Source organism: Paenibacillus sp. B01, from assembly GCF_009649995.1.
Classification (GTDB): domain Bacteria; phylum Bacillota; class Bacilli; order Paenibacillales; family Paenibacillaceae; genus Paenibacillus_O; species Paenibacillus_O pasadenensis.
Genome location: NZ_CP045802.1, coordinates 4,211,385 through 4,326,727, shown reverse-complemented (window position 1 = coordinate 4,326,727; position 115,343 = coordinate 4,211,385). Strand labels below are relative to the sequence as shown.

General features: G+C 65.0%; 83 protein-coding genes and 1 pseudogene (2 of these 84 cut by a window edge). 60 read left to right on the top strand and 24 right to left on the bottom strand.

The genetic code is table 11. The features are described from left to right. Both GE073_RS18490 and GE073_RS18485 read left to right on the top strand, forming a co-directional pair. Positions 1 to 1,290, top strand: the 3' portion of a protein-coding gene (locus GE073_RS18490) for a PAS domain S-box protein (RefSeq protein ID WP_194843404.1). It extends 588 nt beyond the left edge of the window; the window shows 1,290 of its 1,878 coding nt (coding positions 589-1,878); the start codon falls outside the window, past its left edge; it ends in the stop codon at positions 1,288 to 1,290. After that, the gene (locus GE073_RS18485; RefSeq protein WP_153784054.1) at positions 1,287 to 1,979 is read left to right on the top strand and encodes an HAD family hydrolase; all 693 of its coding nucleotides are present in this window, start codon (positions 1,287 to 1,289) and stop codon (positions 1,977 to 1,979) included. Before GE073_RS18490 ends, GE073_RS18485 begins: the two co-directional genes overlap by 4 nt. A 430-nt stretch (positions 1,980 to 2,409) precedes the next feature. On the opposite strand, the gene GE073_RS25975 is transcribed toward GE073_RS18485, so the two are convergent. The 6 genes from GE073_RS25975 to GE073_RS18455 form a co-directional block, all read right to left on the bottom strand. Then, the gene (locus GE073_RS25975) at positions 2,410 to 4,185 is read right to left on the bottom strand and encodes a YheC/YheD family protein (RefSeq protein WP_153784053.1); all 1,776 of its coding nucleotides are present in this window, start codon (positions 4,183 to 4,185) and stop codon (positions 2,410 to 2,412) included. Further along, entirely contained in the window at positions 4,142 to 5,062 is a 921-nt protein-coding gene (locus GE073_RS18475; RefSeq protein WP_153784052.1) for a GNAT family N-acetyltransferase, read from the bottom strand. The genes GE073_RS25975 and GE073_RS18475 overlap by 44 nt, the downstream gene beginning before the upstream one ends. Position 5,063: 1 nt before the next feature. Continuing rightward, positions 5,064 to 6,230: a YheC/YheD family endospore coat-associated protein gene (locus tag GE073_RS18470; protein WP_028599120.1), complete on the bottom strand. Its 1,167-nt coding sequence runs from the start codon at positions 6,228 to 6,230 to the stop codon at positions 5,064 to 5,066. Next, on the bottom strand, positions 6,230 to 7,600 hold the full coding sequence (locus GE073_RS18465) for a YheC/YheD family endospore coat-associated protein (RefSeq protein ID WP_153784051.1): 1,371 nt from the start codon (positions 7,598 to 7,600) through the stop codon (positions 6,230 to 6,232). Before GE073_RS18465 ends, GE073_RS18470 begins: the two co-directional genes overlap by 1 nt. A gap of 40 nt (positions 7,601 to 7,640) precedes the next feature. After that, positions 7,641 to 8,795: a YheC/YheD family protein gene (locus GE073_RS18460; RefSeq protein WP_153784050.1), complete on the bottom strand. Its 1,155-nt coding sequence runs from the start codon at positions 8,793 to 8,795 to the stop codon at positions 7,641 to 7,643. Between the two features lie 69 nt (positions 8,796 to 8,864). Next, positions 8,865 to 10,241 carry a YheC/YheD family endospore coat-associated protein gene (locus GE073_RS18455; RefSeq protein ID WP_153784049.1) on the bottom strand — a complete coding sequence of 459 codons (1,377 nt, stop codon included), beginning with the start codon at positions 10,239 to 10,241 and terminating at the stop codon, positions 8,865 to 8,867. 276 nt (positions 10,242 to 10,517) lie between these two features. Here GE073_RS18455 and GE073_RS18450 point away from each other — a divergent pair, with 276 nt between their 5' ends. Both GE073_RS18450 and GE073_RS18445 read left to right on the top strand, forming a co-directional pair. Next, positions 10,518 to 13,550: an ATP-binding response regulator gene (locus GE073_RS18450; protein ID WP_153784048.1), complete on the top strand. Its 3,033-nt coding sequence runs from the start codon at positions 10,518 to 10,520 to the stop codon at positions 13,548 to 13,550. A gap of 3 nt (positions 13,551 to 13,553) precedes the next feature. Further along, on the top strand, positions 13,554 to 14,672 hold the full coding sequence (locus GE073_RS18445) for a response regulator (RefSeq protein WP_153784047.1): 1,119 nt from the start codon (positions 13,554 to 13,556) through the stop codon (positions 14,670 to 14,672). Between the two features lie 4 nt (positions 14,673 to 14,676). Here GE073_RS18445 and GE073_RS25535 read toward each other — a convergent pair whose 3' ends face one another. Further along, positions 14,677 to 15,096 (bottom strand): transposase, encoded by a 420-nt coding sequence (locus GE073_RS25535; RefSeq protein WP_228551633.1) that lies wholly within the window; start codon positions 15,094 to 15,096, stop codon positions 14,677 to 14,679. Between the two features lie 459 nt (positions 15,097 to 15,555). On the opposite strand from GE073_RS25535, the gene GE073_RS18435 reads away from it, so the two are divergent. From GE073_RS18435 to GE073_RS18345, 20 genes are all read left to right on the top strand, one after another. After that, on the top strand, positions 15,556 to 20,823 hold the full coding sequence (locus tag GE073_RS18435) for a hypothetical protein (RefSeq protein WP_153784046.1): 5,268 nt from the start codon (positions 15,556 to 15,558) through the stop codon (positions 20,821 to 20,823). A gap of 31 nt (positions 20,824 to 20,854) precedes the next feature. After that, entirely contained in the window at positions 20,855 to 28,477 is a 7,623-nt protein-coding gene (locus GE073_RS18430; RefSeq protein WP_153784045.1) for an S-layer homology domain-containing protein, read from the top strand. 82 nt (positions 28,478 to 28,559) lie between these two features. Then, positions 28,560 to 37,292: a chitobiase/beta-hexosaminidase C-terminal domain-containing protein gene (locus GE073_RS18425; protein ID WP_153784044.1), complete on the top strand. Its 8,733-nt coding sequence runs from the start codon at positions 28,560 to 28,562 to the stop codon at positions 37,290 to 37,292. A 51-nt stretch (positions 37,293 to 37,343) separates the two neighbouring features. Then, positions 37,344 to 38,030, top strand: coding sequence for a S1C family serine protease (locus GE073_RS18420; RefSeq protein ID WP_153784043.1), 687 nt, complete (start codon positions 37,344 to 37,346; stop codon positions 38,028 to 38,030). Positions 38,031 to 38,093: 63 nt separating this feature from the next. Beyond that, entirely contained in the window at positions 38,094 to 38,438 is a 345-nt protein-coding gene (locus GE073_RS18415; protein WP_153784042.1) for a YlbF family regulator, read from the top strand. 401 nt (positions 38,439 to 38,839) lie between these two features. Then, a complete protein-coding gene (locus tag GE073_RS18410) occupies positions 38,840 to 43,510 on the top strand; it encodes an S-layer homology domain-containing protein (RefSeq protein WP_153784041.1) in 4,671 nt (1,556 codons plus the stop codon). A 129-nt stretch (positions 43,511 to 43,639) separates the two neighbouring features. Continuing rightward, entirely contained in the window at positions 43,640 to 43,765 is a 126-nt protein-coding gene (locus GE073_RS25830) for a hypothetical protein (protein ID WP_267238420.1), read from the top strand. Positions 43,766 to 44,486: 721 nt separating this feature from the next. Then, on the top strand, positions 44,487 to 44,762 hold the full coding sequence (locus tag GE073_RS18405) for a hypothetical protein (protein ID WP_101807972.1): 276 nt from the start codon (positions 44,487 to 44,489) through the stop codon (positions 44,760 to 44,762). Between the two features lie 100 nt (positions 44,763 to 44,862). Beyond that, on the top strand, positions 44,863 to 45,051 hold the full coding sequence (locus GE073_RS18400) for a YjfB family protein (RefSeq protein WP_028599110.1): 189 nt from the start codon (positions 44,863 to 44,865) through the stop codon (positions 45,049 to 45,051). Between the two features lie 169 nt (positions 45,052 to 45,220). Then, the gene (locus GE073_RS18395) at positions 45,221 to 46,147 is read left to right on the top strand and encodes a LysR family transcriptional regulator (RefSeq protein ID WP_084137328.1); all 927 of its coding nucleotides are present in this window, start codon (positions 45,221 to 45,223) and stop codon (positions 46,145 to 46,147) included. Positions 46,148 to 46,330: 183 nt separating this feature from the next. Continuing rightward, positions 46,331 to 47,989, top strand: coding sequence for an ABC transporter substrate-binding protein (locus GE073_RS18390; RefSeq protein WP_153784040.1), 1,659 nt, complete (start codon positions 46,331 to 46,333; stop codon positions 47,987 to 47,989). Beyond that, a complete protein-coding gene (locus GE073_RS18385; RefSeq protein ID WP_153784039.1) occupies positions 47,986 to 48,966 on the top strand; it encodes an ABC transporter permease in 981 nt (326 codons plus the stop codon). The genes GE073_RS18390 and GE073_RS18385 overlap by 4 nt, the downstream gene beginning before the upstream one ends. Further along, a complete protein-coding gene (locus tag GE073_RS18380) occupies positions 48,966 to 50,750 on the top strand; it encodes a dipeptide/oligopeptide/nickel ABC transporter permease/ATP-binding protein (protein WP_228551631.1) in 1,785 nt (594 codons plus the stop codon). Before GE073_RS18385 ends, GE073_RS18380 begins: the two co-directional genes overlap by 1 nt. Before the next feature lie 22 nt (positions 50,751 to 50,772). After that, complete coding sequence (locus tag GE073_RS18375; RefSeq protein ID WP_153784038.1) at positions 50,773 to 51,597, top strand: ABC transporter ATP-binding protein; 825 nt, start codon at positions 50,773 to 50,775, stop codon at positions 51,595 to 51,597. Next, complete coding sequence (locus GE073_RS18370; RefSeq protein ID WP_228551629.1) at positions 51,594 to 52,277, top strand: cell division ATP-binding protein FtsE; 684 nt, start codon at positions 51,594 to 51,596, stop codon at positions 52,275 to 52,277. The genes GE073_RS18375 and GE073_RS18370 overlap by 4 nt, the downstream gene beginning before the upstream one ends. After that, positions 52,252 to 53,121, top strand: a complete 870-nt coding sequence (locus GE073_RS18365) for a cell division protein FtsX (protein ID WP_153784037.1) — start codon at positions 52,252 to 52,254, stop codon at positions 53,119 to 53,121. The genes GE073_RS18370 and GE073_RS18365 overlap by 26 nt, the downstream gene beginning before the upstream one ends. Further along, complete coding sequence (locus tag GE073_RS18360; RefSeq protein ID WP_153784036.1) at positions 53,114 to 54,124, top strand: hypothetical protein; 1,011 nt, start codon at positions 53,114 to 53,116, stop codon at positions 54,122 to 54,124. The genes GE073_RS18365 and GE073_RS18360 overlap by 8 nt, the downstream gene beginning before the upstream one ends. Positions 54,125 to 54,142: 18 nt before the next feature. Next, complete coding sequence (locus GE073_RS18355) at positions 54,143 to 54,763, top strand: hypothetical protein (protein WP_052333290.1); 621 nt, start codon at positions 54,143 to 54,145, stop codon at positions 54,761 to 54,763. Then, positions 54,760 to 55,368 carry a hypothetical protein gene (locus GE073_RS18350; RefSeq protein ID WP_028599104.1) on the top strand — a complete coding sequence of 203 codons (609 nt, stop codon included), beginning with the start codon at positions 54,760 to 54,762 and terminating at the stop codon, positions 55,366 to 55,368. Before GE073_RS18355 ends, GE073_RS18350 begins: the two co-directional genes overlap by 4 nt. Positions 55,369 to 55,382: 14 nt before the next feature. After that, the gene (locus GE073_RS18345) at positions 55,383 to 56,426 is read left to right on the top strand and encodes a hypothetical protein (protein ID WP_153784035.1); all 1,044 of its coding nucleotides are present in this window, start codon (positions 55,383 to 55,385) and stop codon (positions 56,424 to 56,426) included. A gap of 54 nt (positions 56,427 to 56,480) precedes the next feature. Here the strand turns inward: GE073_RS18345 and GE073_RS18340 are convergent, their stop codons facing one another. Beyond that, a complete protein-coding gene (locus GE073_RS18340; RefSeq protein ID WP_153784034.1) occupies positions 56,481 to 56,657 on the bottom strand; it encodes a hypothetical protein in 177 nt (58 codons plus the stop codon). Between the two features lie 184 nt (positions 56,658 to 56,841). Here GE073_RS18340 and GE073_RS18335 point away from each other — a divergent pair, with 184 nt between their 5' ends. The 7 genes and pseudogenes from GE073_RS18335 to GE073_RS18310 all read left to right on the top strand — a co-directional run bounded on the left by GE073_RS18335 (position 56,842) and on the right by GE073_RS18310 (position 64,810). Next, complete coding sequence (locus GE073_RS18335; protein WP_153784033.1) at positions 56,842 to 58,605, top strand: cache domain-containing sensor histidine kinase; 1,764 nt, start codon at positions 56,842 to 56,844, stop codon at positions 58,603 to 58,605. After that, a pseudogene (locus tag GE073_RS26065) lies at positions 58,577 to 58,864 on the top strand (response regulator); the annotation flags it as partial. The gene GE073_RS18335 and the pseudogene GE073_RS26065, both read left to right, overlap by 29 nt. 21 nt (positions 58,865 to 58,885) lie before the next feature. After that, positions 58,886 to 60,028: a helix-turn-helix transcriptional regulator gene (locus GE073_RS18330; RefSeq protein WP_267238419.1), complete on the top strand. Its 1,143-nt coding sequence runs from the start codon at positions 58,886 to 58,888 to the stop codon at positions 60,026 to 60,028. Between the two features lie 121 nt (positions 60,029 to 60,149). Then, complete coding sequence (locus GE073_RS18325) at positions 60,150 to 61,874, top strand: extracellular solute-binding protein (RefSeq protein ID WP_153784031.1); 1,725 nt, start codon at positions 60,150 to 60,152, stop codon at positions 61,872 to 61,874. Between the two features lie 79 nt (positions 61,875 to 61,953). Next, the gene (locus GE073_RS18320) at positions 61,954 to 62,925 is read left to right on the top strand and encodes an ABC transporter permease (RefSeq protein ID WP_153784030.1); all 972 of its coding nucleotides are present in this window, start codon (positions 61,954 to 61,956) and stop codon (positions 62,923 to 62,925) included. 15 nt (positions 62,926 to 62,940) lie between these two features. Further along, positions 62,941 to 63,864, top strand: coding sequence for a carbohydrate ABC transporter permease (locus GE073_RS18315; RefSeq protein WP_153784029.1), 924 nt, complete (start codon positions 62,941 to 62,943; stop codon positions 63,862 to 63,864). Positions 63,865 to 63,886: 22 nt separating this feature from the next. Next, positions 63,887 to 64,810: a family 43 glycosylhydrolase gene (locus GE073_RS18310; protein WP_153784028.1), complete on the top strand. Its 924-nt coding sequence runs from the start codon at positions 63,887 to 63,889 to the stop codon at positions 64,808 to 64,810. A gap of 170 nt (positions 64,811 to 64,980) precedes the next feature. Here the strand turns inward: GE073_RS18310 and GE073_RS18305 are convergent, their stop codons facing one another. After that, positions 64,981 to 67,161, bottom strand: coding sequence for an amidase family protein (locus GE073_RS18305; protein ID WP_153784027.1), 2,181 nt, complete (start codon positions 67,159 to 67,161; stop codon positions 64,981 to 64,983). A 78-nt stretch (positions 67,162 to 67,239) separates the two neighbouring features. Between GE073_RS18305 and GE073_RS18300 the strand changes: the two genes are divergently transcribed. The 7 genes from GE073_RS18300 (at position 67,240) to GE073_RS18270 (ending at position 74,866) form a co-directional block, all read left to right on the top strand. After that, positions 67,240 to 68,586 carry a DRTGG domain-containing protein gene (locus GE073_RS18300; RefSeq protein WP_052333287.1) on the top strand — a complete coding sequence of 449 codons (1,347 nt, stop codon included), beginning with the start codon at positions 67,240 to 67,242 and terminating at the stop codon, positions 68,584 to 68,586. A gap of 137 nt (positions 68,587 to 68,723) precedes the next feature. Next, positions 68,724 to 70,076 carry a right-handed parallel beta-helix repeat-containing protein gene (locus GE073_RS18295; RefSeq protein WP_153784026.1) on the top strand — a complete coding sequence of 451 codons (1,353 nt, stop codon included), beginning with the start codon at positions 68,724 to 68,726 and terminating at the stop codon, positions 70,074 to 70,076. Next, positions 70,073 to 70,687: a nitrous oxide reductase accessory protein NosL gene (locus GE073_RS18290; protein ID WP_052333285.1), complete on the top strand. Its 615-nt coding sequence runs from the start codon at positions 70,073 to 70,075 to the stop codon at positions 70,685 to 70,687. The genes GE073_RS18295 and GE073_RS18290 overlap by 4 nt, the downstream gene beginning before the upstream one ends. Positions 70,688 to 70,690: 3 nt before the next feature. Continuing rightward, positions 70,691 to 71,509 carry an ABC transporter permease gene (locus tag GE073_RS18285; protein WP_153784025.1) on the top strand — a complete coding sequence of 273 codons (819 nt, stop codon included), beginning with the start codon at positions 70,691 to 70,693 and terminating at the stop codon, positions 71,507 to 71,509. Then, entirely contained in the window at positions 71,502 to 72,263 is a 762-nt protein-coding gene (gene ccmA / locus GE073_RS18280) for a heme ABC exporter ATP-binding protein CcmA (RefSeq protein ID WP_153784024.1), read from the top strand. Before GE073_RS18285 ends, ccmA begins: the two co-directional genes overlap by 8 nt. Continuing rightward, entirely contained in the window at positions 72,260 to 73,090 is an 831-nt protein-coding gene (locus tag GE073_RS18275; RefSeq protein ID WP_194843402.1) for a TlpA family protein disulfide reductase, read from the top strand. Before ccmA ends, GE073_RS18275 begins: the two co-directional genes overlap by 4 nt. A gap of 1,101 nt (positions 73,091 to 74,191) precedes the next feature. Then, positions 74,192 to 74,866 (top strand): hypothetical protein, encoded by a 675-nt coding sequence (locus GE073_RS18270; RefSeq protein WP_153784023.1) that lies wholly within the window; start codon positions 74,192 to 74,194, stop codon positions 74,864 to 74,866. Positions 74,867 to 74,969: 103 nt separating this feature from the next. Here GE073_RS18270 and GE073_RS18265 read toward each other — a convergent pair whose 3' ends face one another. The 5 genes from GE073_RS18265 to GE073_RS18245 all read right to left on the bottom strand — a co-directional run bounded on the left by GE073_RS18265 (position 74,970) and on the right by GE073_RS18245 (position 78,593). Continuing rightward, entirely contained in the window at positions 74,970 to 75,458 is a 489-nt protein-coding gene (locus GE073_RS18265) for a FixH family protein (RefSeq protein WP_028599099.1), read from the bottom strand. Positions 75,459 to 75,475: 17 nt separating this feature from the next. Next, on the bottom strand, positions 75,476 to 76,876 hold the full coding sequence (locus tag GE073_RS18260; RefSeq protein WP_153784022.1) for a PepSY-associated TM helix domain-containing protein: 1,401 nt from the start codon (positions 76,874 to 76,876) through the stop codon (positions 75,476 to 75,478). 239 nt (positions 76,877 to 77,115) lie between these two features. Further along, positions 77,116 to 77,445, bottom strand: coding sequence for a YtpI family protein (locus GE073_RS18255; protein WP_043111396.1), 330 nt, complete (start codon positions 77,443 to 77,445; stop codon positions 77,116 to 77,118). A 290-nt stretch (positions 77,446 to 77,735) separates the two neighbouring features. After that, positions 77,736 to 78,257: a sporulation membrane protein YtrI gene (locus GE073_RS18250; protein WP_153784021.1), complete on the bottom strand. Its 522-nt coding sequence runs from the start codon at positions 78,255 to 78,257 to the stop codon at positions 77,736 to 77,738. Between the two features lie 9 nt (positions 78,258 to 78,266). Continuing rightward, positions 78,267 to 78,593: a YtrH family sporulation protein gene (locus tag GE073_RS18245; protein ID WP_028599096.1), complete on the bottom strand. Its 327-nt coding sequence runs from the start codon at positions 78,591 to 78,593 to the stop codon at positions 78,267 to 78,269. 194 nt (positions 78,594 to 78,787) lie between these two features. Between GE073_RS18245 and GE073_RS18240 the strand changes: the two genes are divergently transcribed. Continuing rightward, on the top strand, positions 78,788 to 82,546 hold the full coding sequence (locus GE073_RS18240) for a DNA polymerase III subunit alpha (RefSeq protein ID WP_194843401.1): 3,759 nt from the start codon (positions 78,788 to 78,790) through the stop codon (positions 82,544 to 82,546). Positions 82,547 to 83,179: 633 nt separating this feature from the next. Here the strand turns inward: GE073_RS18240 and GE073_RS25825 are convergent. Next, complete coding sequence (locus GE073_RS25825) at positions 83,180 to 83,308, bottom strand: hypothetical protein (protein ID WP_255309748.1); 129 nt, start codon at positions 83,306 to 83,308, stop codon at positions 83,180 to 83,182. Positions 83,309 to 83,684: 376 nt separating this feature from the next. Here GE073_RS25825 and GE073_RS18235 point away from each other — a divergent pair, with 376 nt between their 5' ends. The 8 genes from GE073_RS18235 to ppk1 all read left to right on the top strand — a co-directional run bounded on the left by GE073_RS18235 (position 83,685) and on the right by ppk1 (position 92,037). Then, on the top strand, positions 83,685 to 84,185 hold the full coding sequence (locus GE073_RS18235) for a phosphatidylglycerophosphatase A family protein (RefSeq protein ID WP_101807961.1): 501 nt from the start codon (positions 83,685 to 83,687) through the stop codon (positions 84,183 to 84,185). 324 nt (positions 84,186 to 84,509) lie between these two features. Next, positions 84,510 to 84,698: a hypothetical protein gene (locus GE073_RS18230; RefSeq protein ID WP_028599093.1), complete on the top strand. Its 189-nt coding sequence runs from the start codon at positions 84,510 to 84,512 to the stop codon at positions 84,696 to 84,698. 41 nt (positions 84,699 to 84,739) lie between these two features. Further along, on the top strand, positions 84,740 to 85,630 hold the full coding sequence (gene accD / locus GE073_RS18225) for an acetyl-CoA carboxylase, carboxyltransferase subunit beta (protein ID WP_028599092.1): 891 nt from the start codon (positions 84,740 to 84,742) through the stop codon (positions 85,628 to 85,630). Next, a complete protein-coding gene (locus GE073_RS18220; protein ID WP_052333280.1) occupies positions 85,620 to 86,708 on the top strand; it encodes an acetyl-CoA carboxylase carboxyltransferase subunit alpha in 1,089 nt (362 codons plus the stop codon). Before accD ends, GE073_RS18220 begins: the two co-directional genes overlap by 11 nt. Positions 86,709 to 86,916: 208 nt before the next feature. Beyond that, positions 86,917 to 88,671, top strand: coding sequence for a pyruvate kinase (gene pyk, locus GE073_RS18215; RefSeq protein ID WP_028599091.1), 1,755 nt, complete (start codon positions 86,917 to 86,919; stop codon positions 88,669 to 88,671). 164 nt (positions 88,672 to 88,835) lie between these two features. Beyond that, positions 88,836 to 89,360 carry an acyl-CoA thioesterase gene (locus GE073_RS18210; protein ID WP_028599090.1) on the top strand — a complete coding sequence of 175 codons (525 nt, stop codon included), beginning with the start codon at positions 88,836 to 88,838 and terminating at the stop codon, positions 89,358 to 89,360. Further along, positions 89,357 to 89,803, top strand: coding sequence for an FxsA family protein (locus GE073_RS18205; RefSeq protein ID WP_028599089.1), 447 nt, complete (start codon positions 89,357 to 89,359; stop codon positions 89,801 to 89,803). The genes GE073_RS18210 and GE073_RS18205 overlap by 4 nt, the downstream gene beginning before the upstream one ends. Before the next feature lie 146 nt (positions 89,804 to 89,949). Next, positions 89,950 to 92,037: a polyphosphate kinase 1 gene (gene ppk1, locus GE073_RS18200; protein WP_153784020.1), complete on the top strand. Its 2,088-nt coding sequence runs from the start codon at positions 89,950 to 89,952 to the stop codon at positions 92,035 to 92,037. 74 nt (positions 92,038 to 92,111) lie between these two features. Here the strand turns inward: ppk1 and GE073_RS18195 are convergent, their stop codons facing one another. Beyond that, the gene (locus GE073_RS18195; protein ID WP_153784019.1) at positions 92,112 to 93,662 is read right to left on the bottom strand and encodes a Ppx/GppA phosphatase family protein; all 1,551 of its coding nucleotides are present in this window, start codon (positions 93,660 to 93,662) and stop codon (positions 92,112 to 92,114) included. 346 nt (positions 93,663 to 94,008) lie between these two features. On the opposite strand from GE073_RS18195, the gene citZ reads away from it, so the two are divergent. The 4 genes from citZ to GE073_RS18175 all read left to right on the top strand — a co-directional run bounded on the left by citZ (position 94,009) and on the right by GE073_RS18175 (position 98,259). Then, complete coding sequence (citZ, locus tag GE073_RS18190) at positions 94,009 to 95,121, top strand: citrate synthase (protein WP_028599086.1); 1,113 nt, start codon at positions 94,009 to 94,011, stop codon at positions 95,119 to 95,121. A 123-nt stretch (positions 95,122 to 95,244) separates the two neighbouring features. Then, positions 95,245 to 96,540: an NADP-dependent isocitrate dehydrogenase gene (gene icd, locus GE073_RS18185; RefSeq protein WP_028599085.1), complete on the top strand. Its 1,296-nt coding sequence runs from the start codon at positions 95,245 to 95,247 to the stop codon at positions 96,538 to 96,540. A 120-nt stretch (positions 96,541 to 96,660) separates the two neighbouring features. Next, a complete protein-coding gene (mdh, locus tag GE073_RS18180) occupies positions 96,661 to 97,611 on the top strand; it encodes a malate dehydrogenase (RefSeq protein WP_153784018.1) in 951 nt (316 codons plus the stop codon). Positions 97,612 to 97,692: 81 nt separating this feature from the next. Beyond that, complete coding sequence (locus tag GE073_RS18175; protein WP_153784017.1) at positions 97,693 to 98,259, top strand: hypothetical protein; 567 nt, start codon at positions 97,693 to 97,695, stop codon at positions 98,257 to 98,259. Positions 98,260 to 98,342: 83 nt separating this feature from the next. On the opposite strand, the gene GE073_RS18170 is transcribed toward GE073_RS18175, so the two are convergent. Together GE073_RS18170 and GE073_RS18165 are read right to left on the bottom strand one after the other, a co-directional pair. Next, complete coding sequence (locus GE073_RS18170; RefSeq protein ID WP_153784016.1) at positions 98,343 to 99,179, bottom strand: nucleotidyltransferase domain-containing protein; 837 nt, start codon at positions 99,177 to 99,179, stop codon at positions 98,343 to 98,345. Positions 99,180 to 99,210: 31 nt separating this feature from the next. Next, positions 99,211 to 99,975, bottom strand: coding sequence for an AAA family ATPase (locus tag GE073_RS18165; protein WP_101807954.1), 765 nt, complete (start codon positions 99,973 to 99,975; stop codon positions 99,211 to 99,213). A gap of 95 nt (positions 99,976 to 100,070) precedes the next feature. Here GE073_RS18165 and GE073_RS18160 point away from each other — a divergent pair, with 95 nt between their 5' ends. The 5 genes from GE073_RS18160 to GE073_RS18140 all read left to right on the top strand — a co-directional run bounded on the left by GE073_RS18160 (position 100,071) and on the right by GE073_RS18140 (position 105,379). Then, positions 100,071 to 100,577, top strand: coding sequence for a hypothetical protein (locus tag GE073_RS18160; protein WP_028599080.1), 507 nt, complete (start codon positions 100,071 to 100,073; stop codon positions 100,575 to 100,577). 113 nt (positions 100,578 to 100,690) lie between these two features. Next, positions 100,691 to 102,862, top strand: coding sequence for a DNA helicase RecQ (recQ, locus tag GE073_RS18155; protein ID WP_153784015.1), 2,172 nt, complete (start codon positions 100,691 to 100,693; stop codon positions 102,860 to 102,862). A 190-nt stretch (positions 102,863 to 103,052) separates the two neighbouring features. Further along, on the top strand, positions 103,053 to 103,478 hold the full coding sequence (locus GE073_RS18150; RefSeq protein ID WP_028599078.1) for a hypothetical protein: 426 nt from the start codon (positions 103,053 to 103,055) through the stop codon (positions 103,476 to 103,478). Positions 103,479 to 103,623: 145 nt separating this feature from the next. After that, positions 103,624 to 104,577: a sugar kinase gene (locus GE073_RS18145; protein WP_153784014.1), complete on the top strand. Its 954-nt coding sequence runs from the start codon at positions 103,624 to 103,626 to the stop codon at positions 104,575 to 104,577. A gap of 4 nt (positions 104,578 to 104,581) precedes the next feature. After that, positions 104,582 to 105,379, top strand: coding sequence for a DeoR/GlpR family DNA-binding transcription regulator (locus GE073_RS18140; protein WP_028599076.1), 798 nt, complete (start codon positions 104,582 to 104,584; stop codon positions 105,377 to 105,379). A gap of 272 nt (positions 105,380 to 105,651) precedes the next feature. On the opposite strand, the gene nagA is transcribed toward GE073_RS18140, so the two are convergent. Both nagA and nagB read right to left on the bottom strand, forming a co-directional pair. Then, positions 105,652 to 106,824: an N-acetylglucosamine-6-phosphate deacetylase gene (gene nagA / locus GE073_RS18135; RefSeq protein WP_153784013.1), complete on the bottom strand. Its 1,173-nt coding sequence runs from the start codon at positions 106,822 to 106,824 to the stop codon at positions 105,652 to 105,654. Further along, positions 106,797 to 107,564 carry a glucosamine-6-phosphate deaminase gene (gene nagB, locus GE073_RS18130; RefSeq protein WP_052333279.1) on the bottom strand — a complete coding sequence of 256 codons (768 nt, stop codon included), beginning with the start codon at positions 107,562 to 107,564 and terminating at the stop codon, positions 106,797 to 106,799. The genes nagA and nagB overlap by 28 nt, the downstream gene beginning before the upstream one ends. A 229-nt stretch (positions 107,565 to 107,793) precedes the next feature. Here nagB and fni point away from each other — a divergent pair, with 229 nt between their 5' ends. Then, a complete protein-coding gene (gene fni / locus GE073_RS18125; protein ID WP_028599074.1) occupies positions 107,794 to 108,864 on the top strand; it encodes a type 2 isopentenyl-diphosphate Delta-isomerase in 1,071 nt (356 codons plus the stop codon). A 15-nt stretch (positions 108,865 to 108,879) separates the two neighbouring features. Here fni and GE073_RS18120 read toward each other — a convergent pair whose 3' ends face one another. The 3 genes from GE073_RS18120 to GE073_RS18110 are packed head-to-tail and all read right to left on the bottom strand — an operon-like array spanning position 108,880 to position 112,464. Then, on the bottom strand, positions 108,880 to 110,022 hold the full coding sequence (locus tag GE073_RS18120) for a Ger(x)C family spore germination protein (protein ID WP_153784012.1): 1,143 nt from the start codon (positions 110,020 to 110,022) through the stop codon (positions 108,880 to 108,882). Then, positions 110,009 to 111,136 (bottom strand): GerAB/ArcD/ProY family transporter, encoded by a 1,128-nt coding sequence (locus GE073_RS18115; protein WP_153784011.1) that lies wholly within the window; start codon positions 111,134 to 111,136, stop codon positions 110,009 to 110,011. The genes GE073_RS18120 and GE073_RS18115 overlap by 14 nt, the downstream gene beginning before the upstream one ends. Then, a complete protein-coding gene (locus GE073_RS18110; protein ID WP_153784010.1) occupies positions 111,133 to 112,464 on the bottom strand; it encodes a spore germination protein in 1,332 nt (443 codons plus the stop codon). The genes GE073_RS18115 and GE073_RS18110 overlap by 4 nt, the downstream gene beginning before the upstream one ends. A 150-nt stretch (positions 112,465 to 112,614) precedes the next feature. Here GE073_RS18110 and GE073_RS18105 point away from each other — a divergent pair, with 150 nt between their 5' ends. The 3 genes from GE073_RS18105 (at position 112,615) to GE073_RS18095 (ending at position 114,960) form a co-directional block, all read left to right on the top strand. Continuing rightward, the gene (locus tag GE073_RS18105) at positions 112,615 to 113,358 is read left to right on the top strand and encodes a class I SAM-dependent methyltransferase (RefSeq protein ID WP_153784009.1); all 744 of its coding nucleotides are present in this window, start codon (positions 112,615 to 112,617) and stop codon (positions 113,356 to 113,358) included. Beyond that, entirely contained in the window at positions 113,355 to 114,506 is a 1,152-nt protein-coding gene (locus GE073_RS18100; RefSeq protein WP_228551626.1) for an MBL fold metallo-hydrolase, read from the top strand. The genes GE073_RS18105 and GE073_RS18100 overlap by 4 nt, the downstream gene beginning before the upstream one ends. Positions 114,507 to 114,603: 97 nt before the next feature. Next, the gene (locus tag GE073_RS18095; RefSeq protein ID WP_153784008.1) at positions 114,604 to 114,960 is read left to right on the top strand and encodes a cupin domain-containing protein; all 357 of its coding nucleotides are present in this window, start codon (positions 114,604 to 114,606) and stop codon (positions 114,958 to 114,960) included. Between the two features lie 233 nt (positions 114,961 to 115,193). Here the strand turns inward: GE073_RS18095 and GE073_RS18090 are convergent, their stop codons facing one another. Continuing rightward, positions 115,194 to 115,343, bottom strand: partial view of a phosphatidylglycerophosphatase A family protein gene (locus tag GE073_RS18090; protein WP_153784007.1) — the end only. It continues 405 nt past the right edge of the window; 150 of the gene's 555 nt are visible here — the last part of the coding sequence; its start codon lies off the right edge, out of view — the gene reads right to left on this strand; the stop codon is at positions 115,194 to 115,196.

Sequence of the window (115,343 nt, the reverse complement as noted above, 5' to 3'; positions counted from 1 at the left end):
TATCGGATCATCAACAGCCAGGGGCATGAGCTGTACGGGCAGGTGACGAAATTTCCGATTGTCGTGGACGGGCATGTGATCGGCATTTTCGGCATGGGCAGAGACATCACGCTGCAGAAGCGGAGCGAGCTGAAGATCCGGGAAGCCGAGCGGCGGCTGCGATCGCTGATCGCTCATCATTCGGATGCCATTCTGGAGCTGGACATCGACGGTAAAGTGAGGGAATGCAATCCGGCCAGTCTGAAGCTGCTCGGAGCGCAGCCGGAGGAGCTGGCCGGGAAGCGGCTTGACGAGCTGATGAACCTCGACAAAGAGAGAAGAGACGAGCTCACCCGGCTCTGGGATGGCGCCGATTGCCACACGTCTCCGCTGGCGCTGCCGTTGCCGCTGCGGAGCGGAGAAACGATTTTGGCGGAGGTGGAGTTCGTGCCGATCCTGATCCATGGACAGCGGGACGGCGCGTATTTGATCCTCAAGGATCTGACGCAGAAGCTCGAGACGGAGAAGCTGCTGCTCAAATCGGAGAAGCTGCAGACGGCGGGCCAGCTCGCCGCGGCGGTCGCGCATGAGATCCGCAACCCGCTCACCTCGCTCAAAGGCTTCGTCCGGCTGCTGGAAACCTATAACGAAAGGCCGGAGAAAGCCTACATGTTCCAGATTCTGCAGGAGGAGATCAGCCGCATCGATTCGATCACGAACGAGCTGCTCATGCTGGCCAAGCCGCAGAAAAGCATCGTGAAGCAAGTGCGCTTGGACGGCGTTCTGGAAGCGGTTGCAACGCTGATGAGCCCGCAGGCGCTGCTCAAGAGCATCGAGCTGAGGCTGGAGCCGCTTCCGGAGGCGGTCGTGCTCGGAGAGGAATACGGGATCAAGCAGGTGTTCGTCAACCTCGTCAAGAACGCCATCGAGGTCATGGAGCAGGGCGAGATCCGCATCGAGCTGGAGGCCGCTGCGGAGGGTTGGCATGTGCGCGTGGCCGACGAGGGCGGAGGCATGCCGGAAGAATGCCTCGACCGGCTCGGCGAGCCGTTCTATTCCACCAAGGAGAAGGGGACGGGGCTCGGGCTGATGGTGACGAAGCGCATTCTGGAAGCCCATGACGGCACGATCGAGTTCCGCAGCCGCAGGCATGTCGGCACGGTCGTGGAGGTGTATCTGCCTCGGGAAAGCCCGCTGCAGAAGCGGCGGATCGCGGAAGCGGGCGAGCTGCCGGGCGACCGGCTGCGCCTTGCCGGGGCGGACAGGCTGGGCTATAGTGGGAAAAGCGAGGAAAGGGGAGAACCGGGATGACGGAACAAGCGGCCGGAAACGTGCGGCTCGAGCGGCCGGAGGTGATTCTGTTCGACATGGACGGAACGCTGCTGCAGACGGAGACGCTGCTGATGGAGGCGCATGGGCGCATCTTCGCGGCGCTGCGCGAGGAGGGACTGTATGCGGAGCCGGAGCCGCCGGTGGAGGCTCTGCTCGGCTGCCTCGGCATGCTGCTGGAGGACATCTGGCTTAAGCTGATGCCGACCGCGTCCGAGGCGGCCCGCGAGCGCGCCAACGAGCTGCTGCTGCAGTTCGAGCTGGAGGAGCTGGCGGCTGGCAAAGGCGTGCTGTACGAAGGCGTGCCCGAGACGCTCGCCGAGCTGCGCGCGAGGGGAATCCGGCTGTTCGTGGCGAGCAACGGCCTGCAGCCTTATGTCGAGGGCATCGTCCGGCACAAGCGGTTGGAGCCGCTGTTCGACGGCCTCTACACGGCCGGCGGCCGAGGCACGGCGACCAAGGCGGAGCTCGTCCGCCTGCTGCTCGCAGAGCATGGCGTCGCCCGCGCCTGGATGGTCGGCGACCGCTCCTCGGACGTCGATGCCGGCAAGCGCAACGGCTTGCCGGTCGTCGGCTGCGATTACGCCGACTTCGGCGCGTCGTCCGAGCTCGACGGGGCGGATGTCCGCATCCGCCGCTTCGGCGAGCTGCTGGAGCTGCTCGGAGAGTAGAGCGGCCGTCAGCCGGGGAGCGCTGCTGGACGTAGAGAAGCAAGGCGGGACGCCCGAGCGCGGCGCCGGCTGCGGAAAGCCCGCGGCCGGGTTGCAGACGGAAAACCAGGACGAGGCCGGGAAGCGGCTTCGCCCTGGTTTTTTGATGTACGTCTTTTTTCGTGGCCAGCCGCTTCGCGGAGGAGCCGCGCCTTGGGGAGTCCGCAAGCCGATTTTATCGGGTTACAGCCCGAGAATCTCGCCCCGGGGAGTCCGTAAGCCGATTTTTTCGGGTTACGGCCCGGGGATTGCGCCCCGGGGAGTCCGCAAGCTGATTTTATCGGGTTGCAGCCCGAGGATCGCACTCGGGGGAGTCTGCAGGCCGATTTTTTCACGAAATCGACCTTCCTAGGCTGCCCGGGTCCTTCCGAACGGACAAGACGGATTCCGTCTACTCCCCGTTCTCCTCCGTCTGCGGCGCGGCCGCTGTGTCGACTTGCTCGGCCGACGGATCGGCCTGCTTTACCGATGGATCGGCCTGCTTCGCCGCCGTATCGGCCGGCGCGGCAAGAGGCTCAAGCTCCGCCTCATCCATGTCAGCGGAAAGAGCGGAACTCGCCGGCGCCGGGACGGAGCGGATCGTCGGCTTGTTCGCCGCGAACGGACCCGATCCGGCCAGCGGTCTCGGTTTGCGCCGCCGATTCGGCGACTCGTTCTCCCCGCGCCGCCCGCCAGGCGGCTGCTTCGAGACGCGTCCCTGCGCGCCGCCTGCCGCCGAGCGCTTGCCGCCGTCCGCGGCCGCGCTGGCCGCGCCGCTTTTGCCGCTGCCTGCCGCCGATCCGGCCGGACCGCTACTGCCGCTGCCTGCCGCCGATCCGGCCAATCCGCTCCTGCCGCTGCCTGCGGCCGTCCCGGCCGGGCTGCGACTGCCGCCGGGCTCCGCATTCCGGCGCTTCGAGCCGGAGCCGAGCGTCGCCGCTTCGTCTGCCGCCGGCCCCGAGCCGACCGGCTGCGCGCCGCCCAGGCTTGAACCGGTCGTGCGCGAGCCCGTCGTCCTCGATCCGGCCGTGCGCGAGCCTCTCGTGCGCGACCCGGCCGTGCGGCCGCCTGTCGTGCGGCCGCCGGACTTGCGTCCGCGTCTCGAGTAGAGGTACAGCGCGTACTCCAGCGGCTTCACGATGGCCCGCTCATAGGTCGCGAGATCGCCGCTCTGGCGGAACACCTCGCGCGCGGGCTTCGGATTGACCTCGAGCAGCCAGATGCCGCCTTTCTTGTCGATCGCCAGGTCGAGCGCCAGCTCGCACAGGCGGCCGTACTGCCGCTCCAGATGGGCCGCGACTTCGACGCCGAACTGCTCCGCCTCGCGGCGTACGGACGCGGCCAGCTCCTCGTCGCCGACCCAGGAGGAGAGCAGCTCCTCCATGCGCATCGCCTTGCCGCCGCCGTGCAGGTTGGAGGTGATGCTGCCCGCCGCGCCGACCCGGCCCGCGCAGCCGGTCGGCTCCCATTCGCCGCGGCCGTTCTTCTGCACGAGCAGCCGGTAGTCGTGGACGCGGCCGCTCGGCAGCTTGATCATGATGCCCTGCTGCACGATGTACTTGCCGCCGCCGAGGCTCCAGGAGGAAAGCCGCTCCTGCAGCGCGGCCGCTCCGACCTTCTGCGGCCGGATGATGCGCCGAGACTGATCGCGTCCTTGGATGAGATAGACGCCTTCCTTCTGCCGCTCGATCCGCAGGATGCCGCGCCCGCCCGTTCCGTTGATCGGCTTGAGGAAGACGAGCGGGAAGCGGCGCAGCATGTCGGCCAGATCCTTGTGTCCGGCATACAGCACGGTCAGCGGCTGCCGTCCTTGAAACCGGCTTTGCGCGGCCAGCGTCTTGTACACCGTCCATTTGTTGCGCAGCATCCGGTTGAGGAAGGTCAGATGGCCGTAGCGGGAGCGGAATTTCTGAAGCTGCTCGAAGCGGTAGCTCTGCTGGATGCGGCAGCGGTCGAAGATCATATGGGGAAAGGAGGTCCAGCGCCGCGACCACGTCTTCGACGACGGATCGTAGATCATCGCCTGGATCCGGTTCTTCTCGTAATCGACGTCGGCAGGCGTGAAGACGAACACGTCGAGCCCCATTTTCTTGCCGGCGACGATCATCCGCTGATAGATCGGGCGCTCCTCGAGCGCCTTGTTCTCATTGAGGTATAACGTTAAGATGCCGAGCACCGGCTGAGCCATGATCATCCCTCCTTGCAGCAGCGGGCTTTTTCGGAAGGAGCTCGCGGCCGGAAGGCCGGGAGGAGGGGGTTCGCGCCGCGCCTGCGGTGCGCGCTGCTCTCGTCGCCCCCGCCTCGGACCGCCCTACCTGGGACCGCCCCACCTGGGACCGCCCCACCTGGGACCTTTCCGCCTGAGGCCAAGCCGCCTCGGACCGCTCCGCCTCGGACCGCCCCACCTGGGACCGCTCCGCCTGAGGCTGAGCCGCCTCGAACCAAGCCGTCTCGAACCGCTCCGCCTGAGGCCGCTCCACTTCGAAACGCTCTACCTCAGACCGCCCCGCCTGGGAACGCGCCGCATTGACTTGCGCCGTCTCAATCCGCCCCGCCTCGCGGAGCGCCTCCGCCCGCGCCGCGCCGTCTTGCGCGCCTTGCGCGGCAAGCGCGCTGGCGCCGCTGCGGAACACGAGCGTCGGCTTGCCGGTCGGGCCATCCTCCAGCGCCACTGCGGCCATGCCGGCGCGGAAGCACATCTTCATGCTCGCGGCGTTGTCCGCGGCGACGCGGCAGTCGAGCGCTCCCCACGTCCGCTGCAGCTCGCGCAGCAGCCGGCTGCCGGCTCCTCGGCCGCGGCAGGGCGGCGAGACGGCGACAAGGCAGGCCTCCCGGCCTGCCTTGCGGGCAAAGGCGATGCCCGCCGGACGTCCCTGCTCCAGCAGGACGGCCAGCGCCGCCGCCGGAGCCCCTCCGCCCGCGGGCTCCAGCTCCTCCGCCCGCAGCTCCTTCAGAGCCGCGAGGCCCGCCGCCGACAGCCGTCCGCCGCCCCAGGCGGCCATCAGCCGCAGGAGCGGCTCCCGGCTGCGGGTCCATTGCTTCGGTGTCAGAAGCATTGCCTTCATGTCAAGCGCCTCCAGCCTTTCCCGGCTTCGGCGAGCGCATCAGATAGCTGCCGTAATGGAAGATGCGCTCGAGCGATTTCTTGCGGATATGAGGCTCGTCGAACTTCATCGGCTTGGAGTTGGCTTCGAAGAACCACAGTCCGCCCGCGGCATCGACGCCGAGATCCATCGACATCTCGCCGTGGCTATGGCCGCTGGCCGACTCGATCTGACGGGCCAGCTGCACGCAGGCGCTGCGCGCACGGCTGATCAGCTGGCGCGCCTTCTCCGCGCCGAACGCATGGCTGAGCAGCTTCTCCGGATCCTCGATGCTGCCGCCGCGCGGCACATGGGTCGTGATGCTCTTGGAGCCGGCGACCCTCGCGCCGACTCCGGTGACCGACCACTGGCCGGCGCCGTTCTTTTGCACGAGCGCGCGCAGGTCGAACCGCCGCTCCTGGTACAAGGCGAGGTCGATCCCTTGCTGGGCGATGTACGTTGCGCCGCCGCTCTCTTTCAGGATACGCGCCCATAGCTTGGTTACCGTCGAACAATTATAGGTGCTGCTTTTTTTCCGGTTCTGGATGCTGAGCCGGTACGGCAGCGGCTTCTCCGGATAGACGCGGATCGTCATGATGCCCTTGCCGGCCTTGCCGCTGACGGGCTTGAGGTACAGGTACGGATGCTTGCTCATCATCCGGTCGAGTCCGCCCACGGTCGCCATCCGGCGCGTCGCCGGGATGTAGCGCTTCGTCGCCTGCGATTTCCGCAGCCATTCGAACAGCTCCCATTTGTTGAAAAAGGACGGGTTGAACACGCCCTTCACGCGGGGACTCGCGAGCAGCAGCTTCAGCTTGCGCTGGACGCGCGGCATGAGCTCATCCTCGCGCTGCGGGATGCGGTTGTAGACGAGGTCGGGGAAAGGGAACAGTCCCTTTTCCCACTCGCCGCCCTTGCCCGCCGAGTCGGCGAGCGAGAAGCCGGTCAGCATCGGCTGGGAGAACTTCAGGTAGCGCATCGGCAGCACGTAGACGATGAAGCCCATCTCCTTGCCGGTCCGGACCAGATCGGCGAAATTGGCCCGGTTGCCGCGGAAGCCGAGCTTCGGATCGGACATCGTCAATATCGCCAGCACAGGCTTGCGCGCGGTCAGCTCGGCTGAAAATCCGTACGGAAGCTCGTATTCCATCAGCTGTCCCTCCCCCGGAAGCGGCTCAGGTAGAGGCAGTGCTCGAGGATGTACTCCAGCGAGGCGCGGCCCTCCGGCTTGAGCGCCGGATGCTTGAAGATCGAGCGGCCGGGCTTGGCGTTGGCTTCGAACATCCACACCTCGCCGTCCTTGTCGATGCCGAGGTCGAGGCCGAGCTCGCCGAGCCGATGCGGGTAGTTGCGCTCGATCGCCTCGCTCATCCGGACCGCGACGCGCTTCGCCTTCTCCAGCACCTCGCCGGCTTGGCTGCCGAACGTGCGCGAGAGCGCGTTGCCCGGCGTCATGAGCACGCCGCCGTTCTTGATATGCGTCGTCACGCTGCCCTTGCCGGCTTTTTTCGCTCCGATGCCCGCCGTCACCCATTCGTTGCGGCCGTTCTTGTGCATGTGGAAGCGGAAATCGAGCGGGCAGCCCTCGATCTCGACGAGCCGGATGCCCTGCTGCACGACATAGCCGCCGAACGAGCTGCCGTGCCGCGCGTGCATCGTGCGCATGAGCGCCTGGAAGGTGCCGAAGCGCAGCAGCACGTTTTTGCCGCCGCTGCGGTAGCGGGCGAAGTAGCCTTGCTTCGGCTGGTACGTCAGCCGGTAGATGCCGGCGCCGAGGCTGCCGCCGCTCGGCTTGAAGTAGACGAAGTGATGCTTTTCCAGCAGCTCCTTGATCTTGGCGTCGCTCGGACCGGAGACGGATTCCGGCAGATGGCGCAGCGCCTCCACGTCCTTGTCGAGCAGCTTGTAGACGTCGGACTTGTTGAAGTAGCTCCAGTTGAAGAACGGGATGCCCTTGCGGACGAAGCGCTCGCGCAGCGAGCTGATATAGGAACCGGTCTCGGCCTTGCGGCTCGGCAGCCGGTTGTAGACGACGTCGGGGAGGGGCACGGTCTTGCGATACCAGGAGCCGTCGGCGTTCAGGAAATAGCCGTTCACCGTCTCCTGCGGCCAGTTGATGTCCTTGGGGGTGAAGCCGAAGAAATACGCCTTCTTCTCGCCGATGCGGATCAGGTCCTTGATGAAGCCCGTGCGCGAGCCGAACGGCAGGGAGGAGCTGACATAACCGTCGCTCAGGATACCGACGAGCGGCCCGAGCTGCACCTCGTTCTCCGAGGCGTGCAGCATGAACACGTTGCCCGACTTCGGCACGCGGATCTGCTGGCGGAGCGCCGAGCTGAGAAACACATGATTGCCCTCGCGCTTGACCGCCTTGACCGAGGCGGTGACCGTCTCCCGGCCGAGCTTGATCTGCAGCTTCTTTTTGTCCGACAGCTTGAGCGATCGGTACAGCGGCCCGGATACATAGACGACACGGTCCTTCTTATCCGAAAAATGCACGTTGCACAAAGTAAGACTCATGATGAACCTCCTGAACGTTCTGTCGCTAGGTTGGGTCGATTTATCGCGAAGGAGCGGCCGACGATCGGGCGCCGGAACGCTCCGGGACAGGGCGCGCGCCCAGCAGGCGGGCGTAGAGCAGCGGGCGTTCCACCGCCGTACGGGCGATGCCGCCGGGAAAAGACGAGAAGGCGTCGCGGCCGGGACGGGAGTTGAGCTCCAGCAGCCAGAGGCGGCCGTCCGGCTCGACGCCGAAGTCGAGGCCGAGCTCGGCGAGCCGGCCGAAGGCGTTCTCGGCCGCTTCGGCGGCAAGCAGCGCCAGCCGGTCGATCTCGGCCGAGCAGCGGGCCGCCCCTTCGGCGCCGAGCAGCAGCTCGAGGCCGTCGCGGGCGGGCAGCGCCTCGCCGCCGCCGTGCAGGTTGGAGGCGATGCCGCCGGGACGGCCGCGCCGCAGCGCCGTGCCGGTCAGACGCCAGCGTCCGCGCCCGTCCTTCTGCACGAGCGCCCGCACGTCGAACGGCCGGCCTTGGCGGTCGCATAGCGGCAGCTGCGGCTGGAGGATGTAGCGGCGTCCGCGGACCAGCCGCTCCGTCCGCTCGGCCGCCGCCTCCAGGTCGGGCAAGCGGGCGGCCAGCGTCCGGCCGTCCCCGGCGCGGCCGCGCAGCAGCCAGCCGCTGCCGTCCGGACCGAGGGAGAGGACGCCGCGTCCCTGCATGCCGCCGTCCGGCTTGAGGAAGACCGCTCCCCATTCGCGCGCGGCCTCCGCGACGGAGGATGCCCCGTTCAGCAGGCGGGTCGGCGGCGCGAGCGCGGCCAGCTCGGAGCCGGCGCGGCGCAGCGCCTCCAGCTGCGCGAGCTTGCCGGGCAGCCAGCTGCTGAGCCGCGCATGAGGATGGAGGCGGCGCATCCGCTCCAGCTGCAGCTCGCTGGAGCGACGGCTGGACGCTCCGCTCGGTCCGCAGCGGTCGTAGACGACGGCCGGCAGCGCGACTTCCCGCTCCTGCCAGCATCCGCCTTCGCGGACGTAGCCGGTCAGGGAGCCCGTTTCGGCGCGGAAGCCTTCCGCGGCGAACAGATGCAGCGGCAGGCGCAGCTCGGCGGCCCGTTCGGCCAGAGCCGCGAGGAATCCGTCCTCGGGAACCGTCAGCCTGCCGGAGCCGTCCGGTCGGGGCGCCTTTCCGATCCATACTCCGATTACGCCTGCATCGCTTTTCATCGCGGGCTCCTCCTCACGGGGTTCAGCTGCTGCTGCCGGCGGACCGGCGGCGGGCTGGCGGGCCGGACGCTATTGGAAGCCGGCCAAGTAACGCGCGTATTGGATCATGTTCCGCACCGAGGGGCGGATCTTGCCCCCTTCGAGCGGCGTGTTGTCGTTTTTGGACGGCTTGGAATTGACCTCCAGCAGCCAGACGCGGCCGCCGGTATCCATCGCCAGGTCGATGCCGAGCTCGCCGAAGTGGGCGGGAATGCGCTCCTCGATCCCCTTCGCGATGTCGAGCGCGGCCTTCTCCAGCTTGGCGCTTGCGCCGGCCTTGTAGCCGGGAGCGAGGCTGCTGCGCCCGACCGCGTCCTTGACGCGGCTGAGCGTGCCTCCGCGAGCCAGGTTGGAGACGAAGTGATTGCTGCCGGCCGTGCGGGCGACGACCGATGTGACGATCCAGGCGCCGGTGCCGCTGCGCTGCACGAGCGCTCGGAAGTCGACCGGCCGCTTGCCGATGTCGATCAGCGTCAGGCCTTGCTGGAGCTGGTAGCGGACCGTCTTCATCTTGCCGCCGAGCGAGCCGTAGAACTTGGCGAGAGTCGGATACGCCTGCCGCCGGATGCCGGTCGGGGCGGTGTAGGTGGCGAGGATGCCCTCGCCCTCCATCCGGCTCGCCTTGATGATGCCTTTGCCGAGGCTGCCCCGCACCGGCTTGAGGAAGACGGTAGCGTGGCGGGAAGAGACCGTCTTGAGATCGGCGAAGCTCTTCAGCAGCCGCGACTCCGGCAAGTATTTGCCGAGCGAGGGGTCCTTGCCGAGCGCATCGAACACCTCATGCTTGTCGAGGAACTTTTCGTTGAACACTTGCGTGCCGTAGCGGGACTTGGCTTCCCTGAACAGCTGCTGGACGGACGGACGGTTCTCGAGCTTGCGCGCCGTCAGCCGATTGTTCACGACGTCGGGCACGGGCAGGCTCGCCTTGCGCCAGCCGCCGTCGCCATGCACCCAGCCGTCGATGCGCGGACCGGGACCGGCCGCCTCGGGCGTAAAGAAGTATACATGGGCGCCTTGCGCGGCGCAGGCGTCGACCAGCTCGCGGCAGAACATCGTGATCGAGCCGAAGGGCCGATCGGGCTGCTGCGGATAGTCGCGGCTGACGAGCACGCCGATCAGCGGGCCGAGCGACAGCGTCTGGGTGCTCGGCCGGAAGTGCAGCCGCAGCGAGACGGCTCCGTGGATGCCCAGGCTGCGGGCCAGCGCGGAGGGCAGCCGCATCGTGTCGCCCTTGCCGCCGGATACGACCCGCACGGCGGTGCGGTACGAGCCGAACCGGAGCGCGATCGGAGTGCCGGACGGAATCTTGTGATGCTTGAGGACGGACTCGCCGAGCACGATCGCATCGTCGGCTCCGTGGCCTCCTTGGGTCACCTGGACGGCGATCTTGGACTTGGATTTGAGCATCGGTGAATCTCCTTCCGGAACGAAGGGTAACGCATGGCAGGTCTAGGTGAATGAAGCGAATTAATTCATCATATGAGGACATCTATCTCGTGGTTCTAGGCGCGATCCAAGAAGGACGGGACGCTTTGTACCAGCAGCGAAGACGCGGAGCCGCCAAGCGATTGTCCTCCGCCTCTTCACGATTGCCTCGTTGAAGCCGATAAATAAGACCTGGAAATATTGATATGTAAGTAGTGGGTGGGGGCGGAACGGTTGTGGCGTAAGGGGTTGGGCGTCGTGGGGATCGTCGTGCTGTTCGGCATCTGGCTGCCGCTCGGCATCTTTTCGGAGCGATGGGGCGGACAGCAGCCATTCCGGGCGGAGCAAGGCGTGATCGATCTGGCGGGCTGGGACGGCTCCGGCCGGATCGCGCTGGACGGGGAATGGGAGTTTTATTGGAACGAGCTGCTGCAGCCGGGCGAGACGCCGCGGGGAGAGCGCTCGTGGATGGAGGTGCCGGGCGTATGGAGCGGCAGCCGGGCTGCAGGCGCGGAGCGGCCCGTCTACGGAGCGGCCACCTATCGGCTGCGCCTGACCCATCTGTCCGAGCCGGGCGTGTACAGGATCAAAAAGATGAACATCCGCTTCGCCAGCGCGATCTACGTCGACGGCCGGCTCGTGCTCGAGGACGGCAAGCCCGCCCTTTCGGCGGAAGCTTACGTTCCGGGCAATTCTCCCGGCCTGGCGGTCGTCGAGATCAAGGGCTCGGAGGCGGAGATCATCGTGCACGCGGCCAATTACGATTATATCGATGCGGGCGTGCCGATGTCGCTCTATTTCGGCAAGGAGGAGGCGATCAACGCAGCCCATGAGCGCAGCCTGATCCGCGAGTCGGCGATGGCGGTCGTGCTGGCGGTCATCGGGCTCATCCATCTCGTGCTGTTCGCGGCGGTATGGCTGTACGGACAGCGCGACGAGCCGCTGCTGCTGTTCGGCCTCACCTGCGTGACGATGGCCGTCTTCAACGGCTTGCTCGGAGAGCGGCCGCTTGCCCTGCTGCTGGACGGGCTTTCCTTCCAGACGCTGTATACGATCAAGGACATGAGCGCGCTGGCCGGCTTTCTCGTCTCGCTCTACCTGATGATGCTGCTCCAAGGGAAAGGGGCGGACCGGCGGCTGACGAAGCTGTTCGCGCTCCTGCTGCTGGGCAGCCTGGTGATGTTCCCGTTCCTCAGCATCCGCGAGTACCTCTCCTTGTACCGCGTCACGATCCTGCTCGAGCATGTGCTGATGGCCCGGGTGCTGTGGAGCGCTGCGGCGCGGCATGTCGCCGCTCCTCGCGGCCAGCGCTACGAGTCGCTGCTGCTGCTGCTCGCCGTGCTGCTGCTCAACCTGTATTCCTACGGCTGCCTGCTGTTCGGCATGTCGATGCTGGGCTCCCTGCTGATCAGCCAGATCTATCTGATTCTGTTCAGCCTCGTCGTGTTTCTCGTCATCGTCTACCGCTTCTACGGGGCGTTCCGCGACATGGAGCGCATGCATCGCAAGCTGCTGCGGCTCGATCGGCAAAAGGACGAGTTCCTCTCGTCGACGACCTACCAGCTCAAAGCTCCGCTGCAGGACATCGTGCATCTGGCGGACAGCCTGGCGCATGCCGGCGGGCCTGCTCCCGGCTCCGCGCGCAGCCTTGCGCTGATCGCCGGCACGGGCCGCCGTCTCGGCTATCTCGTGCAGGATCTGCATGACTTCTCCCGCCTCAAGCATGAGGACATCGTGCCGGAGCCGCGCAACCTCGATCTCCGCTCCGCGGTCGGCTCGGTGCTGGAGCTGCATCGCTTCCTGCTGAGCGGCAGGCCGATCGAGCTGGCGAACGGAGTGCCGGAAACGCTGGCGGCTGTTTATGCGGACGAGGATCGGCTCGAGCAGATTCTGCACCGGCTGGTCGAGCGGGCGGCGCTGCGGGCGGAAGAAGGCCGGATCGAGGTGACGGCCGAGGAGGAGCTCGGCTTCGCGGTCGTGACCGTCGATTTCGACGGCCGGCCGAGGCCCGCTCCGGATCCGGATGTCGCGCCATGCCTCGCCGCCGCAGACGGGGAGGCTGCCGATCTCGCGCTGTCGATCACGCGCCGGCTGATCGAGCTGCAGGGCGGACTGGCGCTTCAGCCGCTGCCGGGCAAGGAAGGACGCTCCTTCCGCTTCTCCCTGCTGCTGGAGAAAAATCCCGCCGCTTCCCGCAAGGCCGCCTGGCCGGCCGCAGGGGAGGCGGCGGCGGCCTCCGAAACGCCTGTCGCCCTTGCCGGCGGCAGCAAGGGCCAGACGGTCGTGCTCGTCGCCGAGCCGGACGCTGCCAGCCGGCATGCGGTGTGCCAGCTGCTTGCCCAGGAAGGGCTGCGGGCCGTGAGCGTCCGCTCCGCGGAGCAGGCGCGCGCGGCGCTTGCGCTGGAGGGGGAGCTGAGCCTCGTGCTGCTTGGCGTCTCGCTCGCGGACGGCAGCGGCTTCGATGCGCTCGAGCAGCTGCGGAACCGCTTCTCGCCCTCTGAGCTGCCGGTGCTCATGCTGACCGGGCGCAGGCGCGAGGAGGAGCGCAGGCTCGCTCTCGACCTAGGCGCCAACGACTACATCTCCAAGCCGTTCGAGGCGGAGGAGCTGCTGGCGCGAGTCCGCAGCCTCGTCAAGCTGCGGCAGTCCGTCCGCGAGGCGCGAGAGCGGGAAATCGCCTTCCTGCGCTCCCAGATCAACCCTCACTTCCTCTACAACGCGCTCGGGGCGATCGCCGAGCTATGCGTGGAGGAGCCGGAAAAGGCGGAGCGGCTGACGCTCCATCTGTCGGGCTATCTGCGGGGCAGCTTCGACTTCGGTCAGCGGGACGGCATGTCGACGCTCGGCGCGGAGCTGAGGCTGATCGAGGCGTATACCGAGATCGAGAAGGCCCGCTTCGGCTCGCGGCTCCAGGTGACGCTGCGCTGCGAGGCCGATCCGGCGCTGCGGTTTCCGCCGCTGCTGCTGCAGCCGCTCGTGGAGAACGCGATCCGGCACGGCCTGCTGTCGAGGCCGCAGGGCGGCGAGGTGAAGGTGACGGTGGTCGAGCGCGAAGGCTATGTGCATGCGGCGGTGGAGGACGACGGAGCCGGCTTCGACGCGCAGGCGATGCTGTTCCGGCTCGAGCAGCCGGAGCGCATCGGCGGCGTCGGCTTGTGGAACGTGAGCGAGCGGCTGCGGCTGCTGTACGGGGAGCGGCTCGGCATGGACAGCCGCACGGGCTTCGGCTCGCGGCTGACGTTCCGCATCCCGGCGTCGAGCCGGACGAGCGAACCGAAAGAAGGAGGATGACCGATGCTGAGAGCGATCATCGTGGACGACGAGGAGCTGTCGATGCGCAGGCTGGCGAGAATCGCCGGCGAGCTGGGGGGCGTGGAGATCGCCGCGACCTTTTTCCATCCGTCCGAGGCCTGCGCCTACGTCCGGGATCATCACGTCGACGTGGCGTTCCTCGACATCAACATGCCGGAGATCGACGGCATGGAGCTCGGGCTGCGGCTGAGGCAGCTGCGGGAGCCGCTGCAGATCGTCTTTGTCAGCGGGTATGACCGCTATGCGGTCGACGCCTTCGAGCAGGACGCGGTGGATTATGTGCTCAAGCCGGTCAACGCGGAGCGGCTCGCCAAGACGCTCGAGCGGCTGAGCCGGCGCGCGCGTCCGCCCCAGCCGCCTCCGTCGGCGCCGAAGCTCGGCGTGCGGATGTTCGGCGGCCTCCGCTTCTTCCGCACGGACGGCCCCGGACGCGAGACGCCGATCAAGCTGCGCAGCCCGAAGACCGAGGAGCTGTTCGCCTATCTGCTGTGCAAGGGGACGGCGAGCCGGGAGGAGGTCGCTGACACGCTCTGGCGCGGGCTCGAGCCGGACAAGGCGGCCAAGAACATCAACTCGACGCTCTACTACATCCGCAAGTCGCTGGCCGAGGCCGGGCTGGAGCCGCTGCTGCTGGCCGGGCGCTACGACATCCGCATCGACGCCGCGAGGGTCGACTGCGACCTGTACGAGTACGAGCGGCTCGTCCAGCGCATCCGCGCCGAGGCGGCGCCGGACGCGCGGCAGTTCGATCAGGCGGAGGCCGCGGCTCCGGGCGGCTTCCTTCAGGGCAGGCTGTACGAATGGGCGGCGGAGCTGTCCCGGCGGCTGGAGCGGGAGCGCATGGAGCGGCTGGAGGGCAAGGCGCGGCTGCTCGTGCGGGACGGCAAGCCGGCGGCGGCGTTTCCGCTGTTCGAGCAGATGCTCGAGCTCGATCCGCTGCGCGAGGACATCCACGAGGAGCTGATCCGGCATTATCTGTTTCTCGGCCGCACGCATGACGCGGCCAGGCAGTACCGGGAGCTGGAGGAGCGGCTCGCCCGCGAGCTGGGCACTGCTCCCGCCCGCCCCTTCGCCTCCTACGTCGGCTCCGCCCATTTCTAATCCTTCAAAAAAGGGGCTGTCCCGAAAGCAAATGGAGACATCCCAAAATCTCAAAAAACAGCAAAGACCTCGGATGAAGCATGAAGCCAGTTGCCTCGGCTCCATTTCCATTCGGGGTTTTTGTGCATACACAGCTGGCTTTCTTCAGTAGAATGCGGGCAAGGGAAAGCGCCCCGGCCTCCAAGCCTACTTTTAGTAAGCCGCGAAGCAGGAACCCCCGGAACCCCCGGAACCCCCGGTTGTTTTTCAGTTGTCCAAACACACTTTCCGGCTCATGAATCCTCCGGACGGAAAGGGCGTGTCCTTCTTCACGGGAGAGTTTATCGCGCTCCTTCTTCTTTGGCATCATGTACTGCGGGCTGACGCTGATTTCTCGGTTTCCTTCCGCTTCCGTGCAGGCTGGTTTCCGGCGAATCGAATCCAAGGCACAATTCTGCCTTGGATGGCCCGGTTCCCGGCCGGAGAGCCGAAACCAAGGCACAATTCTGCCTTGGATGGCCCGGCTCCCGTCCGGAGGGCCGGAACCAAGGCACAATTCTGCCTTGGATGGCCCGGTTCCCGGCCGGAGAGCCGGAACCAAGGCACAATTCTGCCTTGGATGGCCCGGCTCCCGGCCGGCGAGCCGAATCCAAGGCACAATTCTGCCTTGGATGGCCCGCTTCCCGGCCGGCGTCTACTCCTCCCGGAAGAGGAAGTTTTTTTGTGTTAACCCATTTAGAAGAGGGTGTCCCTAAGCCAAGGCTGTCGGGACACCCTCTCTTTTTGCGCTTGTTTATCGGCTGTTTATTTTTCGTTTATTCCCTTTTCTTAGAATCGTCTCAGAATATGTCGAATCATCGGGACGTTCGTCTCAGTTCGACAAGGGGATAAGGGGGGCAACAATGTGTTGCTGCGCAAAAAAGGCAAGCGGGGACTTGGGCTGCTGCTGGCGGCGAGCCTGCTCGCGGGAGCGGCGTCCGGAGGCTGGGTGAAGCCGGCCGAGGCGGCCGCGGCGGACATCGAGGTCAAGCAGAAGTTCGGCAACCGGATCGGAAACCTCAGCTACGGGGCTGAGAACGCGTTCGGCAACTTTTACAACAACATGGAAAGCGGCTTCTACATGGAGCATGATTCGGCTACGTCGGCCGACTGGGGCGCGGGCGACGTCTTCACGGTCAATTCGGGCGCGACCTATACGCTGCGCGTAGGAGAGAACCCTCTGCTGTCGGCGATGGCCCAGAGCGGCCATGCGACGTTCAAGATCGGCTTCGCCGTGCTGCGTAAGCATTATGGCGTCTTCTCGGGCACGGAGAATTCCAGCATCACCGTGACGGTCAATGGCCGGCAACTGATGGACTACGATACGGACGACACGAGCGGAAGCACGCAGATCTACAACAAGTCGGAGCAAGAGACGCTGACGCCGGGCGCGGTCATCAGGATCCGCGTCTCCGGCGAGGATGACGACAACGGCCCGACCGGCGTGCGCGGCCTGTACATCCTGTTCGAGGACAAGCAGCGTCCCGTGCTGGAGGACTATACGTTCACCGGCAACGGCGCGACGCGCTTGAACACCGAGATCAACCAGACCGAGCTCTACGTCAAGAAGAACGAGTTCGTCGACCTCGCCTACAACTTCAGCGAGCCAATCCGGCCGACCGCCGTATCGGCGGGCTTCTCGGACTACTTCCTGAGGCATCCGCTGTTCGTCAACCAGGCCAATACCGGCTTGCCGGCGGAGGGCCAGCAGCAGTACCTGCAGAACACGACCTACAGCGCGGCCAACCTCGGCACCTACCACGACCGGCTCGCCTATCGCTACGTCGCCTCGGCGTACCACAACAGCGGCAACCTGCCGCTTGAGCCGAGGGTCGACACGAGCACGCTGAACGCGCTGCCGATGGACCTCTCGCTCAAGGAGAAGCTCGAGCAGGCCGTGCTGGCGGACGCCGCCGGCAACGTCGCCTCGATGCGCTTCCCCAACAAGGCGAGCGCGGGGAGCCTGCCGGTCGTCGTCTCTGCCGGCCGCGCCGTCGATCCGTTCGACTACAAATCCGGCGGCTACCGCGTCATCGTCGACGCGGTGCGTCCGAAGTACACGAAAAGCGGAAACGGCATCCAGCCGGAAATTCTGACCGGCACGACGCTGAACAAAGGCGACGTCATCGACTTCAGCGTGCAGCTCACCGAGCCGGGTATCGTCAATCGGCTGTGGGAAGGGCAGGAGAACGGCACGTACCTGCTGTTCAACAACGGCATGCGCGCCTACTACGTCTCCGGCTACAGCAAGTCGGTATGGAAATTCCGGGCGACGATCGGCGATTCCGTGGACCTCGAGACGCCGCTGCTCAAGGTCGTCTCGCTGTCCCATGACCGCAAGACGCCGCAGACATCCGATCTCGAGGTCATCCAGGACTATGCGGGCAACCTGCTCATCCAGCCGGCGAATTTCCAGGATACCTATGCCAATGCGCCGCTTGATCTGGAGCCGTCGCTCGTAAGCTCCAAGATCGACTGGGCCAATCTCATGATCGACAATACGAAGCCGATCATCGGCTACCGCTACGAGCAGGGCGGAGCTACGGGCTCGACCTACGCCAAGGAAGGCAAGATGACGATCGACGCCAACGATCCGTCCCTGCTCGTGCCTCCGCTCGATCCGTCCGTCCCTGACCGCGGGCTGGAGCGTCCGAGCCGCGGCATCTACCGGCCGAGCAACATGAGCGCCGAGGCGTCGCCGTCGATCGGCCTCGTTTATTACACGTGGAGCCAGTCGCCGGCCGATCCGCTCGCGGGCAAGGAAAGCGACCATTTCGCCGCGATCAAGCGCTACTCGCTGTCGGCCAAGCAGCCTGCGGAGGAGCTGTATCCGGAGATGGCCGGCCTCACGCTGTCGGTGACGAACAACAAGACGAACCTGATCGCGCCGCCGCCCGAGGCGCTGCTGCCGGAGAACAGCGGCAAGTGGTACCTGCATGCGTGGACGGCGGACATGACGTGGGATACCGCCCGCGAGCTGATGCAGTACGACAAGAGCAAGGACTACGTCGCCCAACATCCGCAGCAGTACGAGGCATGGAAGGCCGAGGCGCCGGGCGAGTCGGAGGCGGACAAGACCGTCTACGCCGACAACAAGGCGCTGCAGGCGGTCGGCCAGTACGGCGACTCCAAGCTCTGGGAGCTGGAGGACTTCAAGCACGACGACTCCAACTGGACGCATGAGGTCGGCATCCTGCGCCTGGACAACAAGCAGCCGGTGCTGCAGCCGGCAGCCGTCTCGGCAGACGGCACGGCCAACGTGACGGTCGAGGCGCTCGTCGAGGAGCCGCATAGCGGCATCCGCAGCATCGGCTACCAGTGGGTCAAGGAGGGCTTCGATCCGCAGGAGCTGGAGTGGAAGCCGGCGACGACGGTGGCGGGCGCCGTGTACGGCGATGACGCGCCGTCCTATACGGTGACGCAGTCGACCTACAGCGACGTGTTCGAGGACGGAGCCTACTGGCTCTACCTGAGAGCCGAGGACCAAGCCGGCAACTTCGTCGTCGACACGCCGCAGAGCGCGCCGATCACGGTGAGCTCGGAGCAGGCCGTGCCGACGAAATTCCTGCCGGAGCCGAAAGTGAGCTTCGTCCGCAGCTCGGAGCTGACATTCCATATCGGCGAGGCGCTGCCGGATTCGCTCGGCTACGCCTGGTCGGACAGTCCGCTGCGTCCTGCGGACGGCGCGTTCTCGCCGCTCGATCCGCTCGGCACCGACGAGCTTGGCTGGACGAGCTATACGATCCCGGATGAAGGGAAAAGCGGCGTCCGCTACGTGCATGTGAAGGCGCAGCTCGGCGACCGTACGCAGTATTACTCCCGGGCCTACTATTTCGACAACGAGCCGCCGCAGATCGGCTTCGGCCTCGAGGGGCTGAGCTATCCGCTGCCCATTCAGAGCGTGCTCGTCACGGTAGCGGAGCTGTACAGCAAGAACAACCTGAACGCCTGGTTCCAATGGGTGCGCGAAGGGGAGTCGGAGCCGACGGAAGGCTCGGGCGGCTGGCAGGAGCTGAAGAGCGACCGCGTCGCGCAACTGGATGGCGCGGAGCGGCTGGCGCCGGGCGAGACGGCGGACTTCCGCCTGTACGTCAAGGCCGTGGACGGCGCAGGCAACTCCGCGCTGGCGGCCACCTCCGGCACGTTCAAGCTGGCCGGCCCGGTCAAGGACGCTCCGGCCGCTCCCGGCACGTCCAAGCTCATCTCCCTGACCGGCGACGAAGAGGACGGCTACACGGCGATCGTCAAGCTGGGGCTGCAGACGGAAAATCCGTCGGGCTACGACTACTCGGTGTCCCCGGACGGGGGATCGACCTGGCTGAAATGGCGTCCGTACACGACGTTCGCCAGCCTGAAGGTGCCGTCGGGAGATCCGGCCGCGCTGCAGGTGCAGGTCAAGTACCGCTCGCCGGGCGGCAAGGTCGGCGCCGTCTATCCGGTCGACGCCGCGGGCTTCGACCCCGACGCCGAGCCGGTCTATGCGGTGGCGACGATCCCGTCGCTGACGCCGGTGAACGCCCAGACGGGAGCGACGATCGAGATCGCGCCTCCGCCGGGCATCCGCATCGTGCCGTCGAAGCTCAACCATGTGCAGCCGGTCCGCTCCGGCAACCGCTTCAACGTCAAGGAGAACGGCTTCTACACGTTCGATCTGAGCGATCTGAACGATGCGAAGCGCAAGGAGACGCTCGTTGTCGTCGTGAACCATGTCGACGGCACGCCTCCGGCCGGCATCATCCAGTACTCGGTCAGCAACAACGTGCAGACGAACGGCAGCGTGACGGCGATGCTGACCGGCACCGAGCCGATCGTCGTCACGAACAACGGCGGCAAGAGCGCCTACACGTTCACGGACAACGGCAGCTTCACCTTCACCTTCAAGGACGCCGCCGGCAACACCGGCGAGGCGACCGCCGTCGTGGCCAACATCGACCGCACGCCGCCGCGCGTCAAGATCGAGCGCTCCTACGCCTACGGCAAGGACGGCAGCCTGACGTTCGGCACGATCACCGACGGCAGCGGCAACGTCGTGCTGTCCTCGGGCGTGACGCTGTCGGTCGTCAAGGCCGACGCCGGGGCCCGCGACTTCGTCGTGCACAGCCAGAACAACGGCGTCGCCGTGACGCAAAACGGCGTGGTCTCGTTCACGGTCGGCGACGCGCTCGGCAATACGCTCGTCGTCAAGGAGCAGGTGGACGGCATCGCCAGCGAAGGCCCGCAGCCGGAGCGCGTGTCCTACACGTTCATCGACGCGAACGGCGCGGAGCTGCCGGCGAGCCGCATCGCCACGATCGGCGGCAAGAAATACGCCGCCGGCAGGATGAAGGTGACGGTCAGCGGCAAGATCGCCGCGCCGAACGCCGTCTTCTCCGGCCTGCGTCCGATCGGGACGCCAGGCGCCTACAGCAATCAGGTGAGCGATGCCGGCGGAGCCTACTCGTACTCTCGCATATTCGAGACGAACGGCGTGTCCTCGATCTCGATCTCCGACGCGCTCGGCAACGCCACGCAGATTCCGGTGACAGTAGCGGGCCTCGACAACGCCGCGCCGACGCTGCGGCTGAAGCAGAGCTCCGTCGGCATCGTGCAGAACAAGGCCGGCTTCAATGCGGCAGCCGATCTCGGCGGCTACGAGGCTTCCGACAATGTGTCGGCGGCGGACAAGATCAAGGTGGAGATCAGCGGCCTTGACCTGGGCCAGCTCGGCCGCCAGCGCGTCGCCTACACGGCGACCGACGAGGTCGGCAACCGCACGGTCGCGTACCAGGACGTCGTCGTCGTCAAAAACGGCGGGCTGCTCATCTTCGGCAACGGCACGCTGCTGTCGGCCTCGTCCGGCGAGCAGGCGCTGTTCGATACGAACCGCATCACGTTCCGCGTCAGCGGCTACGGCGACATGAAGGTCGGCGGCAAGGCGGCGGTCAACGAAGCGGGCACGTTCGAGCTGCTGTACCAGCCGGGCCTGTACCGCGAAGGCCAGATGAAGTCGATCGCGACGAAGCTGACGTACGAGCAGCTGGCAGGCAGCGGCTTCACCGTAACCTTCCCGAAGGCGGGCTGGTATACGGTCATCGTCCGCACGCAAGAGCGCGATCGCGAATATGCGAGCTTCTTTGTCGGATCGGTCAAATAGAGTGATGAACGAAGGAACTGGGGGATGTTCGGTGAAGCTGCTTAAACGCGGACTGTCGTCGCTGCTGGCATTCGTGCTCGTATTTCCCGCCCTGTTCGAGAGCGGCCACGCGGTGGCCGCCGAGCTGGGCAAGAGCCGGACGACGACGATCCAGAACGACTATATCAAGGTGACGGTCGACAACGAGACGGGACGGTACGGCATCCGCACGATCGAGGGACAGCCGATCCGCAAGCAGGACCAGAACGTGAGCCTGCTGTTCCGCGGAGACGATCCGGAGACGTCGTTCACGACGTTCCGCATCGACGGCACGGACTATATTTTCGGCAACAAATACAAGTTCGGCAGCGAGCAGTCGCGGACGACGGAGCCGACGCTCGTCGAGAAGCCGAACGGCACGAAGCAGCTGGAGATGGTCTGGTCGATGAAGGGCGTGTCGATCAAGCAGATCCTGCTGCTCTATACGGACGGCAAGGACAAGATCAACTCGGGCAACGTGAACATCCGCTACGAGGTGACGAACGGCAGCGGCGCCAAGGTGGAGGTCGGCAGCCGGATCCTGCTCGATACGATGGTCGGCGGCAACGACGGCCCGGCGTTCCAGGTCGGCACGGCGTCCAAGGCGCCGCTGCTCGTCGAGCGCCGGCTGACGCATGAGCCGGAGAAGATCGGCATTCCTCCGGAAGACGCGCCGCTGCACAAGCTGCCCGCTTACTGGGTCATGCGCGACAAGCTCCACCTCGAGAATCCGCAGGCGACGAACGTCGTCGCCTACGGCTTCAACAACGTCGCCGAGCAGAACATCAACATCGTCGACGAGATGGTCGTCGGCCATTGGAACGGTCTGGCGAACACGAAGTGGGACTATGAGGTCCATCCGAACCTCGACTTCACTCGCGACACGAACGACTACGGCAGCGCGGATTCCGCCGTGGCGTTCTACTGGAACCCGGATGCGATCGATCCGGGACGCATGCAGAGCTTCGAGACGATCTACGGCCTCGGCGAGATCGTCGCGCCGGACAAAGTGTTCTCCATCCGCTACGTCGATCCGGTTCAGCAGCTCGCCACGCTGCCGGACGCGAGCGGCTATCGCGACGAAGGCGTGTTCGACATCATCGCCGAGGTCGAGAACCTGCCGTCGTTCAACATGGAGCATTCGCGCCTGGAGCTGGAGATGACGCTCGAGAGCGGACTGAGCTTCGTGCAGCTCGACGAGCAGGGGAACATCAAGCGCGACGGCTCCGGCAAGCCGCTCGTCGACACCGTGAGCAGCAAGCGCGTCGAATACCGCAAGGAGGCGACGCCGGAGGAGGCTAAGCTCGGCATCCAGCCGAAGTACAAGCCCGGCGATACGGTGACGGCGACGTTCAAGGTGATGGCCAAAGGCCGGCCGTGGCCGACGACCCGCCAGTACATGCTGACGGCGCGCAGCCCGGAGACGCGCAGCAAGATCGAGGGCATCGCCGACGAGAGCATCCAGGCGCAGTACGAGTCCGTCAAGACGAACTTCATCCTGCTGCCGCCGGTCGGCCAGGCGACGCCGACGTACGTGTACGGCGTCTCGCCCAAGGAGCTGTACCGCACGGACGTCAAGTACATGACGGTCAACCTGTCCAACATCGAGGCGTACACGACCGGCGGGGGCGGCACGGAGCCGAACTTCGACCTGTTCCTGGTCGAGAAGTCGACCCGCGAGCGCTACCGGGTGCCGGTCGCCGATTCGGTGCTGCTGCAGCCGACTGACGACGGCCTGACCGGCGACATGCGCATCACCTACCGCGGCGGCGACAAGGTCGACGAGGCGGGCAGCGTGATCGAGGAAGGACTCGGTCCCGAGCTGCCGCTCGGCGAGTACGAGATCGTCATCGACTACAAGGGGACGGCCGGCGACGATCCGGACCTCGCCTCGATGTACGACATCGCGTCGGGCCAGACGATCCTCGTCACCGACAACGACGAGTCGCGCATCCGCGAGGCCGGCATCCTGGCGCTGTACAAGGAAGTCGTCGATCTGAGCGGCATCGACAACGGCGCGACGGTCGGCGAGGAGCGGCTGGAGCAGCTGAACAGCCTGTTCCCGGGCGAGCCTTTCGAGGAAGGCAGCTTCCTGTACGAGGCCGCGACGCAGTACAAGAAGACGCGCGCCCTGATCGGCGCGGCCAGCAAGGCGGTCGATCCGGAATTCGAGCTGAGCGAGTTCGCCGACGAGGCCGCCCTCTCGGAGACGCCGCTTTACAACTATCAGATCTTCGAGAGCGAAGAGGATCTGGAGGCGTTCGAGGAGCAGGCCGAGGAGGATGAGATCGAGCGCGAGACGCTCGTCGTTGTGCGCGGCATGGTCAAGCAGGTCGGCAGCGGCGACGACCAGCAGATCATCGTCGATACGAAGACCGAGCCGGCGATCATCAACGGCGCGGTCGCCTACAGCGGCAAGGATCTCGTGCTCGTGCGCGGCAAGCTCGACATCCTCGGCATCAAGCAGCCGGAGGGACTGCCGCTGCTCGACACGCTGTTCGTCAAGGGCGACGGCACGCTGAGCGTGGCCAGCAGCGGCTTCATTTTCCACAAGGGCGAATGGACGCTCGACTTCTTCAACGGCTTCGACAAGACGCTCGGCGGGGACGGCTACGGCATCCCGCGCGCCGGCAGCGGCGAGGACGAGGAGGAGGACGAGGAGGAAGAGAGCCAGGACGCCAACAAGCAGTCGGCGACGAACCCGGAGGACGACAGCCAGAACGGCAGCCTCAAATGGGCCGTCGGCGGCGTCGGCGACCGGCTCAATCCGCTTCGCCAGATCATGCTGGAGAACGTGTACTTCAACAAGCACTCGCTGTTCAGCGCTCCGAGCTTCTCGATCGACGGCTTCGGGCTGTCGCTGAACGACTTCATCCTGCGCGAGGGCGGCATCTCGTTCGGCGGCTCGATCTCGCTGAAGATCGTGAACGCGGAGATCAACAACGTCATCTTCAACGACAAGGGCTTCGTCGGCATCGACGCCAAGCTCGGCTTCGACCTCAACGAAAGCCTCGGCCTGTTCGGGCCGAAGGAGGACAAGAAGTCGGGCGAGGAAGGTCCGAAAAAGCCGAGCGGCAGCATCGGCGTCACCCACTACGTCCAGAAGGTGGACGGCATCAGCAACACGTACGGCCTTGAATTCGAGGCGCAGCTCAAGAACATGACCGAGGTCGCGATCGAGTTCTCGCTCAAGCAGGTCGACGACGGGCGCATCCTGCCGGATGTGATCGCCTTCGGCACGCAGCTCAAGAGCCCCGGCATCCTCATCACCGGCGCGACGTACCTGACCGCGATCCGCGGCGCGGTGCGCGAGCTGGCCGATACGATCGCCGGCGGCACGGCGGAGGATCCGTTCCCGCTGACGATCCAGGCGGGCGTCGGCGTGCGCTTCGGCATGGCGCCGGCGTACTTCTTCGGCGACATCGACCTGACGCTCAAGCGGACGGGCATCAAGATCGAGGGCGTGATGGATTATTCCCCCGACGCCAACGCGGAAAAGGACGACCGCATCGAGATGATCACGATGGCGCTGCTGGAAGCCCAGTGGGTGACGCCGTGGTTCGTGCGCGTCCAAGCCGAGGTCGACATCGGCGGCTGGGACATCATCGTCGGCAAGGCCGGCATCTTTGTCGGCCAGAACCTGGAGAAGAACCGCACCGACTTCGAGGGCTACATCGGCTCCAAGGTGCAGATTCCGGGCTCGGTGCCGGTCGTCGGCGGCATGCCGCTGGCGAGCGTGTTCCTCGGCGTCAACAACGACAAGCTGTGGGGCAGCGTCGGCATCCTGTTCATCAGCCTCGGCATCACCTACTACTGGGGCGGAGGCGTCGAGTTCGGCACGTCGACCGACCAGCTGCCGGAGGGCCTCGCGCATCTGGTCATCGAGGATCCGGAGCGCGGACCGCGGCTGCTCGTCATCGGCTCGGGCGTGCAGGCGCTGGCCGACTCCCGCGTCGCGGCGGAGCAGGAGACGCAGGCGATCGAGTACCGCGAGATCGGAAACGGCATGAAGATCGTCGACAACGGCGACATGACGCTCGGCCTCGGCGGCATTACGGTCAAGAACGGCGGACGCGTGCATGAGATTCCGCTCGGCGGCGTCAGCGGCAACGCGATCATCGAGGTGGAGTACGACAGCAAGGAGATGCCGGCCTTCACGCTGAAGGACGGCAGCGGCAAGCCGTACCCGATCAAGTTCGACAACACGAACACCGACAAGACGGCCAACGCCTTCACGCAAGTCGTGTCTGCGAAGAACACAGGGACGGACGTCGACTCGCGCAAGGCGTACGTCATCATCCCGGCGGCCAAGGCGGCCGCAGGCGGCACATGGACGCTGACCGCGCAGGCGCCGGTCGAGACGAAGCTGCTGAACGTGCCGACGGCGCCGCAGCTGAGCGAGGTCGGGCTGACGGCGGATCCGGCGGACGAGAACAAGTTCGCCGCGACGTGGAAGGTCGATAACGCCAAGCCGGGCGATACGGTGAGCCTGTATTTGGCGAAGGACGCCGTAACGGACGCGACCGAGACGCTGGCAAGCGGCGACGTCGTGCGCAAGGCCGGCGACGCGGGCATGCTGATCGCCAAGGACTTGCCGGCAGCGGCGGGACGGGCGAGCATCGACGTCCGGCGCATCGAGCTGGCGGGCGGCACGGAGGACATCCGCGGCCTGCTGCGCCAAGGCAGCTATTATGTGCGGGCGGAGCTCAAGTCGGAAAACGCCTTCGCCACGAAGACGTCGGCGCAGCGCTTCGAGCTGAAGGATCCGATGGCTCCGGGCAAGGTCAGCGACGTAGCGGTGAAGCCGGCAGGCAACGGCTATTTCCATCTGTCGTTCAAGCCCGGCGCGGTCAAGAGCGGCCAGCAGGCTTATGAGCGCAGCTATGTCGTCGAGGCTTTCCAGAACGGGATCGCGTACGAGCCGTTCGGCGACGTGCTCATGACCGAAGAGGAGCTGCAGCCGTACTGGAACGCCGCGAGCGGCAAGTACGAGGGCATTCCGATCGGCGGCTGGGCGGCCGTGTCGGCTTCGGATCAGATCGATACGTCCGGACTTGGCGGCACGCAGCTGGTCGGCGAGGAGGGCAAGGAGGCGCCGAAGGTGTCTCATGCCGGACTCGAGACCGGCCGCATGTACGTCATCGGCGTCAGCGCCTCGGCGGTGCCGACGGAAGCGGACGACAAGAACCGCAACCCGCATTACGCGGATCGGGCCGACACGGCGGCGACGCTGCTGCCGCTCGTGCAGAAGCCGCAGCTGACGCTCGGCGGCGGTCCGGTCAGGACGAGCGAGCCGGGCAAAACCTTCTGGACCTACCTGACGAGCGGCACCGAGCAGACGATCTCGCTGCATTCGGCGCAGCCGAACGTCGAGGTGGAGGCTTATGTCGGGGAGGAATACCTCGGCAAGGCGGACATGCGCAGCGAGGGCGGCATCAGCCGCGGCTCGCTCAAGCTGACCCGCTTCGCGACGGACGGCACGTTCGCCGTCGAGCTGCGGTCCCGCAACACGGCGACGGGCGACGTCTCGGTCACGATGCTGTACCTGACGGTCGATACGATCGCGCCGGTGCTGTACATCGACGAGCCGGCGACGGGAGCGCGGACGCAGGCCGGCCGGGTGCGCGTCGCCGGATCGACGACGCCGGGCGACGTGCTGACGGTCGCCGGACAGCCGGTCGAGGTCGAGGAGGACGGCCGCTTTGGCGGCGAGGTGCTGCTGCCGGAGGACGCCGGCGCGTCGGCCGAGCTGAAGTTCGTCGCCCGCGACGCGGCGGGCAATGAGAACTCGGCCGTCGTGGACGTCACGAACGACGGCTACCGCGCCCCGAGCGCGATCGTGCTGAAGCCGATCCCGACGCTCCGTCCGGGCGACAGCGTGAAGCTGCAGGCCGTGCTCCAGGTGGCGGACGGCAAGGACGGCAGCGGCAAGACGCGCTATAAGGAAGTCGCGCTGACCGAGGCCGAGCGCGAGCGCCTGACCTTGACGGTCGACGGCGACTCGGCGCTGCTCGCCGAGGACGGCACGCTGACGGCGCTTGGCGCCGGCGCGAGCCTGATTACGGCGGAGTACCGCGTGTCGGACGGCATGACGCTGCAAGCGATGGCGGTCGCCGAGGCGAAGCTGCCGCAGCCGACCTCGCTCGGCGCGCTCGGAGCCGAGGCAGAAGCGGTGCTCGGCGCGACGGACAAGACGCGCGTCGTCATGACCGATGCCGGAGACATGACGGGGCAGCAGCTCGCTTACCGCGTCTATAGCGCGGGAGCGAAGCTGCCGGCCTTCCAGGAGGACCTGTCGACCTGGAGCCTGCTGCCGGCGGACGGCATCGTCGCGGCGAAATACGGCGACACCGTCGTCGTGGCGAAGCGCCTGTCCAGCGGCAAGCTGGCGATGGCGGCGAAGCTGCTGCCGGCGAGCATCTGGATGATGATGCCGGGCGGCTTCGGCTTCGGCGGAGGCGGCGGAGCGCCTGCGGGCGACAAGCCGCAGGCGAGCGTGAACGGCGCGGCGATCGAAGCCGCCTGGGAAGGCAAGACGGCGCTGATCCGTCTGGACGGCTCCGTCCTGGAGGGCGGCGTCGCGGCGGATCTGACGCTCCGCTCGGCGGAGGCGGGAGCCGAAGGCTACCGCGTCACGGTGGAGCGGGCGCTCGCGGACAAGCTCGCCGCGGCGGGCAAGACGCTGCGCATCGAGCTGCCGATGGCGAGCCTCGCGCTCGGAGCGCCGCAGCTGCGCGGCGGCAAGGACGATCTCGTGCTGGCGTTCGGCTTGAACGACAGCGGAGAGCGGACGCTGCTGGATGCGGCGGCCGCGGCTCAAGGCTTCCAGCTGCTCGGAGGCGGCGCAGGCTCCAAGCTGCAGCTCGGCCTCGAGCCGGCAGGCTGGAAGCCGGCGCCAAGCGCGACGCTGCCGCTGCCGGAGGGCGTCCGGACGAAGGACGTGACGGCGGTGCTGCTCCGCGCGGCGGACGGCAGCTGGACGCCGCTGCCGTGGAAGCCGGCGGCGGGAGGCGCGGCCGCCCTCGTGCGGCTGACCGGCTCGGGCAGCGTGTACTTCGCGGCGAGCACGCGGACGTTCACGGACGTCGCGCCGCTGTTCTGGGCGGCGGACAGCATCCGCCAGGCTTCGGCCCGGATGCTCGTCCTCGGCCAATCCGCGGACAAGTTCGCGCCGAACGCCAAGGTGACGAGGGCCGAGTATCCGACGATCCTGCTGCGCGCGGCAGGCTACATGAACGAGCCGGCCGCGGCGGTCCGCTTCGGCGACGTGCCAGCGGACAGCTGGTACGCCCGCACGGTCGGCATCGCAGTCGGCCTCGGCCTGGCGAGCGGCAAGAGCGCGGAGCGCTACGATCCGAACGCGGCGCTGACGCGGCTCGAGGCGATGGCCATGGCCGGCAGGCTGATGGCGATCGCGCAGCCGGGAGCGCAGCTTGAGGAAGCGGAGATCGCGCGCGTGCTGGGCGCCTTCGCCGACGTCAAGGCGATCCCGGACTGGGCGCGCGGCCCGGTTGCGGCCGCCGTCAAGGCGGGGCTCATTCAAGGCATCGACGGCAGCATCCGTCCGGGCGATCCGCTGACCCGCAGCCAGGCGGCTGCGATCGCGGTCCGGGCGAGCGACTGGATGAATTCATAACCGGCCGGCAGGCGAGCCCGCATCATGCTTCAGGCGTGATGCGGGTTGTCTGCTAAGAACGGATCTAAGTGGGGGGCAGGACATGAAGGCAAGGAAAAGATATCGGACCTGGAGGATGGCGGCGCTCGGCGCCGTCATCCTCGCCGGGGCCGCCGGCGGCACGGCCATGCTGGCCGGAGCCGGAGCCCAGACCTGGGACGGCTCCGCGGATACGAGCTGGTTCGACGCGACCTACACGACGTTCAAGATCGACACGCCGGCCAAGCTGGCGGGCATCGCCAAGCTCGTCAACGGCGAGAACGGCGTGGACGGCCTGAAGGGCAAAATTCTGGAGGTCGACCGGAGCCTCGACCTGTCGGCGTACGACTGGCTGCCGATCGGCACGGAATCCCATCCGTTCAAGGGCACGCTGATCGCCAAGGACGGAGCGATGTTCGGCATTTCCGGCATGCGCGTTCCGGCCGCCATTCCTTATCAGGGACTGGTCGGCAACATGGACGGCGGCACGGTCGGCGGCTTCCGCTTCGAGGCGGACGGCGAGATCGACGTCACCGTGGCGGGCAACGTCTACGCAGGCTCGGCCGTGGGCAAGATGACCGGCTACAGCATCGTCTACGATATCGAGAACGAGCTTGCGATCGAGGCCGAGAGCGGCTCCGGCGTCGCCTATGCGGGCGGCATCGTCGGCTCGGGATCTGGGCAGGTGTCCAATGCGCTCAACGAGGCGTCCGTAACCGTGGCGGGCTCCACCTATGCCGGCGGTCTGGTCGGGCATGTGTCCGAGGGCGGCCTGACGCTGAAAAAGGCGGCCAATGACGGGGCGGTCTCCGCGAGCGGCGGAGCCGCGAGCGAGCTGTACGCCGGCGGCCTGACCGGCCTGACGGCCGGGGCGCTCGACATGCAGGGCGAGAGCACTCCGATCCGCAACGGCGGCGCCGTGACGGTGTCGGGCGGCCGGCTCGCGCATGCGGGCGGCCTCGCCGGGCATTACGGCTCGCCGGTGACGTTCTCGGCCGATACGGCGAACAGCGGCGAAGTCAGCGTGACGTCGCCGGATGCGGAAGAGAGCTACGCCGGCGGCGTGGCGGGCTCGATCGGCGGCGTCCTGCCGGACGCCTCCGTCGCGCTGCGCCAGACGGCCGCGGTCCATCATGCCGGCGGCGAACGCGTCTACTCCGGCACGATCGCCGGCTTCGTCGGCCCTGCGCTGACCTGGTCCAAAGGCTTCGAGCAGGCGATTCCGATCACCGCCGAAGGCAAGGACGTTTATGTCGGCGGCCTGTTCGGCTATGCGGCGCAAGGCGTCAGCCTGACCGACGATGACCCTGCGGCGTATGTCTCGGCGGCCGCCGTCGAGGCGCAAGGCACGGGCGCCGTATACGCCGGCGGCATCGTCGGCTACAACGGCGGCGGCCTGATCCGCCATGCGTCGTTCAAAAGCGGCCTGACGGCCGACACGTCCGGCGACAGCGCCGTTTATGCCGGCGGCATCGCCGGCTATCTGGCGGCGGGAGCCGAGATCAGCAGCTCCGCTGCCGGCGGCACGGCGGCACAGCCGCTCGCGATCGTCGCCGAAGGCGAGCTGGGCGGCATCGCCGGCCATTCCGACGGCACGATCTCCGCTTCGTCGGCTTCCTGGCTGACGCTGCGGGCGCAGCGCTCCGGCAGCGCGGCCGGCGGCATCGCCGGCGCCGCCTCCGGCACGATTGCAGGCGCTCGCGCCGGCGATCCGTCTGCGTCCGATTCGGCGAGCCTTCGCTTCGAGACGGCGATTGCTTCGCCGGCGGGCGGACGCGACGACTTCGCTGCCGGCGGCCTGATCGGCCGCGGCATCGGCGAGCTGACGGTAAGCGGCAGCCGGGTCGACCGGGTATCCGCCGCTCTGCCCGCGGGCATGACGGGAGTCGCGTTCGGCGGCGCGGCGGGCCGGATCGACGGCGCGGCCGTGCTCGGCACCTCGGCGCAGCCGCTGGCGGTCCGCGCGGTCACGCTGGAGGCGCCGGCCGACGAAGTCGCGCTTGGCGGCGGCATCGGCCGGCTTGACGGCTCCGCTCAGGCGAGCCTGCTCGTATCCGGCTTCGAGGTTGACTCTTCCGGCGCCCGCGCCCGCATCGGCGGCATCGCCGGCGAGAACGCCGGCAGCCTGAGCGGCGGCGCGGCCGAGGCGGTCACGATCCGCTCGACCGGCGCGGACGCGCGGCTCGGCGGGGCGGCCGGCCTCAGCCGCGGCTCGATCCTCGGCGCCGCGGCGCGCAGCGTCGCGCTTGCGGCCGGAGGCTCCGGCGCGGAAGCGGGCGGACTCGTCGGCCGGCTGGAAGGCACGGCGGACAGCCGCGCCTCGCTGACCGACTCGAAGCTTGAAGGCGGCGAGTCGCCGACGGCAGCGGCGACGGCGGCGGGAGCGCGCATCGGCGGCATCGCCGGCTACGCCGTCCATGCCGATCTCATCCGTCCGGCGGCGCTCGCGGAAGCGCCGAACTACGTCGCGCTAACGCTGAGCGCGCCCGGCATCGAGGCCGGCGGCTTGGCCGGCCGCGCGGACAGCAGCCGGATCGAGAGCGACCTGCAGCGCGTGAATATGCAGAACCTGCTCCTGACCGCATCGGCGGACGCCTCGCAGGCGAAGGCCGGCGGCCTGGTCGGCAGCAGCGTCGAGACGACGCTGCGCGGCCTCGTCGGCAGCGGCGCGAGCTTGCTGCTGAGCGGTCCGGATACGGCGGCGGGCGGACTGGCGGGCACGCTGAAAGGCGGCGAGGGTGCTGCGATCGTCGATACGGTGTTCGGCGGCATGCAGCTGAAGGCCAACGCCTCCGCAAGCGGCAGCTTCGTCGGCGGCATGGCGGCACGGCTGGAGGCGCGCGCGAGCGACCCGGCAGCCGCTCCGGCCAGCTCGAGCGGCGTCATCGTCAACAGCCGCGTATCCGGCAGCGTGCAGGCGCTCGCGCCGGGCATGACGGTCGGCGGCCTCGTCGGCGAGAACGCCAGCCTGATCGCCAACGTCAGCGTGACGGACAAGATTCCGGTTTCCTCCAAAGGCGCGAACGCCGTCGTCGGCGGCTTCGTCGGCCGCAACGCGGCGACGGGCACGCTCTACTACACGTACACGAACGCCAGTCTGACGATCGAGGGCCAGGGAACGCTGGCCGGCGGGCTCGTCGGCGACAACGCCGGCCGCATCCTCGCCTCCTATACGGACCTGGATCTGACGAGCAAAGCCTACGGCACGTCCGGCCAGCCGGTGTTCCTCGGCGGCCTCGCCGGCCGCAGCTCCGGCACGGTCGAGCAGTCGTACGCCGCCTCCAAGGTGACGGCTTCCGGCGCCTATGCGCAGGCCGGCGGCCTGCTCGGCGAGCTCGCGGGCGGCTCGGTCAAAAACGCCTACAGCGCCAAGAGCGTGACGGCTTCGGGCAGCGGCTCGTATGCCGGCGGCTTCGCCGGCCGGATCGTCTCCGGCCGCATCTCGTCGAGCTATTCCGCCGCCGAGGTGTCGGCGAGCGGGACGGCGCTGGCGGGCGGCTTCGCCGGCCGCTACGACAACGCGAGCAAGGAGCTGCTGTACAAGAGCTATTACATCAAGGACGAAAAGCTCAACCTGAACAAGGATCTGCCTGACTTTGCCGACGGCGAGTACCGCTGGCTGAGCGTGCTCGGCCGCCTGAGCACGATCCTGTCGTCGACGCTGTCGGACCGCTCGGAGTTTCCGGCGCTGTCGGGCTGGGATTTTGCCGGCGCCTGGAAATACGGCTCGCTTGGCGCCCAGTACCAATATCCGGAAGTAAACCGCGCGGCTAGCAGCGGCGGCGGGGAAGAGGGCACGGGCGGCAACGTCAACGCCAACCTCAACTGGTACTTGCGCGATAAGGACGCGACGACGTTCCAGATCGGCACGGAGGCCGAACTGGCAGGTCTGGCGGCCATCGTCAACGGCACGCTTGTCGGCGTCGAGCCGTTCAGCTTCGCCGGCCGCACGATCGAGATCAAAGGTCCGATCCATGTGCAGTCCGCCCAGTGGAGCCCGATCGGCGTCAGCGAGGCGCTGGCGTTCCAGGGCGAGCTGCTCGGCGGCGGCCATCTGATCGACGGCTATGCCGTCAGCGGCGAGGTTCCGTTCGGAGGCTTGTTCGGCGTCATCGGCGCGGACGGCTCGGCGAGCGGCCTCGCGCTGGAGCCGAAGGAAGCGCGCGGCTCCTCGTATGCCGGAGCGCTGGTCGGCCTCAACTACGGCCGCATCGCCGACATCGCGCTGAAGCTGCCTGCGGGAGCGTCTGTCTCCGGCGGCGTCGCCGGCGGCATCGTCGGCCGCAGCGAAGGCGCGGCGGACAGCCTGCGGGCCGAGCTCGCCGGCGGCCGCGTCGAGAGCGCGGCGGCGGGCGGAGCGGCCGGCGGCATCGCCGGCGAGAACGTCTCCGCGATCGCAGCCGGCAGCTGGAGCCTGACGACGTCGGGCGAAGTGGGCAGCCGCATCGCGGCAACCGGCGACGAGGCGGCGGCGGGCGGCCTGGCGGGACGCCAGAGCGGGACTTCCTCGGCGCTGAAGCTGGAGCTGACGCGGCTCGCGGTCGAAGCCTCCGGCATTGATTCCGCGGCGGGCGGCCTGTTCGGCTCCTACGCGGACGGCGACGCCTCGGAGCTGTCCGTCTCGTTCGGCGAGGCGGTCTCTGTGAGCGCCGGCGCGGACGATGCGGCGGCGGGCGGTCTGATCGGCCGCTCGGCAGCCGGCAACGGCCTCAGCGGCCTGAAGGTCGAGGCGGCTCCGTCCGCGCTCGGCGTAACGGGCGGCGGCTCTGCCGGCGGCTTGATCGGCGAAAAGACGGGCCGCGGCATCGCGGCCTGGGACGTGCGTGACGCTTCGGTCCAAGGACTGGCCGTAAAAGCTCCGGCCGGCTCGGACGAGGCGGCGGTCGGCGGACTGATCGGCCGCGCGGACCAGACAGCGCTTGGCGGCGTCAAGGCTAGCTTCGCGTCGCTGGACGCGCGCGGAGAGGCCGTTTATGCCGGAGGCATCGTCGGCCGCGCGGCGGAGACGACGATCCAGGACGCCGAGGCGTCCGGACCGATCGCCGCCGCGCTCGACGCCGGCTCCGTCGGCGCGCTGGCGGCTGGCGGCATCGCCGGCGAGCTGAGCGCATCGGACCGCGATGCGGGACTGCGCTTCGGCGGCCTCTATCCGCTGTACCGCGGCCTGTATCAGGCGGAGTACGAAGGCGAGCTGCACCTGGCGGCCGCAGGCGGCGAATCCGCGCTGCATGCGGGCGGCCTCGTCGGCGCGCTGCGCAGCGCCTCGATCTATGACTCGTCGAGCCGCGCGCATATCGCCGCCGGCTCGGCGGGCGAGCTCGACGCGGGCGGCATCGCCGGCTTCAGCAGCGGCATCCTCGTCCATGCCGATGCGTTCGGCGGCATCGACGCCTCCGGCAGCGGCGTCTACCGCGTCGGCGGCCTTGTCGGCCGCGCGCTGGACGGCGAGATCCACTACAGCCGGGCCGTCGCTGCCGGCGGATCGCGGATCGCGGTCGGCACGGCGCTGACGATCGGGGAAAATCTCCCGGCGACGTTTGTCGGCGGCGCGCTCGGCCAGGGCGACCGTCTCGTCGTCGCCCGCAGCTCCGCGTCGATCCCGGTCGACGTAGCTGACGGCAACATCGACACGACGCTGTATGCCGGCGGCTTCGCCGGACAGCTCGGCGAGAACGGCGCGGGCAGCGGCTCGATCCGCTACGCCTATGCGGACGGCGCGGTGACGGCTGCCGGCAAGCGCGGCTCCTACGCGGGCGGCTTCGCCGGCTCCATCAACCGCTTCGCCGTCGAGGACAGCTATGCGTCCGGCTCGGTCAGCAACACCGGCCAGGACACGCGTACCGGCGGCTTCGCGGCCGCCGTCGAGCGCAGCGGCAGCGTGCTTCGCTCCCATGCGCTGCAGGAGCGCGTCGCCACGACCGGCCTCGCCGGCACGACCCGCTCGTATACGGGCGGCTTCGCCGGCTACAACGACGGCAAGATCGAGCAGGCGTACGCGTCCGCGATCGAGCTGACCGTCAGCGCCAAGGGCACGGACACGCATAAAGGCGCGCTCGTCGGCTACAACTTCCGCGACGGCCGCATCGCCTTGTCCGCCTACAGCGGCAGCGGCGCGGCGGTAGGACGCAACGCTGGGGCGGCGGCTTCGGCCGAGGCCGTGCCGGCGCGCGATCCGCGTCCGGCGGGCAGCTGGGCGGCGACGTACGATCCGTCCGTCCTGCTCCTGTCCGCAGACGGCGAGATTGCGATCGGCAGCCGCGCGCAGCTGGACGGCTACGTTCGGCTGAGCAACGACACCGGCGCCGCCTACTTCAAGCTGTTCGACCGCGCGGCCACGGCTTCGCCGCTCGGCTCCGGCGACAAGCTGCGGCTGACGGCGGACATCGACCTGTCCGCGTTCGGCTGGACGCCGCTGCAAGCCTTTGACGGCGAGCTGGCCGGCGACGGCCATCGGCTGATCGGCCTGCGCGCCGACGGCGGCAGCGGCGACGCGGCGCTCGCGCTCGTCAACCGCGGCCGCATCGCCGACCTGCAGCTCGTCGGCGCGAGCGTGCAGGCCGGCCGTCATGCCGGCCTCGTCGCCGCGATCAACGCGGACGGCGGCGACATCCGCGGCGTCACGGCCGAGGGCAAGGCTAGCGGCGGCGCTGGCGCGGGCCTCATCGCCGGCGTCAACGAATCGGGCGGCATGCTCCGCGACGTCACGGCCGAGGGCTCGGCGAGCGGCGCCGACGCGGGCCTCGTCGCCGGCATCAACGCGGCCGGCGGCGACATTCGCGGCGCGACGGCCGAAGGCTCGGCCAGCGGCCGCCTGAGCGCCGGCCTCATCGTCGGCGACAATGCCGGCCTCATCGCCGAGTCCGGCGCCGCCGGCCTCGCGCGCAGCGAAGCCAGCGCCGGCGGCATCGCCGGCATCAACCGCCAGGACGGCGTCATCGAGCGCTCGTACAGCGCGGCCGATGCGTCGTCCAAAGGCGCGGAAGCCGCCGCGGGCGGCGCGGCCGGACGCAACGACGGCCGCATCTCCGACACGCTGGCGTCCGGAAGGGCGACGGCGGACGGCACGGCGCTCGCTTGGGCGGGCGGCCTCGCCGGCCGCAGCGCAGGCGCCGTCGAGCGCTCCGTCGCGGGCGGCGAAGCGGTCGCTTCGATCCAGGGCGCGCTCGTGCCGGGACGCAGCTTCTTCGGCGGCCTCGCCGGGCAGCTGGCGGACGGCGGCAAGATTGCCGGAGCGTCGTTCCACCGGCAGCTGGTCAAGCGCGGCGTCGCTTATTACGACGCCGCAGGCATCATCCGCACGGAGGGCGGCCTTGACGGCGCGGCTCTGACGAGCGGCACGCTTCCGTCCGGCCTGTCCGGCGGCGTCTGGCGCGCAGCGGCCGGCTTCTATCCGGCGCCGTCCGACAGCCCGCTCGCCCGCCTGGCGGCCGCGGCCGTCATGCCGGCGGCCGGCGACACGATCAACCGCCTGACGGCAGGCTTCGGCCTCAGCCGGGCGGACGGCCTCCTCTGGAGCGCCGATCCGTCGCTCGTTCAGCTCCATTCCGGCTCCGGCCGGCTGCTGGCCGACGGCGTCGCCGAGCTCCAAGCCTCGCTGGGCGGCTTCGCCCGTACGATTGTCCTGAACGCGCCGGAGCTGCGCTGGCCGCAGGCCGCAGCCGCTCCGCAAGTCGTCTCGGGCGATCGGGAGTTCAAGGAGAAGGTCGAGATCGACCTGTCCGCCGAGCCGGGAGCCGTCATCCATTACACGCTTGACGGCAGCGAGCCGAGCGAGCAATCGGCCGTCTACTCGTCGCCGATCCTGCTCAAGGCGACGACGACGCTGAAGGCGATCGCAGTCGTGCTCGGCAAGGAGCACAGCCCGGCGCTGAGCGGCGAGTGGAAGCTGCAGCCGCCTTCATCGCCGTCGGGCGGAGGAGGGTTCTTCTTCCCGGCGCCGAGCCCGTCTCCGACGCCTGAGCCTAAGCCTGCCGTCGAATCGAACATCGGCAAGCCGGCGATCGGCGACGAGCAGCCCGCCGCCGTGCGCGCGCCGCGCGGCAGCATCCTGCGGCTGACCGCGCCGGAGGGCAAGTGGATCCGCTATACGACCGACGGCAGCGACCCGACGGAGTCCAGCCCGCGCTTCACCGGCGAGCTGGTGCTGAACCGCTCCGTGACGGTGAAAGCGCTCGTCGAAGGCGACAAGCGCATCCTGACGTACAAGTTCGACGTCGGCGCCGCGCAGTACAGCCTGCGCAAGGATGCCTCGACCGTGCGCTACGCTTCCGGCTATGCCGACGGCATGTTCAAGCCGGACGCGGCGATGAGCCGCTACGAGCTGATCGAAGCGCTTGCGCCGCTGCTTGACCGCGAGGAGGGCGAGCTGTACAACGCCTTCCCGGACAAGTCGGGACGCAGCGACCAGCTCGTCGCCTTCTTCGCCTCCGCCGGCATCGTCGGCGGCTATCCGGACGGCACGTTCGGCGGCGACCGCGGCCTGACGCGGGCGGAGTTCGCTGTCATCGCCGCGCGGGCGCTCCAGATCAGCGTCGACGGCGATGCCGTGCCGAAGCAGAAGGATGCGCGCAAGCACTGGGCGTCGAGCTTCATCGCCGCCCTGACCGATGCGGGTTATATCCAGGGCTTCCCGGACGGCAGCTTCCGTCCGAACAGCCCGCTCACCCGCGCGCAGGCGATCTCGCTGCTGAACCGCATGGCCGGCACGGCCAAGCGCGCGGACGCCGGGCCGCATTATGGCGACGTGCCGCCGAGCCACTGGGCGTACGCCGACATCATGGCCGCAGCCCGCGACTGAGCCGGCCGTCCGGCCAGGCATGATTTCCGATCCAGGAAAGGAAGTTAAGCGATGAAAAAAGGATGGATCGCCGTCCTGGCTCTAGCCGCCGTGCTGGCGGCAGGGCCGTATGCGGCAGGCACGACGCAGGCGGAGCGGCAGGCGCCGCTGGCGGCCGATGACAGCTACCGGCTCGCCTCGAGCGCCGTGTTTTACCTGAGGGCGCTCGGAGCCGACGGCACCGTCGGCGCGACGGGCACCGGGGTGCTGCTCTCCGCGAGGGGCGATGCCGCGACCGCCTATCATGTCGTGAAGGGCGCGGCGAAGCTGGAGGCGGTGCTCGCGGACGGAAAGACCGTCTCACCGGTGAAGGTCGTCCGCTACGACGAGCGGACCGATGCGGCCGTGCTGGAGCTGCCCGCTCCGAAAAGCGGAGGCGGCTATCCGTTCGTCGCCCGGCGCGCGGAGAAGCTGGAGCATGGCGACGCCGTCTATGCGATCGGCTATCCGCTCAAGCAGACGCCGATCGTGACGCAGGGCATCGTCAGCAGCCCGGACGCGGTCGTGAGCGGCCGCAGCCGCGTGCTGATCGACGCCGCCATCGCGAGCGGCATGTCGGGCGGTCCGCTGCTCGACGAGCAAGGGCGGCTGGCCGGGATCATTTCCGGCTCGCTGCGCACGATGGCCGGCATCCATCTGGCGGTCGGCATGGCCGATCTGAACGCTTTGCTGCCGGACGGCTTGCGGACGGCGGACTGATTTTTGCTTGGCGGGGCGGACGGGTGGTATGATGGGCTCAGCCATATCGAAGGAGATGAAGCCATGAACGTATACGACAAAGCTTACGAATTGGCCAAAGCTCTGGAAGACAGCCACGAGGCGAAGACGATGCGCGCCGCGCGCGCGGCCGCCGACGCCGATCCCGACGCCCGCCGGATGCTGTTCGATTTTCAAAAGAAGCAGGTTGATCTCCAGCAGCGCATGATGAGCGGCGAGGAGCCGTCGGCCGACGAGCTGGAGGGCATGAGCCGCCTGTACGAGGTGCTGAGCCTCAATCCGCTCGTGCAGAAGTATTTCGAGGCGGAAAAGCGCCTCTCTGTCGTCGTCGAGGACGTCAACCGCATCATCGGCAATTCCTTGCAGTCCCTGCTTCTCTCTTCCGAGTAGTCCAATGACCGGAACCGGAAGCTTGGCGGCCCATCTCCCTGCCCGGGGGGAGCGGGCCGCTTTTTTCATTCCGGGAGGAGACTCGAGTTCAAGACCTTGTAAAAGTCGAAACGGAGTAAAGAGAATGACCACATGCGAGTGCAACAACTCAATACCATCTTCTTCAATTGCAACGGCAGCGATGCCGTTTTTCTTTTTGTATTGATTAGAACATGCGCTCTTGTTCTTAGGGCGGAATTGATTGGTTTATAAGCGATTATCGGGAAAATACGACTCCTTTTTGGGAATGGAAGCTTAAACCGAGTCGGGTAAACAATTCAAGTGTGTATGCCGATAGAAGCTGTTAGAAATGAATCTGCAATGGACTTAGCTGTAGGAATGACTTCAGGGGGACAAGGACAATGCATAATCTTAACAAATCCAGCAAGTGGATAAGGAAGCTAAACTTCTTGATTGTAGCGTTGCTTATCGTGAATTCGAGTCTGTTTATCGCTCCGGCTCATGCCGCGGTTTCTGCGGATTCGTGGGTTCAATATGGTTGGCAGTCGCCGACCAGCAGTGCGGATCCGGGAGGATTTTATTTCCCTGCCGGGGTGGCTGTGGATACCAGCGGCAATGTGTACGTTGCGGATTATGGCAACCATCGGATTCAGAAGCTGACCGTATCCACCAATACATGGAGCGAGTGGGGAGCGGGGAATAGTCTATCCGGAAGCGGGCTGGGACAGTTCTCGGGACCGACCGGATTGGCGGTGGACAGCGCCGGGAATGTGTATGTGGCCGATTCCCTCAATAACCGCGTTCAAAAGCTGACCGTATCCACGAATACCTGGAGCGAGTGGGGGAAGGGGAACGGCCAAGCGGGAAACGGATTGGGCGAATTCTCCATTCCCGGCGCGGTTGCTGTAGACGCCGCCGGGAATGTTTATGTAGCGGATTATGGCAATAATCGATTGCAGAAGCTGACGATATCCACGAATACCTGGAGCGAGTGGGGAGCGGGAAATTCCAGAGATGGAAACGGGCTGGGCGAGTTCAGCGGTCCCTCTGGTGTAGCGGCGGACAGCAGCGGGAATGTATATGTTGCTGATACGCGTAACCATCGCGTTCAGAAGCTGTCGGCAGCCGACGGTACGTGGAGCAAATGGGGCAAAACGGGCGGCGGCGAAGGAAGCGGCTTGGGCGAGTTTAATAGTCCAGGCGGAATAGCGGTAGACAGTGACGGGAATATGCTCGTTGCCGATTATATGAACAATCGGATCCAGAAGCTGTCGGTAGAAGACGGTACTTGGAGCAAGTGGGAGAAGGACGGCGGAGGAACAGGAGACGGCTTGGGCGAGTTCAATATGCCGTCCTCGGTAGCCGTCGATAGCAGCGGGAATATGTATGTGGCCGACCTTAATAACAATCGTATTCAAAAGCTCTCGGCTGACGACAGCACATGGAGCCAGTGGAGGGTAACCACCATTGCGTCGAGCTCCCGCCTGGGCGGGTTTAATTCCCCTGTAGGAGTGGCGGTAGACGACAGCGGGAATATGTATGTGGCGGATCTCCTGAATAGTCGCATTCAGAAGCTGACCCTGTCTACCCACACTTGGAGCGAGTGGGGGGCGGGAGGAGGCGCCACAGGATCAGGATTGGGCGAATTCTATGCAGCAGCAGGTGTAGCGGTAGACCACAATGGGAACGTGTATGCGACGGATTATGGCAATAATCGGGTCCAGAAGCTGACCGTTGCTACGAATACATGGAGCGACTGGGGTGCAGGGAATGGCCAAGCAGGAAGCGGATTGGGCGAATTCAGTGTGCCTATTGGCGTAACTGTGGACGGCAGCGGGAATGTGTATGTAGCCGATATGGAGAATGATCGAATCCAGAAGCTGACCGTTTCTACGAATACATGGAGCGAGTGGGGCAAGGCTGGCGGCGGACCGGGAAGCGGCTTGGGCGAGTTCGATGGTCCAGTCGGAGTAGCAGTAGATGACGGCGGGAATGTGTATGTGGCGGATGTCTACAATAATCGGATTCAGAAGCTGGACATCTCCACGAATACGTGGAGCGAGTGGGGGAAAGCTGGCGGCGGAGCAGGAAGCGGTCTAGGCGAGTTTAATGGCCCGTTCGGAGTAGCTGTAGACAGCAATGGGAATATCTATGTGGCTGATAGAGGCAACCATCGGATTCAGAAGCTGGACATCTCCACAAATACGTGGAGCGAATGGGGGAAAGCAGGCGGCGGAGCAGGAAAAGGCTTGGGCGAGTTCGACACGCCAAACGGAGTGACGGTCGACAGGGCCGGCAATGTCTATGTAGCCGATTCAAACAACCATCGAATTCAGAAGCTCGAGGCGGCTTCGGCGGCCTCTCCGATCAGCGACTTCGCGAGCACGGGGCATACGAGCACGACGGCAACGTTCGGGTGGACAGGAGCAATTGGAGCGACGAATGTTGTCATTGAGCAGTCTGCGGCAGGGGCGAACGCATGGACGACAGCGACGACCGGCGCAATTGCGGCCAATGCAACAAACGCAACGGTAACGGGCTTAAGCGCAGCGACGGCGTATGATTTCCGTTTGGTCGTCACGGGCGGAAGCCATGCAGGCACATCGAACACGGCAAGTGTGACGACAGATGTGACGACAGATGCCTCCCCGATCAGCGACTTCGCGAGCACGGGGCATACGAGCACGACGGCGACGTTCGGGTGGACGGGAGCGATCGGAGCGACGAATGTTGTCATTGAGCAGTCTGCGGCAGGGGCGGACGCATGGACGACAGCGACGACTGGCGCAATTGCAGCCGATGCGACAAACGCAACGGTAACAGGTTTAAGCGCAGCGACGGCGTATGATTTCCGTTTGGTCGTCACGGGCGGAAGCCATGCAGGCACATCGAACACGGCAAGTGTGACGACGGATGCCTCTCCGATCAGCGACTTTGCAAGTACGGGGAAGACAAGCACGACGGCGACGTTCGGGTGGACGGAAGCGATCGGAGCGACGAATGTTGTCATTGAGCAGTCTGCGGCAGGGGCGAACGCATGGACGACAGCGACGACCGGCGCAATTGCGGCCAATGCAACAAACGCAACGGTAACGGGCTTAAGCGCAGCGACGGCGTATGATTTCCGTTTGGTCGTCACGGGCGGAAGCCATGCAGGCACATCGAACACGGCAAGTGTGACGACAGATGTGACGACAGATGCCTCCCCGATCAGCGACTTCGCGAGCACGGGGCATACGAGCACGACGGCGACGTTCGGGTGGACGGGAGCGGCCGGAGCGACGAATGTTGTCATTGAGCAGTCTGCGGCAGGGGCGAACGCATGGACGACAGCGACGACTGGCGCAATTGCGGCCAATGCAACAAACGCAACGGTAACGGGCTTAAGCGCAGCGACGGCGTATGATTTCCGTTTGGTCGTCACGGGCGGAAGCCATGCAGGCACATCGAACACGGCAAGTGTGACGACGGATGTGACGACAGATGCCTCTCCGATCAGCGACTTTGCGAGCACGGGGCATACGAGCACGACGGCAACGTTCGGGTGGACAGGAGCAATTGGAGCGACGAATGTTGTCATTGAGCAGTCTGCGGCAGGGGCGAACGCATGGACGACAGCCACGACCGGCGCAATTGCGGCCAATGCAACAAACGCAACGGTAACGGGCTTAAGCGCAGCGACGGCGTATGATTTCCGTTTGGTCGTCACGGGCGGAAGCCATGCAGGCACATCGAACACGGCAAGTGTGACGACGGATGCCTCCGCACCTAGCACCCCTATCTCTTCAGGGGCCTCATATCCCGCGACGGAGGCTGACGATTCAGAGGGATTCGTTCTGATCAACGGCGAAGCGGTGAATGTGGGAACATTAACAGCAACCGACAGGAATGGACAAACGGTAACTGCCCTGTCCCTTGACTATCCGAAAATGGCTGACTTGCTCGCAACAGACGGGCAAAATGCGATAGTAACGACTCTGTTCGACAAACATTCTGAAGTGGCCTTAGTCGAACTGAGTGGTCAGACACTTAAACTCATGCAAGAGAAGCATGCGATTCTCGTAATCAAGACGGATCGGGCAACGTATACGTTGCCGGCACAGCAGCTCAACTTGAATAACTTATCCAATCAAATAGGCAGTTCGATAGCCTTGCAGGATATCAAGATGCAGATTGAAGTCGCCGAGTCGCTGGCCGATACAGTTAAAGTCGTGGAGAATGCGGCGGCCAAAGGTGCTTTCAAACTCGTTGCGGCGCCAGTTGACTTTGAGATTCGAGCCGTATACGGCGACACGATGATTCCGGTATCGAAATTCAATGCCTATGTGGAACGTACCATTGCCATTCCTGACGGAGTCGATCCAAACAATATCATGACTGGAGTTGCCTTCGACCGGAAGGGAGCCATACGCCACGTGCCTACCAGAATCGTTAAGTTGGACGGCAGCTATTATGCCAAGATCAGCAGCCTGACGAACAGCACGTATTCGGTTGTCTGGAACCCGGTTGAATTTGACGACATGGCGAACCATTGGGCTGAACTTGCTGTGAATGATATGGGATCGAGGTTGATTATCGAAGGTACGGGAAGCGGCATGTTTAATCCCGATCGCGAGATTACCCGTGCCGAATTCGCAGCTATAATCGTGCGCGCACTGGGACTCGAACTGCAGAATAGCGGTTCGCCATTCTCGGATGTCGCTTCGTCGGACTGGTATAGCGGCGTGCTGAATACAGCCTATTCGTATCAACTGATCAATGGGATTGGGGACGGCACCGTACACCCGAACGACCGCATAAAGCGGGAAGAGGCGATGGTGATGATTGCCAAAGCGATGAAGCTCACGGGATTGAAGGACAAGCTTCCCGAACAGGCGCCGGAATTATTGCTTCGTCCATATACAGATGCAGCAGTCGCATCCGAATGGGCGCGGAGCAGCATAGCCGATTGTATCCAATCAGGCATCGTGTCGGGCAGAAGCGATGCACTTCTTGCACCGAAGGCGTTCATGACTAGGGCAGAGGTTGCGATGATCGTACAGCGCTTGCTTCAAAAATCAGAGTTGATCTAAGTTTGCTACGCCGTCAAATCCCGCCTGGGTGGAGTAACTCTATTTGGGCGGGATTTTTTGTTGTTTAGGAAATTAAACGCGATGTAGAAATGCGGATAACTTGACGATGAATAAACGGGAGGGATTGGGATGAGCAACAAGCCAGAAACGCATGGTTTCTGGCAATTGCATGCTGACCGTTTCCCACAAGAGATAAAAGAAGACATCCAAACAAACAACGGTACGAAAGGCGATCGGGATATCCACAATGAATAGACAGTCTCCTAAGGGACGCTAGACAGCGCCAAGCAGTGGAAGAGTGTAGCGTACATCCCGGATGCTGAAGTGGTTCCCGAAGGATGAGAAAGTTTTATGTGAACGCGGAGCAGCCAAGTAGATCGGAAGATATCTCGCAAGGCCAGCGATTGCGGAATACCGAATCGTAAAGTATGACTGCCACACCGTGCATTACTTGGTATGAAGACCACCAAACGGGCAAGCGAGTAGATGTGAAAGCGCCGGAATTTCTGTTTCTGTATGACATCCTACAGCATATCCCGGTCAAACATTTTCAAAAGAACTCTTGGCGAGAGTTCTATTGGTAAAAGATGAACCATTGGCATTAGTTGGGCTGCGAATGGCCTTAGAAAGCGAGTTCGGCGAGATCGTAGCTGCGTAATCGAATTCGACCGAGGTCGTTGGGCTGAAGCTCGCCAGGCAGCTTCAAGCGGTCGTTCCGGGTATTGAAATCTTATTTAGTACGATTTGCAACCAGTATGCGATTCGCGCATTTGAGCCCTATGCTCTGGACTATATCATGAAGCCGGTGGAGAGCAAGTGGCCGGCTCGTGTGCGATCGGAACGAGGCGTTCGAGCTGAATTTGAAGGCGGAATAGCAGCAAATAGTCCCTGATCCCTGCCCCTCTTCAAGCAAGAGCATGTTCTTCCATCCGCCCGCATACAGTGGAAGAGACAAGCCAAGGGGAGGAACAGGGCGATGAGAAAGTGGAAGCACGGCATCTATCTGCTCGCCGCGCTCGGCATGCTGGTCTATGCGCTGCCGCGGCTCGAGCTGAGCGGCGCCTGGACGGCTGCGACCGTGTTCGGCATCATGTGGTCGGCGCTCGCGATGCTCGTCATCGCGGCCAACCTGCGGGCGCTGGCGAGCGACCGCGAGCGGGAGCGGCGGCGGATCGCGGCGATCCGCCGGCAGCAGGCGTACAGCCGCGAGCAGGCCGCCGCCCGCCGGCGCTCGGCCCGGCGGGGCGGCTGATCCGGCGCGGGACGAGCTTGCCGAGGTGTCGAAAACGGGCTCTCGAGCCGATATGTTCCATAGTCCGCCCTTGAGGAGGACGAAAGGAGGCTGACGGCCCATGAGCAGCGTCTCGCAAGGATTGGCCGCTTCGGCCGCGATGACCCAGCATGCGCTGGCGCTTGCGGTCGGCACCGGCGTCATGAACATCTCCAAGGACATGTTCGAGCAGCAGGGGCAGCAGCTGGCGGAGATGATCCGCCAGGCGCCGCATCCGACGCTCGGCGGCTCCTTGGACATCAAGGTGTAGGCCGCATCATCCAAAAAGAGCCTCGCCCCGGCCGGAACGGCTGGCGGCGGGGCTCTTTTTGCAAGCTATTTCCAGCCTGCAGCGAGCGGCTGAAATCTTGACCGCTGTAATTGAAAATGATAATCTTTATCAATAGGTATGCGATCTACATCCGAGGTGACCCGTACAAATGAAAATGATGGAACGATTGGAAACCTTCCTAGTCTTGGCGGAATGCGGCTCGTTCACGGAAGCGGCCAAAAAGCTGTTTTGCTCGCAGCCGACGATCAGCCATCATATTCAGAAGCTGGAAGAGCAGTTCGGGGCTCCGCTGTTCATTCGTACGGGCAGGACTGCGCAGCTGACGAGGCAGGGCGAGATTTTCCTCGATTACGCCAAGCAGATCGAGCAGACGATGCTGCAGGCCGGGAGCGCCATCGAGAGCTCCATGAAGACGGAGAGCTCGATCGTTTCCGTCTACGTCAGCCAATACTTCGCCAATTATTATTTCGACGAGATCCTCCCGACGCTCCACGCCTCCGATCCCCCATACCGGCTCGAAATCAACGCGTACTGCTACGAGGCTCTGAAACAGGCCTTGGTCGACCGCAAGACGGACTGGGCGATCATGCCCTATTACCCGGACGACGACTTCATCCGCTCGGACTTCGCCGTGCATGCGCTGTTCGAGGACGAATTCATGCTGGTGCTGCCTCCCGAGCATGTCCTGATGAATCGCAAGACCATTTATGCGAGAGATCTTCAAGGCGCGACCGTGCTCCTGCCGCGGAGCCCGTTTTTGATCCGCTCCTTGCAGAAGGAGATGGATCGGCACGGGCTGCGGGTGCAGTATTTGCAGATGAGCAACTTCGAGGTCATCAAGCAGGCGGTCAAGAGCGGGCTTGGCGCCGCTTTCCTCCCGTATCGAGCGATCCGCAAGGAGCTGGAGGCCGAGGAGCTGACCGCGAAGCGGCTCCCCTTCTTCGGCTATCTCAGGCAGAACGGCGTGCTCGTCCGCAAGGGCGCCCGGTTCACGGCCGAGGAGCAAGCCTTCTTCGAACGGCTGCGTCCGCATTTCGACGAAGGGGCTCCTGCAGGGCGGAGCGCGTTTTCCTGATCCATCCCGGCCGCCGGCCATAAAAAAACAGAATCGAAGCATCAAAAAAAGAATAGGAGCGTTCCATTGCCCTGCAGTCAAGGAAAAATGGAACGCTTCGCCTTTTGATGATATTGATAATCATTATCACTATTATTATACTTAAGCCAGTTCTCATCCTAGATAAAGGTGGAGGTCAAGTTCATGCAATGGACAAGGGGAAATAAACGATGGATCGGCTTCGCGGCAGCGCTGGTCCTGCTCGTCGCAGGATGCTCGAGCAACGGCGGCAGCGAGAACGCGACGAACGGCGCCGCGGCGCCGTCCGCAGGCGAAGCCGCAACGGCAGCAAGCGTGAAGGAGCTCAAGATCGGCGTGGCCAGCGACTCGGGTCCGCTCAACCTATACACGACCAGCGACGACTATTTGCTTGATCTCGTGTTCGACAAGCTGTACGGCCCGTCTCCCTTCGTCGACGAGCCGCAGCCGCTGCTGGCGGAATCCGCCGAGCAGCTCGACGACTTCACCTGGACGCTCAAGGTCCGCGACGGCGTGACCTGGCATGACGGAACCCCGTTCACGGCCGACGACGTCAAGTTCACGTTCGAATACTACCGCGACGGCCCGCAGAACCGGTTCTCCCACCATGTGAGCGAGGTGCCGAAAATCAGCACGATCGACAAGGTCGACGATTCGACGCTCAAGTTCACCTGCGAATACGCTTGTCCGTCGCTGAAAAGCGTCACGTTCGCCGATCTGCCGATCTTGGCCAAGCATGTCTGGGAGAAGGTGGACAATCCGCGCAAATTCACCGAGCTGGCAGTCGGTACAGGCCCATATAAGCTCGTCGAATATGTTCCGGACCAGTATTACAAGTTCGAAGCGAACGAAGCGTACTTCCTCGGCCAGCCGACGGTAAGCAAGATTACGATGCCGGTCATCAAGGACCAGACGGCGATGTTCAACGCGCTTCGCGCCGGCGAGATCGACGTCGCGGCCAAAAGCGTGCCGGCGGAGCTGCTCGGCAATATCGAGGACGGAGGCAAGCTGAAGGTCAAGCGGACGGCGGAGCTGGCCATCGTCGAGATCAAGCTGAACTACGACAAGGAGCCGTTCGCCAACGAATCGTTCCGCAACGCCTTGTCGCTCGCGATCGACCGCCAGACGATTACCGATACGGTCCTGCTGGGCCATGCCCGCGCCGGCTTGACCGGATACCCGCATCCGGATTCCCCGTGGACCAACCCGGATCTGAGCACGCCGTTCGACGCCGAGCAGGCGCGCGCCGTTCTCGACGGAATCGGCTACAAGGATGCGGACGGCGACGGCTTCCGCGAGGACGCCTCCGGTCAGCCTCTGAAGATCAAGCTCGCGGTATCCTCGGCAGAGCCGACGTACATCCGCACGTCCGAGCTGCTGAAGGAGCAGTTCGCGGCGGCCGGCATCGACGTCGCCGTCGAGGTGATGGATCCGTCCGCGCTGACCGCGATCAGCTCGGAGCGGACGTTCGACATGATGATCGGCATGATCGGGCCTCATGGCGTCGGCGACCCGGACCAGTTCGTCATGTCGCATTATGCCGGCTACCTCTGGAAAAAAGGCGTTCCATATCCGGCGATGGACGCGCTGATCGGACAATGGAAGCAGGAGACGACGATCGAAGGGCGCAAGCAGATCTCCTTCCAGATGCAGGAGCTGTTCAACAAGCAGCCGACGAGCCTCGCCGTCTATTATCCGGAGCAGAACTGGGCGTACGACCCGGATAAATTCGCCGATTGGGTGGAGACGCCGGGCTACGGCATGATCCACAAATATTCGTTCCTGGGCGAGATCGGCAAGAAGTACGCGACGAACGAAGCGTGAGGATCGCCGGCAAGCTTCTGCAATACGCGCTCGTCATCCTCGTCGCGCTGACGCTGAACTTCGCCTTACCGAAGCTTGCCCCGGGCGACCCGCTGAGCTTCGCGATCGGCGAGGCGCTCGCGCAGGAGATGACGCCGGAGGCGCGGGCCAAGGCGATGCAGGAGGCCGGTCTGGACGGCACCCTGCTGGAGCAGTACGGGAGCTTTTTGAAAGGAGCGCTGACGCTGGACCTCGGCCACTCGACGAAGCTCGGCGAGCCTGTCGTCGACGTGCTGGCGGATCGCCTGCCGTGGACGCTGCGGATCGTCCTGCCGTCCTTGGTCCTCAGCGCGCTGATCGCGGTCGCGCTCGGAGCTTACGCCGCCTGGAACCGCGGCCGAAAGCGCGATCTATGGCTGCTCGGCGGCATCCTGACGATGGAGTCGATGCCCGGCTTTTGGCTGGGCATGATTCTGATCGCGGTCTTCGGCGTCCAGCTCGGCTGGTTCCCGACCTACGGGGCGGCTCCGCTGTTCAGCGCCGGCGGCTGGTCGTACGCGGCCGCCGTGCTGCAGCGGATGGTGCTGCCGGTGGCGACGATCACGCTCGTCTCGCTCGGCTCCTATTTCCTGCTGACGCGTTCGGCGATGCTCGATTCCTTGGGGCAGGACTACATGATGATGGCCGAGGCGAAAGGGGCGGGGAAGCGCCGGCGGATCTGGCACGCGCTCCGCAACGCGCTGCTGCCGGTGTATACGCATATGACGATGAGCCTCAGCATGCTTGTCGGCGGAGCGGTCGTCGTCGAGACGGTCTTCTCGTATCCCGGCATCGGGAGCCTGCTGTACGAGAGCGTGCTCGCCCGCGACTTCCCGATGATGCAGGGCGTCTTCCTGCTCATCACGCTCGCGGTCATCGCGGGCAACATTTTGGCTGACCTGACCTATCCGCTTGTCGATCCGCGGGTGCGCAGCAGACGGCCTAGGGAGGGAACGTGATGAAGCTCGGAACGCTCGGCGGCACGGGCAGAGCCGGCATGATGGGGCGGATCGGCCTCTTCCTGCTCGGCGCGATGATTCTGTTCGCGCTGCTCGGCCCGCTGCTCATTCCGCATGATCCGATGGAGCGCACCGGCGCTCCGCTCGCGGCTCCCGGCGACGGGCATCTGCTCGGCACGAACGATATCGGCCAGGACATCCTCGCGGAGCTGGCGGCCGGCGCCCGCGTGTCGCTGACGATCGGCCTCGCAGGCGCTGCCGCGTCCATGACGATCGGCGTGCTCGTCGGCGTGCTGGCCGGCTATCGGGGCGGCTGGACCGATACGCTCCTGATGAGGGCGGTCGACGTCAGCCTGACGCTGCCGTTCCTGCCGCTCATGATTCTGCTCGGCGTCTTTCTCGGGCCGAGCATGTCCACGCAGATTCTGGTCATCGCGATCCTGATGTGGGCGAAGGTCGCCCGCGAGCTGCGCTCGCAGATTCTCTCGATCCGCACGCGCGGTCCGGTCCAATCGGCCCGAGCGATGGGAGCCGGGGACGGCTATATCCTCCGCAAGCACATCCTGCCGATGACGCTGCCGCTGCTGATTCCGCAATTCATCCAGGCGGTGACGGCTTCCATCCTGATGGAGTCGTCGCTCAGCTTTCTCGGACTCGGAGATCCGCTGGCGAAGAGCTGGGGGAGCATCCTCTTCTATGCGAACGCCCGCAGCGCGTTCCTCACCGACGCCTGGATCTGGTGGGTCGTGCCGCCCGGGCTGTGCATCGTCTGGACGGTGCTCGGCTGCTCCTTCATCGGCTACTGGCTGGAGGAGAAGGCCAGCCCTCGGCTCAAAAGCTATGCGGCGCCGGCGGAGCGGGGCGCCCGAGGCTGGTTCCGCAGCCGGCCGAGCCGGACGGCGGCGTCCGCCGCGAAGGCGGGCGAGACGCTCCGCATCGACGGCTTGACGGTCGAGTATCCGAAGCCGGACGCGCAGGAAAGCGTCGCCGCGCTCCGCGGAATCGAGCTTGTCGTCAAGCCCGGAGAGATCGTCGGCATCGTCGGCGAGTCCGGCAGCGGCAAGACGACGCTCGCCGCGGCGATCATGCAGATGCTCAAGCATCCGGCCGAGAGCGCCGGCTCGATCCGCTTCGCCGGCGAGGAGCTGACGGAGCTGTCGGATCGCGAGCTGAGGGCGATAAGAGGACATCGGATGGCGCTTGTTCCGCAGGCGGCGATGAACGCGCTGAATCCGGTCTGGACGGTGCGCAAGCAGCTGACGGAGGCGATTACATGCCACCGCAAGCTGAGCCGAGCGGAGATGGACGCGCGGATCGGGGAGCTGCTCGAGCAGGTCGGCATCGAATCGCGCTGTCTGCAGGCGTATCCGCATGAGCTGAGCGGAGGCATGAAGCAGCGCGTCGTCATCGCGATGGCGCTTGTGAACGAGCCGGCGTTCATCATCGCCGACGAGCCGACGACGGGGCTGGACGTGCTGGTGCAGGCGGAGATCGTCGCGCTGCTGCAGCGGCTGCAGCAGCAGCTCGGCATCTCGATGATCTTCATCTCGCATGATCTGCCTGTCGTCAAGCGCATCGCCGACCGCATCGTCATCCTCGAGCGCGGGGCGGTCGTCGACGAAGGCGAGCCCGAGCAGCTGTCGCGCCACTCGACGCATCCCTATACGAGAAGGCTGATGGACGCGATTCCATCCATCGGCCGGCTGGAGCAGCCGCTGGAGCGGCCGCGACCGGCGCAACCGACGCCATCGCCGGAGCCGCTGCATGCCGCTGCCGGACGGTAGCGCCAGCAAAGGAGAGGAACGGATGAGCCATTCAACGAATCGGGCGGAAAGCCCTCCGACAGAGCCGCTGCTCGCGGTCAGGGGCTTGCGCAAGCAGTACGAGGCGTCCGCCTTCAGCTCGGCGGGCAAGGAGGTTCTGCGAGGCGTAGACTTCCAGGTGCAGCCGACCGAGACCGTCGGCATCGTCGGCTTGAGCGGCGCGGGCAAAAGCACGATCGGCCGGCTCGTCGCCGGCTTGGAGCGGCCGGACGGGGGAGAGATCCTTTATTCCGGCCAGTCCATCGGCCGGCTGCGCGGCGCCAAGAGGCGCCAGGCGGCCAGCGGGATCGAGATGATCTTCCAGGATCCGTACGAGTCGCTGTCTCCCCGCATGCGCATCGCCGACCTGGTCGCGGAGCCGCTGCGGATCCGCAAGAAATATCGCGGGAACCGGGCAGGGCTGGAGCAGGCGGTGCGCACGGCGCTTGCGAATGTCTCGCTTCCTCCCGAGCGGTATATGGCCCGTTATCCGCATGAACTGTCCGGAGGAGAGCGGCAGCGCGTCGGGCTCGCTCGCGCTTTCGTCGATCCGCCGCGGCTCGTCATCGCCGACGAGCCGACCTCGATGCTCGACTCGTCGCTCCGGCTCGAGCTGCTGGCGCTGATGGATCGGCTTCGCCGCGACAGCGGCACCGCGACGATGCTTATCACGCATGACCTGGCGCTGGCCTACCGGTTCTGCGACCGGCTGCTCGTGCTCAGCGACGGGGAGATCGTCGAGAGCGGCACGCCGGCGCAGGTCATCGAGCAGCCGGCGCATCCGTTCACGCTCCGGCTCGTCCAGGCGCTGCGGGAGTTTCACCCATGACGGCGGCAGCGATGATCGCGGCCGAAGGGCTGCGCGTGCGCTATGGCGGCCGCACCGTTCTCGAGGACGTCGCCTTGCGGCTGGAGCGCGGAGAATTCGCTTATTTGATCGGCCGCTCCGGCTCGGGCAAAAGCACGCTTTTGAGCTTGCTTTATCGGGAGCTGGGCGAATTCGAGGGAAGCCTCGAGGTGGCGGGGAGGCCGCTGCGGGATTATCCGAGGCATGAGCTGCGCAGGCGGATCGGCGTCGTCTTCCAGTCCTACGAGCTGCTGGAGGACAAGACGGTCTTCGAGAACATCGCGATGGCCGGGGAAGTTCGCGGGATGGCTGCCGGGCCGCTTCGCCAGGAGATTTCGACGCTGCTGAAGCGGGTCGGACTGGACGGCCGGGAGCGGGATTATCCGGCGCAATTGTCGGGCGGAGAGCAGCAGCGCGTCGCCATCGTGCGGGCGCTGATCGGCAAGCCGGAGCTGCTGCTCGCCGACGAGCCGACCGGCAATCTCGACGCGCAGACGGCGAGCGGCGTATTGGGACTGCTGAGGGAGCTGCAGCGGGAGACGGGGATGGCGATGCTCGTCGTGACCCACTCCCGGGAGCTGCTCGACGCGTTCCCGGCGACGGCATGGGAGATCGACGAGGGAAAGGTCCGAAAGCATGAATATCGCGAATTATTACGTTAAAGAAGCCTGGAAAGGCGTCAGGCGGAACGCCGGAGCTTCGGCGGCCTCCGCGGCGCTCATCCTCGCGGCCTTGCTCGTCATGGGCTTGCTGCTGATGGCGCGCGCCGGACTGGCCGGGGTATCGCACTACTTGCATGCCCAGCTCGAGATCAAGGTCTATGTGGAGGAAGGCATCGATTCCGCGCGGGTGGCGGACATTTTGGCGGAGCAGCCGTTTGTCGCTTCGGCCTCGCTGCAGACGGGAGAGCAGCTGCTGGAGCAGCTGCAGTCCTTTTTCGCCGGCAAGCCTTATCTGCTGGAGGCGTTCCGCGACGGAGCCTTGCCGGACGCGGTCGTGCTCGTCCTGAAGGAGGCCGAGGACATGGAGGTCGCGGCGCAGGAGCTGTCGCGGATGGACGGCATCCAGCAGGTCGTCTACCCGCAGGAGCTCGCGCAGCAGCTCGTCTACTGGTCGGGACTGCTGCAGTCGGCGGGCCTCGCGGTGTTGGCGTTCCTGCTCGCTCTCGCGTTCATGATCGTGTTCCTGGCGATCCGGCTCGCTCTCTATCAGCGCAGCAAGGAAATCCGGCTCAAGCTGCTGCTCGGAGCTCGCGCCGGCCATGTCAGGGGGCAGTTCCTGCTGGAGGGAGCGGTCGTCGGCCTGGCAGGCGGGGCCGGAGCCGCGCTCGTTCTGAGCGCGCTCGGGCTGGCCGTCAAGCGGCGGCTGACGGAGGCGTACGGCGAGATCCTCTCCCTGGACGGCCCGGCGATCGTCGTCCTTGCGTTGCTGGTGGCGCTGGCGGGTCCGATCCTCGCCGCGGCCGCCTCCTATGCCGCCGTGCGCAAGAGGATCCGCGATGCGTAGCGGCAGCGCGCCGCAGCCTCACCAAGCCGGAAGGCGCCGCAGGGCCGGACTGCTGCCGGTGCTCGCCGTGCTGGCGAGCCTGCTCGTCGGAACGGCGGCCTACGCCCATCTTACGGGAGCGTTCGCCGAGTATCTGGCCGTCGTCTACGACGAGTCCACGACGGACAAGCTGCGCGAGGATCTGGAGACGGCGAGAAGGGAAATCGCGAAGCTCGAGCCCGAGCTGGACGCGAGGCGGAAGACGTTTTTGGAAAACCGCGATGCCGCCGTGCCCAAGCTGCTTTTTTATCAGGATCGGGGGCTGGACCTGTCGCTGGAGCTGCTTCGCGGCGCGGGATCGGTCACGGACCTCCTGGGCAGCCGCTGGCTGCTGCAGCGGCAGATCGAGCTCGAGCTCGATCGGCTGGACGAGCTGTACCGGAGCTATCTGCAGGTCGGGCTGACGCGCCAGTCGCTGCAGAGCCGCCAGGAGCTGCTCGCGATGATCGAGAGCAATCTCGCGCTGCGGCAGCCGTTTCTGGACAGCGTCGGCGAGCTCGGCCTGGAAGAAATCGCGAACTATTTGGATATCGACTGGGTGAGCGAAGTCGAGGAGCCGCTGAAGGCCGCCTTGCTGGCGGATGCGGGAACGGTGGCGGAGTCGTGGCGCGAATGGCTGGCCGAGTCTCCGCTGGACGGCTCGCTGGAGCTGGCGGCGGGCTGGCTGAACGAACGCAGCGGGCTGTCCTACTATTTTCGCGCGGATCATCTCTATGCCGTCTACGAGCAGGAAGGAGCGAACGTCATCCTGATCGGACAGCTGCTGCAAAATGAACGCGGCGACGCGCAGCTCATGCTGGAGGCCGGCTTCTACAACGGCTTCGCCGTCCCGGACAAAGCGCTGGAGGAGCTGAAGGGCTTCGAGCTGCCCTATGCGGAGCTGAGGCGCCTGCCCGGAGCAGGCGAGCAAGCCTATCTGCAGCAGGCGGAAGGAAGAATCGTCGTCGTCGCAAAAAACGATTAGCGCAAGGGAGAGACGGAAGTGGAAAAACACGAAATCGCCGTATTGGACATCAAGGTAGGCGTCATGGGAGAAGTGCTGGGCAGTACCGGCTACAGCTACATCGACATGTACGAGCTGCCGCATGCCTCGCTCGACGCCTACGCCTGCCTCGTCATCAACGGGTCGAGCGATCAGGAGTTTCTGCTCAAGCATAAAGCGGTCATCGAGAACTTTCTGGATCAAGGCAAGGTCGTCCTGTTCGGCGGCCAATTGTTCCGTCCTTGGCTTCCGGGAGGCTCGGACTTCATCCCGCGCACGATCCACAGCCACCTGGACTATCATATTACCGTCGCCAAGGAGCATCCGATCTTCGAGGGCGTCGACCCGAGCGAGCTGACGTACAAAAAGGGAGTGGCCGGCTTTTTCGCGCGCGGCCATCATCCGGTCCCGGAAGGCGCCGAGGTGCTGCTCACGCTGCCGGACGGCGAGCCGACGCTGTATATCGACCGCAGCAGCACGAAGGGAACGCTCATGGTCAGCTCCGGCTACAACCTGCTCGGCTATCGCGACGGAGACTCGACGAGCCTGATCGGCGAGCGGGTCGAGGCGTGGATCGAGCAAGAATACAAGCAGCTGCAAGAAGGAGTGCCGTCCCGATGAGAAAAATCGCCGCTTTATATTCCGGATTGTCCTATCAGAACCGCGCCTGGAACGAGCCGAAATACCGCAAATACATCGCCGATATCGTCTATGTCCCCGACATGGGGCCGGAGTCGCTGGCGGGCTTCGATGTCGTGCTGCTTCCGTCGAGGCTGCACACGGGCCTGCTGATGAAGCTGAAGCCGCTGCTGGACAGCTTTGCGGCTCAAGGAGGAACGGTGGTCGTATTCTGGCCGAACGACGCCGAGCAGATCGTGCCGAATCAGAACTGGGAGGACCGGCCGACGAACTTCTGGTGGTGGCTCGACAAAAACGCCAAGAGCGGAATCGAGCAGCGCAATCCCGGGCATGACCTGTACAACTACATCACGCTGCAGGATGCGACCTGGCATTACCACGGCGTGTTCTGGCCGCAAGGAGACGTCGTGCCGCTCGTCGAGACGGAGGACGGCGGGGCGATCCTCTACGTCGACAAGAGCAGCACGGCGGGGACATGGGTCGTCACCAGCCTGGACCCGGAATTCCATTACGGCTCGTACTTCATGCCGGCGACGGAGCGCTTCCTCGACGGCTTCCTTCCGTGGCTCGCCGAAGGCGAGCTGTAAGGAGCGTGCTCGCGATGCTCCGGATGGGCAAGGGAGGAAGAACAATCGTGCTGGCGGCGATGCTGCTGCTGGCATCCGCGGCCCTCGATCCGTTCCGGGCGGCCGCCCATGTCGTGACCAGCGCGAACGCGTATGCGGACATCTCCTTGTCCCCCGCTCAGGAGGAGATCGTGCTGCTGACGGGGATGGGCATCATCGCCTATTCCCATGATGAGACGACATTCAGGCCGCTGGACAAGCTGAAGCGCTCGGAGCTCGCCTACTGGGCGGCGGAGTTCCATCGACAGGCCGAGGCGGGCGCGACGGCGGAGCAGGCGGCTCGGTCCGCGCTGTCGGCCGGCTTGATCGGATCGCTCGATGGGAATGCGGACTATGGGGATGTGAACCGGGCGTTTTTCGGCGGCGAGCTGACGCTGGAGCCGTCCGGGAAAATCCGGCCGGACGACGAGCTGACGAGAGAGCAGTTCGCCGCGTTCGTGTCCGAGAGGCTGCAGGAGCCTCTCTCCGTAGGGACGCTGCCGGAGCAGGCGGGCTACGAGAGCGGCCCTGCCGGGATCGTCGAGCGGGTCGTCGTCGAAGAGGAGCGGGATGGGTATGACGTTCAGATCGGTGATCAGTCCTACCGGCTCTACGAGCATCCGAGAGTGATGGGGGCTTCCTCCGATCCCGCTCAATGGGAGGGGCAGGTCCTTGTCCGCTCCTGGACGAAGCCCGATGCGGCGGATTCGCGGAAGCTCGCGCTGCATGTGCTGGATTTCAGCGCGGCTGAGGCCGGGGCGGATGCGGACGCAGGGGCGGAAGCGAACGCGGATGCGGGCGGAGCCGCCGGGACGCATGCGGATGCAGGGGCCGATGCGAACGCGAACGCGGGCGCGGATGCGGTTGCCGGCCATGCGGGGCATGCCGCGGCCGGCGAGGCCGCGTCGGCGCAGGCGCAGCCGGAAGGCAGGCTGTCGGCGGTTGTCGTCGGAGCCGTCTCCGCCGCCGCGCTGCTGTTCCTGCTCGCCGCAGCTGCAGCGCGGCGGCGGAGAAGAAGAGACGCCAAGCCGGCGGAATGACTTGAACCGAAAGAAGCGGACTCCAGTTTTTGCTGGCGGTCCGCTTCTTTGCGTTCAAGTGCGCGTCAGCCGCGCTCCCGAGCCGAGGGGCGGCCTCATCGCGGCTTGGCGCTCCGCCCCCGGGCGATGCACGGAGGAGCGCATCGCGTCCTGCGCCGGGTCCAGCCTCGCCTCGCGAGCCGACTCGTGCTTCTTGATGACGCAGGAAAGCGTCATCTTGACGGCCAGCATCCCGTCCTCCTTCTACTTTAAGCGAGCAGCAGGTCAATGGCGCTGTCGTTTTCCCTCTTGCGCGCGAAAAGACAGCGTCGGCCCGATTCGCTATAATCAAGGGAACAACAAGAGGCGTCATCTCTCCATTTTGCAGCGTTCCAACAATTGATGCAAACGCTTTCTCCAAAAGGAGTGGTTCCGCATGCTCAACCGCCTTACGCAGCCCAGCCTGATGAGACAAATACTCGTGCTGATCGCCGTGATGCTGGCGACGCTGCTGGCGGCGTTCGTCATCACGGATCGGGTCGCCAAGCAGATTATCGAGCGGAAAGTGACGGACTCCGTCGACAAGATCCTGCTCCAGGTTCAAGAGAAGCTGAGCAGCTTCGACGCGGATATGCAGGGCATCTCGACGTTTCTGTTCTACAGCCCGACGGTGCAAAATTATATCAACGCGGACGATGCGCTGTCCCGGGTGCTGATGAACGGCGAGCTGCTGTCGATGTTCGCCAATACAAGCTCTATGAAGGCGAACATTCGGGGCATCCAGCTGTTCGATCCATCCGGCGCGCTGCTGGCTCGGCTCGGACAAGGTGAAGACACGACGGCTTCGCCGGTGCGGAGGATGACCTATTCGGGCGTGCTGACGCTTAAAAATCGGCCCGCCGAACGGTTTTACAAGATCACAGCGCCGATATACGGACTGGACCAAAGCCATATCGCGACAGAATACAAGGGCACCGGCACCTATGTCATGGATACGCACAACTTTACCCCGATTCTCCAGAGCGCCAAGGTGACGGTCCGCTCCGTCGTGATGCTGCTCGATCGCGGCAACCGGACGATTGCAAGCGTAGGCATTCCGCCCGGCGATTCCGCGCTTGTGGACCGATGGAGCGAAGATCCCGCGTATATCGTCCAGTCGCTTACCTTGCCTGAATCGGGCTGGAAGCTGATCAGCGCCATACCGAAGAGGGAGCTGCTGTCGGAGCTGGATGCCGTCCAGCGCATCAACGTCGCCACCTATCTCACGATGTTCGGACTGCTCGGCCTGTTCCTGCTCATTTTCGTCACCCGCATCATCAACCCGATCCGCTCGCTGATGAAGTTCATCAAGTCTTATCCGAAAAACGGAGAGGACAGCCGTTACGCGGTCGGACCTCGGAATGAGATCGGGGTGCTGGGAGCGAAGCTGAACAAGATGCTGGACGATATCGGCACGCTCAGCTCCGAGGTGCGGGAATCGCAGATCCGGATGTACGAGATGGAGCTGGCCAAAAAGCAGATGGAAATTTCCGCTTTCCGCAACCAGATCAATCCGCATTTTCTTTACAATACGCTGGAGAGCATCCGGGCGATGGCCTTGTATTATGAGGTGAAGGACATCGCCGATCTGTCGGAGTCGCTTTCCCGCATGTTCCGCTACGCCGTCAAGGGCAGCAATTTTGTCACGATCGCGGACGAAATCTCGCATGTGAACGAGTACGCCCGAATTATCGGCTTCCGCTTCCGGGGCCGCTTCGGCATCCGGGTCGATTGCGAGCCGGAGCTGCTGGGCGAGACGATGCTGAAGATGCTGCTGCAGCCTCTCGTGGAGAATGCCGTCTTTCATGGCTTGGAACGCAAGCTGGGCCGCGGACAAGTGGTCATCGACATCCGCCGCGCGCCGGACGGCGGGGTTCTGGCGAGCATTGAAGACGACGGCCGGGGCATGAGCGAAGAGAGGCTGGGCGAGCTATGGCGCAGATTGAACAACGGGGATGAGCCGGGGACGTTCGGCGGCGAGTCCAAGGGAATCGGAGTCCTGAATATTTATCGGCGGATCAAGCTGTTCTACGGAGACGAAGCGAGCCTGACGATCGACAGCCGATTGGATAAGGGCACCATCGTGCGCATATTGTTCCCGTTGAAGCCAGCGACATGGACGGAGGGATTGGATGCTGTACCGAGTATTGATCGTAGATGACGAGCCTTGGGTAGCTTATGGAATTTCCCGGTTGATCGATTGGGAGCGTGAAGGCTTCGAGATCATCGGCGAGGCGCTTGACGGCATCTCTGCGGCGCAGTGGATCCGCGAGCGGCGTCCGGATGTCGTCATCTCGGACATTCGAATGCCGGGCCTCGACGGTCTCGAGCTGCTGGAGGAGATCAGGAGACAGCGGTCGGACGCGGAGGTCATTTTCGTCAGCGGCTACTCCGAATTTGAATACGCACAGCGAGCGCTTCGGCTCGGAGCCTTTGATTATTTGCTCAAGCAGATCGACAAGGACATGCTTCTTGATGCGATGATCCGGCTCAGAGGCCGTCTGGATCGGAAACGCCGGGATTCGCTCGAGGCCGATGCGATATTCGGCGATCTGTTCGACTTGCTGGACTCCGATTCGGAAGAGGAGATCGGGGCGTTTTATGCCGGCAAGGCGAAGGCGCTGTATCCGCACTATCGAATCGTCAATGCGCTCTATCCCGCAGACGACGAATTCGGCGCCGCAGGGGAGCTCGTGGAGGCGAAGGGGATAAGCGGCTTCGCCATTCGCACGGGGATGCACAAGCAGACGATTCTGCTGAATAGCGACGACAGCGATCCGAACGCGTTGGCGAATTTTGTTGATGAACGGCTGAGCGCCGCCGCGCACATCGGAATCAGCTGCGCCGGGCTCGCCGACGCTTCGTTATCGCGTCTGTACCGCGAAGCGGATGTGGCTCTGTACACATCGGTCTTCTATCCGCAGCTTCGTCTCGCGCATTACCGGGAGAACGCGCCGATCGCGGGAGCGGCGGGCTTGCTGCTGCAGCTTGAGCTGGGCATTCGGGAGCAGAAGCCGGACAGCGTGACTCGATGCCTTCGCGAGCTGTCGGAAGCCTGCCTGAATCAGAAGCCGTTCGTCGATCAGGTAGCCGGCCTCTGCAATCAGATCGTCTCTCTCGTTCAAAAATATTACGGGAGTGACGGTGGGCCGCACCCCGTCGAATTTCTATCTTATTCGCAATTAGGAAAATCAGGCCGATCGGCAGAAGAGCTGTTCGAGCGGCTGCGGGCGTTCATGGATCGGGAAGCGGCGCCGGATATCCCGATCGTGCACGAGCAAGTCAAAAGCGTCATGGCTTATATCGATGCCCGCTTCACAGAAGATTTGATGCTTGGCGCCATCGCCAAGCAATTCAACGTCAGCCTCGGATATCTCAGCTATCTCCTGAAGAGGGAGACTGGCAAGACGTTTTCGGAGTACATCGCCTACCGAAGAATCGCTCTCGCCAAAGAGCTGCTTGCCGACGGCAGCCTTTCCGTGCAGGAGATCGTCCAGAGGGTCGGCTACAAGGATTACTTTCATTTCAACAAGCTGTTCAAGAAGCATGTAGGCGTAACCCCGAGCAAGTTCCGCAAGCTGTAGCTTCACCCCCTTCATCGTAAACGAACACAAAAATAAAAAAACGGAGCCATATGTCATGAAAGCGATTTCCGTTAGGATGTGGGTGTACGAACCAATACAAAAATAGGGGTGAACGCGAAGCATGATTTGGAAGCTCAAAGCGGGAGCGGCGGCGCTGCTCGTAGGGACAATCCTGCTTGCCGGATGCAGCTCCAATGCATCGAACGGAAATGAAAGCGGCAACAGTGGTGCGCCGGCCAACGCGTCCGGAAGCAACAACGAGACGACGGCGCCGGTGAAGCTGACCTGGTTCTCGGACGTGAGCGGCTGGAATCCTCCGTCGCCGTGGAATTCGGACCCGAATTCGGTCGAGGGCACGATCACGAGCAAGACCGGGATCAGCTTCGAATTCAACATTCCGGCGCAGGATGCCGGCACCAAGCTGAGCCTCATGCTCGTCAATGGGGATAAGCTGCCCGACGTCATGTCCATAACGGACGGCACGCTGATCAAAAAGCTGATTCAAGCCGACAAGGTGTGGAATCTGGATGAGTTCCTGAAGCAATACGATCCGGATTCCCCGCTGCTCGCCAATTTCCCAGGCGACATCAAGCAAGCGCTGATCGATCGGGATGGAGGCTGGTACGCCTATCCGAGCCACATGGATTCGAAGGACGCGCGCGAGCTCTATCCGCCGTCGAGCGAGTTCTACTCCGACTTCGCGAAGTTCCGGGGGAACGGATCGATCATGTTCAACGAGCAGATCATGCAGCAAGCGGGCATCAAGGCGGACGATCTGAAGACGGAAGACGGAGTGCTCGCCGCGTTCGACAAGGTGAAGGGCATGCAGTTCAACGGCGCACCGGTCATTCCGCTGCAGATCGACGGCAAGGGCTATGCGGGGATCAACGTTGGAAGGAACGGTCACGGGGGAACGCTGGGCGTGCTGGAAGGGATGTTCGGCGCGATGCCTGTCGACAAGGACGGGAATTACCGGGACATCATCCTGGCGCCGGAGACGAAGCACGCCATCGACTTCTTATACAAGGCGGCGAAGCAAGGCGCCTTCGATCCGAGCCAGATGACGACTGACGGCACCGCGACGAAGGCGGCCGTCAAGAGCGGGCGCGTCTTCGCCTTCATCGGCAACACGGCCGACACGGGCTTCACGGACGAGGATGCGGTCTCGACCTGGACGACGCCGGGCCCGGTTCTGTCGAACCAGAACACGAAGCCGGTGTTCGGCAAATCGATGAAGGCCGGCGCGGGCTGGATGAGCACGTTCATCTCCAAGTCGGCGCCGCATCCCGAGCAGATCGCCAAGTGGCTTGATTTTATGACGAGCGACGAAGGCTTGCTTCTCAATTACTACGGTTTCGAGGGCAAGGGCTACACGCTGGAGAACGGGCTTGCTGTCCAGACCGAACAAGGGCTGAAGGATGCCGCGAGCTATTCGACGACGGGGGTCATGGCGTTTTGGCCGTTCCATAACATCGCCTGGCACGACCATGCGACGAAGGAGCCGACGAGCGCCAAAGGAACGGACGGCCTGATGGCCCGGACGGTGCAGACGACGATCGGCAAGGCGTCCGAGATTTACGACACGACGCCGCTGCAGATGCCGAGCGACTTCATCGCCGCCGGAAGCAAGATGGCCAACGACCAGCTGCAGATCCAGACCTATCTGGAGGCTCAAGTGTCCAAGATGGTCCTGGCCAAGGATGAAGCCTCGCGTGACCAAATCTATAACGATACGATCGCGAAGGCGAAGCAGATGGGACTGGACGAAATCAACGCGAAGATCAACGAGCAGTTCCACAAGCAGGAGCAATCGCTCGGCGTGACGGTCAAGGGCATCAACTCATAATTCGAGACAGAGAGTCCAGAGCTGCCGAGACGACTTGTCGTCTCGGCAGCTCGAGGGCTCGCACGGAGGGGACACGCGGATGAAGCTGGCGGAAGCGCGGCGCTTCGTACCGGGCCGCAGGAGCAAAAAAGGCTATGCGCTGCAGCGCGATTGGCGGACGCAGTCGCAATTGCTGGCTATGATCTGGCCGGGAGTTGCGATCATGATCGTATTCAACTTTTTTCCTTTGTTCGGTCTGGTGATGGCGTTCAAGGACTACGACCCGATCAGCGGAATCAAGGGCATCTTCACGAGTCCTTGGAACCGTTTTGAGAATTTCACGATGATGTTTCACGACTTCCAGTTCTGGCCGATGGTGAGGAACACGCTCGGAATCAATTTGTTAGGCTCGCTGGTCGGAATCCCGGTTACACTGGGCTTCGCCTTGCTGCTGAACGAGATTACAAGCGCCAAGTTCAAGTCGCTTATTCAGACGGTGACGTACTTGCCCCACTTTCTGTCCTGGGTCATCTACGGCGGTCTGTTCATCACGCTGCTGAATCCTCAGGGCGGCATCATCAATTATTTGCTGACCGAGCTTCACCTGGTGAGCAAGCCGATCCAGTTCCTGGCCGATCCGAGCTACTTCTGGGGGCTTGCGATCGTGACCAATCTGTTGAAGGACATCGGCTGGGGCGCCATTCTGTACTTGGCCGCTATGGCCGGCATCGAGCAGTCGCTGTACGAAGCGGCGGCGATCGATGGAGCGGGGCGGTTCAAGCGAATGCTCCATATTACCATCCCGGGCATTATGCCTACGCTGATGATCCTGGTCATTTTCGCGGTCAGCGGCATGCTGAACAACAACTTCACTCAAATTTACGTGTTCCAGAACTCGCTTAACTTGCCGGCGAGCCAGGTCATCGACACTTACGTGTACCAGACGGGCCTCCTGCAATTCCAATTCGACACGGCGACAGCGATCGGCCTCTTGAAGTCGGTGCTCGCACTCCTGCTGCTCGTCGGGGCGAACTACGCATCGAACAAGTTGACCAAATCGGGTCTGTTCTAAAGGAGGCAGCTTGGCATGGTGGGAGGAAAGTCTCCGGGAGAACGATTCTTTCACATCTCGAATGCAGCGATCATGGTCGTGATCATGATTGTGACCGTATATCCATTTTGGTACGCGATCATCAGCTCGCTGAACAACGGGGCGGATCTGCAGCACGGCCCCGTTTTCGTCTGGCCCCGGATGTTCACCTGGGCAAGCTGGCGGACCGTAATGGCGGACCCTTGGCTGCTTCAGGCAGCATGGGTCACGGTGACGCGCACCGTCATCGTCACGGTTATATCGATTTTATATACCGCGATGTTCGCGTATGCCTTCTCTCGCTCGTATTTAAAAGGTAAAAAATGGTATATGATGCTCGGCTTCGTCAGCATGTATTTCAGCGGCGGGCTCATTCCCTCCTTCATGCTGATGAACTGGCTGGATCTGTATGATACGTACTGGGTGTACATCATCCCCTCGCTGTTCGGGGGCTTCTGGAACGTCATTATTTTTAATGCGAACTACAAGGGCATTCCCGAAGCGCTGTTCGAGTCGGCCAAGCTGGACGGCGCGAGCGAATTCCAGATCTTCTTCCGCATTGTGCTGCCGCTGTCCAAGCCGGTGCTGGCGGCGCTGTCGATCTTCACGGCGGTCGGCATTTGGAACGATTACGGAACGACGCTCTATTTCACGCAATCGGAGCATTTGCAGACGCTTCAGTATTTGATTCTGAAGCTGCTGCAGACGAGCTCGGCGGTCGAGCAGCTGTCCAGCACAGCCGCGCTCTCGAATCCGGCGATCTCGGAATTGCTGTCGCTTGCCAAGGGGCAAGGCGAGATTACGACGCAGACGATCGAGCTGGCCTCGATGATCATCGCCTCGATTCCGATGATCATCCTGTACCCGTTCGCGCAGCGCTTCTTCATTAAAGGAGTTCTGCTCGGCTCTGTCAAAGGGTAACGAAAGGAATAGGGGGATGACCATGCAAGCGCCATTGTTCCGAGATCCGATCTACGACGGAGCGACCGATCCGACGCTCATCTACAACCGGGGGACGCGGGAATGGTGGCTCGTGTATACGAGCCGGAGAGCGACAGCGGAAGGGCCCGGCGTCGCATGGGTTCACGGCAGCGACCTCGGCGTCGCCTCCTCTGCGGATGGCGGCCGAACCTGGGTGTACCGGGGCACGCTGTCCGGCCTGGACTTCGAATGGGGCCGCAATACGTTCTGGGCCCCGGAGATCGTGTGGCATGACGGCATCTACCATATGTACGTCAGCTATATCCAGGGCGTCCGAACCGACTGGTCCGGCCCGCGGACGATCGTGCATTATACGAGCGCGGATCTGCTCGACTGGAGGCTGCAAGGTCCGTTGCGGCTCAGCTCGGACCGGGTGATCGACGCCTGCGTGCACGAGAAGCCGGGCGGCGGATTTCGCATGTGGTATAAGGACGAAGGGAACGGCTCGGCCACCTATGCGGCGGACAGCGACGACCTGTACGAGTGGAAGCCGGTCGGTGCCGCGCTGGCCCATCGCGGACACGAAGGGCCGAACGTGTTTCGCTTCAAAGGCAGCTATTGGATGATTGTCGACGAATGGCGGGGGCAGGGCGTCTTCCGGTCCGACGATCTGGAGAGCTGGGAGCCGCAGGGCCTCATTCTGGACGAATCCGGGCTCCGCGACGACGACGCGGGCTTCGGCCATCATGCTGATGTCGTCGTGTCGGGCGACGAGGCGTACATCTTCTACTTCACCCATCCGGGACGCTCGCAGACCGGGGCGGGAGGCAAGGCAGGCTACGAGCAGCGTCGCTCCTCCGTGCAGGCTGCCCGACTGGAGGTTCGGGACGGACGGCTCGTGTGCGATCGGAATGAGGCGTTCGAGCTGCATTTGAAGGCGGAATAGCGGCGGACTTGTCCTCGCGCCGCTTCTGGACTCGGAGCTGCTTTCCAAGCGCGGATGTCCTGGAGATCGCCTGCCAAAAAGAACCTGCGCCGATCCAAGGATCTGGCGCAGGTTCTTTTTTGTTTTTTTGGAGCTCCGCCCATGCGAAGCTGCAACGTTCAGCAACGGACCTAGATGTGCAGGAATCCTGCCCACCACGATTGATAAAGCTTCAGATACAGGGCGTTTCCTGCTTCATCGACTTCTTTTTGCGTGGCGAAGTTGCTGCTGTAGGCAGCGGCAGCGGCATCGTAGGCATCGCCGCTCACGCCGTTCGCGGCCGCATCGTCGAGGAGCTGCTTCAGGCGGGTTTTGACCGCCATGCCCGGCGCGATCCGCGCGTGAGTCGCTTGCTCGAAGGCATATCCCATCTGAATGAGCTGCTCTTCTGTAAAAGCGTCGCCGGTAATTTGCAGGTTGACCGGCTCTCCGTTGCTGCCTTCCGCCGTGCGGTAAGAGGCCGGCAAGGTGATGCTTGGATAACCGGCTTTGGCGGCGATGCCGGTCGTGGCGCCGTTCAAGCCGATAAGAGCGTCCAGCTTGTATTTGTCAAGCAAATAGTTGATGCCGTTTTTGCGGGAGTAGGCGATATCGGCCGCCCGATCCTTTTCGTAGCTTGCATAATCGGCGGATCCAGGCGTCATGTCATAGGCGACCGACTCTTCCAGGATGCTCTGGCCGTATTTCAGGACGCTTAGGTTTTTCTTGTTGTAGTCGATGACATCCTGGAGGCTTTTGATGATCGTTTGCTTGTCGCTCGCCACAATCGGGTTTTTCTGCGAGCTCAAGTAATGTTCGATATCCTGCTTGAAGTCGTAGTAAAGCACCTTCGATGCCGGAGCCGCCGGCAGCTCGCTGCTCATGCCGGCGCCGTTGGCGCCATACACGATGGAGGCTCCCTGCGCTTGCAGCGTCTTGATCACCTCGGTGAACGCCTTGTACAGATCAGGCTGAGTCTCCTGATTGGGAATGCTGTATACGCCGAGCACTTTGCCTTTAAGCCCGTCCTTTTTCAGGTAGGCCGTATAGTCTTCCATGCGGGGAGCCAGGTACGATTCGTCGACGACAATTTCATTGTCTACGCCCATATTGATCGGAATGTCGCTTGCGTCATAGCCTTGAATTGCGGTGAGCAAGGACGCTACATCAGCGACATTGCGCCCCATGGGGCCGGCTGTATCCTGGCTGTGGGCCAGCGGGATGATGCCGCTGCGGCTGACGAGTCCTACCGTCGGCTTCAAGCCGACCAGGGAATTCCGCATCGACGGGGAGAGGATGGAGCCGGATGTTTCCGTGCCGATCGTTATGGCGGACAGCGCGGCGGCGCCGGCCGAGCCTGAGCCGGATGAAGAGCCGGACACATCGAGCACTCCGGGCAAGTAAGGATTGAGAACTTGTCCATTGAGCGTCGAATAGCCGTTCTTCATGCCGCGGGTAATGAAGTTGGCGAACTCCGACAGGTTCGTCTTGCCGAGGATGATCGCGCCGGATTTCTTCAGCTGCGCCGCGACATAGGAGTCGTCGGCGACGAAGTTGTTGGCGAGAGCTATCGAGCCTGCCGTCGTCGGCATGCCGTCCGCGTCATCGGTTCCGATATTGTCCTTTATGAGTACAGGGATGCCGAACATGCCGGCTGCTTTGGACGGATCGGCCTTCACGGCCGCATCTGCGGCTGCCGCCAGCTTCAGCGCATTGGGATTCAGGCTCGATACGGCATTGAGTTGAACGGTATGGGTGTTGTACAGATCGATTCGAGAAAAATACATTTGGAGCAGTTTTTCGTAAGAGAGCTTGCCGGATTTGACCATCGCCTGGATGTCGGAGATCGTTGCTTTTTGCAGGTCGATCGTGAGCGTGTCGATCGCGACCCGCAGCTGAAGCCGGGTCTGGTCGATGTTGAAAACAGGGCTGTTCGGAGTGAGGTTGCTTACCTTCGAGAGGGCATGCTTGACTTGCGCCGCATACTCGGCCGGGTAATCGTTCAGCTGCAGCTTCTTCGATTCTTCGACGACGGCCTTCAGCCGGTTCAGGGCAGCTGTCGTTGTTGCCGCTTCTTCGAACATTCCGTTGTCATTCAGGGCATAAGCCGGCAGGACGCCTCCCAGCAGCATTGCAGCAAGGGTGGGAATACCTAACAATCGACGGTAGTTTCTTGTTCTCTTCCTCATACCGATACGACCCCCTATGTAATGAATGCTTACACGAGGGATCTTAGTGCATATCGATTGACTTGTCAAAGCATTTTTAGAGCCTTTGCATGTACGATGTCGAAGCGGGTCTTCGCGAATATCGCCAGCGGCAGGCGAGCTCAAAAGACAGCGCCCGCCCGATTCGCTATAATCAAGGGAACAAAAGAAGCGTCAGCGAAAGGAAAGGCGGAAGGACCTCTCATGCCACCCGATAACCATCCCCCGTCGTCGCTCGAGACGATGACCAAGCACGAGCAGCTGATCCGGCACATCGAGGCGCTGGAGCCGGGCACGCGCATCTCCGTGCGCGGCATCGCCCGCGAGCTCGACGTCAGCGAAGGCACGGCGTACAAGGCGATCAAGGAGGCCGAGGAGCTCGGCGTCGTCGCCACCAAAAAAAGGATCGGCACCGTCCGCGTGCACCGCTCCCGGCGGGGCTCGCTCGAAGGACTGACGTTCGGAGACGTTGCTGACATCGTCGAGGGCCAGCTGCTCGGCGGCTCCGGCGGCCTGCAGCGGACGCTCCACAAGTTCGTCATCGGCGCGATGGAGCTCGATGCGATGCTTCGCTATATTAATGAAGACAGCCTGCTCATCGTCGGCAACCGCGAGGAGGCGCACCGGCTCGCGCTCGAGCAAGGGGCGGGCGTGCTCATCACCGGCGGCTTCGATACGAGCGACGAGGCCAAGCGGCTCGCGGACGAGCGCGGGCTGCCGATCATCGTCTCGCGGCATGATACGTTCACGGTCGCCTCGATGATCAACCGCGCCATGTACGACCGCCTCATCAAGCAGAAAATCGTGCTCATCGAGGACATCATGAGCTTCGCCCGTCCCGCCGACGTGCTGAAGCACGGCGATACGGCGGCCGACTTCCACCGGCTGGCGGGACTCACCGGCAGCTTCCGCTTCCCCGTGCTCGACGAGCGCGGCCGCGTGAGCGGCATGATGACCGCCAAGGACGCTGCCGGCTCTGAGCCGGACGCGCCCGTGGAGCGGCTCATGACGCGTCATCCGATCACCGCCGCGCCCAACATCACGGTGACGTCGGCCGCGCATACGATGGCCGCCGAGGGCATCGACCTGCTGCCGGTCGTCGACCGCCACCGGCGGCTGCTCGGCGTCATCACGCGTCAGGAGGTGCAGGAGGCGATGCGCATCACCGGCCGCCAGGGCGAATCCGGCGAGACGTTCGACGAGCTGATCCTGGCCGGCTTCAAGCCGGACGGCAGCGCCAAGGGCTTCCGCTACGCCGGCGTCGCCGCCGCCCAGATGTCCGGCATGCCGGGCACTGTGTCCGAAGGCGTGCTCTCGACGCTCATGCTGCAGGCGGCGCGGCGCATGGTCCGCGAGAGCGGTCGAGGCGACCATATGGTCGAGAGCGTGACGACGTATTTCTTCCGTCCGGTGGCGATCGACGCCGAGCTCGTGCTGGAGCCGGCCGTGCTGGAGCTGAGCCGCAAAAACGCCAGGCTCGAGATCGAGCTGTCGGATCCCGGAGGCGTAGCCGCCAAGGCGATCCTGTCGATGCAGCTGATGGACGGCTAGAAGCGCTCTTCGCCACCGCGGCTTTCGTTCGGGATTTCTTCACAGGGGATAGCTCCAACGGGTCATGCCGCGCCGCCCGCGGACGATTATGCTGGAGTCAGGCGCCAAGGACGCGCATCGACGGAAAGGAGGAGAGGATGATCGGCAAAATCGCGTATCGCCTGGCGCTGGCCGCCGTCCTCGCGGTCGGCGCAGGCGCGGCAGGGCCGATCCCGGCATCGGAGGCCGCCCAGGCCGAAGCGGGAGCGCTGCAGAAGCTGATCGACGAGGCGCCGCATGGAAGCACGGTCGTGCTGCCGGCGGGCGATTATGACGGGGAGCTCGTCGTCGACAAGCCGCTCGTCGTGCAGGGCGAAGGCGTCACGCTCCATAGCGGAGCGGCGGACAAGCCTGCGGTCGCCGTCCGCGCGGACTTCGCCTCCATCTCCGGCCTGTCGATCGTCAAGGACAGCGGCGGCGAGGCGGCGGCCGTGCTCGTCGAGGGCGACGGCGTCCGCGTGGAGGGGCTGCGCATCGTGACGAGGACGATCGGCATCCAGCTGCAGGAATCCGACGGCTCGGTCATCCGGAACAATGCCGTCGAGGCGACGCCGGAGCTGCTCGGCCGTTCCGCCCGCGCCTCGGAGCGGCGCAACGGCATCGACTTGTACCGGTCGCATGGCAATACGATCGAGGACAACCGCGTCAGCAGCATGTTCGACGGCATCTACCTGGAGGGCAGCAACAATACGGCCGTCCGCGGCAATGTCGTGGACTTTTCCCGCTATGGCGTGCATCTGATGTACACCAGGAACACCGAGGTGGAGGGCAACCGCGGCTCGCATAACGTGACCGGCATCATGGCGATGGTGTCGCGCGGCGGGACGATCGCGGGCAACGCCTTCAAGCTGCAGAAGGGGAGCGTCAACTCGCAGGGCATGCTGTTCTACGAGGTCGAGGACATGCAGGTGACCGGCAACGAGCTGGTCGGCAACCGCGTCGGCCTCTACATCGAGCGCTCCGCGAACAACGTATGGACGGGCAACGACGTCTCCTACAACTTCGTCGGCATCCAGCTGCTCGACTCGGCGGACAACGAGCTGGCCGGCAACCGCTTCGTCTCCAACGTCATCGAGACGATGGCCGACGGCAGCGCGGGCAACCGGATCGAGGGCAACTACTGGGACGCGTTCCAGGGCCTGGACCCGAACGGGGACGGCAAGAGCGATCTGGCCTATCCGATGAATCCGTTTTTCCAGCGGCTGACGAAGGATACGCCGGCGTTCCAGCTGTTCTTTCAGTCGCCGGGCATGAAGTTTCTCGAGGGCCTCATGGCGGCCGATTCCGCGGACTGGACCCGCGACCGCGCTCCGCTCATGGAGCAGCCGGCCCTCGCCGGCGCCGCGGACTCCGCGGCCGAGCCTGCGGCGAGCGGGGCGACCGCCACGGCCGGAGCGGCGCTGCTGCTGGCGGCGTCGACCATCATTTTATTGGGGGTAAGGAAACGATGACAACAAAGCGATGCCTGAGCCGGACGCTGCCGCTGGCGGCGCTCCTGACGCTGCTGCTGCTGGCGGCCTGCGGCTCCAAGGACTACGGTCCGGTGCCGATCGACGAGTCCGTCGACAAATGCGCGATCTGCAACATGACCGTCAAGGACGACGCCTTCGCGACGCAGCTGACGACGACGGAGGGCAAAACGTTCAAGTTCGACGATATCGGCTGCATGAACGACTGGAAAGCGAAAAACGCCGCGGCGAAAATCGGCGGCGAGTACGTTCGCGACTACAACGACAAGGAATGGATCGCATACGCCGACGCGTATTACGTCTATGACAAGGATCTGAAGACGCCGATGGCGTACGGGGTCGTCAGCTTTAAGGACAAGGCATCGGCCGAGGCGTTCGCCCAGGAGCAGGGCAAAGGGCAGCTGCTGACGGCGGCCGAGCTCGCCAGCCACAGCTGGGAGCAGAACAAGGACATGATGATGGGCGAAGGGCATTCCCACGACGGCGACGCGGGCGAGAGCCATGGCGACGGCATGGACATGAGCGAGAACGCAGGTCATGAAGGCGGCATGGACATGAGCGAGAACGCATCCAATGCGGGCTCCGGCCACTAGGCGATGAACGCGGTCCATGTCGCCCGCAGGGAGATCAAGCTCGGCTTCCGCAACCCGTGGTCCTATTCGTTCCTCGTGCTGTTCACGATCTTCTCGCTGCTGCTGCTGCTGATCGGGGCGCAAAGCCCCGGCGGCGGCTACACGAGCACGACCGGCTCGATGCTCAGCCTGATCCTGTACCTGCTGCCGCTCATGACGCTGCTCATCGGCAGCTTTTCGCTCACGGCGGAAAAGGAAGAGGGCAGCTGGCAGCTGCTCGCCGTCTATCCGCTGCGCACCTCCAGCTTCGTCTTCGGCAAATATGCCGGCCTGTCGCTCGTGCTTGGCGCGATCGTCGCCTTCGCCTTCGGCGCCAGCGGAGTTGCGGGCGCGCTCGCGGGCGGCGGCTTCGACCTGCGGACGCTGCTGCTGTTCCTCGCCTTCTCGCTGCTGCTCGTGCTGCTGTACCTGGCCGTCGCGCTGCTGATCGGCACCGTGGCGGCGAATCGCTGGCAGGCGCTGACGTATGCGGTCGCCTTCTGGTTCTTCACCGTCATCGGCTGGCCGACGCTGCTTATCGCCTCGCTGGGCTACTTGCCGTATCTATGGATCAAGCCGGCGCTGACCGCGCTGACGCTGCTCAATCCGGCGGAGCTGGTGCGGCTGTTCGTCGTCGTCCGGCTCGGCGGCGGCTCGATCCTCGGACCGGACTATTACCGCTGGGTCGAGGTGATGGCGGGAGGCTGGGGGCCGCTGCTGTTCGCGGGCATCTGCCTCGCCTGGATCGCTGGAGCCGGCGGCATCGCCGTCTGGGCTTGGGAAAGGGGGCGGCGTCATGGCTGACGCAACGAAGCCGCTGCTGCGCGTCGAGCAGGTCGGCAAAACGATCAAAAGCCAGACGCTCGTGCGGGACATCTCGCTGGAGCTCGGAGCGGGCCGCGTGCTGGCGCTGTGCGGCGGCAACGGCGCAGGCAAAAGCACGCTGCTGCGGCTCGTCATGGGGCTGCTGCAGCCGACGTCCGGCCATGTGGAGGTGGACGGATTGCGCTGGCAGCAGGACCGGCGCGCTTATGCGGACAAGCTCGGCTACATGCCCGACGACTATACGTTCGCGCGCGGCCTGACCGCATGGGAGACGCTGCAGTTCTGGGCGTCGCTGCGCGGGCTGCCGAAAAGCCGCACCGAAGAGGCGCTGGTGGAGGTCGGCCTCGCGGACATGCGGGACCGCAAGGTGACGGCCTTCTCCAAAGGGATGCGGCAGCGGCTGCTGTTCGCCCAGGCGATGCTGGCCAAGCCGCCGCTGCTCGTGCTCGACGAGCCGACGAACGGGCTCGATCCGTACTGGATGGACTCGTTCGTGGAGCTTGTGCGCAAGCTGCGCTCGGAAGGCCACTCGGTGCTGTACTCCACGCATCAGCTCCCGGTCGCCGAGGCGAGCGCGGACGAGATCGTGTTCATGCGCGAGGGCTCGGCGGTGCGCCAGGGCTCCGTCGCGGAGCTGCTGCGGCAATACGGCAGCGGCGGCCTGCACGCGGCCTTCACCGACAGCCGCCAGGCGGGCGGCGCGGCAGAGCGGGCAGGGCGGGGACAGACGTGAGCGCGTCGTCGGAGGAGCATCGCGACCGCACGGGCGCCGGGCTGGCAGACGGCGGAGCGGACGAGGCGGGGGCAGACGTGAGCGCGTCGTCGGAGGAGTATCGCGACCGCACGGGCGCCGGGCCGGCAGGCGGCGGAGCGGACGAAGCGGGGGCAGACGTGAGCGCGTCGTCGGAGGAGTATCGCGACCGCACGGGCGCCGGGCCGGCAGGCGGCGAAGGAGAGGGCGGTGGCCCGAACGCCGGGCGTGAAGACGACGGAGGGGCGGACGGTTCTGTCCGTCGGCCAAGGCGCAGGCGGGCGGCAGCCTGGCTGAGCTTGCTCGTCTTGGCGGGAACGGCCGCAGCTATCGGCTGGCTGCTGCTCGGCGGCGCTCCGCGAGCGTCCGACGGGCGGATCGCGGTCGGCGAGCCGGCCCCGGCGATCGAGGCGGCGCTGCCGGGGACCGGAACGCGGCTGCGGCTCGCCGACTTTCGGGGGGAGCCGGTGCTCGTCCATTTTTGGGCGACCTGGTGCGAGCCTTGCAAGCGCGAGCTGCCGCGCATCGACTTGGCTGCGGCCAAGCTGGCGGAGCGGCCGCAGGGGAGCGGCGCGGTGCTTGTCGTCAACGTCGGCGACAGCCGCGCTACGATGACGGAGTTCGCCGAGGCGAGCGGCATCGCGCTGCCGCTCGCTTCCGACGCTGCCGGCGAGGCGGCGGGCGCGTTCCGCGTACGGGCGCTGCCGGCCTCGTTCGTCATCGGGCCCGACGGCCGCATCGAGCGCATCGTGCAGGGCGAATTCGCCAGCGCGGACGAGGTGCTCGATGCGCTGGACGCGGCGCGCTAAGGCAGAAGCTTCCTCCTGACAGCTGCACGCTTTTTTCCAGGTCGGCATCGGTCCGGCGGATGAGGGAGTCGAGAGTGCCTTGGTTAGTCGGAACCAGCCGAGTCGACGCAGCGAGGGAGTCGAGAGTGCCTTGGTTAGTCGGAACCAGCCGAGTCGAAGCCGCAAGGGAGTCGAGAGTGCCTTGGTTGGTCGCAACCAGCCGAGTCGACGCCGCGAGGGAGTCGAGAGTGCCTTGGCTGGTCGGATTCAGCCGAGTCGACGCCGCGAGGGAGCCGAGAGTGCCTTGGTTGGTCGCAACCAGCCGAGTCGACGCCGCGAGGGAGTCGAGAGTGCCTTGGTTGGTCGGAACCAGCCGGGTCGACGCCGCGAGGGAGTCGAGAGTGCCTTGGTTGGTCGTAACCAGCCGGGTCGACGCCGCGAGGGAGTCGAGAGTGTCTTGGCTGGTCGGAACCAACCGAGTCGACGCCGCAAGGGAGTCGAGAGTGCCTTGGCTGGTCGGATTCAGCCGGGTCGACGCCGCGAGGGAGTCGAGAGTGCCTTGGCTGGTCGGAACCAGCCGAGTCGACGCAGCGAGGGAGTCGAGAGTGCCTTGGTTAGTCGGAACCAGCCGAGTCGGCGCCGCGAGGGAATCGAGAGTGCCTTGGCTGGTCGGATTCAGCCGAGTCGACGCAGCGAGGGAGTCGAGAGTGCCTTGGTTGGTCGCAACCAGCCGAGTCGACGCCGCGAGGGAGTCGAGAGTGCCTTGGTTGGTCGCAACCAGCCGAGTCGACGCCGCGAGGGAGCCGAGAGTGCCTTGGCTGGTCGAATCCAACCTGGTCGACGTCACCAGGGAGTCGAGAGTGCCTTGGCTGGTCGGAACCAGCCGAGTCGAAGCCGCGAGGGAGTCGAGAGTGCCTTGGTTAGTCGGAACCAGCCGAGTCGACGCCGCAAGGGAGCTGAAATTGCCTTGGTTGTTCTTATTGCCGAAGCCGGCATAAAATGGTAGAGTATTTCCATAGAAGAATAACCGTGACGAAGAACGTCCTGTTCGATTGCCTTCCCCATTTAAGATGGGCGAGGGGCAATCAAACAGGACGTTTTTTGTTGAAAAGGAGGAGCGTCATGAAAGGACTCGCTGAGTTTCAATCGGCTCACGCTTTATGGCTTCAAAAGCATGTCCAGTCTCGATCCGGAGAGAGAAAGGATCGCCTGCTAAGAGGACACGGCCATGGGGAGAAGCTCTTTCTCGAGCGTGTCTGGTGGCCTATGTTCGGCCATTTTGACGGCCTGCATCCGGAATATGAGGTGCGTGACTGGCGAGGCTCGCCTAGCTTTTTGGATTTTGTCTGGTTTCGCGGCGCATACCGGTTGAATTTCGAAATCAAGGGCTACGGTCCGCATGTCCAACAGAGCGACCGCACAAAGTACACCCGGGAGCTGCTGAGGGAAATGAATCTCTATGGACTCGGCTACCGGACGGTGTCGGTTCCCTATGACGCGCTTGCCTCCGAGCCGCAGCTGGTCCAAAGCCTTCTTCAAGCCATCCTGTCCCGACTTGACCTTTCATCCGGCTCCGAGCGTCGCTTCTCTCCCATTGAGGCTGGCTTGCTGCAGGTTGCCCGGAGAACGGACGGGTATCTATATCCGCATCGAGCAGCTGAGCAATTGGGAATTCATACAAAAACGGCCCAGCGGTACATGAGGAAGCTGGCAGCAGAAGGATGGCTGGTTCCCGTCCAGAAAGGAACGAGAGTTTGCCGCTACCGGCTTCCCGCATGGAAGGACGATGTAACCTGATCTAAAAAAAGCCTGCCTGGCTTGTGGGGCCAAGCAGGCAGGCTTTGGATGGCCGGACCGTGCGGTGTCGAGGATTCCCGCCCGTTCCGCGTCGATCCGCCGCTCAGTGATGATGTCCGGCTGGAGCCGGAACTGCCGCAGCGGCGCCGGCTTTTTCCATCTCGGCCAGCGCCTCGACGGCTTCGGAGCCGATCGCGAAGCGCTTGGACGGCATGATCTCGTAGTCGGCCGAGACGCCGCTGAACTTGATCCGGTAGACGCCTTCCGGGCCGATGGCCTGCACGAAGGAATACGTTCCGGGCGCGGTCTTCTCGGCCTGCGCGGTCACCGGAGCGGACGAGCCGTCTTCGGGCCACAGCTGGAAGCGCGCTTGATAAAAGCCGTCATAAGGCTCGCCGTTCTCCTTCACGACGATGGCGAAGCGGCCTTCCTGACCTTGCTCCAGCTGCTCCGGCAGCTGGAGATCGACGGTCAGATGGGGCTTGAAGCCTTTGTCGTCAAGCCCTGAAGTGTCCGCCTGGCAGCCGGCGAGCAGCATCGATGCGCCGGCCAGCAGCGCGCTGGCGGCGATTGCGATCCGATTTCGTTTCATTGTCGTCGACCTCCCTTTCAGACCGCGAACCAGCGGCGCAGCGCCGGCACGCGGCGAATGACGAGCCAATCCAGCGCGAGCACGGCCAGCAGCGAAAGCCCGACGAGCGGCATGAGCACGCCGAGGACGGCCATGATGATCAGGACGCCGATCGACGCTTTTTTCTCCCGCGGCTTGTTCGGAGCGCCCAGCTTGCCGGCTGGAGCCCGCTTGCGCCACATGACGTACGAGCCGGCGGAGATGAGAATGAGGCCGAGGCAGGCGAGCAGGCCGAGCAGCTGGTTGGCGATGCCGAACAGCTTCCCTTCGTGGAAGGCGATGCCGAGCGTGATCAGCTTGGCCATGACGCCGTATTGCTCATAGCGGACATCGGTCAGCACGGTGCCGCTGTACTGGTCGACGTGAAGCGTGGCCGAATCCCATGGCTTGGCATCGGCGGTTGAGATCGTATATACGCCTGTCTCGCCGCTTGGCAACGTAATCGTATACGGCCTTTGCACATGCTGGCGGTCGGCGATGCCGGCGACCTCGTCCACCGTGATGGGCACGTAGCCGCCTGGCGCCGATGCCGGCACGGGCAGGCTCTCGGCCGCCCAGGGCAAGTCCGCGGCGATGTCCTTGGCGCGCGTGACCGACTCCGGCGCGCCCATGAACGAGTAGGCGTAAGGCGGATTGTTCGTGTTCGTCGCGTTGGCAGCCTTGTCGATCTGGCCGCCCAGCACGCCCGACCAAGGCAGGCCGGTGAGGATGAGGGCAAGGATGAGGATCGACAGCCAGAACGCAGGCACGGCGTGCAGGTCTCTCCAAAACAGCCGATTGCCCGGCTTGCCGAGGCGTGGCAGCAGCGTGCCCCAGACGCTGAACCGTCCGCGCGGCCACCATAGATACAAGCCGGTCACCGTGAGCACGAGGCCCCAGCAGGCCGCGAGCTCGACGATGCGGTTCGGCAGCGTTCCCGGCAGCAGCAGCTGGCTGTGCAGCTTTTTGAATACGGCAGAGAACGTCTTGTCGGAATCCAGCGTTCCGGCGATTTTGCCCGTATAAGGATCCGCGTACAGCGTCGTCGGCACGCCTCCCTGAACGACGCTCATCTTGACCGTGGATCGCGCGTCGGACGGCAGCGTTAGCGATTGGATGGCAAGTCCCGGGTTCTCTTTGCGCACGGCGGCCGACAAGGCGTCCGGCGACATCCGGACCTGGCCGACCTCTCGAACCGTCAGCAGATCCTTGTAGAGCTGGCCTTCGATCTGAGGCTTGAACAGATAGGCTCCGCCGCTGACGGCGAGAAGAATCAGGAACGGCGCGAAGATGATCCCGGCATAGAAATGCCATCTCCAGACGCTTTGATACAGCGCCGGCAGCAATCCTTTCTGCCGCGCCTTCGTTCCCGGCGTTGCTCCTTCAAGCTGAGTGCTCATTCGAAACGACTCCCCCTGATTGAATTGAATCATGACTGAACCAGTATAGGGGCTGAAGGCGAGCAGGACATGACTCTTTCAGGCTATGGACGTCATCGGCTGGGGTGAAATTTTAGTGACGGATCGGGGGAAAAAACGACGACTCGCGTTCTTTCGTTCGCGGCGAAAAAGGCAAACCGAAAAACGCCCCCGTCCGGACAGGCCGGATTCGGGGGCGCGGCAGCGGCTGGATGTCAGCGTCAGCGGGACTTGCCTTCGGCGGCGCGGGCGATGACGCCGCGGATGATGCTGCGGTTGCGCAGCCCGGCGAAGATGTTGAACAGGCCGAGCAGCATGAACACGGCGCCGACGATGACGCGGATCGTGGAGCCCTCGTACAGGAACATCTGGATGAGGGCGATCAGGATGAGCATCGTGCCCATGCTGATGTTCATCTGAGCGGCGTAGAGGATCTTGAGGTTCGCGTCCTTGGTGCGGCGCGAGCGGAAGCTGTTCAGCACCGAGAGCGTGCAGCTGAGGACGATGCCTGCAATGAGCACCCATTGCAGCCAGGCGACGGAGTCGTTCATAGAGCCGAGATTTCTCCTTTGGAATGGGCGGCAGGCCCGGGGTTTTGGTAAAGACAAGCAAATGCAAAGGCGCATCGCGGCTGCAGATCTTGTCTTTCTGGAAGCGAGACGTGCATCGCCGCCAGAGGACGGAGAGAGCCAGCCCGCCTTGCGCCATTGTATCATAAAAGCTCCGCTCGGCGAAGCCGTCCGACCGGCTCGACCGGCTCGTCCGGCCTGCGCCAGCCCTGCGTTTCTTCCGGTCCATGCTGGTTCTGCGGCTCGTCCGGCTCACGCTATCCCGGCCCGCGCTAGTCCTGCGGCTCGGCGCTGCTGCTGATCTCCGGCCCGCGGCGGCGGATGCTCGCCCACACCTGCAGCTTGTTGTCGACGACAAGCACGGTCTTGATCTCGAGTGAGAAGCTCTTGTCCTTGTCGCGGTACACCTTGCCCGCCAGCAGCTCGCGCGCGAGCCGCGACTCGCGGTCGATCTCATAGATGCTCTGGCCCTCGAGCACGAGCAGATCCTTGTGCAGCATCGCCTTGAGGCGGGCTTTCGTCGGCTCGTCGAGCCCGGCCGCGTCGGAGCTTTCCTCGAAGCGGATCTGGACGGTCTTGATGACGGAGTGCTGCTCCTTGAACTGGTTCAGCTTGCTCAGGTCGTTGTCGCGCTCGTTGAGCTGATCCTCCAGCTTGCCGATCTGGTTGGCGGCCCGGTCGAACTGCGCTTGGAACAAAGCATGATAAAAGGCCGCCCCGATGACCATGCCGGCGAGCACGAGGCCGACGCCTTGCGTGAAGCGGACGAAGCGCTCGAACGGAGGAATTCGCATCGCGCGCGCTCACCCCGATCCCCGGCAGACGAGGCGGATGAGCTCCGTGCCGGCATGGGCGCCGATGAAGGCGCACAGGATGAACAGCAGCTGCTGGGCGACAGGCGACAGCTGGCCGTGCATCATATGGCTCTCGATGACGCGCATCGGATCGATCGTGCCGCCGACGGCCGCGACGAGCGCCCATATTTTCAGCCGGTCCGCCGTGTCGAGCATCATCGCGCTGGGCGGGGAGAAGGCCAGCACCGAGCCGATGCCGGCGAGCAGCGAGCCTCCGACGACGACGCCGAAAGCGATGAAGAAGTCGATCAGGGCCTTGCTCAGGATCAGGTTCATGCTCCGCATCCGCCTCACCTTTCCGCTAGGGAGTATGGGAATGGCTTCCCTTGTCCATTGTATGGGACTGCGGCGCTCTTTTATGATAAGATAGAAAGAAAGAGCGAACAGATGTGCCCCAGGGCGCCGCCGGAGCCGAAGCCATGGGGCGACGGTCCGCGCAGCGGCGGGGCGGCGTCGGAAGGAGGGGCGGGATGAGCGGGAGCGAACGATTCGTGCACCTGCATGTGCACAGCGAATACAGCTTGCTGGACGGAGCGGCGCGGATCCGCGACCTGACGGCGCGGGCGGCGGAGCTCGGGATGGACTCGCTGGCGCTGACCGACCACGGCGTCATGTACGGGGCGGTGCCCTTTTACAAGGAATGCGTGAAGCGAGGCATCAAGCCGATCATCGGCTGCGAGATGTACATGGCGGGAGGCTCGCGCACGGACAAGGGAACGCGCAAGGACAATCCGATCTACCATCTGATCCTGCTCGCGCAAAACGAGGCCGGCTACCGCAACCTCATGAAGCTCAGCAGCATCGCCCATCTCGAGGGCTTCCACTACAAGCCGCGCATCGACCACGACGTCCTGCGGGAGCATGCCGAGGGACTCGTCTGCCTGAGCGCCTGCCTGGCGGGCGAGGTGTCGCAGCATCTGCTGCATGACCGTCCGGAGGAGGCGAGGCGGGCCGCGCTGCGGTACCGCGAGACGTTCGGCGACCGCTTTTATCTGGAGATCCAGGACCACGGCATGGCCGAGCAAAAAAAGGTGATCGCCGGCATGATCGCCCTCTCGGAGGAGACCGGAATCCCGCTGGCCGCCACGAACGACGTGCATTACCTGCGGCAGGAGGACGCGGCCGTGCAGGACGTGCTCATCTGCATCGGCACGGGCAAGAGCGTGAGCGATCCCGACCGGCTGCACATGCATGGGGACGGGATGTATCTCAAGAGCGCCGACGAGATGGCGCGGCTGTTCCCGCATCTGCCCGAGGCGCTGGCCAATACGGCCCGCATCGCCGACAGCTGCCGGCTCGAGCTCGCGCTCGGCGTGCATGCGCTGCCGGAATACCGGCCGCTGCCGGACGGTCTGAGCGCCGCGCATTATTTGGAGCGGCTTTGCCTCGCGGGCATGCAGGCTCGGTACGGAGAGTCCGGCGAGCGGCTGGCGGAGGCCGAAGAGCGGCTGCGCTACGAGCTCGGCGTCATCGAGCGGATGGGCTTCAGCGATTATTTCCTCATCGTCTGGGACTTCATCCGCTACGCGCATGAGCAGGGCATCCGCACGGGCCCCGGACGGGGATCGTCGGCGGGCAGCCTCGTCGCCTATTGCCTGCGCATCACCGACGTCGATCCGCTCAAGCACCGGCTGCTGTTCGAGCGCTTCCTCAATCCGGAGCGCATCAGCATGCCCGATATCGACATCGACTTCAACGACGAGCGGCGCGACGAGGTGATCGCCTACGTCAGCCGCAAGTACGGCTCCGACCATGTGGCGCAGATCATCACCTTCGGCACGCTCGCGGCCAAGGCCGCCGTGCGCGACGTCGGGCGGGCGCTCGACGTGCCGCCGGGCGACATCGACCGCGTCGCCAAGCTCATCCCCGGCCATCCCGGCACGACGCTGGAGTCGGCGATCGCCTCGGTGCCGCAGCTGCGGGAGTACGCCGAGCGCGAAGGGACGCGCGAGCTGATCGCCTCCGCGCTCAAGGTCGAGGGCATGCCCCGCCACGCCTCCACCCACGCGGCGGGCGTCGTCATCTCCGGCCGTCCGCTGACCGACTACGTGCCGCTGCAGGGCGGCTCGGAGGCGGCCGCGCTGACGCAGTATTCCATGGAGAACGTCGAGGCCGTCGGCCTGCTCAAGATGGACTTCCTCGGCTTGCGCACGCTGTCGATCCTGGAGCGGACGCTCGACTGGATCCGGCGGCCGGACGGCGGGACGGTCGACTTCCGCGAGGTGCCGGACGACGATCCGGCGACCTACGAGATGCTCGGACGCGGCGATACGACCGGCATCTTCCAGCTGGAGTCGGCGGGCATGCGGCGCGTGCTGCGGGAGCTGCGGCCGAGCGGCTTCGAGGACATCGTGTCCGTGCTCGCGCTGTACCGTCCCGGCCCGATGGAGTTCATCCCCCGCTTCATCGCGGGCAAGCACGGCAAGGAGCAGGTCGAATACCCGCATCCTTCGCTCGAGCCGATCCTGAGGGATACGCACGGCATCATCGTCTATCAGGAGCAGATCATGCAGATCGCTTCGTCGATGGCCGGCTTCAGTCTGGGGGAAGCGGATCTTCTGAGGCGCGCCGTGTCCAAAAAGAAACGGGAAATTCTCGACGAGCAGCGCGCCGCCTTCGTCCGGGGCTCGCTTCGCCAAGGCTACGCGGAGGCAGAGGCGAACCGCGTCTACGACATGATCCTGCGCTTCGCGGACTACGGATTCCCGCGGGCGCATGCGGCCGCTTACGGCGTGCTCGCGTTCCAGACCGCTTGGCTGAAGCGCCATCACCCGGTCGCCTTCATGGCCTCGATGCTGGCCTCCGTCACGGGCAACCAGCGCAAGACCGGCGAGTACATCGACGAGTGCCGCCGCATGGGCATCGAGGTTCTCCCGCCGGACGTGAACCGCAGCTCGGTCACGTTCAGTCCCGAGGGCGAGGCGGTGCGCTTCGGCCTCGCCAGCATCAAGAACGTCGGCACGCAGGCGATCGAGTCGATCCGGCGGGAGGCGGCGCTCCGGCCGTTCGCCAGCCTCATCGACCTGTGTCGCCGCGTCGACCTGCGCGTCGTCAACAAGCGCGTGCTGGAGAGCCTGATCGGCGCGGGAGCGCTGGAGTCGCTGCCGGGCCATCGCGCGCAGCAGCTCGCCGCGCTCGACGAGTCGGTGGAGGCGGCGCAAAAATGGCGCAAGGAGCGCGAGGAGCTGCAGATCGAGCTGTTCGGCTTCGAGGAGGTGCAGAACTGGGATATCGAGCTGCCCCAGGTGGAGCCCTATTCGCAGACGCAGCTGCTGGAGCTCGAGCGGGAGCTGCTCGGGCTCTACCTGTCCGGCCATCCGCTGGACGCGGCGGAGGAGCGGCTCGGCGAGCTTGGCCTCGACCGGCTCGTCGAGCTGGAGGAAGCGCCGGAGGGGACGCCGGCCGTAACGGCGGTGCGGATCGTCTCCGTGAAGACGCTGCGCACGCGCAAAGGCCAGCCGATGGCCTTCGCCGAGGTGGAGGACCGCATCGTCCGCGCCGAAGCGGTGTTCTTCCCGTCCGCCTGGGCGAAGCTCGGCGAACGCGTCGCTGCCGGCGGCCTGGCGGTCGTGCAGGCCTCCGTGCAGAGAGGGGACGAGGACTTCAAGCTGATCGTCGACGACCTCGTCCCCCTCGACGACTCCGAGCTGCGCTCCGGAGTCGAGCGGCTTCGCCGCCAGGCGCGCGCGCGTCGGCCGCGCTCCGGCGGCGGCGCGGCCGCGGCCGGAGGCAGAGACCCGGGCGCGGCGCAGGCGCCGGCTGCCGGCGTGGCATCGCCGCCGGCGAGGCGCTCCGGCGCTGCGTCGGCGGCGGCCGCAGGCGAAGCATCGGCGCCGGGAAGGCGGCCCGGCGCTGCGTCGGCGGCGGCCGCAGGCGAAGCATCGGCGCCGCCGGTGAGGCGACCCGGCGGAGCGTCGACGTCGGCGGCTGGCGCAGCCGCGGCGCCCGTGAGGCGGCCCGGCAGGGCGTCGGCGGCGGAGCAGGCGAAGCCTCGGCGCCGGCTGGCCGCCGGGTCGCGGCGCAGCCGGCAGGCGCTCCGTCGGAGCGCCCGGCCGCGACGGCGTCCACGTCGGCGCGTGCCGCCGCCGCGCAGCGGCTGTACCTCAAAATCAAGGCGGATCGGGAGACGCCCGTCGTCCTGGAGCAGCTCAAGACGCTCCTGGCCGAGCATGCGGGACCTCTCGGCACCGTGCTCTTTTACGAGCGGGAATCACGCACGATGGCGCTGAGCGAGCGCTACCGCGTCAAGCCTTCGCCGGAGCTGATCGAGCGTATCGAGAGCCTGCTCGGACCGGGCTGCGCGGTCGTGAAGTAGCTGGCGGAGTCTGGCGAGCGCTACCGCGTCATTGTCGATTTGAGCGTCGATGTCGGCACGGGCGTCAGCGAGGGCTTGTCAGCTCCCTCTTCGCCGCTTGCTTGTTCGACCGCCGCTGGCCATAGGCCGGCGGCGGTCTTTTTGTTGGCCGCGCAGCCTCTGCTGTCAGCGCAGAACAGACGACTACGCGCGGAAAAACCGCGCGTAGCTGCCGCCCCCAGAGCGGAACAGACGACTACGCGCGGAAAAACTATGCGTAGCCGCACTACTCAGCGCAGAACAGACGACTACGCGCGGAAAAACTGTGCGTAGCCGCCGCCCTCAGCGCGGAACAGACAGCTACGCGCGGAAAAACCGCGCCTAGCCGCCGCCCTCAGCGCGGAATAGACGACTACGCGCGGAAAAACCGCGCGTAGCCGCCGCCCTCAGCGCGGAATAGACAGCTACGCGCGGAAAAACCGCGCGTAGCCGCCGTTCCCAGAGCGGAACAGACGACTACACGCGGAAAAACCGCGCGTAGCTGCCGCCCCCAGAGCGGAACAGACAGCTACACGCGGAAAAACCGCGCGTAGCCGCCGCCCTCAGAGCGGAACAGACAGCCGTTGCACCCAGCCGCCGCATTCAGCAACCTTCGCACCTCCGCATCGCCGCCCTCGCACGACATGCCGCGATCCATGAGATGCCCATTCCTCCTTTCTATCCCTTCACTTGAAGGTTGAAATAGGCATCTGCGAGCACGAGTGCCTTCGTCGCAGCGGCTGCGGAGCGCCCTTCTGCTTCGTCGGCGTACCGCATCGACGCGGCCGCAGTCTCTTGAAAGGCTCTATTTTTCCGGAACATTTCGCGGGACAGGTGCATAGAGTAGGAAGCACAGCAGCCTTAGGCTGCGAGCCGGGCGCCTCTGACGGCGGATAGGCAGGCGGTGGGGAGGCGGGAATCGCGTCCCTCTACGGCTGTCTCCTTCGCGGAATGGCGCTGCGGCGCAAGCGCCGCAGCCTGTCCCGAAAGATCAGGTCGGCGCTTTGGCAAAGCGGAAAGCGGGAGGAATGCGGATGAACATCGAATTGGAGCGCTGGCTGGAAAGGCGCGGAGTCACAGTAGCGGATGTCGCGGAAATCGTCCACTCCTTGCAGCTCCCCTACAACCCTCATCTCACGATGGACGAATGCGTGGACAGCGTGCGCACGGTGCTGGGCAAGCGCGAAGTCCAATATGTGCTCTGCACGGGCATCGCGCTCGACGAGCTTGCGGAGAAGCGGCTGCTGCCGGCTCCGCTGCAGCGGATCATGGAGAAGGACGAATCGCTGTACGGCGTCGACGAGACGCTGGCGATGGGCATCACGCATGTGTACGGCATGATCGGCTTGACGAGCTTCGGCTATCTGGATAAGGTGAAGCCTGGCATCATCAGCCGCCTGAACGACAAGTCGACGGGCGAGATCCACGTCTTCCTCGACGATCTCGTGGCCGGACTGGCCGCGGCGGCATCGGCCCGGATCGCGCACCAGGACCCGAGGGCGACGGACTACAGCGAGGACGGCACGAAAGCCTGAGGGCGTGCAGGAATCGGCGGCTGCGGGAGCGAATCGTTCCTGCAGCAAGCTGCCGCCGGCCGGCGGCCAAGCGGACCGCTCCCCCGGCTCGGGACCGCGAAGCGCGGCCGTCCGCGCCGCTGCGGGACAGGCCGTTCCCCGGCTGCCCGCGCCGCCGGTGGACGGAGCGCTCCCCGGCCGGGACCGCGAAGCGCCCGGCCGAGCCGCTCTCCCTAGCGGCTTTCGGCCCGGATCGGCCTAGGCCTTTCTTGCTAGCAAAACTTCTCCTATGCTATGATTGTGAGATCATGTGACCTGTTTCCGGGATATCAGGAGGTACCTTTCATGTGGACGGTCATCTACATCGCGCCTACGGCGAAGATCGCGGAGAGCATCAAACGAAGGCTAACCGAAGAGGGGTTCCTCGTCCAGACAAGACCCATCAACATGTCCAAGCAGCAGTACGAGATCCTCGTGCCGTCCGGAGAACTGGAAGAAGTCCAGGAAGTGCTGACGTCCATTCTCCATTCCTGATTCCGGCCCGACTATACTTAGCGTCTTGAGAGGTGTCACTTGTGTTCAAGGACCTGTTCCATAAGCGAAAATACGCCACCGTGCCTTCCGAGAGGGAGCGCGGGGACCAGCAGGAAAGGCCGAAGCGGGACATTCCCGAAGGCTTGATGAACAAATGTCCCAAATGCGCGACGATCCAATTCTCCAAGGAATTGGACAAGAACCACAAAGTATGTCCGTCCTGCGGGCATCATTTCCGGCTGAGCGCTTGGGAGCGCATCGGAATGACGCTTGATGACGGACGTTTGTCTGAATTCGACCGCGACATGATTTCGGAGGACCCGCTGGAGTTCCCCGGCTACGCGTCCAAGCTCGAAGCGCAGAAGAAGAGCTCCGGCCTGAGGGACGCCGTCGTGACGGGCGAAGGCGCGATCGGGGGCTTCCCGGTCGTCGTCGCCATCATGAGCTTCGACTTCTTCAGCGGCAGCATGGGCTCCGTCGTCGGCGAGAAGATCACGCGGGCGATCGAGCAGGCGCGTCTGCGCAAGCTGCCGATGCTCATCTTCTCGACTTCGGGCGGCGCGCGCATGCAGGAGAGCATCCTGAGCCTCATGCAGATGGCCAAGACGAGCGCCGCGCTCGCCAAATTCCAAAGCGAGGGCGGCCTGTACATCTCGGTCATGACCGATCCGACGACAGGCGGCGTCACGGCGAGCTTCGCCTCGCTCGGCGACTACAACCTGGCCGAGCCCGGCGCGCTCATCGGCTTTGCCGGCCGCATCGTCATCGAGCAGACGATCCGCCAGAAGCTACCGGACAACTTCCAGACTTCGGAATTCAACCTGCAGCATGGCCAGCTCGACCGCGTCGTGCACCGCAAGGACATGAAGTCCACGCTGACGCGCCTGCTTGACATGCATGCCGTGAAGGAGGAAACGGGACATGGCGGGTGAACTGCCGTTCGAAAAGCCGCTGGGCGACCTGAGGCGCAAGATCGAGGAGCTCAAAGGGCTCAGCCAAGGCAAGGGCATCGACTTCAGCGACGAGATCGCCCGGCTGGAGGCGCGCTGCCGCCAGCTGGAGGAGGAGCTCTACAGCGAGCTCGGCGCCGCCGAGAAGATGCATCTGGCCCGCCATCACCAGCGGCCGACGTCGCTTGATTTCATCCAGGCGATCTTCACCGACTTCCTGGAGCTGCACGGCGACCGGCTGTTCGCGGACGATCTGGCGATCGTCGGCGGCCTCGCCAAGCTGAACGGCATGCCGGTCACCGTCATCGGCCATCAGCGCGGTAAGGATACGAAGGACAATATCGCCCGCTTCTTCGGCAGCCCCCATCCGGAGGGCTTCCGCAAGGCGCTGAGGCTCATGCAGCAGGCGGACAAGTTCCGCCGTCCGATCATCACGTTCATCGACACGAAGGGCGCCTATCCCGGCAACACCGCCGAGGAGCGGGGGCAGTCCGAGGCGATCGCCCGCAACCTGCGCGAGATGGCGCTGCTCGGCGTGCCGGTCATCTGCGTCGTCATCGGCGAAGGCGGCAGCGGCGGCGCGCTCGCGCTCGGCGTCGGCAACCGCGTGCTCATGCTCGAGAACGCGATCTACTCGGTCATCTCGCCGAACGGCGCGGCATCCATCCTCTGGAAGGACGCCTCCAAGGCGGACCAGGCGGCCGAGGCGATGAAGATCACCGCCAAGGACCTGCTGTCGTTCGGCATCATCGAGGAAGTCGTGCCGGAGCCCCAGGGCGGCGCCCACCGCGACTACGAGCAGCAGGCGGAGTCGATCAAGGAAGCGGTCTGGCGCCATCTGCAGGAGCTGCTCGCGATGTCGGCGGAGGAGCTCGTCGAGGATCGGTACATGAAGTTCCGCAAAATCGGCCGTTTCGCCTTCGCGGCGGAGGCGGGCTCGGAGCAGCCGGACGGCGCGCTGGAAGCGCCGGAGGCTGCCGGACTGCCGGCAGAAGCCGGAGCGGAGCCTGCCGCGCCGGGCGACGCCTCGCCCGCCGCGGAGTCGGCCCGAGTGCACTAAGCAGGAGTCAGGTTCGCAAGGAGCGGCCGCAAGCGGCCGCTTTTTCGCGTCTCGAGAACGCATTTCTTTTGCGGTCTGAATCGAAAGTCATGCTTTTTACCGGACGAAAGTCTTGTAAAGAGAGGAATGTCATGTCTATGCCGCTGCCAAATGTGATAGAATGAATGATAGTGTTCAAGCAAGCTAACTGATGGAGGAATCATGAACCATGCGTAAAACGAAAATTGTATGTACGATCGGACCTTCCAGCGAGTCGCTGGAAAATACAAAGAAACTGATTCTGGCCGGCATGAACGTCGCCCGCCTGAACTTCTCGCACGGCGACTTCGAAGAGCACGGCAACCGCATCAAGAACATTCGCCAGGCCTGCGCGGAGCTCGGCAAGACGGTCGCGATCCTGCTCGACACCAAAGGCCCTGAGATCCGTCTCGGCAAGCTGAAGGAAGAGCCGATCGAGCTGCAGCAGGACGACTACATCACGCTGACGACCGAAGAGATCCTCGGCGACCGCCACCGCATCCCGGTGACGTACAAGAACCTGCCGGCCGACCTGAAGGTCGGCTCGACCGTCCTCATCGACGACGGCCTCATCGGCCTGACCGTCGTGGACATCCAGGGCACGGAGATCAACTGCAAGATCGTCAACAGCGGCCCGATCAAGAGCAAAAAGGGCGTCAACGTTCCGGGCGTGCACATCTCCCTGCCGGGCATCACCGAAAAAGACGCCGGCGACATCGTATTCGGCGTCGAGCAGGGCGTCGACTTCATCGCCGCATCCTTCGTGCGCAAGGCTTCCGACGTGCTTGAGATCCGCGAGCTGCTGGAGCGCCACAACGCGGGCCACATCCAGATCATCTCCAAGATCGAGAACCAGCAGGGCGTGGACAACCTCGACGAGATCCTCGAAGTGTCCGACGGCCTGATGGTCGCGCGCGGCGACCTCGGCGTCGAGATTCCGGCCGAGGAAGTGCCGCTCGTGCAAAAGTCGATGATTCAAAAGGCGAACCTCGCCGGCAAGCCGGTCATCACGGCGACGCAGATGCTCGACTCCATGCAGCGCAACCCGCGTCCGACCCGCGCCGAAGCGAGCGACGTGGCGAACGCCATCCTTGACGGCACCGACGCGATCATGCTCTCCGGCGAGACCGCCGCGGGCAAGTACCCGACGGAATCCGTACTGACGATGTCCCGCATCGCCGAGCGCGCCGAGTCCGCGCTGGACTACCGCGAGATCCTGACCAAGACGGCGATCGCGCAGCAGACGACGGTCACCGAGGCGATCAGCCAAGCGGTGGCGAACTCCGCCCTCGACCTGCAGGCCAAGGCGATCGTGACGTCGACCGAGAGCGGCTATACCGCCCGCATGGTGTCCAAGTATCGTCCGAAGGCTCCGATCATCGCCGTGACGACCGACGAGCGCATCATGCGCCGCCTGAACCTGACGTGGGGCGTCATCCCGACGAAGGGCGTCGCCGCCGATACGACGGACGAGATGTTCAACTTCGCCGTCGAAGGCGCGCTCGGCACGGGCCTCGTCTCGCTCGGCGACACGATCGTCATCACCGCCGGCGTGCCGGTAGGCCGCGCGGGCACGACGAACCTCATCAAGGTGCATCACATCGGCGAGCTCGTCGCCAAAGGCCAAGGCATCGGCAGCCAGACCGCTACGGGCAAGATCGTCGTCGCCCGCACGCCGGAGGAAGCGATCGCCAAGACCAAGGAAGGCTCCATCCTCGTCACCGTCTCGACCGACAAGGACTACATGCCGGCGATCGAGAAGGCTTCGGCGATCATCACCGTATCCGGCGGCATCACGAGCCATGCGGCCGTCGTCGGCCTGAACCTCGGCATTCCGGCGGTCATCGGCATCGACAACGCGTTCGAGCTGCTGCATGACGACATGGAAGTGACCGTCTACGGCGAGATGGGCGTCATCTACACCGGTCAAAGCAAAGTCCTGTAAGAAGCCGGGCCGGCTCCGGCTTGGCTCTGACTGCCAAGCCCTGCGTCTGCTCAGGGCCAAGGCCGATCCTCTCCCGCCGAGAGGATCGGCTTTTTTGCATATTGCCTGATTTGAGCCGATAATAAAGGGACAAGGATAGAGGCAGGAAGGGGCAATTACGGCTTATGGAGCAGGCGGAATGGACGCTGCACCCGCTGCGGGTGCGCTATCAGGAAACGGACGCGATGGGCGTCGTGTATCATGCGAATTATTTGACCTGGTTCGAGATCGGGCGCACGGAGCTGATCCGCTCCGCGGGGTACGCCTACGGCCGGATCGAGCAGGAAGGGCTGATGCTGCCGCTGACGGATCTGGACAGCCAGTTCCGCCAGCCGGCCCGCTACGACGACGCGATCGTCGTCTGCACCCGGGTGGAGCGCTTCACGCCGATGCGGCTCGGCTTCCGCTATCAGATCCGCCGGCTCGAGGCGGGGGCCGCGGAAGCGGCGCTGCCTGCGCTCGGCGAAGGCGCGGTCCGCGCCGCGGGCGAGGACGGGGCCGGACTTCCGGGCGAGCTGCTTGCCACCGGGGGCACTCGGCATGTGTGGGTGGATCGCAGCTTCCGTCCGGCGCGGCTCGACCGGCGCCTGCCGGAGCTGTACGCGCTGATCCGGCGCATGGCGCCGGCTGGAAAGGAGGAGGGGGCATGAACCGAAGGCTCGGAACGGTGCAGAAGGCGCTGCTCGGCGGAGCGGCCTACGTGCTGCTGGAGGTGATCGCGATGGCCTGGCTCGGCAGCCGCATCGGCGTCGGCGGCGTGTTCCTGCTGCTCGTCGGCACGGCCGTGCTGGGCACGGTGCTGATGCGCACGCACGGGCGCAAGGCATGGGCGGAGATGCGCCGCAAGATGGAGCTCGGCGAGCCGCCGGGCCATGCGCTGCTGAACGGCCTTTGCCTGATGGCCGGCAGCCTGCTGCTCATTTTCCCCGGCGTGATCGGCGACCTGGTCGGCCTGACGCTCGTCCTGCCCGTCACCCGCGGCTTCTACCGACTGCGCCTGTACCGGCTGCTGGAGCGGCTGCTGCGGCGCGGAGGCGGCGGAGGCTTCGGCGGTCCGGGCGGCGGGCGGTTCATCTTCATCGGGCGCCGCTGAGGCCGGCGTCCGGCATGCCTTCGATCCGCAGCGGGGGCGTGCCGGCCCTCGCGGCCGCAGGCATTTACCTGGCCTTTACCGCATCTTAATATAGAAGTAACAGTGACGCTGCATAATAGGGACAACGACAAGGAGGCTCTTCAGCGATGAGTAAAGCATTGTCCCCCTATGTGAACCGCGACCTGAGCTGGATCGAGTTCAACCGCAGGGTGCTGGAGGAAGCGCAGGACCCGACGACGCCGCTGCTGGAGCGCGCGAAGTTCCTGTCCATCGTGTCCAGCAACATGGATGAATTCATGAGCGTCCGCATGGCGGGCATCCAGGACCAGCTCAAGGCGGGCTATACGAAGATGGATTTTACCGGCTATACGCCGCAGGGGCTGTGGAAGCGGCTCATCAAGCGGACGGGCCAGATGGTCGCCGAGCAATACCGCACCTATCGGGAAGTGATGAGGGGGCTGGCGCGAGAGGGCATACATATCCGCGAAATGGACGATCTGAACGCCTCGCAGGCCGCGGCGGTCGAGCATTATTTCCGGACGATCGTCTTTCCCGTGCTGACGCCGATGGCCGTCGACCAGAGCCGTCCGTTCCCGCTCCTTCATACGAAGGAGCTGTATCTGGCCGTGCTGCTGCGCGATCCCGAAGAAGAGCCGGAGGCCGAGCCGTACTTCGCGATCGTCCAGGTGCCTTCGATCCTGCCGCGCTGCGTGGCGCTGCCGGTCCGGGGCAACAGCAAAAAGCTCGAGTACGTGCTGCTCGAGGACCTTATCCGTTCGTTCATCCATACGCTGTTCAGCGGCTACAGCCTGGAAGCCGTGCATCCGTTCCGCCTGACCCGCAACGCCGACCTGACGCTCAACGAGGAAGGCGCCGAGGATCTGCTTGAGGAGATCGAGAAGGAGCTTCGCCGCAGGCGCTGGGGCATGCCCGTGCGGCTCGAGATCGGCGAAGGCTTCCATCCGTACGCGCTCGACCTGCTGCAGGAGGAGCTGGAGATCGGCGATCATGTCGTCCGCATCGGCGGACCGCTCGATCTCAGCTTTCTGATGCGCTTCGCCGGCTCGATCGGGGGCAAGGAGAGCCTCCGCTATCCAAAGCTCGAGCCGGTCTACCCGCGGGAGCTCGAGGAGCATGAGCTGATCTTCGATACGATCCGCGAGCGCGACGTGCTGCTGCATCATCCGTACGAGTCGTTCGAGCCGCTGGCCGAGTTCGTCCAGCAGGCGGCGGACGATCCGCAGGTGCTGGCGATCAAGATGACGCTCTACCGCGTCAGCGGGCAAAGCGAGCTCGTGCAGGCGCTCGCCGCCGCGGCCGAGGCGGGCAAGCAGGTGACGGTCGTCGTCGAGCTCAAGGCGCGCTTCGACGAGGAGCGCAACATCGCCTGGGCGCGCCAGCTCGAGAAGGCGGGCTGCCATGTCGTCTACGGCCTCGTCGGCCTCAAGACGCATGCCAAGATCCTGCTCGTCGTGCGGCGCGAGGCCGACCAGCTGCGGCGCTACGTGCATGTCGGCACCGGCAACTACAACGACAGCACGGCCAAGGCGTACACCGACATCGGCCTGTTCACGTCGCATCCGATCATCGGCGCGGACGCGTCGGCGCTGTTCAACGAGGTGACCGGCTACTCGTCGCCTTACGAATGGCAAGCGTTCAGCGTCGCGCCGAGCGGGCTGACGGAGCAGCTGTTCCGGCTGATCGACCGCGAGCGCCGGCATGCCGAGGAGGGCCGGGGCGGCTACATCGCCGCCAAGATGAACTCGCTCTCCAACCAGGAGATGATCGACAAGCTGTACGAGGCGTCGCGCTCGGGCGTGCGCATCGACCTCATCGTGCGCGGCGTCTGCTGCCTGCGTCCCGGCGTGCCGGGCCTGAGCGAGAACATCCGCGTCGTCAGCATCGTCGACCGCTTCCTCGAGCATTCGCGGCTGCTGTACCTGCGCAACGCCGGCGAGGAGGAAGTGTATTTGTCGAGCGCGGACTGGATGACGCGCAACCTGACGCGGCGCATCGAGCTGATGTGCCCGGTGTTCGACCCCAGCCTGCGCGACAGCCTGATCGCGCTGCTGCGGCTGCAGCTGAGCGACAACGTCAAGGCGCGGGAGCTGCAGGCGAGCGGCGGCTACGAGCGGATGCGGCCTGCCGAGGGCGAGGAGCTGCTGCGCAGCCAGTTCCAGGCGGAGCGGATCTCCAGCTGGAAAAAGGCGCTGCCGCAAGCCGAGCAGGCGTAAGCGAAAAGGGGCTCTCCCGCAAGGCCGTCGAAACGGCCCTCGGGAAAGCCCCTTTTTGCCTGCATTGGCTTCGTCTAGCGGACGGACAGCTCGGGCTGAAGCCCCCACAGCTTGGCGAACTCGCGTCCGGCCTCCTCGACCTCCTGCCGCTCCAGAGCGAGCGAGCCGGACGGCCGCACGGCGCTGAGCCGCAGGCGGCCCTCCTCCGGTCCGAGCGACGCTTCGGCCTCGAGCCGGCTGATCGGCTGCGTCTCGCTGCGGTCGAGCGCGGCGGCGAGCTGGAGCAGGCTGCCCAGCAGGGCGGCCGCCTCCACGTCTCCGGGCTCCAGCAGCGCCTCGTACGGCTCCAGCTGCGACTTGCAGCGGCTGCGGCTGCGGAACGCCGCGATCGCGGCGGTCAGCACGTTCTCGCGATGCGACATGCCGTTCAGGCTGCAGTTGGTCAGCAGATAGAACGTATGCTTCGGATAGGCGGCGTGGTCGATCGACGCTCCGATCCGGTAGAGCAGGGAGGCGGCGTCCAGCAGCTTGGCCGCCCGATCGCCCAGCCGCTCCAGCGGACGGCCGGGAGCGGAGCCGCGGAGAGTCTCGAGCAGCTGCAGCGAGAGGCGGTTGACCTGGTTCACATGCGGGAGCGGCGCCTCGGGATAGAGCGCGTATGTGTTGCGCACGCTGTAGCCCAGCACGTCGTCGAGCCGCGGCCGCTCCGGCGACTGCACGGAGAAGAACAGGCCGTCGCGCAGGCCGGCCGCGCAGACGCGGTATTCCGCAGCGCCGGTCAGGCGCCGGAACAGCCGCAGCGCGGCGAGTCCGGGCACGATCAGATCGACGCGGTCCTTGGACAGGCCCGGGAACTTGCGGCGCTTGTCCAGCGGCATCGCGCGCAGCGTATCGAACAGACGGTCGGCGTCCTCGGCCGGAATCGCATAGTTGTGCGTCTGCGGGAAAGGATAATGGCGGACCGCCTGATGGATCTTGGCCAGCGCGCGGATCGTGCCGCCGACGCCGATGAGCGGCAGTCCCGGCGACCAGCGCAGCCACGGATGCTCCTCGCTCGCCCGCAGCGCCATCTCCTCGAGCCGGCGCAAGCCGTCGTCGCCGAGCATGCCGCGGTCGGCATAGCTGCGAGCGAGGTTGACGCAGCCGAACGGAAAGCTGACGCTCTGCACGAGCGTGCGCTCCTTGAACAGGGAAATTTCCGTGCTGCCTCCTCCGATATCGATGAGGAAGCCGTCGCGGACGTCCATCGTGTTGACCATGCCGAGGAAGCCGTAGCCGGCTTCCTCCTCGCCCGGCAGCAGCTCGATGTCCAGTCCCGACTCGGCGCCCAGCCTCCGCAGCACCTCGGCGCCGTTGACGGCGTTGCGCATCGCGGCCGTCGCGACGGCGCGAACGGCGCTCGTCCCGTGATGCGCGCAGAGCATGCGGAAGTGGCGGAGCGTCTCGGCAAGCTCGGCGACGGTCTCCTCGTCGATGCGCCCCTCGGCCGTGATCCTCTGGCTGAGCCGAGCCGGACGCTTGCTGCCGTCGATGACGCGATGCGCGCCGGTAGCCGTCGTCTCGTAGACGACGAGGCGGATGGAGTTGGAGCCGATGTCGATGATGCCGATGCGTTGCTCGTTCATGGAGCGGATTCCCCTTTCCTCGGACTATGGCTTGGCTGAAACGCTGATTCCATCAGTGTAACACCTTGCCGGCCAACCTCCAAACGGGCGACAAGTAAATTCTATGAAGGCGATAAAGCATTTTTATCTTCGATCGGTTGGATTCATCATGAAAATACTTTATGATAAAAAGGATTGCTGCGGTCGCCGATTTGCCCATCCTTGACATCCGCTGTTCTCGCCTGCGCGACCCGGAGGCGTGAATGCGCTGTCAAAGGCGGTGCAAGCCTTTTTCCGCAGCCTGATGTTGACAGTCCCATTACCGGCCGCTTCCTATCCGCGCGCCGAAGACAAAGGAGAGAGTTCAATGACAGCTACCAAAGGTCTCGAAGGCATCGTCGCCACGACCTCGTCCATCAGCTCCATCATCGACGGAGTGCTGACCTATCGCGGCATCAACATCGACGAGCTGGCCGAAGGCGCTACGTTCGAAGAAGTCGCCTACCTGCTCTGGTACGGCAAGCTCCCTACGGCATCCGAGCTCGAGGAGCTGAAGTCCAAGCTGAGCGCCTCCGCCCCGATTCCGGCCGAGGTGATCGACGCGATCCGCCTCTATCCGCAGGACGCCAACTCGATGGCGGCGCTCCGCACGGCGGTATCCGCCCTGGCGCTGTACGATCCGGCCGCCCAGGACATGAGCCGCGAGGCCAACGTAGACAAGGCGATCCGCCTGCAGGCGCAGCTGCCGACGGTCATCGCCGCTTTCGACCGCATCCGCAGCGGCCAGGAGCCGATCGCTCCGAAGGCCGGCCTGTCCGTCGCGGCCAACTTCCTCTACATGCTTACCGGCGAGACTCCGGACGATGTAGCGGTCAAGGCTCTCGACCAGGCGCTCGTGCTGCATGCCGACCATGAGCTCAACGCCTCCACGTTCGCCGGCCGCGTCACCGTCGCGACGCTGTCGGACATCTACTCCGGCGTCGTCTCCGCGATCGGCGCGCTCAAGGGCCCGCTGCACGGCGGCGCCAACGAGGCGGTCATGGTCATGCTCGAGGAGATCGGCTCGCCGGACCGCGTCGAGTCCGTCATCAACGAGAAGCTGGCCAACAAAGAGAAGATCATGGGCTTCGGCCATCGCGTCTACAAAAACGGCGACCCGCGCGCCAAGCATCTGCAAAAGATGTCCGAGGAGCTCGGCAAGCTGAAGGGCAACCTCGACCTGTACGACATGAGCGTGAAGATCGAGGAGATCGTGACCGGACAGAAGGGCCTGAAGCCGAACGTCGACTTCTACTCCGCGTCCGTCTACACGACGCTCGGCATCAAGCGCGACCTGTTTACGCCGATCTTCGCGATCAGCCGCCTGTCGGGCTGGACAGCGCATATCCTGGAGCAGTACGATAATAACCGTCTGATCCGCCCGCGCGCGGAGTACACGGGTCCAGCAAGCGCCAAGTTCATTCCGATCGAGCAGCGCTGATCTCCCTCCCCCCGGCTTCATGTCCGGGGGGCTTCGGCTGCGCACGCAGCTTGTCCCGTTTCCGCCGCTTGGCCGGCGCAGGGACCCGCATGATTTTCATACCAAGAGGAGGAATCATCCCCAATGGCACAACTCGAAAAATTCGCCCTTCCGACCGAAGGCGAGCAGATCACGATTGAAAACGGCAAGCTGAACGTTCCGAACAACCCGATCGTTCCGTTCATCGAAGGCGACGGCACGGGCCGCGACATCTGGCGCGCCTCCAAGCGCGTCCTCGACGCGGCAGTCGAAAAAGCCTACGGCGGCGAGAAGAAGATCGCCTGGTACGAAGTATTCGCCGGCGAAAAAGCGTTCAACCAATACGGCGAATGGCTGCCGGCCGACACGCTGACGGCGATCCGCGAGTACATCGTCGCGATCAAAGGACCGCTGACGACTCCGATCGGCGGCGGCATCCGTTCCCTGAACGTAGCGCTGCGCCAGGAGCTCGACCTGTACGTCTGCCTGCGCCCTGTGCGCTACTTCGACGGCGTGCCTTCCCCGGTGAAGCGTCCGGAGCTGGTCAACATGGTCATCTTCCGCGAGAACACCGAGGACATCTACGCCGGCATCGAGTATCAAGAAGGCACGGACGCGGTTAAAAAAGTGCTTTCCTTCCTGCAGAACGAGATGGGCGTGAACAAGATCCGCTTCCCGGAAACGTCCGGCATCGGCATCAAGCCGGTATCGGCCGAGGGCTCCAAGCGCCTCGTGCGCGCGGCGATCGAGTACGCGATCGAGCACGGCCGCAAGTCGGTCACGCTGGTCCACAAAGGCAACATCATGAAGTTCACCGAGGGCGCCTTCAAAAACTGGGGCTACGAAGTGGCGGAAGCCGAGTTCGGCGACAAGGTGTTCACATGGGGCCAATATGACCGCATCAAGGACGAGCAAGGCACGGATGCGGCCAACAAGGCTCAAGACGAAGCTCTGGCGGCCGGCAAGATCCTCGTGAAGGACGCCATCGCCGACATCGCCCTGCAGCAAGTGCTGACCCGTCCGACGGACTTCGACGTCATCGCGACGCTGAACCTGAACGGCGACTACCTGTCCGACGCCCTGGCGGCTCAAGTCGGCGGCATCGGCATCGCGCCTGGCGCCAACATCAACTACATCACCGGCCACGCGATCTTCGAGGCGACCCACGGCACGGCTCCGAAATACGCCGACAAAGACGTGGTGAACCCGGGCTCCGTCATCCTCTCCGGCGTCATGATGCTCGAGCATCTGGGCTGGCAGGAAGCGGCCGACCTCATCTACAAAGGCATGGAAACTTCGATCAACAACAAGACGGTCACCTACGACTTTGCCCGCCTGATGGAAGGCGCCAAAGAAGTGAAGTGCTCCGAGTTCGCGGATCAAGTCATCGCCAACATGTAAATCGTGCAAGAGTCCGCTTCGGCGGGCTCTTCTCTTCTCTTTCGGCGCTGCTGCCGAGGCAAGGCCGCGGTATCGTTTCATGCAGGAGGCTGGACATTCCAATCCGATGGAGGGATTCTCATGGCTATCGCACGCAAGAAGATCACGGTCGTAGGAGCCGGGTTCACGGGAGCGACGACGGCGCTCATGCTCTCGCAAAAGGAGCTCGGAGACGTCGTGCTCGTCGACATCCCGCAGCTGGAAAATCCGACGAAGGGCAAGGCGCTCGACATGCTGGAGGCTTCGCCGGTGCAAGGCTTCGACGCGCGCATCACCGGCACGTCCGATTATGCCGATACGGCCGGCTCCGACATCGTCATCATCACGGCGGGCATCGCGCGCAAGCCGGGCATGAGCCGCGACGATCTCGTCGCCGTCAATGCCGGCATCGTGCGCTCCGTCTGCGAAAGCGTCAAGGCGACGAGTCCGGACGCGTACGTCATCCTGCTGTCCAACCCGGTCGACGCGATGACCTATGTCGCCTACGAGACGCTCGGCTTCCCCAAAAACCGCGTCATCGGCCAGTCCGGCGTGCTCGACACGGCCCGCTACTGCACGTTCATCGCGCAGGAGCTGAACGTGTCGGTCGAGGACGTGCGCGGCTTCGTGCTCGGCGGCCACGGCGACGACATGGTGCCGCTCGTGCGCTACTCCAATGTCGGCGGCATCCCGATCGAGACGCTCATCCCGGCGGAGCGCATCGAGGCGATCGTGCAGCGCACGCGCGTCGGCGGCGGCGAGATCGTCGGCCTGCTCGGCAACGGCAGCGCCTACTACGCGCCGGCGGCATCGCTCGTGCAGATGACCGAGGCGATCCTGAAGGACAAGAAGCGCGTCCTTCCGGTCATCGCGCTGCTGGAGGGCGAGTACGGCTACGACGGCTTGTTCCTCGGCGTGCCCGCGATTCTCGGCGGCGACGGCATCGAGAAGGTGTTCGAGCTGGAGCTGACGGCGGAGGAGCAGGCGGCGCTCGACCGCTCGGCCGACTCCGTGCGCGCGGTCGTCAAGCTGGTGGCGGCGCCGCAAGGCTGAGCCTGAATGAAAAACAGCCCCGAATCCGAAAGACGGATTCGGGGCTTTCGGTTAAGATGGAAAAGAAAGGGGGTGCTTGCGATGAGCGCATGGCGCCATGGACGCTGGATGCGAGCCGGAATCGCGGCGGTCGTCCTGCTGCTGGCCGGCAGCCTGATCTGGTGGTTCTTTCCGCAGCGCATCGACCGCACGCTCCAAGGCTACGAGTTCACCGCCGGACAGCCGGAGCGTCCCGGACGTTCCTTGACGCTGAAGCTCGAAGGCACGCTTCAGCGGACGCTGGCCGGCTTCTGGAAAGGAGCGGGCAAGTTCGAGGGCAAGCTGGTCATCGTAGGCGAGTCCTACTCCGGCGTGCCGGAGGATGCGACGCCGTTTTTTTATATGAGCAGAGGGGGAGGAAGGCTGGGGCTCAATTGGGTCGAAATAAACCCTGAAGGTCAGACCGTGCCAGGAATTCACCTCATCGGTGAGGTGATGGCCGAGTACGATTGGAGCAAGCTTGCGATCATCCGTTTACACGAAAAGAAGGGCTGGAACAGCAACGAAGGGGTGACGATTGCCGCGCCTGCCCGAAATCGAGAGGAAGCGCTGGAGCTGGCGAACCGGGTCATGTCCGAGCGGCTCGGTGAAGGTCCGCCTTTGAAATGAACGGGGTTCGCTTGAACCAACCATGAGCCGACAATCGATCGCAGCGGCTCGCCAGCATACCTTCACTTCCAGCAAGGCCATGCTCAATCCCGCATCAACGCCTCCGTCTCCCGGATAAGCTCCTGCAGCCGGGAAGCGGCCTGCGCCAGCTTCTCGGCGTCGTCGCCGAGCGCCGCGAACAGGCGGCCGATGCGGCCGGAGTAGTCTGCAGGAGCGAGCGGAAGCGAGCCGGCAATCGCGGCCGCGCCCTTCTCGTTCATCCAGTACGCTTCGTTCAGCGCGAACAGCGTCTGGTTGAGGCAGGAGACGGAGCGGAATAAGCAGCCCGCGACATACGAGGCGTCCCCCTTGGGGATGCCTTTTCGGCCGTTGTCGAGAGCGAACGAGGCTTCCCAAAGGAAACGGCCGATCGTCGCTCGCTGCAGCGCAGGCGGATAAGGGCGCACGCTCCGCTTCAGCCGCTCCAGCACGCCCTGCGGATCCCACAGCGGCTGGCAGAGAGCGGCTTCGGCCAAGTAGATGGAGCTCACGAAGCCATGCGGATGACCGGGCTGGTAGTCGATCCGGATCGAGCCTTGCCGGCAATCGCCGATGACGCGCTCGACCTGATCCAGATCGCGGTACAGCAGGTCGACCGGCATGCCGCCGACCCGCAGCCAGCCTCCGCCGTTGATCCAAGGTCCCCAGTCGCCGAGCGGGGTGACCGCCTCCGCGCGGCTCTCGTCGTCGAGCCTGCGCGCCGCCTCCCGCAGCTGCGTCAGGTCCGGCGGGGCGTCCGGTCGGTAATACAGGCCGAGATCGAAGTCGGAGCCGGCGTGGGCGGTTCCGCGGGCGCGCGAGCCGCCGAGCGCGATCGCGGCGATGCCTTGCACGTTGGACAGCTCCTTCACGGCAAGCTCGAGAATGCTTTCTGCCTCCATGGGCTAGCCTCCTTTTTCACGCAACTGGGGATCAATCGTCCGCCAACAGCTCGTCGAGCATCGCCTGCTTGCGGTTGACGAACTGCTTCATGACGGACCAGTGGGGCGTCTGCTCCAGCTCGACCCGCTCGGCGCCGTCCGGTCCGAGCAGGTAGATGTCGGCGTCCGGGTAGGCCATCAGGATCGGCGAATGGGTGGCGATGATGAACTGCGAATGCTTCTGCACGAGCTGATGGATGCGCGAGAGCATCGACAGCTGGCGCTGCGGCGACAGCGCCGCCTCCGGCTCGTCGAGGATGTACAGGCCGCGCCCGCCGAAGCGGTGCAGGAACGCGGCGAAGAACGACTCGCCATGCGACTGCTCGTGCAGCGGCTTGCCGCCGTAGGAGTCGATGATCGGCGGGCCGGAGGCTCGCGCGCCGTCGGGACGGTCCAGCCGTTCGATCTCGCTGGCGAGATTGTAGTAGCTTTCCGCCCGGAAGAAAAAGCCATCCCGCGGCTTGTGCACGCCGCGCGCCAGCCGCAGATGGCGATGCAGCTCCGAGTGCGTCTCGGCGGTGGAGAAGCTGAAGTTGATCGTGCCGCCCTCGGGATTGAAGCCCCAGGCGACGGCGATCGCCTCCAGCAGCGTCGACTTGCCGGTGCCGTTCTCGCCGATCAGGTAGGTCACCTTGGGATGGAGCGGCAGCCGCTCCAGCGTGCGGACCGCCGGCAGGCTGAACGGGTACTCGCGCGGATTCGCGATTCCGGAGCGCAGCAGCTCGATGCTCTTGAGGTAGCCGGGTCCTCGGCTCATTCTAATCTCCCCTTCCTTGAAAGAGCTTCCTCCACCCAGTATACTCGATGGACGGTTGGATCACGAAGATCGACAAGGCTAGGGGGAACGCGGAAATGGAAGAGGAATCCTGGATTACGCATGAAGAATACTTGGCATCGGCGGAGCTGTTCCGCTCGGCGTTCCCGGCGTTCGCTGCCGAGGTGGCGCGTGTCGAGGCGATGCGCGGCAAGCTCAACGAGTTCCAGCTGAGCCGCGCGGTGACGATGGCCGCCGACAGCGTGGAGATTCTCGGCTGGAACAGCCGCCGCACCGTGCTGGCGATTTTCGACGTCTATGTCGAGCTGTACCGCGGAGAGGGGCGCGAGGCGGCCGACCGCTGGGTGGAGGCGACGTTCGGGGCCGGTCTGCTGCCGGCGCCAGGCGGCGCGCCGGACTCGGCCGATCCGGGGCTGCTGGCGCGGCTCGGCGAGGTCGAGGAGGAGATCCGCGAGCGCGAGGCCGAGCTGCTGGAGCTGTACCGCGAGCTGACGCGGCTCAAGGCGGCGGCGAGCGGGACGCGGCCGGCGGATGGACTGCGCGGGCACGGTGAGGACGAGGGCGAGGCGGCTGCCGGCAGGTAGACACCTTTTCTCCGACCTGTCACAATAGAGGGATGAGCGCTGGACGGGCCCGCTCAGGGAGTCCGGCCGTCCACGGAAACAGGAACAGGAACAGGAAAGGGAGTCGAAGGCCTATGCTGCAGGAAGCGCGCGAGCTGCTGAAGCGCGTCTATGGATACGATTCCTTCCGCCAGGGGCAGGAAGGGATCATCGAAGCGATCACGGGAGGCAGGGATACGCTGGCGATCTTGCCGACAGGCGGAGGCAAGTCGGTCTGCTACCAGATCCCGGCGATGCTGATGACCGGCACGACGATCGTCGTCTCGCCGCTCATCTCGCTCATGAAGGACCAGGTCGACGCGCTGCGGCGCGTCGGCGTGCCGGCGGCGTACCTCAACAGCTCGCTCGGCGCGGGCGAGTACCGGGATGTGCTGCGCGCGGCGCTGAACGGGGAGTACAAGCTGCTCTACATCGCGCCGGAGCGGCTCGACGGCTCGATGTTCGGCGAGCTGTCCGAGCGCATGCGCATCCCGATGATCGCGATCGACGAGGCGCACTGCGTCTCGCAGTGGGGCCATGACTTCCGTCCGAGCTACCGGCAGCTGGCCGGCTGGATCGGGCGCATGGAGGATCGGCCGCTCGTCTCGGCGTTCACCGCGACGGCGACGCCGGAGGTGGCGGACGACATCACGGCGATGCTCGGACTGCGCGAGCCGAGCGTATTCGTCAGCGGCTTCGCGCGAGAGAACCTGTCGCTGTCGGTCGTCACCGGCGCGGACAAGAAGCGGTTCCTGACGCAGTTCCTGAAGGAGCGTCCGGACCAGTCCGGCATCATCTACGCGGCGACGCGCAAGGAGACCGAGGCGGTCCATGAGGAGCTGCTGCGCCAGGGCATCCCGGCGGGCAAGTACCACGGCGGCCTCGGCGACGCGGAGCGCGCGGAGGCGCAGGAGAAGTTCCGCTTCGACGAGACGCGCGTCATGGTGGCGACCAACGCGTTCGGCATGGGCATCGACAAGCCGAACGTGCGCTTCGTGCTGCACTGGCAGATGCCGGGCGACGTCGAGTCGTACTATCAGGAAGCCGGACGCGCGGGCCGCGACGGCGAGGAGTCGGAATGCGTGCTGCTGTTCGAGCCGCAGGACGTGCAGATCCAGCGCTTCCTGATCGAGCAGGGCCAGGGGGACGAAGGGCGCAAGTCGGTGCAGCTGTCCAAGCTGTACGCGATGATGAATTTCGGCCGCACGGAGCGCTGCCTGCAGCAGTTCATCGTCGACTATTTCGGCGAGAAGGGCGTCGAGCCCTGCGGCAAATGCGGCAACTGCCTCGACAAGAGCGAGCGGCTCGACATGACGAGCGAGGCGCAGAAGGCGCTCAGCTGCGTCGGCCGCATGAAGGGGCGCTTCGGCGTGACGATGGCCGCCAAGGTGCTGAAGGGCTCGCGCGACAAGAAGATCATCCAGTTCGGCCTCGACCGGCTCTCCACCTACGGACTGCTGCGGGAATGGCCGGAGCGGGAGATTTCCGACTGGCTGTACTGGCTCGTGGCCGAAGGCTACCTGCGCCTGAGCGAAGGCCAGTATCCGACCGTCTCGCTGACGGCCGAGGCGCTGCCGGTGCTCGAGGGCAGCAAGACGGTCGTGCGCCGCAAGTCGACGTCGGTGCGCCGCGCGGCCTCGGCCGCCGCGTCCGGCGAGGCGTCGCCGCTGTTCGAGGCGCTGCGCCAGTGGCGCAAGGAGACGGCCGCGCGCGAGGGCGTGCCGCCGTTCATGCTGTTCTTCGACGCGACGCTGCGCGAGCTGGCGGCCGCCGCTCCGGCGAGCCGCGACGAGCTGCTGCGGGTCAAGGGCATCGGCGCGGCCAAGGCCGACAAGTACGGCGACGCGCTGCTCGCGATCACGTCCGGCGAGGAGGCGCAGGCGGGACGGCAGCCGGACTTGTTCCAGGCGGCTGACGCCGGCCGTGCGCCGGCGCGGGCGGAGGCGTCCGTCTCCGGTCGGGGCGAGAGCGGCAGCCATCTGGCGACGTACGAGATGTTCCAGGCGGGCGGCACGATCGAGCAGATCGCCCAGGAGCGCGGCATCAGCCGCGTCACCGCCGAGAGCCATCTGATGCGCTGCGCGGACGAAGGGATGGAGCTGGACTGGAGCCGCATCATTCCCGAGGATCAGGAGCCGCTCATCCTGGAGGCGGCGAGCCGCCTCGGCGCCGGCAAGCTGCGACCGCTCAAGGACGCGCTGCCGCCGGAGGTCGACTATTTCGCCATCCACGGCGTGCTGCGCAAGCATGGGCTGAAAAGCGGCTGAGTTCCGGAAGCGCCGCGCCTCTGAGCGAAAGCGAAAGCGGGGCGCGCGGTCCGATGCGGCCGGATAAAGGCCCAAATAAGTCGGAAATAGGACGAGAGCGGCCGAAAACGGAAGCAAATGAAGCGTTTCCTTTTGTCATGGCCGATTTCATCTAGTATACTTGTCGTAGACAAGCCTAGGAGGATGAAAGATGACGCAAATTATGGTATTCCTGCATGTGCTCGGCGCGGGCGGACTCGGCTTCTACCTGATCCTGCCGTTTCTCGTCGGCCGCGCTTCCCGTCTGGCCGGAGCCGGACAGCAGGGACTGGCCGAAGGACTCGTGACGGGCAACCGGATCGCGCAGTACTTCCTGATCCTGCAGTTTCTGACGGGAGGCTACCTGATCTCCAAGGCCGACTACACCGTCGCCTGGATGATTCTCTCGATCGTGCTGTTCCTCGCCATCGCGGCGCTGGGCGGCATCCAGACCAAGCCGCTCAAAGGCATCGTCAGCCAGATCCAGGCGGGCCAGAGCGCGACGGCAAGCATCGCCAAAGTGCGCATGTTCAGCTTCATCCTGCTCGCTCTGTACGTGGTGATCCTGTACTTCATGGTCAACCCGTTCTTCGAATAAGAGCAGCGGATCCGACGCCTTGCTTTCCCTTCAGGCCGCGAGGACTCGCCAAACCGCTCCTGCGGCGGACGCGTCCTCCGGCCTGATGGACGAAGCAGAGGCTTTATTCCTTTAACGCGAGCAATCAGGAGAGGGGAAGCAGCACATGACGGTTTCACCGGATCTCATCACCTTCGGCGAAAGCATGGCTCTGTTCATGCCGCAGGAGAACCGTGCCTTGGAGCATGCGGACTCGCTGCAATCCGCCTTCGGCGGCGCGGAGAGCAATCTGGCCATCGGCGTATCCCGCCTCGGCGGCTCGGCCGGCTGGTGCGGCGCGCTCGGAGCCGATCCGCTCGGGCGCCGCATCTTGAAAGCGCTGCGAGGCGAAGGCGTCGACGTGTCGCGCGCGCATCTCAACCCGGAAGCGCCGACGGGGCTCATGTTCCGCGAGGAAGTGGCGGGGCGCCTGGCGGTCCACTACCATCGCCGAGGCTCGGCGGCGAGCCGGATGACGCCCGATCGGCTGGACGCGGACTACATCCGCGGGGCCAAGCTGCTGCATGTGACGGGCATCACGATGGCGCTGTCGGACAGCGCCCGCGAGACGGTGCTGGAGGCGATGCGGATCGCCCGCGACGCCGGAGTCAAGATCAGCTTCGATCCGAACCTGCGGCTCAAGCTGTGGAGCATCGAGGAGGCGCGCCGGGCGCTGCTGCCGGCGGCCGAGCTGGCGGACTATTTCCTGCCGGGATGGGACGAGCTCAAGCTGCTGTACGATACGGACGACGAGGGGGACATCCTCCGGCGCGTCCAGGCGCTCGGCTCGGTGGCGGTGATCAAGAGCAAGGGCGACGGCACGCTGCTGCTGGAGGGCGGACGGAGCGCGTTCATTCCGTTCTACCCGGCCGAAAAGGTCGTCGACACCGTCGGCGCGGGGGACGGCTTCTGCGCCGGATTCCTGGCCGGGCTGCTCAAAGGCATGGAGCCGGCGGAAGCGGTCCGGCTCGGCAGCATCTGCGGCTCGCTGGCCGTGCAGGGGCGCGGCGACTGGGAAGCGCTGCCGGACTGGGCCTCTGCCGAGCAGCGGCTGAACAATTCCGTATGGGTGGAGCGTTGAACCGATGACCGAAATGAACAAGGGAGAACGCAGGCGCGAAGGCATCCTGACGGTGCTCAAGCAGCAAGGGCGGATCACGATTTCCGATATCGTGGAGCGGTTCGGCTGCTCGGAGGCGACGGCGCGGCGCGACCTGGAGCTGCTGGAGCGGACCGGACCGCTCGTGCGGACGATCGGCGGGGCGATGTACGACGGGATGAATCCGGTGCGGGACAGCTCGTTCGCCGAGCGTCAGGGCATCTCGCTGCTGGAGAAGGAGCATATCGCGGCCGAGGCTGCCCGCCATATCGTGGAGGGCGACGTCGTCGGCCTGTCCGGGGGAACGACGAACTATCTGATCGCCAAGCTCATCAAGATGCGCCGCGGCATCACGGTCGTGACCAATGCGGTCAACATCGCGATGGAGCTGGCCGGCAGCGACATCCAGGTCGTCGTCACCGGGGGCATGATGCGGCATAACAGCTTCGAGCTGTGCGGGCCGCTCGGCGAGGGCATGGTGTCGCATCTGAACATCGGCAAGATGTTCATCGGCGTCGACGGCATCTCCGAGAACGGCGGCATCACGACGTATTCCGAGCAGGAGGCGCAGATCGCCAAGGCGCTCATCAGCCGCTCGCAGATCACCTATGCGGTGTTCGACCAGAGCAAGGTCGGGCGCACGTCGCTGTTCTCGATCGCCCAGCTCAAGGATCTGGACGCGGTCATCACCGACCGTCCGCTCGAGGGGGCGCTGTCCGATTATGCCCGCCGCTGCGGCGTGACCGTCTATTTGGCGGGCGACGAGGACGAGGAAGAAGCGTAGCGCCGAGCCCGAAGCTTGACGAAGGCCGCTTTCGGGCGTAAACGATCGTTCCGCGCCCGAAGCCTCTCTCCGATTCCGATGAAGGCGGATTCCGCAGATTCTCCTATTTTAAGCGGATGGCGTCGACGCCGCTCTGGAGCGGAGCTTCCGCAAGCCGATCCAAAAAAAAGCGTCCTGCCCGATGAAAAATCGGGCGGGACGCTTTTTTGAATTCAGCGATAAAGGGCGGAGGCTTCGCGGACGACGCCGATACAGCTCGCGCGAAGCGGGCTTCAGCGCGGCTCGGCTTCGAAGACGCGGCGGCCGCATACCCAGGTGCCGACGACGTCGAGCTCCTCGGTCAGCAGCACGAGGTCGGCCCATTTGCCTGCGGCGATGCTGCCGGTCTGCTCGGAGAGGCCGAGCAGCTGCGCCGGGTTGGCGCTGGCGAGCACGCTCGCTTGCGGCACGGTCCAGCCGGTCGCCTGCACGAAGCGCTTCAGCGCCGCCTCCATCGTCAGCGTGCTGCCGGCGAGATTGCCGCCATCGGCGAGGCGGCAGACGCCGTCCTTCATCGTGACGGCCAGGCCGCCGAGCTCGTACATTCCGTCCTCGAGGCCGGCTGCCGCGATCGCATCGGTGATGAGCGTCAGCTTGCCGGGCGGCTTGGCGCGGGCGAGCAGCCGCATCGCCGCATCATGGACATGATGGCCGTCGGCGATCAGCTCGGCATGGATGCGGTCGTCGGTCAGCGCCGCCCCGACCGCTCCAGGCTCGCGATGGTGCAGGCCGCGGCAGGCGTTGAACGTATGCGTCATGCCGCGCAGGCCCGCGTCGGCTGCCGCCTGCATGTCGTCGAAGCGCGCGTCCGTATGGCCGGCGGAGGCGACGATGCCTCGCTCGGAGAGCCAGGCGATCATCTGCAGCGCGCCTTCGCGCTCTGGTGCGAGCGTCATCTGCTTGATCAGCGTCGGATAGGCGTCATGCCACTCCTCCAGCCAGTCGAGCCTCGGATCGACGCGATGCGCGGGATTCTGGGCGCCCATCCAGTCGGGACTGACGAACGGCCCCTCGAGATGCACGCCGGCCAGACGCGCATAAGGCATCGGCGCGCTGCGGTACTCGTCGACGGCATCCAGCGTAGCGCGGATGCGGCCCGGCGATTCGGTCATCGTCGTGGCGAGCATCGTCGTCGTGCCGTGCTGGGCATGGAATCTGGAGATCGTGTCATAGGCCTCGTGGCCGGCATCCATGAAGTCGGCGCCGTAGCCGCCGTGCACGTGAAGATCGATGAAGCCCGGCAGCAGCCAGCCGCCGCGCCCGTCGATCGTCGTCTCGCCGGCCGCCGGCTCGGCGCCTGCGTCGGGCGAGATCGAGTCGATCCGGCCGTCCTTCACGGAGACGGAGCCGTGAACAGCGGCTCCGTCGACGGCGATCATTACATTGCTGATGCGAAAGGGCTGCATCCTTGGTTCCCTCCTGTTGCCAGCAGGCTTGCTGCCTCCTTGTCGAGCAGGACCGTGACGTCGGCGTGAAGCTGCAGCAGCGAGGCCGGGCAGTCCGTCGTGACCGGACCGGCCAGCGCGCGCTTCACGACCTCGGCCTTGTCGGCGCCGCGGACGACGAGCAGGATGCGCGCCGCCTTGAGGATGGAGCCGACGCCCATCGTGACCGCCTGCGTCGGCACTTCGTCGAGCGAGGCGAAGAAGCGGGCGTTCGCCTCGCGGGTCGCCTCGTCGAGCGTGACGACATGGGTGCCTGCGGCAAGCTCGCGATCCGGCTCGTTGAAGCCGATGTGGCCGTTGTGGCCGAGGCCGAGCAGCTGCAGATCGACGCGCGCGCTTTCGAGCATGCGGTCGTACTTCGCGCAGAAAGCGTCCAGATCGGCCGCCATGCCGTCCGGCAGGAACGTCTGGTTCAGCGGGATGTCGATTTTGGAGAACAGATGCTGGTTCATGTAATAAGCGTAGCTTTGCTCGTTGTCGGGCGTCAAGCCTACGTACTCGTCCAGGTTGTAGGTCGTGACGTTTTTGAAGGTGATGCCCTCCGCAGCGGCCGTCTCGACCAGGCTGCGGTAGATTCCGACCGGAGTCGAGCCTGTGGCGAGCCCGAGCACCGCGTTCGGCTTGGCTTTCGTCAGATCGGCGATGAGCCGCGCCGCCGCCTGGTCAAGCTCCAGATTGTCTTCAAAGATCCGAATGTCCATCTCAGCTTCCCCTCCGATAAACTTCCCTCATGGTTTCCTTTAGTTTACGCGCTTTCTAGCTCGGTGACAATAAATTTGATTGAAATGTACATAAAATTGAACAATGCAATCAAGTCGATGCCGAGAGAAGCGCCATTTGCCCCTGCGGCACTCGAGCGGGTATGATGGGGACACGAAAGGCCGGCGCAGGACGGCGCCGCAGGCCGAACAAGGAAGGATGGGGAACGCGATGACGGAACCGTATCGCCAGCCCGGAGGCGAGGATACGGGCTCGCGCAAGGCCGAGCATATCCGGATCTGCCTCGAGGAGCAGGTGGAGAGCCGGTCGTCCGGCGGAGCAGGCTTCGACCGCTACCGCTTCGAGCATGAGGCGCTGCCGGAGCTGGACTGGCAGGAGGTGGACCTCTCCGCCAGCTGGCTCGGCCGCAAGCTCAAGGCGCCCCTGCTCGTCAGCTCGATGACGGGCGGGACGGACGAGGCGGGACGCATCAACCGCGGCTTGGCGGAAGCGGCCCAGGCGAGGGGCTGGGCGATCGGGCTCGGCTCGATGCGGGCGGCGTGGGAGAAGCCGGAGCTCGCGGCCTCGTTCGAGATCCGCCGCGACGCTCCGGACGTGCCGATCATCGCCAACGTCGGCGCGGTCCAGCTCAACTACGGGCTCGATGCGGACGCCTGCCGGAGGCTGGTGGAGATGGCCGAGGCGGATGCGCTCGTGCTGCATCTCAATGCGCTGCAGGAGGTGTTCCAGCCGGAAGGAGACACGAACTTCCGGGGACTGCTGCGGCTGATCGAGACGGTATGCCGCAGCAGCGGCGTTCCGGTCGGCGTCAAGGAAGTCGGCTGGGGGCTATCGGCCGCGACGGCGGAGCGGCTCGCCGATGCCGGAGCGGCGTTCATCGACTGCGCCGGCGCCGGCGGAACGTCGTGGAGCCAGGTCGAGAAGCATCGCGCTCGCAGCCGCCTGCATGCGGAAGCGGCGGACGCGTTCGCCGACTGGGGCATTCCGACGGCCGAATGCGTGCCGGCGATCCGCTTGCGGCTGCCGCAAGCGACGCTGATCGCCTCCGGCGGCCTCCGCAGCGGCGTCGACGCGGCCAAGGCGATCGCGCTCGGCGCCGATCTGGCCGGGTTCGGCCGGCTGCTGCTGCCGGACGCGGCCTCCGGCAGCGATGCCGCGCGGAATATCGCCGCCCGCATGGAGCAGATCGAGTTCGAGCTGCGGACGGCGATGTTCGCCACCGGCTCGGGCACGCTGCGCGAGCTGGCGCAAGGAGACAAGCTGAAGCCTGTCCGCCTCTAGGCGGACAGGCTTCTTTTATTTGATCCGTCCGGCGCCTTGGATGTCCACGTCGGTCCGGACCCGGAATTTCAGCGTCGGGTACATCTCCTGCCACTCCTCGAACGCCTGCTTGCTCCTATGGGTCGCCCGAAAGCGCAGGCCGAACTGCAGCGGATCGACGCCGCTGCGCTGGATTTTGCGGAGCAGAGCCTCCGTTTTCGCCGCGAGATCGCGCTCGAAGCTCGCTTCGACGACGGCGGCATGCCGGTGCAGGATGTCGTTCGGGCCTTCCTCGAGCGTGCCGCCCGCATGGATGCTCAGGTCGAGCGTTCCCTGGCCGGCGCCGGCGCGCCTGATCTTCTCGCGCACGGTCAAGTCCATGACGGCCAGCATGACCGTACGATCCTCAAAGGACGTCTTGATCGTGGAGTTGATGTACTGCTGGTCGAGCTGGTTGAACAGCTGGGTCTCATCGGGGCCGAGCACGGCTCGGATGCGCGTCTTGTCGAGCAGGGCGAGCCGGTCGACCTCATAGCCGTTTTTCGTCAGCGACACGATAGGCAGATACGGGTCCATCCCATGCTCGTTGATGCGCCGGAACAGATCGAACAGCTTGATCGGCCGGATGAACGAGGACTTGGTGGCGTCGCCGCCGAAGGTGAGGAACAGCGTATTGCCGGAATAACGCTCGGAGAGCGGCATCTGCTCGAGGATGCGGCGGCCGTCCGGCTGGCCGACGGCGACGAACGCGGACGACTGGATGTCGCGCCGGCGCATCATCCATTCGACCGCGTCGGAGATGTCGTCGCGAGCCAGCTGCTCGCCGAGGAGCAGCACCTTGCAATGCCCGAGGTCGATTTCCTTGTCCACGCGGGACTTGAGGATGCGCAGTCCTTCGGATATTTCCTTGGCGTCGATCGTTTCGATCTGCGACTTTTCCATGCCGGGCTCGGTCTTGGAGTTCGGGATCGACAGCCGGATCGTGATGCGGTACGGCTTTTTGTCGTTGCCGGACTTGTCGACGGAGAGCGCGACGACGAAAAAGCGCTTGTCGATGTCGATGAACCCGCAGCCCGTCGCCTGCAGGAGCAGAGCGGCGGCGAGCAGCAGCGCCGCGAGCCGGCGCGAGAAGGCGCGCAGCGGCAGAGAAGGCCGGCGCGGCGCGTCAAGCCGAATCATGGGCGGCCTCCTTCGCGGCGTCCGGCGGACGCTTGAAGCTCAGCAGGAACAGCAGGGCCGCCGCTCCCTGCTCGATGAACATGCGGAAGGTCAGCCAGATCTCGGCCACGGCGAGCGTCAGCTTTTCATCCAGGAAAAACATGCTGGCGACGCTGAGCGCGAAAAAGATGCTGCTGATCCACCAGGACGAGGCCGGCGTCTCCGTGGAGTCGACCTCGAACTTGCGGTCCTTGCGCAGGCTATGGATGAACTCGATCGCCTGATGCCAGCCGATGCTCGTATAGAGCAGCGTGAGCGCAAGATAGACGAGCAGGAACAGGAACAGCACGCGCTCGATGAAGCCGAAGCTCATCGTCATCGAGTCGGCGGTCTGCGTCCAGACGTACATGTAGCGGTCGACCGCCATCGTGCCGTGATAGCCGATCGGGAGGAAAAACGTCGTCAGCAGGATGCCGCTGCCGAGCAGCGGAATGAGCCAGCGGCCCTTCAGCCGAAAGTTCGGCGGATTGAGGCGGTTGAAGATCGCCAGATTGATGTAGCCGGTGAAGATGAACGTGCCGGCGGCGACGCTCGTCAGCGTCGGCCGCACCGTGACGTACTGGGCGATCGTATAGATGGCGTTCCAGGCGACGTCGGGGCTGCGGATGCCTTTGAACAGGATGAACAGGATGACCGGGATCGTCAGCACCATCGTCATCTCCAGCAGGAACAGCAGCGTCATCGACGAGCGGGTCGACCCGTAGATGCAGATCAGGCCGAGCACGAGCAGCAGGTTCCACGCCGGCAGATCGGGCGTCAGCACGCGGTTCAGGAGCAGCGTATAGCCGACGAGCGCGAAGCTGGAGGCGAAAAAGAAGACGAACGCGAACAGCGAGAGCAGCGTCTTCACGATCCATTCCGGCAGGTAGAGGCGGAGGATCTCCGGGACGCCGAGCCCGGGATAGCGGGCCATCGCGCTCGTGACGGCATAGGCGGTGAGCGTGCCGAGCCCGATCGCCACGAGCAGCGAGGATACGGCGCCGGTCATCCGTTCCTCGAGGAGCACCGACGGGACGTACAGCATCAGGTTGAGCATCGCCACCATGATGAAGCTGTAATAAAAATAGCGGTTCACTCCGCTTTCACCTCGCCGATGTCCGCATGCCTCCAGTCGATCGGGAGCCGCAGACGGAAATAGGGCTTGCCGAAGCTGCGCTGGCTGCACAGGTAGATCAATCCGGCAAATACGCCGCCCGCGACGCCCGGCAGGCCGAAAAAGATCGCGAGCGCGATGAGCGGATATTTGATGAAGCGCACCGAGAGCGACAGCGAGTAGACGGGGATGACGAAGTTCGAGATCGCCATCACGGAGGTGACGATGATCATGATGCTGCTGACCAGTCCGGCCTGCTGGGCGGCCTGGCCGAGGATGAGGCCGCCGACGGTCGTCGCCGTCGAGCCGATGTATTTGGGCAGCCGCACGCTCGCTTCGACGAGCATTTCGATCATGAACAGCATGATGAACACCTCGATGAAGGACGGATAAGGCACGGAAGCGCGGCTGCCGGCGATCGAGAACGCGAGCTGCACCCGGAACAGCTCCGGATTATAGGAGATGGCCGCGATGTAAAGCGCCGGCAGCGTCGTCGTCATGAGCAGCGCGATGAAGCGCAGCGACAGCAGCAGCAGGGACGTCCAGAACGACTCGTAGCGGTCCTCCGTGGCGCTCATCAGGTCGGTGAAGACGATCGGCAGCAGCAGCGCGAACATGCTTCCCTGCATCATGACGATGATCTTGCCCTTGCTGAGCCCGACGGACAGCCGGTCGATGCGCTCGGTGACCATCTCGACGGGGAACAGCCGCTTCCGGTTGTCGTTCATGAACTTGGCGAGCTGCCCGGACGCGCTGAGCACGTCGGTCTGGATGCTGCGCAGCTTCAGCCGCACGATCTCGAGCACGGCCGGATCGACGCGGACCTGGTCGTAGAGCATGACGACGCGCGTCTTGGACAGCGAGCCGACCGTGAATTCCTCCTCCAGCAGGTCGGGACTGGCGTAGCGGCTGCGGATCATGTTGATCGAATCCATCAAGTCCTCGCTGAGGGCGATTTGCGGGCCTTCGATCGTGCTCTCGACCGTCGTTTCCGGCGTGGAATTGCGGATGATGCGGGCCGCGTCCATCTTGTAGATGGCCGAGTTCAGCTTGACAAGCACGAAGCCGCGCAGCAGCGAATCGGTCCAGCGGGCCGGATCGTCCAGCGGCTGGAAATTCGGATTGCGGCGCAGCAGCTCGTCGAAGGGCACCTCTTCCTTGGCGAAAGGAACGAGCACCATGTCGCTGACCTTGCTCTCGTCGACAAGGGTGGCGATGAAGGCGACCTCCGCGATGAAGCGGCTGTTCGTGATCCGATGGGTCTTGACGTCCGTCGCGCTCGCGAACCGTTCGCGGATCGCCTGCAGCATGTCCTTCCTCTCCCTTCCAGTTCAGCCGTAGTATGTCGCTCTGGCGGGCAGTCTATGCCAAGCTTTGCCGGATCGGCCGCTGTTGGAGTACAATAACAGGACGATAGAGAGGGGCCTGGAAGCGGGTCCTTGAAGAAGGAGTGGACTGGCTTGTCGGAATGGTTCGTGCGCAGTTTTGGCGAGGATTACAAGATCGCATACCGACATCGCGACTGGGAGCAGGCGGAGCGGGAGGTTGGACGGCTGGCCGCGCGGCTGGAGCTGCGGCCCGGAGCTCGGATCGCCGATATCGGCTGCGGCATGGGCCGGCATTCGCTGGCGCTCAGCCGGCTCGGCTATGAGGTGAGCGGCCTCGACCTGTCGCAGGCGCTGCTGCGGGAGGCGCGTTCGCAGCCCGGCAGCGAGGCCGTGTCCTGGTTCGAGGGAGACATGCGCCGGATGCCGTTCGAGGACGGACAGTTCGACGCGGCCGTCAATCTGTTCACCTCGTTCGGCTATTTCGAGGAGGACCGGGAGCATCTGCAGGTGCTGCGCGAGATGAGGCGGATTCTCAGGCCCGGAGGGCGGTTCGTCATCGATTTCCTCAATGCCGAGCAGGTGAAGAGCACGCTCGTGCCGGAGTCGAGGCGGGTGGACGAGGAGACCGGCACCGTCATCGTCGAGCGCCGCTGCATCGAGCATGGGCGCGTCGTCAAGAAGATCGAGCTGACGGATGCCGCAGGCGGCGAGCCGCGGCGCTACACGGAAAGCGTGCGCCTGCTCGGCGAGCCGTGGTTCCGCTCGGCGCTGGCGGAAGCGGGTCTCGTGCTCGAGTCGGCTGGCGGCGGGTATGACGGCGAGCCCTATGAGCCCGAGCGCTCGAAGCGCCTCGTCCTGTTCGGACGGAGGCCATGACGGAGCGCCTGCAGAACGGCAAAGCGCCGGAAGCCGGAGCCGTCCGGCCGTCGGGAGCGGCGGCCGCCTCCGTCCGGCCGCCGGGAGATGCGGGCGACGCCGGCAGGCCGGCCATGGGAGCCGGACGCGATCCGCTTCAGGCGGAGCCGCTTGGCGGGGGCTGGCTGCGGGTACCCGTGCCGCTGCCGTACTCGCTGCGCTTCGTCAACGCCTACCTCGTCCCCGAGCCGGACGGCGGCTGGACGGTCATCGACCCCGGCCTCAATACGGAGGATGCGCGGACGACGTGGCGCGAGCTGCAGCAGCAGGCCGGCATCGCGCGCGGAGACATCCGCCGCGTGCTGCTGACCCACCAGCATCCCGACCATTACGGCCTGTCGGGATGGATGCAGCAGGAGCATGGCTGTCCCGTCTGGATGACGCGGCAGGCGCATCGGTACGCGGTCCGCATGTGGGGAACGGACAGCCGCTTCCCGCGCGAGCTGGAAGCGTGGTTCCGCTGCCACGGCATGCCGGACGAGCTGCTCGCGCTTCTCGGACCGCATCTGGATTCGTTCCGCGAGCGGGTCGAGCCGCAGCCGCAGCCGTCCTATCTCGAGCCGGGAGAGATCGTCGAGCTCGGGGGCCGCAGCTGGAGGCTGATCGACGCTCCGGGCCATGCTCCCGGCGCGGTATGCCTGTACGAGCCCGGCCGGCGCGAGCTGATCGCGGGCGATCAGGTGCTGGCGCGCATCACGCCCAACATCAGCCTGCTGCCGGGCGACGGCGTCGATCCCGATCCGCTGCGCTCCTATCTGGCGAGCCTGGCCGAGCTGGCGGAGCTGCCGACCGAGCGCGTCTATCCCGGCCACCGCGAGCCGTTCGCGGACGCGGGCAAGCGGGCTCGCGAGATCGCCGAGCATCATGCGCGCCGGCTGGAGCATCTGCTCGGATTGCTTGCGGAGCGGGGGGAGGCCAGCGCGTTCGAGCTGTGCGAGCTGGAGTTCGGCGTCCATCTGCGGCGCAACATCCATAACCTGCGCTTCGCGCTCAGCGAGACGCTGGCCCATCTCGCCTACCTCGAGCGGGACGGGCGGGCGGAGGCTCGCTTCCGCGCGGACGGGGCGATCCGCTATCGCGGGGTGACTCGCGAGAACGGCATCGGATAGCAGCGGGCAGCAGCAGGCAGGGCGCCACAAATTGCCGTTTCGGCGGCGGACAGCAGGATCGTGACCGGCAAAAGAAGAAGCGAGAGGAGTCGAGCGGATGAAGATCTACCAGTTGCCGGGCCGGGAGTGGCCGATCGATGCCTTTTCGAGCCAGGGCGTCATGTTCTCCGGCATTACCCGTCATGACGGGCGGATTCAACTGAGCAGCATGCGGATCGAGGCGAACGGCATCGTCGGCAGGCATGTCGCGGAGGCGAGCCAGCTGTTCCTGCTGATCGACGGGGAAGGCTGGGTGAGCGGAGCGGACGGCAAGCGGATTTCCGTAAAGGCGGGCCAGGCCGCTTATTGGGAGGCCGGCGAGGAGCATGAGTCCGGCTCCAGGACGGGCATGACCGTCATCGTCGTCGAGGGCGGGCAGCTCGTCGTCGAGATGGAGGAGCTCGCTTCATTCTAGCCTGGCTTGCCGGGCTGGCTCGGCGCCGGCCGGTTCACGAGCAGACGCGTCAAAAAAAGCGTCCTTCCCCGTTCGCACGGGGCGGGACGCTTTTTGGCGATCGGGTCGGTCGGGCCGGCGGACGGCTCCCGCGCCGGTGCTGCTCCCGGCCTAGGGCGTGTTTGCATCCCCCGAATGAAGCAGGGGGCAAAAAGGCGGTGATAGATGCCCTTGAGCAGGTTTGCAAACATGCCCTAGGGCAGAGGCACGTCGTCCTGGCGCTCGCCGCGGGCTTCCTCGCGCTCGGCCTGCTTGCGGTGGGCGATGCGGCTTGCGGCGGCTGCCGCGATCGCGCCGACGATGTCGTCGAGGAACGTATGGATCTGGCCGTCATTCTTGTCGTT

Coding starts and splice junctions, on each gene's coding strand:
- GE073_RS18485 (WP_153784054.1), top strand. CDS start 1,287: ATGACGGAACAAGCGGCCGGAAACGTGCGGCTCGAGCGGCCGGAGGTG.
- GE073_RS25975 (WP_153784053.1), bottom strand. CDS start 4,185: ATGGCTCAGCCGGTGCTCGGCATCTTAACGTTATACCTCAATGAGAAC.
- GE073_RS18475 (WP_153784052.1), bottom strand. CDS start 5,062: ATGAAGGCAATGCTTCTGACACCGAAGCAATGGACCCGCAGCCGGGAG.
- GE073_RS18470 (WP_028599120.1), bottom strand. CDS start 6,230: ATGGAATACGAGCTTCCGTACGGATTTTCAGCCGAGCTGACCGCGCGC.
- GE073_RS18465 (WP_153784051.1), bottom strand. CDS start 7,600: ATGAGTCTTACTTTGTGCAACGTGCATTTTTCGGATAAGAAGGACCGT.
- GE073_RS18460 (WP_153784050.1), bottom strand. CDS start 8,795: ATGAAAAGCGATGCAGGCGTAATCGGAGTATGGATCGGAAAGGCGCCC.
- GE073_RS18455 (WP_153784049.1), bottom strand. CDS start 10,241: ATGCTCAAATCCAAGTCCAAGATCGCCGTCCAGGTGACCCAAGGAGGC.
- GE073_RS18445 (WP_153784047.1), top strand. CDS start 13,554: ATGCTGAGAGCGATCATCGTGGACGACGAGGAGCTGTCGATGCGCAGG.
- GE073_RS18425 (WP_153784044.1), top strand. CDS start 28,560: ATGAAGGCAAGGAAAAGATATCGGACCTGGAGGATGGCGGCGCTCGGC.
- GE073_RS18420 (WP_153784043.1), top strand. CDS start 37,344: ATGAAAAAAGGATGGATCGCCGTCCTGGCTCTAGCCGCCGTGCTGGCG.
- GE073_RS18415 (WP_153784042.1), top strand. CDS start 38,094: ATGAACGTATACGACAAAGCTTACGAATTGGCCAAAGCTCTGGAAGAC.
- GE073_RS18410 (WP_153784041.1), top strand. CDS start 38,840: ATGCATAATCTTAACAAATCCAGCAAGTGGATAAGGAAGCTAAACTTC.
- GE073_RS25830 (WP_267238420.1), top strand. CDS start 43,640: ATGAGCAACAAGCCAGAAACGCATGGTTTCTGGCAATTGCATGCTGAC.
- GE073_RS18405 (WP_101807972.1), top strand. CDS start 44,487: ATGAGAAAGTGGAAGCACGGCATCTATCTGCTCGCCGCGCTCGGCATG.
- GE073_RS18400 (WP_028599110.1), top strand. CDS start 44,863: ATGAGCAGCGTCTCGCAAGGATTGGCCGCTTCGGCCGCGATGACCCAG.
- GE073_RS18395 (WP_084137328.1), top strand. CDS start 45,221: ATGAAAATGATGGAACGATTGGAAACCTTCCTAGTCTTGGCGGAATGC.
- GE073_RS18390 (WP_153784040.1), top strand. CDS start 46,331: ATGCAATGGACAAGGGGAAATAAACGATGGATCGGCTTCGCGGCAGCG.
- GE073_RS18380 (WP_228551631.1), top strand. CDS start 48,966: ATGAAGCTCGGAACGCTCGGCGGCACGGGCAGAGCCGGCATGATGGGG.
- GE073_RS18375 (WP_153784038.1), top strand. CDS start 50,773: ATGAGCCATTCAACGAATCGGGCGGAAAGCCCTCCGACAGAGCCGCTG.
- GE073_RS18370 (WP_228551629.1), top strand. CDS start 51,594: ATGACGGCGGCAGCGATGATCGCGGCCGAAGGGCTGCGCGTGCGCTAT.
- GE073_RS18365 (WP_153784037.1), top strand. CDS start 52,252: ATGAATATCGCGAATTATTACGTTAAAGAAGCCTGGAAAGGCGTCAGG.
- GE073_RS18360 (WP_153784036.1), top strand. CDS start 53,114: ATGCGTAGCGGCAGCGCGCCGCAGCCTCACCAAGCCGGAAGGCGCCGC.
- GE073_RS18350 (WP_028599104.1), top strand. CDS start 54,760: ATGAGAAAAATCGCCGCTTTATATTCCGGATTGTCCTATCAGAACCGC.
- GE073_RS18345 (WP_153784035.1), top strand. CDS start 55,383: ATGCTCCGGATGGGCAAGGGAGGAAGAACAATCGTGCTGGCGGCGATG.
- GE073_RS18340 (WP_153784034.1), bottom strand. CDS start 56,657: ATGCTGGCCGTCAAGATGACGCTTTCCTGCGTCATCAAGAAGCACGAG.
- GE073_RS18335 (WP_153784033.1), top strand. CDS start 56,842: ATGCTCAACCGCCTTACGCAGCCCAGCCTGATGAGACAAATACTCGTG.
- GE073_RS18325 (WP_153784031.1), top strand. CDS start 60,150: ATGATTTGGAAGCTCAAAGCGGGAGCGGCGGCGCTGCTCGTAGGGACA.
- GE073_RS18320 (WP_153784030.1), top strand. CDS start 61,954: ATGAAGCTGGCGGAAGCGCGGCGCTTCGTACCGGGCCGCAGGAGCAAA.
- GE073_RS18315 (WP_153784029.1), top strand. CDS start 62,941: ATGGTGGGAGGAAAGTCTCCGGGAGAACGATTCTTTCACATCTCGAAT.
- GE073_RS18310 (WP_153784028.1), top strand. CDS start 63,887: ATGCAAGCGCCATTGTTCCGAGATCCGATCTACGACGGAGCGACCGAT.
- GE073_RS18300 (WP_052333287.1), top strand. CDS start 67,240: ATGCCACCCGATAACCATCCCCCGTCGTCGCTCGAGACGATGACCAAG.
- GE073_RS18295 (WP_153784026.1), top strand. CDS start 68,724: ATGATCGGCAAAATCGCGTATCGCCTGGCGCTGGCCGCCGTCCTCGCG.
- GE073_RS18290 (WP_052333285.1), top strand. CDS start 70,073: ATGACAACAAAGCGATGCCTGAGCCGGACGCTGCCGCTGGCGGCGCTC.
- GE073_RS18285 (WP_153784025.1), top strand. CDS start 70,691: ATGAACGCGGTCCATGTCGCCCGCAGGGAGATCAAGCTCGGCTTCCGC.
- ccmA (WP_153784024.1), top strand. CDS start 71,502: ATGGCTGACGCAACGAAGCCGCTGCTGCGCGTCGAGCAGGTCGGCAAA.
- GE073_RS18270 (WP_153784023.1), top strand. CDS start 74,192: ATGAAAGGACTCGCTGAGTTTCAATCGGCTCACGCTTTATGGCTTCAA.
- GE073_RS18265 (WP_028599099.1), bottom strand. CDS start 75,458: ATGAAACGAAATCGGATCGCAATCGCCGCCAGCGCGCTGCTGGCCGGC.
- GE073_RS18260 (WP_153784022.1), bottom strand. CDS start 76,876: ATGAGCACTCAGCTTGAAGGAGCAACGCCGGGAACGAAGGCGCGGCAG.
- GE073_RS18255 (WP_043111396.1), bottom strand. CDS start 77,445: ATGAACGACTCCGTCGCCTGGCTGCAATGGGTGCTCATTGCAGGCATC.
- GE073_RS18250 (WP_153784021.1), bottom strand. CDS start 78,257: ATGCGAATTCCTCCGTTCGAGCGCTTCGTCCGCTTCACGCAAGGCGTC.
- GE073_RS18245 (WP_028599096.1), bottom strand. CDS start 78,593: ATGAACCTGATCCTGAGCAAGGCCCTGATCGACTTCTTCATCGCTTTC.
- GE073_RS18240 (WP_194843401.1), top strand. CDS start 78,788: ATGAGCGGGAGCGAACGATTCGTGCACCTGCATGTGCACAGCGAATAC.
- GE073_RS25825 (WP_255309748.1), bottom strand. CDS start 83,308: ATGGATCGCGGCATGTCGTGCGAGGGCGGCGATGCGGAGGTGCGAAGG.
- GE073_RS18235 (WP_101807961.1), top strand. CDS start 83,685: ATGAACATCGAATTGGAGCGCTGGCTGGAAAGGCGCGGAGTCACAGTA.
- GE073_RS18230 (WP_028599093.1), top strand. CDS start 84,510: ATGTGGACGGTCATCTACATCGCGCCTACGGCGAAGATCGCGGAGAGC.
- GE073_RS18220 (WP_052333280.1), top strand. CDS start 85,620: ATGGCGGGTGAACTGCCGTTCGAAAAGCCGCTGGGCGACCTGAGGCGC.
- pyk (WP_028599091.1), top strand. CDS start 86,917: ATGCGTAAAACGAAAATTGTATGTACGATCGGACCTTCCAGCGAGTCG.
- GE073_RS18210 (WP_028599090.1), top strand. CDS start 88,836: ATGGAGCAGGCGGAATGGACGCTGCACCCGCTGCGGGTGCGCTATCAG.
- GE073_RS18205 (WP_028599089.1), top strand. CDS start 89,357: ATGAACCGAAGGCTCGGAACGGTGCAGAAGGCGCTGCTCGGCGGAGCG.
- ppk1 (WP_153784020.1), top strand. CDS start 89,950: ATGAGTAAAGCATTGTCCCCCTATGTGAACCGCGACCTGAGCTGGATC.
- GE073_RS18195 (WP_153784019.1), bottom strand. CDS start 93,662: ATGAACGAGCAACGCATCGGCATCATCGACATCGGCTCCAACTCCATC.
- citZ (WP_028599086.1), top strand. CDS start 94,009: ATGACAGCTACCAAAGGTCTCGAAGGCATCGTCGCCACGACCTCGTCC.
- icd (WP_028599085.1), top strand. CDS start 95,245: ATGGCACAACTCGAAAAATTCGCCCTTCCGACCGAAGGCGAGCAGATC.
- mdh (WP_153784018.1), top strand. CDS start 96,661: ATGGCTATCGCACGCAAGAAGATCACGGTCGTAGGAGCCGGGTTCACG.
- GE073_RS18175 (WP_153784017.1), top strand. CDS start 97,693: ATGAGCGCATGGCGCCATGGACGCTGGATGCGAGCCGGAATCGCGGCG.
- GE073_RS18170 (WP_153784016.1), bottom strand. CDS start 99,179: ATGGAGGCAGAAAGCATTCTCGAGCTTGCCGTGAAGGAGCTGTCCAAC.
- GE073_RS18165 (WP_101807954.1), bottom strand. CDS start 99,975: ATGAGCCGAGGACCCGGCTACCTCAAGAGCATCGAGCTGCTGCGCTCC.
- GE073_RS18160 (WP_028599080.1), top strand. CDS start 100,071: ATGGAAGAGGAATCCTGGATTACGCATGAAGAATACTTGGCATCGGCG.
- recQ (WP_153784015.1), top strand. CDS start 100,691: ATGCTGCAGGAAGCGCGCGAGCTGCTGAAGCGCGTCTATGGATACGAT.
- GE073_RS18150 (WP_028599078.1), top strand. CDS start 103,053: ATGACGCAAATTATGGTATTCCTGCATGTGCTCGGCGCGGGCGGACTC.
- GE073_RS18145 (WP_153784014.1), top strand. CDS start 103,624: ATGACGGTTTCACCGGATCTCATCACCTTCGGCGAAAGCATGGCTCTG.
- GE073_RS18140 (WP_028599076.1), top strand. CDS start 104,582: ATGACCGAAATGAACAAGGGAGAACGCAGGCGCGAAGGCATCCTGACG.
- nagA (WP_153784013.1), bottom strand. CDS start 106,824: ATGCAGCCCTTTCGCATCAGCAATGTAATGATCGCCGTCGACGGAGCC.
- nagB (WP_052333279.1), bottom strand. CDS start 107,564: ATGGACATTCGGATCTTTGAAGACAATCTGGAGCTTGACCAGGCGGCG.
- fni (WP_028599074.1), top strand. CDS start 107,794: ATGACGGAACCGTATCGCCAGCCCGGAGGCGAGGATACGGGCTCGCGC.
- GE073_RS18120 (WP_153784012.1), bottom strand. CDS start 110,022: ATGATTCGGCTTGACGCGCCGCGCCGGCCTTCTCTGCCGCTGCGCGCC.
- GE073_RS18110 (WP_153784010.1), bottom strand. CDS start 112,464: ATGCTGCAGGCGATCCGCGAACGGTTCGCGAGCGCGACGGACGTCAAG.
- GE073_RS18100 (WP_228551626.1), top strand. CDS start 113,355: ATGACGGAGCGCCTGCAGAACGGCAAAGCGCCGGAAGCCGGAGCCGTC.
- GE073_RS18095 (WP_153784008.1), top strand. CDS start 114,604: ATGAAGATCTACCAGTTGCCGGGCCGGGAGTGGCCGATCGATGCCTTT.